Consider the following 115,343-nt stretch of genomic DNA (forward strand, 5'->3'; position numbering starts at 1 on the left):
GGCCCGCCGCGAACTCGGCATCCGCACCACCTTCAACGTGCTCGGCCCGCTCACCAACCCGGCCCGGGTCCGGGCCCAGGCCACCGGCGTCGCCGACGCGCGGATGGCGCCCATCGTCGCCGGGGTCCTCGCCGAACGCGGCTCCTCCGCGCTGGTGTTCCGGGGCGACGACGGCCTCGACGAGCTGACCACCACCGGCGGCAGCCGGGTGTGGTGGGTCCGGGACGGCTCCGTCACCGAGCAGCCCTTCGACCCGCGCGAGGTGGGCATCGAGCTGGTGGACATCTCCGCGCTGGCCGGCGGCGACCCCTCCCACAACGCCGACGTGGCCCGCCGCCTGCTGGCCGGCGAGACCGGCCCGGTGCGCGACGCGGTCCTGCTGAACTCGGCCGCCGCGCTGGTGGCCCTGGAACCGGGCACCGGCAGCCTGGAGAGCCGGATCAGGGAGGGCATGGCGCGGGCCGCCGAGTCCATCGACTCGGGCGCGGCCAGGACCACCCTCGACCACTGGGTCACGGCCACCAACTCCTGACCCGCACGCCGAACGCCCCCGACACCGCCGCACCGCCGCGCGGAGCCGGGGGCGTTCGGCGTGCGCGGGGCACCGGGCCGCACGCGCCCGGGTTGACGTCGTTCACCCTCGGAGCGCCCCGAATCCCGACCGCCCCGAAGGCCCCGCGCGGCCAGGGGACGAGGTCGCGCGGTACGCGCCCCCGACGATCACGACGGCGGGGCCCGCGAGGTGCGCGCGACGGAGGCATGTGCCCGTGACACTGGTCCCTTCGTCGTCGCACGTCCCCCGCGAGGAGAGACCATGACCGGCCCCGTGCCCCCCGCTCGGGAGTTGTTGTCCGCCGAGAGCTTCGGGGCCGTCGTCGCCACGGTCCTCGACGGGGACCCGGCCCTGGGCCGGGAGCGGGCCGAGCGGATGGTGGAGGAGGCGCTGAAGTTCGTGGTCGTGGCCGCCGGCGCCCCCGTGTGCCGGCTCGCGCCCGCGCCCGAGGTCGACCGGGGCTGGCGGGCCCTGGCCGCGCACACCCCCGTCTACACCGCCCTGTGCAGCCTGCTCGGCCGCTACCTGCCGCACCGCCCGCTCGCCGAACCCGCCGTCGACCCCGAGGGGGTGCGGCGGGCCGTGGCGTTGATCACGGTCGCCGGGTACGTGCCCGACCGGGAGTTGTGGGACATCTCGCCGCAGAACCGCCCCTGAACCCCGCCCCGTCCCGCCCCGTCCCGCCCCCCGTCCGAGACGGACGTCCGGATGGCGGACAGGGGGCTTGCGCGCGGGCGATCCTGTGGCAGGATTTCCGGCAGGTCACGAGTGACAGCGTTTTGGCCCCGGCTTGCTGTCCGGCAACCCTCCGTCCGTGGCGGGGTGCCCCGGGTGATGACCAGGCCGCGCGCCACAAGGCGCGGGGCAAGCGCGGACCCCTCGATCACCAGGGGTCCTGGTCACCGAGGAGCGTTTTTTCGTGAGCAAGCGAATGCGATAGGGGCACAGCCCCCACTTCACCCTCGAACCCGGGTCCACCGACGCGCGTCGTACGCGCCCACCCGGCCCACGAGGACGTCACCCCGTGCCCACGCGGCCCGATCCCCCCTCGGATCGCCCTGCCGCCGCGCGCCCGGGTCACCCGAAGCCGTCACGCCTGCCCTCCCGGGAGAGAACGCCATGTCCGCGTACCAGAACACCGCCGCCGCCGCCGTCGCCCCCGCCGCCACCGTCCCCGCCCCGGCCCTCGCCCCCGCCGCCGAGGAGCCCGCCTGTGCCGCGCCGCTCCCCGTCCTCGGCCGCGACGTGACCGTGCCCCTGGTCACCGGCGGCGAGGTGGTCTACGCGGCCCTCGACTACGCGGCCAGCGCCCCCGCCCTCCAGCGGGTCTGGGACGACGTGGCCGCCTACGCCCCCTACTACGGCAGCGTGCACCGGGGCGCCGGCTACCTCTCCCAGCTCTCCACCGACCTCTTCGAGCAGAGCCGCGCCACCGTCGCCGAGTTCCTCGACTGCCGCCCCGCCGACCAGGTCGTCTTCACCCGCTCCACCACCGACTCCCTCAACCTGCTCGCCCGCGCCCTGCCCGCCGACTGCCGCGTGTTCGTCTTCGAGACCGAGCACCACGCCTCGCTGCTGCCGTGGAACGACGAGCACGTCACCTACCTCAGCGCCCCCCGCACCCCCGCCCAGGCCGTCGAGATCCTGGAGCGCGCCCTGTCCGAGCGCGAGCCCTACGGCCCGGCCCTGGTGTGCGTGACCGGCGCCTCCAACGTCACCGGCGAACTGTGGCCGGTGCGCGAACTCGCCGCCGCCGCCCACGCCCACGGCGCCCGCATCGTCCTCGACGCCGCCCAGCTCGCCCCCCACCACCCCGTCTCGGTCCGCGACCTCGACGTGGACTGGGTCGCCTTCTCCGGCCACAAGCTCTACGCCCCCTTCGGCTCCGGCGTCCTCGCCGGCCGCGCCGACTGGCTCGTCGACGCCGAGCCCTACCTCGCCGGCGGCGGCGCCTCCAAGACCGTGGCCCGCCGCGAGGACGGCGGCGTGGACGTGGAATGGCACACCACCGCCGCCCGCCACGAGGCCGGCTCGCCCAACGTGATCGGCGTGTACTCCATCGCCTCCGCCTGCAAGGCCCTCACCGAGGCCGGGTTCGACACCCTCGTGGCCCGCGAGAAGCGGCTCATCGACACCGTCCGCACCGGCCTCGCGGAGGTCCCCGAGGTGCGCGTGCTCTCCCTGTTCGGCGACGACGCCGAGCGGGTCGGCGTCATCTCCTTCGTGGTCGACGGTTGGAACAGCTCCCACTTCGCCGCCGCCCTCTCCGCCGAGTACGGCATCGGCGTCCGCGACGGCCTGTTCTGTGCCCACCCGCTCGTGCGCACCCTGCTCGGCAGCGCCCCGCAGGAGCCCGGCGAGTGCGGCGCCCCCGAAGGCGCCCCGGGCGAGCGGTCCCTGAACGCGATCCGCGTCAGCTTCGGCGCCGGCACCCCCGACGAGCACGTCGAGCGCTTCGTGCGCGCCGTCAAGGAGCTCGTGGCCGACGGCGCCCGTTGGCAGTACCGCACCGTCGAGGGTCGCTGCGTCCCCGCGGTCTGAGCACCCCGCACGGGAGCGGAACGCACGAACGCCGCCGGGCGGGACCGAGGTTCGTCCTCGGTCCCGCCCGGCGGCGCGTGCGCGGCGCGGAGCTCGGCTCAGGCGTCCAGGCCGATGGCGAACGCCGCCTCCAGATCGTGCTGCGAGTAGGTGCGGAACGCGACGTGCGTGTCCGTGGCCTCCACGCCCGGGATCTTGCTGATGCTGCCCGGGATGATGTCGGCGAGGTCGTCGTGGCGGGCGACGCGCACCAGGGCGATCAGGTCGTAGGTGCCCGTCACCGAGTACACCTCGCTGACGCTCTCCAACGCCGCGATCGACTCCGCGATCTCGGGGATCCGGTCCACGCTGGTCTTGATCAGGACGATCGCGGTGATCACGGCTGTTGTTCTCCCTCGACGGCCGGGACTGGCACTGGTCCCGCCACTCTAACGCCACGCCCCCGCCGCACCCACGCCCACGCGAAGCCCAGGGAGAACCCCGCCACGTGCGCCAGGTACGCCACCCCCGGCCCCGCGCCCGCCCGGTGCGCCGCCCACCCCTGGAGCCCGAACCAGCACAGCAGCACCAGCCAGGCCGGGAACCGCAGCGGCAGGAACAGCAGGAACGGCAGCACCGTCGTGATCCGCGCCTTCGGGAACAGGTACAGGAAGGCCCCCAGCACCGCCGAGATCGCCCCCGACGCCCCCACCAGCGTCTGGTCCGAGGACGCGTGCGCCGCCGCGTACACCACCAGCGACAGCGCCCCCGTCAGCACGAAGAACACCAGGAACGCGCACCGGCCCAGCCGCTCCTCCGGCAGCCGGCCGAACACGTGCAGGAACAGGCAGTTCCCCAACAGGTGCAGCCAGCCCCCGTGCACGAACAGGGCCGTGAACGGGGTCAGGGCCGCCCGCGTCGAGCCCGTGAACAGCTCGTCCGGCACCACGCCCCACCGCCGGTAGTAGGCGGTGCCCGCCGCGAACAGGGCGTCGCCCGTCCCGTAGGAGGGGTTCAGACCCGAGGCCGGACCCACCACGAACACCACCGCGCACACCGCGATCAACAGCCGCGTCACCACCGGCCCCCGCAGCAGTTCGACCATGGACCGAGGATGCCGCACGGGGCACGAAACGGACGCCTCGCCCCGCCGCGTCCCGCATTGAGGACCGCGAGCCCACGGGCCCGCCGCAGGCCGTAGGGTGACTGACGGCGCAGGGACCCCACCCCGCGCGTTTTAATTGACACGACGTTGCGATTGACAAGGACGGCCCGATGACGGTTCCCCTGCCGACCGACACCACCCGGTGGCGCTGCACCCTCTGCGGCAACCTCACGCGTTTCGACGTGACCCGCTCGTCGAAGGTCGTGGAATACGTCCACCTGGACCTCGCCGGGGAGCCGAAGGTGGAGGAGCGCGAAGTGGTCAGTGAGACCATCGAGTCGGTCCGCTGCCGCTGGTGCAACGCCGTGGACCAGATCGAACTCGTGGACAGGCCGGGCGCCGACTCCTGAGGGAGCGAGGCGCCGGCACAAGGGAAACGGTAGGGGTGACGGATTGTGGAACCGACGGGCGGTGCCGATCCGGCCGGTGCGGCCGGAGGGAGCGGTGACCCCGGCTCCCCGGCGGACGCCGCGGAGGTCCTCGACCGTCCGCTGCCCGAGGGCGTGCGCCGCCGGGTCGTGGCACTGGTCTCGGACGCCTTCGGCGGCCTGACCCTCGCCGACCTGCCGGCCCCGCTGCGGCAGTACGCCCGCTTCACCCCCACCCGGCGCGTCAAGTTCGCGGGCACCGCGATGGCCGCCGCCGTGGAGTCCGACCCGGTGTTCCGGGGCCGCGTCGCCGAACGGCTCCGCGAGGCGCAGCCCGAACTGTGCGCGGCCCTGGACACCGGCGTGCCCCCGGCCGCCGCCGACCCCCTCGACGTGGCCGCCGCCGTCTACCTGCTGCGCCCCGCCGGCTGGGTCAAGGCCCTCACCGCCGCCGGCGAGGAGGCCCAGCGCGTCGACGCCGAACGGCACGACGAGGAGAGCCGGCGCGAACTGGAGCGGCTGCGCGAGGAACTCGCCCAGGCCCGCGACCAACTCCGCACCGGCGAGGGCACCCTGCGGGCCGAGCTCGACACCGCCCGCAAGGAAGCCGAATCGCTTCAGCGCAAGCTCCGCAGCGCCCTCAACGACGTCAAGCGCGGCGAGGCCGCCCTGCGCAAGCACGGCGCCGAGATCGACGCGGTCCGCGCCGAGGCCGCCGCCCAGGTCGCCGCCGCCGAGAGCGAGACCCGCCGCGTCAAGGCCCGCCTGACCGAGGCCGAGTCCACCGTGGAGGCATCCCGCCGGGCCGTCCGCGAGGGCCGCAGCGTCGAGGACATGCGACTGCGCCTGCTCCTGGACACGGTGCTCGACGCCGCCCAGGGCCTGCGCCGCGAGCTGGCCCTGCCACCGCTGTCCACCCGGCCCGCCGACACCGTCGACGCCGTCGAACCCGGCCGCATGACCCCCAAGGACATCGCCAACCGCGCCCTGTCCGACACCGACCCGGCCCTCCTGGACCAACTCCTCGCCCTGCCGCAGGCCCATCTGGTCGTCGACGGCTACAACGTCACCAAGACCGGCTACCCGACCATGCCGTTGGAGAAGCAGCGGCTGCGGCTCCTGGGCGGGCTGTCCATGCTCGCCGCGCAGACCGGCGCCGAGATGACCTGCGTGTTCGACGGGGCCGAACTCGCCGCCCCCGTGCTGCTCGCCCCGCCGCGCGGGGTGCGGGTGCTCTTCTCCAAGCCCGGGGTCACCGCCGACGAACTGATCCGCCAGCTCGTGCGGGCCGAACCCCCGGGCCGGCCCGTGGTCGTCGCCTCCACCGACCGCGAGGTGGCCGACGGGGTCGCCAAGGCCGGGGCCCGCCCCGTCGCCTCCGCGCTCCTCCTCAAGCGGCTCGCCCGCGTCTCCTGACCGGCCCGACCCCCTCGGCCCGCCCCCTCCGGAGTGACGTTTCACCAGGTGGGGCCGGGCCGGGCCGGCCGACGGGGTCGCACCACCCGCCCCACCGGCCCGTCCCGACCCGCCCGTGTCGCCCGGGCGCGCCGTACACCCCCCATCCGAGGGAATCCCGCGCCGCCGCGCTGACCCGCCCGCCACGCCCATGACCTGCGCCCCCGCCCGCCCGGGGCCCACCGGCGCCCCGAACGGGCCCCGCGCACGTCGTTGGTCGGGCCCGCGGCCCGCCGCTACTGTGTGCCGGCGCGCGACCCGCCCGGTCACGGGCCGTCCACGGGGACGGTCCCGGTCGGCCGTTGCGCGGAAGGGAGCGCGCCCCCCGTGACACAGAACCGTCGGTCCTCCTCGACTCTCGGACTCGGCTTCGACCGGAACTCGAAGGTCACCGTTCTCACCGCCGCGGCGGCCACCGCCGCCGCCGCGATGTCCGCCGCGCCCGCCACGGCCGCCCCCGCCCTGCCCCACGACCCGGCCGACACCGCGAAATCCCGGGTGGACCGGCTGTTCGAGGAGGCCGAGCAGGCCACCGAGGCGTACAACGCGGCCGAGGAACGCACCGACAAGCTCCGCACCGAGGCCCGCCGCGCCCAGGAGGCCGTGGCCAAGGGCCAGGACCGGATCAACACGATGCGCGGCCTGCTCGGCGCGTTCGCCGGCGCCCAGTACCGCTCCGGCGGCATCGACCCCGCGCTCGCCCTGATGCTCTCCGAGCGGCCCGACGAGTTCCTCGACAAGGCCGCCGCCCTCGGCCGGCTCACCGACCGCCAGACCCGGCACCTCGCCGAGCTGCGCGCCCAACAGCGCGACCTCGACCGCGAACGCACCTCGGCCGGCCGCAAGCTCGCCGAACTGGAGAAGATGCGCGGCGAGGTCGCCCGCACCAAGCGCGAGGTCACCGCCAAGCTCGCCGACGCCCGTCGGGTCCTGGAGTCCATGTCCACCGGGGAACGCGCCGACTGGGAACGCGGCTCCCGCTCCGAGGACCGCGACCCGGCCGCGACCGGCGCGGCGGCCGGCCGGGGCGGCCGGGGCGCCGGGGAGGAGGAGGGCGAGGGCGGCGGCGCCGGCGGGTGGCAGGGCTCCGAGGGCCCCGGCGGCAACGTCGCCGCCTCCGGCCGCGCGGCGGCGGCCGTCCGCGCCGCGCAGGCCGCGATCGGCCGCCCCTACGTGTGGGGGGCCACCGGCCCCTCCGGTTTCGACTGCTCGGGCCTGATGGTGTGGTCCTACCGGCAGGCCGGCGTCTCCCTGCCCCGCACCTCCCAGGCCCAGCGGCACGCCGGCCGCCGCGTGTCCCTCTCCGAGGCCCGCCCCGGCGACCTGGTCACCTACCGCTCGGACGCCAGTCACGTCGCCATGTACGTGGGCAACGGCCAGGTCGTCCACGCCCCCTACCCGGGGGCCCGGGTCCGCTACGACCCGGTCGGCATGATGCCGATCTCGGCGGTCACCCGCCCCTGAGCGGGGCGCGCGGGCCGTTCCCGCTCGTCCCCGGCTTAGGGTCGAGGGGTGAGGGCGACGCGGCGGGAGTGGTGTGGGGGTGTGCTGGCCCTGGTGGGGGGCGCGGTCCTGGGTGGGTGTGGGCGCGCGGCGGACGCGGGCGGGGCGCGGGACGCGGCCGTGCGGGCGGCCGTCGCGCGGTGGGCGCGACCGCCGGCGGGGCTGCCGGTGGGGGAGTGGACCTACGCCGTGACCTCCGTGGACGGGGCCGCCGGAACCGCCCGGGCCCGGCTGCGCTGGTCGCTGCGCGGGATCGACGGGACCCCGGTCACGGCGGAGCGGGCGCTGCGGTTCACCGGTACGGCGGGGGCCGGGGTACGGGTGCTGGGGGACGGGCCGGCGCCCGGGGCCCGGGCGCAGCTCTGGGACGCGGGGTCGGCGCGGGCGCTGCCGGCCCGGCACGGGATCGTCCTCGACCTCGGCCGGCCGGCCGGCGAGGCGGAGGCGGTGGCCGCGCTCCTGGACCGGGCCGTGCCCGCAGCCGCGCGCGCCTGGCCGCGCCGGGACGCCGGGTCGGGGCGGGTGGCCGTGTGCCTGCCCGCGACGGGGGCCGCGCTGGCCTCGCTGCTCGGCGGCGCCCCCGGGGCCTACGCGGGCCTGGCCGCCGTCACCGACGGCGCGACCGGGGCCCTCGCCGACCGGGTGCTGATCAACCCCGAGGTGTGGCCGGGGTTGTCGGAGGCGGGCCGGCGGGTGGTCCTGACCCACGAGGTCACGCACGTACTCACCCGCTCGGCGACCACCGGCCGCACCCCGCCGTGGCTGTCCGAGGGCTTCGCCGAATGGGCCGCCCAGCGCGAGGAGCCGGGCCCGCCCGAGCGGGCCGCCCCCGAACTGGCCCGCGCCGTCCGCGCCGGCCGGGTCCCGGACGCGCTGCCGGACCCGGCGGCCTTCGCCTTCGGCGGGGGCGCGGACGACGCCGAGGCCCCGGCCCGTGCCTACGCCGGGGCCTGGCTGGCCTGCCGGCTGCTGGCCCGCCGGTGGGGGGACGCGGCCCTGGTGCGGCTGTACGAGGAGGCGGGCCGCGAGGGCGCGCCGGCCGCGCTGCGCGCCGTGACGGGCCTGACGGAGCGGGAGTTCACCGCCGCGTGGCGGGCGGAGCTGCGCGAGGTGTTCGGCGCGCGCGCCTGAGGGTCCGCGCGGCTCGGTCCCGGTGTCGGCCGGGGCGGTTCCGGTACTGTCGCAGGCGATGTACAAGACGCTGATCGTGACCAATGACTTCCCGCCGCGCCCCGGTGGCATCCAGGCGTTCCTGCACAACATGGCGCTGCGCCTCGACCCCGATCAGGTCGTCGTGTACGCGTCCACGTGGAAGCGGGGGGCCGAGGGGCGTGAGGCGACCGCCGCCTTCGACGCCGAGCAGCCGTTCACCGTGGTCCGGGACCGCACGACCATGCTGCTGCCGACCCCCCGGGTCACCGCGCGCGCCGGCGCCCTGCTGCGCGAGCACGGCTGCCGTTCGGTGTGGTTCGGGGCCGCCGCCCCGCTCGGGCTGATGGGCCCGGCGCTGCGCAAGGCGGGCGCGGAGCGGCTCGTGGCCACCAGCCACGGGCACGAGGCCGGCTGGGCGCAGCTCCCGGCCGCCCGGCAGCTGCTGCGGCGGATCGGCGAGGGCACCGACACCCTGACCTACCTGGGCGAGTACACGCGCTCGCGGATCGCGTCGGCGCTGACCCCCGAGGCCGCCGCCCGCATGACGCAGCTGCCGCCCGGGGTGGACGAGAAGACCTTCCACCCCGACTCGGGCGGTGCCGAGGTCCGGGCCCGGCTCGGGCTCTCGGACCGGCCGGTGGTGGTGTGCGTGTCGCGGCTGGTGCCCCGCAAGGGCCAGGACACGCTGATCGAGGCGATGCCGCGGATCCTGGCCTCGGTGCCGGACGCGGTGCTGCTGGTCGTGGGCGGCGGCCCGTACGAGAAGGACCTGCGGGAGCTGGCCGCGCGCACCGGCGTCGCCGACTCGGTGCGGTTCACCGGCGCGGTGCCGTGGGCGGAGCTGCCCGCGCACTACGGGGCGGGCGACGTGTTCGCCATGCCGTGCCGGACCCGGCGCGGCGGGCTGGACGTGGAGGGCCTGGGCATCGTCTACCTGGAGGCGTCCGCGACCGGGCTGCCGGTGGTGGCGGGCGATTCGGGCGGGGCGCCGGACGCGGTCCTGGACGGCGAGACCGGCTGGGTGGTGCGCGGCGGTTCGCCCGCCGAGGCGGCCGAGCGGATCACGGCCCTGCTGGAGGACCCCGAGTTGCGGGCCCGGATGGGCGCCCGGGGCCGGGAGTGGGTCGAGGAGAAGTGGCGCTGGGACCTGCTCGCGGAGCGGCTGCGCGCCCTGCTGTGAGCGGGCCGGCGGGCCCGTGCGGCCCGCCCGCCGGCGCCGGCGCCGGATGAAGAAGGTCGTGCACGCTTCTGGGCTGTTTCGGGCCCCTTGCCCATCATGCCGCCATGACACCGAAGCTGACACGTCGTCAATTCCTGGGGTCGGCGGCCCTCTCGGCCGCCGCGACCGCCGGGTTCACCCGGATCGGCCTCTCCGCCGCGCACGCCGTCGAACCCGCCCCCGCCCGGTACGCCCCGGCCATCGTGGTCGGCTCCGGCTACGGGGCCGCCGTGACCGCGCTGCGGCTGGGCCAGGCCGGGGTGCGCACGGTGGTCCTGGAGATGGGCCGGCTGTGGGACACCGCCGGCCCCGACGGGAAGGTCTTCCCGGCCACCACCGCCCCCGACCAGCGCTCCATGTGGTTCAAGAGCCGCACCGAGGCCCCGCTGTCGACGTTCCTGTGGCTGGACGTCGTCAACCGCGACATCACCCCCTACCCCGGGGTCCTCGACCGCGTGGACCACGGCGGGATCTCCGTCTACCTCGGGCGCGGGGTGGGCGGCGGCTCCCTCGTCAACGGCGGCATGGCCCCGACCCCGCGCCGCTCCTACTTCGAGGAGGTGCTGCCGGGGGTCGACGCCGACGAGATGTACGGCACCTGGTTCCCCAAGGCCCGCGCCGCCCTCGGCGTCAACGAGATCGACCCGGCCTGGTTCGAGTCCACCGAGTGGTACCGCTTCGCGCGGGTCTCCCGCAAGCACGCCCAGAACACCGGGCTGCGGACCACCTTCGTGCCCAACGTGTACGACTTCGCGTACATGCGGCGCGAGGCGGACGGGCAGGCCGTCAAGTCCGCGCTGGCCGGCGAGGTGATCTACGGCAACAACCACGGCAAGAAGAGCGTGGACAAGACCTACCTCGCGGCGGCCCTGGGCACCGGCAACGTCACCATCGAGACCCTGCAACGGGTGGTCGGCGTCCGCCCCGACCCGGCCGGCGGGTACGTGCTGACCGTGCGGGGCATCGACCTGGCGGGCCGGGTCACGCAGACCCGCGAACTGGGCTGCGCGAGCCTCTTCCTCGGCGCCGGCAGCCTCGGCACCACCGAGATCCTGCTGCGGGCCCGCGAGACCGGCACCCTCCCCGAGCTCAACGACCGGGTGGGGGAGGGCTGGGGGCCCAACGGCAACATCATGACGGCCCGCGCCAACCACGTGTGGGACACCGTCGGCGCCAAACAGTCCACGATGCCCGCGCTCGGCATCGACGACTGGGACAACGCCGCCAACCCCGTGTTCGCCGAGATAGCCCCGCTGCCCATGGGCCTGGAGCACTGGGTGTCCATGTACCTGGCGATCACCAAGAACCCCGAACGCGGCCGGTTCCGCTACGACGCCGCCACCGACTCCGCCCGCCTGGACTGGACCCGGGACCAGAACGCCCCCGCCGTGCGGTCCGCGAAGACCCTCTTCGACCGGATCAACCGCCGCAACGCCACCATCTACCGCTACGACCTGTTCGGGCAGAACCGGACCTTCGCCGACGACTTCACCTACCACCCGCTGGGCGGCTGCGTGCTCGGCCAGGCCACCGACGGATACGGGCGGGTGCACGGGCATCAGGGTCTGTACGTCGTGGACGGCTCGCTGGTGCCCGGCTCCCTCGGCGTGAACCCCTTCGTGACGATCACCGCCCTCGCCGAGCGGAACCTGGACCGGATCATCGCCCAGGACCTCACCGGCCCCCGCTGAGCCTCAGGAGGTGTAGAGCGCCTCGATCTCGTCGGCGAAGTCCTTCGCGACCACGGCCCGCTTCAGCTTCAGGGACGGGGTGATGTGCCCGGACTCCTCGGTGAACTGCGAGCCGAGGATCCGGAACTTGCGCACCGACTCCGCCTTCGAGACGGCCGCGTTGCCGTCGTCCACCGCCTGCTGCACGGCGGCGATCAGCTCCGGGTCCTCGCGCAGCGACGCGGCCGTGGCCCCGGCCGGCTTGCCCCGGTCGGCGGCCCACCGGCCGAGGAACTCCTCGTCCAGGGTGACCAGCGCGGCCACGAACGGCCGCGCGTCGCCGACCACCATGCACTCGGCGACCAGCGCGTGCGCCCGGATCCGGTCCTCGATCACGGCCGGGGCCACGTTCTTGCCGCCCGCCGTGACGATGAGCTCCTTCTTGCGGCCGGTGATGGCCAGGAAACCGTCGGCGTCGAGGGTGCCCACGTCACCGGTGTGGAACCAGCCGTCGGTCATCGCCTCGGCCGTCGCGGCCTCGTTCTTCCAGTACTCCTTGAACACGTGCTCGCCGCGCAGCAGCACCTCGCCGTCCTCGGCGATCCGCACCGAGGAACCGGGCAGCGGCTGACCCACCGTGCCGATCTTGGGCCGGTCCCACGGGTTGAAGGCGGTGGCCGCGCTGGACTCCGTCAGCCCGTAGCCCTCCAGCACCGTGAACCCGATGCCCCGGAAGAAGTGCCCCAGCCGCTCGCCCAGCGGCGCGCCGCCCGAGATCGCGTACTCCCCGCGCCCGCCGAGCACGGCGTGCAGCTTCGAGTACACCAGCTTCGAGAACAGCCGGTGCTTGAGCCGCAGCCCGAAGGAGGGGCCGGCCGGGGTGTCCAGCGCGCGGCTGTAGGCGATGGCCGTCTCGGCCGCCGCGTCGAAGATCCGGCCCTTGCCGTCGGCCTGCGCCTTGGCCCGCGCCGAGTTGTAGACCTTCTCGAAGACCCGCGGCACGCCCAGGATCAGCGTCGGACGGAACGAGGACAGCTCCTCGGTGAGGTTCTTGATGTCCGGCACGCAGCCCAGGCGGATCGGCGCCAGCACCGAGGCCACCTCCACCAGCCGGCCGAAGACGTGCGCGGCCGGCAGGAACAGCAGCACGGAACACTCGCCGGTGCGGAACAGCGGCCCCAGCCGGGCCACCACGTTCCCGCACTCGGCGAAGAAGTTGCGGTGGGTGAGCACACAGCCCTTGGGGCGGCCCGTGGTGCCCGAGGTGTACACGATCGTCGCCGGGTCCTCGGCGCCGGCCAGCGAGGACCGCTCGTCGACCTCCGCGTCCGTCACCTCCGCGCCCAGCTCCCGCAGCGTCGCCGCGCCGCCCGCCTCGATCTCCCACACCTCGCGCAGCTCCGGCAGCGACCCGCGCAGCCCGGCCACGGACTCGGCGTGCCCCGGCCCCTCCACCACGGCCGCGACCGCGCCGGAGTCCTGGAGGATCCAGCGGATCTGTTCGGCGGAGGAGGTCTCGTACACCGGGACGGTGACCCCGCCGGCGGTCCAGATCGCGAAGTCGATCAGCACCCACTCGTAGCGGGTCCGCGAGATCAGCGCGACCCGGTCCCCCGGGCGGACACCGGCCGCGATCAGGCCCTTCGCCGTCGCCCGCACCTCGGCCAGGAACTCCGCGGCGCTCACGTCCTGCCAGGCGGCACCCGCCTTGCGGGCCATGACGGCGACGTCCGGGTGCTCGGCGGCGTTGCGGCGGATCAGATCCGTCAGATTGGCGTCCGACGGAACCTCGTACAGGGCCGGAAGGCTGAACTCGCGCAAGACTGCTGCTCCTCTGGGGCGCCATCGCCACGGTGCGGACCGACCGGACGTTACCCATCGGTAGTGGGTTCCCGGTAGGGGGAACCGGCCAGATGTTCCGTGCGTCACACGGCCGGCACGGGTGCGTTCGACAGTAGTTCACACCCTCTGTGACTCGGAAGTAACCGCAGGTCCGGCGCGGTTCCCGCGCCTCGGACGCGCCCTTCCCGCTTCTTTCGCCCCCGTCTAGGGTCGACGGAGGCGAAACGAGCGGGATCGGGAGGCCAGGGTGCGGGAGGCCAAGGTGACGGACACGGGCGACGGGGCGCGGACCGCAGGGGAACGCGGCGGACCGGCCGGCCGGCGCCGACACCGGGTGCACGTGGTCAGCGACGTCCACGGCAACACCACCGACCTCGCCCGCGCCGGGGACGGCGCCGACGCCCTGGTCTGCCTCGGCGACCTCGTCCTCTTCCTCGACTACGCCGACCACTCCCGCGGCATCTTCCCCGACCTCTTCGGCGAGGCCAACGCCGACCGCATCGTCGAGCTGCGCACCGCCCGCCGCTTCGACGAGGCCCGCGACCTCGGCCGCCGGCTCTGGGCCGGCCTCGACCGCGACCGCCTCATCGACGAGGCCGTCCGCCGCCAGTACGCCGAGACCTTCGCCGCCTTCCCCACCCCCACCTACGCCACCTACGGCAACGTCGACGTGCCCCCCTTGTGGCCCGAGTTCGCCCGCGAGGGCGTCACCGTCCTCGACGGCGGGCGCGCCGAGATCGGCGGCCTCGTCTTCGGCTTCGTCGGCGGCGGCCTGCCCACCCCCATCCGCACCCCCTACGAGGTGAGCGAAGAGGAGTACGCCGCCAAGATCGAGGCCGTCGGCGAGGTCGACGTGCTGTGCACCCACATCCCGCCCGAGGTCCCCGACCTCTGCTACGACACCGTCGCCCGCCGATTCGAACGCGGCAGCGGCGCCCTCCTCGACGCGATCCGCCGCACCCGCCCCCGCTGGTCCCTCTTCGGCCACGTCCACCAGCCCCTCGCCCGCCGGATGCGGATCGGCGCCACCGAATGCGTCAACGTCGGCCACTTCGCCGCCACCGGCCGGCCCTTCGTCCTGGAGTGGTGATCGCGCCGGCCCGCGCCCCCCGGACGGACGGCGCGCACGGGGCGGGCGCGGGCGCGCGGTAGCCTTCACGACGACGGCCGCGAGGCCACGCCCTACCTCGAACACGCCCCCAAGGAGCGACCGCGATGGCGGAACACACCAGCTCTAGCATCACCATCGAGGCCGCCCCCGCCGAGGTGATGGCCGTGATCGCCGACTTCGCCCGCTACCCCGAGTGGACCGGAGAGGTGAAGGAGGCCGAGGTCATCGCCACCGACGCCCGCGGCCGCGCCGAGAAGGTGCGCCTCCTCCTCGACGCCGGCGCCATCCGCGACGACCACACCCTCGACTACACCTGGGTCGGCGAGGACGAGGTCAGCTGGAGCCTGGACAAGTCCCAGATGCTCCGCCAGCTCGACGGCTTCTACCGCCTCGCCCCCCGCGACGGCGGCACCCGCACCGAGGTGACCTACCAGCTCACCGTCGACGTCAAGATCCCCATGCTCGGCATGATCAAGCGGAAGGCCGAGAAGGTCATCATCGACCGCGCCCTGGCCGGCCTGAAGAAGCGGGTCGAATCCCCCCGCTGACCCACCCCCCGGGGCGGCCGGCGGCGCGCGGGGTCACGGCCCGGTCCGCGACCGGGCCCCCGCCGCACCTCCACCGGAAGGCCGCCCCGACCGTGCACATCCTCTTCGTCACCGGCCCCGGCGGCGCCGGCCGCAGCACCGTCGCCGCCGCCACCGCCCGCGCCGCCCACCGGGCCGGCCTGCGCGTCCACCTGCTCGGCGCCGACCCCGGCGACTCCCTCGCGGAGATCATCGGCCCCGACCCCGACGCCTCCTTCGGCCCCGACGTCACCCGCGTCGCCCCCGCCGACGACCTCCGCGAGGAGCTCGCCGCCCTCCAGGACCGCGCCGACGGCCTTTTCGACCTGCTCGGCGCCCGCCCGCTCAGCGCCGACGAGATCACCCCCCTGCCCGGCGCCGCCGACTTCGCGCTGCTGCGCGCCGTCCGTCACGCCGCCGACCGCGCCGACCGCACCGGTCACGAACTCCTCGTCGTCGACGCGCCCCCGCTCGCCGAGACCGTCGACCTCCTCGCCCTGCCCGGCCGGCTGCGCCGCTACCTCGCCCGACTGCTGCCCGCCGAACGCCAGGCCGCCCGCGCCCTGCGCCCCCTGCTCGCGCAGCTCGTCGGCGTGCCCATGCCCACCGAACGGCTCTACGAGCTCGCCGCCCGCTGGGACGAGGAGCTCGCCGCCGTCCACGCCGTGCTCCACGCCCCCGGCACCGCCGTCCGCGTGGTCGCCGACCCCGGCCCCGTCGGCGCCGACGCCCTCCGCCTGGGCACCGCCGCCCTCGCCCTGCACCGCCTGCCCGTCGACGCCCTCGTCCTCAACCGCGCCCTGCCGCCCGCCGCCGCGAGCGCCGAACCCTGGCTCGCCGAACTCGCCGCGCAGCAGGAACGACACGCCCAGGACTGGGCCGGCCCCTGGACCGGCACCCCGCTGCGGACCCTGCCCCACCTCGGCCGCTCCCCGCGCGGCGCCGCCGACCTCGACCGGCTCGCCACCCCCGGCGTGCCCCGCCCCGAACGCCCCGAGTGGACCGTCCTCGACCGGCGCGCGGAGGACGGGGTGCTGGTCTGGGAGATCCCGCTGCCCGGCGCCCGCAAACCCGACGTGGACCTCGTGCGGCGCGGGGACGAGCTGATCCTGGCCGTCGGCCCGCACCGCCGGATCGTGCCCCTGCCGGCCGCCCTGCGCCGCTGCGCCGTCTCCGGCGCCGCCCTGCGCGAGGGCCTGCTGTCCGTCCGCTTCACCCCCGACCCCGGCCAGTGGCCGACCCGGGGCTGACGGCCGGAACCCACCGCCGGACCCGGGCCGCGTTGCGCCGTTCGGGTAAGGTCGAGACACCGCCCGCCGCTGCCGCAGGAGAGTCCGCGATGAGCGAGAACACCGATCGCCCCACCCCCGACGAGGACGCGTGGGCCAAAGCCTGCGCCGAGGACCTGGCCGCCGAACGGGAACGCCGCCGAGCCGACCGCGAGGCCGCCGGGGACCGCGCCCCGGGCAGCGCGGCCGAGGAGTTCGCGAAGCTCTTCGGGGCCGTCGCCGACAAGCTCTCCGGCATCACCGGCCCCGCCGGCCCCCTCTTCGGAACCGCCGCCCAGGGCGCCGTACGCGAGTTCGTCAACCAGGCGAAGTCCGCCGCCAAGCCCGTGGTGGAACGCAATCCCGAGGTCTTCGACCACCTCGCCGCCGCCGGCGCCGAACTCCTCGCCGCCTACCGCTCCGCCGTCGCCGGCCACGAGGCCCGCTGGACCCGGGACGAGGCCCCCGCCGCGCATGAGGAGCCCACCGGTGGGCAGGCGCCCGAACGGCAGCCCCCGGCCCCCGCCGGTGACCCCCGCCCCGAGGACGCGACGGGCGATCGGCCGGATCCCGCCGGCCGAAGGCCCCGAGACCCGGGCCAGGGGTCCTCGGAGCGCATCGACCTCGACTGAGAGGGCCCCGCGCTCGGGTACGGTGGGCCGTGGCGGGGTTCGACCGAAACCGAGGGACACATGGCACTCACCATCGGCGTCGACATCGGCGGCACCAAGATCGCGGCCGGCGTGGTCGACGAAGAGGGCACCATTCTGGAGACGTACAAGGTGCCCACTCCTCCGACCCCCGAAGGGGTCACGGAGGCGATCTGCTCCGCCGTCGCCGAAGTCAGCGGCAACCACCCCGTCGAGGCGGTCGGCATCGGCGCCGCCGGGTACGTGGACGACAAGCGCGCCACCGTGCTGTTCGCCCCGAACATCAACTGGCGCCACGAACCGCTCAAGGACCGCGTCGAACAGCGCGTGGGCCTGCCCGTCGTCGTCGAGAACGACGCGAACTGCGCGGCCTGGGGCGAGTACCGCTTCGGCGCCGGCCAGGGCCACGACGACGTCATCTGCATCACCCTGGGCACCGGCCTGGGCGGCGGCATCATCATCGGCAACAAGCTCCGCCGGGGCCGCTTCGGCGTCGCCGCCGAGTTCGGCCACATCCGGGTCGTCCCCGACGGCCTGCTGTGCGGCTGCGGCAGCCAGGGCTGCTGGGAGCAGTACGCCTCCGGCCGCGCCCTGGTCCGCTACGCCAAGCAGCGCGCCAACGCCACCCCCGAGAACGCCGGGGTGCTCCTCGCGCTCGGCGACGGCACCCCCGAGGGCATCGAGGGCAAGCACATCAGCGAGGCCGCCCGCCAGGGCTGCCCGGTGGCCGTGGACTCCTTCCGCGAACTGGCCCGCTGGGCCGGCGCCGGCCTCGCCGACCTCGCCTCCCTCTTCGACCCCTCCGCGTTCATCGTCGGCGGCGGGGTCTCGGACGAGGGCGAACTCGTCCTCGACCCGATCCGCAAGTCCTTCCGACGCTGGCTGATCGGCGGCCAGTGGCGACCGCACGCCCAGGTCCTCGCCGCCCAACTCGGCGGCAAGGCGGGCCTGGTGGGCGCCGCCGACCTCGCCCGACAGGGCTGAGCCCACAGCACGTCGCACGTTCGCCGTCGCCCGCCGCGTCCCCTCGGGGAGGCGGCGGGCGACGGCGTATCGTGCCGGCATGACACCGAGCCGGGACACGCGGACACAGTCGGGCGGGACGACGGACGGCGGGGGAGCGATGTGGGCGGCGCGCGCCGCCGACCGGCCCGCGCCCGCCGGGAGCACGCGGGACGGCACCCTCGCCGATCTCCCGCCCGGCGGCGCCGAACCCGACGGCTCCACCGTCGTCCGCGTCCTGTCCTGGAACCTGCGCTCGATGCGCGACGACGAGGACGCCCTCGCCCGGGTCATCCGGGCCTGCCGCCCCGACGTGGTCCTCGCCCAGGAGGCCCCCCGCTTCTTCCGCTGGCGCAAGCACGCCGCCCGCCTCGCCGCCAAGGCCGACCTCGTGCACCTCACCGGCGGCGCCACCGCCAACGGCCCGCTCATCCTGTGCGCCCTGCGGGTCACCCCCGAACGCACCGAGGACGTGCTGCTGCCCCACACCCCCGGCCGGCACCGGCGCGGCCTGGCCACCGCCGTCGTCCGGATCGGCGCGGCCCGCCTCGCCCTCACCAGCGCCCACCTCTCGCTGTACGCCGACGAACGCCCCGAGCAGGCCGCCGCCGCGCTCCGGCTGCCCCAGGCCCCGCCCGGCACCCACCGGATCCTCGCCGGCGACGTCAACGAGACCCCCGACGGACCCGTCTTCCGCACCCTGGCCCGCACCCTGCGCGACTGCCGCGCCGTCACCCCCTGGGGCGAGGAGCACACGTTCCCGGCCGCCGCGCCCGTGAAGCGGATCGACGGGATCTTCGCCGACCCGGGGGTCGAGGTGCTCGGCTGCGGGGTCCCGCGCGGCCTGCGCGGGGTCACCGACGCCGACCTGCGGGCCGCCACCGACCACCTGCCGCTGCTGGCGGCCCTCCGCCTGCCCGCCCCCGGACACGACACCGCCCCGACCCCCTGAGGCGGGGGCCGGGGCGGTACGGGGCGGCGGGCTCAGACCACGGCGCCGCGGCCGGGGTCCTCGTCCTCGTCCTCGCCCTGCGCCATGCGCGCCACGAGGGTCGCGAAGCCGCCGAGGAAGCCGCCGACGCCCAGCGTCGTCAGCCACCAGGTCATGTCCCAGCGCAACAGCACCGCGAGCAACAGCAGCACCGGCCCGCCGATCACGGCGAGCCACGCGAACTTCGCCGTGACGTCCGCCTCCGGCAGCGGGGGCGGCTCGGGCGGCACGAAGTGCCCCTCGTCGGGGTCCTCGCGCGGGGTGAAGTCCCGCGGCCCCGGGGCCGGCGCCCCGCCCCCCACACCGGGGGCGAAGATCACCGAACCGCCCAGGGCGGGCATCCCCGTCGAGGTCGGGCCGGCGGACGCGGTCGGGGGCTTCGCGGGCCCGTCCCCGTCACCCTCGCCCTCCCCGTCCACGCCGTCCTCGGAGCGCCGCGGGGCCGGGGCCTCGGGCACCGCCTTCGCGGCCGGCTCGGGCCGCACGTCCTCCTCGGGCAGCATCAGGGTCTCGATCGGCCGGAACGGGCGGGTGCCCGGCGGGTCCGCCGGTTCCTCCCCGTATCCGGCCACGATCGCGGCCCAGGCCGCCTCCTCGTCCAGCGGTGGCACGCCACCCGCCGGTTCCTCCTGCTCAGCCACCGGTCTCCACCCCCTTCACCGCGTCCGCCACCAGACGCTCGACGAACGCGTGGCTGTCCGCGAAGATCCGCTCCGCGTCGTGGTCCAACGTCGCGACGTGGTAGCTCTGTTCCAACAGGGTCTCCGTCACGTCCGAGGACGACACCCGGGCCAGGATCCGGGCGGAGTCCCGCGGCGAGACCACGTGGTCCCGCGGGCTGTGCAACAGCAGCACCGGCTGGGTCACCTGCGGCAGTTCCCCGTCCAGCATCCGCAGGAACCGGCGCAGCGAGTGCGCGGCCCGGGTGGGGACGCGGGTGTAACCGACCTCCGTCGACCCGGGCTTGGCGATGTCGCTCGCGATGCCGGGGGTGGACCGGACCAGGTGCTTGACGACGGGCAGCGCCACCGCCTTCGGGTCGTGGATCCGGTTGACGGGGTTGACCAGCACGATGCCGGTGATCGCCGCGCCGTGCTTGGCGGCCAGCCGCAGGGTCAGCGCCCCGCCCATGGACAGGCCGAAGACGAACACGTGCCGGCAGCGGGCGGAGAGCTCGCGCAGGGCGCGGTCCACCTCCGCGTACCAGTCCTGCCACTCGGTCAGCTGCATGTCCTGCCAACGCGTCCCGTGTCCCGGGAGCAACGGCACGGACACGGTCAACCCCCGCTCGGCCAGATACTCGGCCCAGGGGCGCATCGACTGCGGGGTACCGGTGAAGCCGTGGCAGAGGAGGACGCCGACCTCTCCGCCCTCGTGGCGGAAGGGCTCGGCTCCGGGGAGGACGGGCACCAGGTTCTCCTTGGATCGCGGGAGGGGGGTGGAACCGGCGGGTGCGGGCCGTGCGTGTTCACGTCGACATCGACGACGTGCGGTGACGCCGTGGTGCCGGAGCGTGGCCGCGCGGTGTGGTCTCGCCGTGTGTCTTCACCGTACGCGACCGTCCCGGCACCGACCAGGGTCGTCGGGCGGCTCCGGGCGAGGCCAGGGGTTAAGGTCTGTTCGACGGACACAGGAAGGCTTTCGAGTTGATCTACGGCGCAATGAAGTTCTCCATCGGCGGGTCCCTGAAGCTCGCCTTCAGGCCCTGGGTGGAGGGCCTTGAGAACATCCCCGCCGAGGGACCGGCGATCCTCGCGAGCAACCACCTGTCCTTCTCGGACTCGTTCTTCCTGCCGGCGGTGCTCGACCGGAAGGTGACCTTCATCGCGAAGGCCGAGTACTTCACCACCCCCGGGGTCAAGGGCAAGCTGACGGCGGCCTTCTTCAAGGGTGTCGGACAGCTGCCCGTGGACCGCTCCGGCGCGCGGGGCGCGGGCGAGGCCGCGATCAAGAGCGGCATCGAGGTCATCGAGCGCGGCGAGCTGTTCGGGATCTACCCCGAGGGCACCCGCTCGCCCGACGGCCGGCTCTACCGGGGCAAGCCCGGCGGCCTGGCCCGGGTGGCCCTGGCCACCGGCGCGCCCGTGATCCCCGTGGCGATGATCGACACGGAGAAGATCCAGCCCCCCGGCAAGGTGGTGCCCAAGCTGATGCGCCCGGGCATCCGGATCGGCAAGCCGCTGGACTTCAGCCGCTACCAGGGCATGGACGGGGACCGCTTCATCCTGCGCTCGGTGACCGACGAGGTCATGTACGAGATCATGAAGCTCTCGGGCCAGGAGTACGTGGACATCTACGCGACGGCCGCCAAGCGGCAGATCGCGGACGCGGAGAAGGCGGAGAAGGCGGCCAAGGACGCGGAGAAGGCGGAGGCCGACGCCGCCGCCAAGGCCGCGAAGGCCGCCACGAAGGACGCCAAGGCCGCCGGGTCCGAGTAGGACCTCGCCGCGCGGTGGGGCCGCGCGGTGCACGGGGGGTGGGAGATGACGGGCCTGCGCGAGCGGGAGAGCGGCCGGGTGACCCGGATGTCGGTGGAGCAGCCGCTGTGGCGGGCGCTGACCGGCTACCGGCTGCTGACGATGGTGTACGCGGTGCTGCTGTTCGCCTCCGCCCACCGCGAGTTCCCGCGCCCCCTGGTGGGCGCGGGCTACCTCGCGGTGCTCGCGGTGTGGACGCTGGCCACGCTGCCGAAGGTGTCCGGCGCGAAGGCGTGCACCCGCCGCTTCCTGGCCTGCGACCTGACGGTGGCGCTGACCGGGATCGTGCTGACGGTGGTCGCCGACACCCCGGAGCGGCTGCACGGGGGCGGGCCCACCCTGCCGACGATCTGGACGGCCGGCGCGGTGCTGGCCTTCGCCCTCAAGGGCGGTTGGCGCTGGGCGATGTTCGCGTCGACGCTGGTCGCGCTCGCCAACATCGGCGTGCAGCGCTGGGCGCCGTCGGCGGACACCCTGCACAACGTGCTGCTGGTGTGGGTGGCCTCGATCGCGATCGGCTACGTGGTGCAGGTGGCCCGGGCCAGTGAGGCCACCCTGGCGCGGGCCCTGGAGATCGAGGCGGCGACCCGGGAGCGGGAGCGGCTGGCCCGGGACATCCACGACGGGGTGTTGCAGGTGCTGGCGATGGTGCACCGGCGCGGCGCGGAGGTCGGCGGCGAGGCCGCGGAGCTGGGCCGGCTGGCGGGGGAGCAGGAGGTGGCCCTGCGGACCCTGATCTCCGGCGGCCTCGGCGCCCCCGCCCCGGCCCGTCCCGCGCCCGACGGCGGCGGGCCCGAGCAGGCCCCCGAGCCCGAGCCGGCCTCCGTGGACCTGCGGGGGCTGCTGGCGCCGTTCGCGGGTTCCCGGGTGAACCTGGCCGAGCCGGGCGCGCCCGTGGAACTGGCGACGCCGGTGGCGCGGGAGTTGGCGGCGGCGGTGGGCGCGGCCCTGGACAACGTGCGCCGGCACGCGGGCGCGCAGGCCCGGGCCTGGATCCTGGTGGAGGACTGGGGCGACGAGGTGATCGTGACGGTCCGCGACGACGGGCCGGGCATTCCGGCCGGCAGGTTGGACGAGGCGGCCGGCGAGGGTCGGATGGGCGTGGCCCTGTCGATCCGGGGCCGGCTGCGGGACCTGGGCGGCAGCGCCGAGGTGGTGTCGGTGCCCGGTCAGGGCACCGAGGTGGAGTTGACGGTGCCCAAGGGCGCGCAGGGAAGGGACGGGGCATGACGGACGGGACGACGGGTGACGCGGGGGTCGGCGGCGAGCGGCCGATCCGGGTGATGGTCGTGGACGACCACCCGATGTGGCGGGACGCGGTGGCCCGGGACCTCGCGGCGGCCGGCTGCGAGGTGGTGGCCACGGCCGGGGACGGCCCGCAGGCGGTGCGCCGGGCCCGCGCGACCCGGCCCGAGGTGCTGGTGCTGGACCTGAACCTGCCGGGGCTGCCCGGGGTCGCGGTCTGCAAGCAGCTCGTGGACGGGGAGCCGGGGGCGCCCCGGGTCCTGGTGCTGTCGGCGAGCGGCGAGCACGCGGACGTGCTGGAGGCCGTGAAATCGGGGGCCACGGGCTACCTGCTGAAGTCGGCGGGGGCGCAGGAGCTGATCGACGCGGTGCGCCGCACCGCCGTGGGCGACCCGGTGTTCACCCCGGGCCTGGCCGGGCTGGTGCTGGGGGAGTACCGGCGGCTGGCCACCGAGCCCGTCCCGACCGCCGAGGACGGCCCCGACCGGCCCCGGCTCACGGACCGGGAGACGGAGGTGCTGCGGCTGGTGGCCAAGGGCCTGTCGTACAAGCAGATCGCGGAGCGGCTGGTGATCTCGCACCGCACCGTGCAGAACCACGTCCAGAACACCCTGGGCAAGCTCCAGCTCCACAACCGGGTGGAACTCGTCCGCTACGCCATAGAGCGGGGCCTGGACGACCCGGCCTGAGCGCGCGGGCGGCCGCCCCGGATCGTATGGTGACAAACGGATCGTGGCCGCCCGTACCCGTGAATCTGGAGCGAACGTGGACATCCTGGCATTCGGCGTGACGGCCGACGAGAAGCCCATGCTGGAGCGCGCCTTCGGCGAGGCCCACCAGGTGCGCTGCCTGGAGGTCTTCCTCAGCGAGGACACCGCCCCCATCGCCGCCGGCTACGAGGTCATCTCCTCCAGCGTCAACGCGGACCTCAGCGGCACCGTGCTGCGCCGCCTCGCCGCCGGCGGCACCCGGATGATCGCCCAGCGGTCCACCGGCTTCAACAACATCGACCTGGCCACGGCCCGCGAACTCGGCCTCACCGTCGCCCGCGTCTCCTACTACTCGCCCTACTCGGTGGCCGAATTCGCCTGGACCCTCGCGATGGCCGTCAACCGCCGGATCGTCCGCGCCTCCAACCGCACCCGCGACTTCGACTTCCGCCTCAACGGCCTCATGGGCCGCGACCTGCGCGGGCGCACCGTCGGCGTGCTCGGCACCGGCAAGATCGGCGAGGCATTCACCCGGATCGCCCACGGCTTCGGCATGAACCTCCTCGGCTGGGACGTGGCCCAGAACCCGGCCTGCCTCGAACTCGGCATGAAGTACGTGGACAAGGACGAGCTCTTCGCCTCCGCCGACCTGATCAGCCTGCACGTGCCGCTGCTCGACTCCACCCACCACATCGTGGACGCCGAGGCCCTGCGCCGCATGAAGGACGACGCGATCCTCGTCAACAGCAGCCGCGGCGGCCTCGTGGACACCGCGGCCCTCGTCTCCGAACTGCGCACCGGCCGCTTCACCGGCGTCGGCCTCGACGTGTACGAGGCGGAGGCCGGGCTGTTCTTCCTCGACAAGTCCCTGGAGGCCGTCGAGGACGACACCCTGGCCCGCCTGATCACCTTCCCCAACGTCGTGGTCACCTCACACCAGGCGTACTACACCCACGACGCGGTCGGGCAGATCATCGACACCACCGTCGCGAACGTGGCCGACTACCTCGCCGGCCGCCGCTCCGAGAACACCCTCAGCCCCGCCGCGGACTGACCCCCTTGGCGGCTCCCCTCGCGGCTCCCGTCGTGACCAGGGCCAGCAGCTCCGCCACCAGCTCCGCGCCCCGCAGGGTCAGCACCGACTCCGGATGGAACTGCACCCCCGCGAGGCCGCCGCCGGCCGACCGCAGCGCGTGCACCTCCCCGGTCCGCGCGTCCCGCGCCACCTCCACCCCGCGCGCCGCCAGGCCGGCGGCGGCCGCGTCCTCGCACACGGCCGTGAACGTGTTGTAGAAGCCCACCGTCTCCGCCCGCCCGAACAGGTCCACCGTCACCTGCGCGCCCTGAGCCGGCTCCGCCTTCCGGACCAGCGGCAGCCCGAGGGCCTCCGCGATCAGCTCGTGCCCCAGGCACACCCCCAGCAGCCCGTGCCGGTGCCCCGCCACCAGCTCCCCGGCCAGCTCCCGCAACCGCGCCAGGCGCGGATCCCCGACGGCCGTCGGATCACCCGGACCGGGGCCCAGCACGATCGGCCCCCGGTGCGCCCGGGCCGCCGCCCCCAGCCCCGGGTCGTCGTGCCGCAGGATCCGCACCCCGCTGCCCGCCACCCGCAGCACGTGCGCCAGCATCGCCGTGAACGTGTCCTCCCCGTCCACCAGCAGCACCTCGCCCACCGGCGCCCCGACGGGCTCCCGCAGCCGCAGCCAGAACGGCGCCAGGTCCCGCCGCCGCGCCGCCAGCGCCGCCGCCACCCGCGGGTCCTCGGCCCACCGCGCCCGCGCCCCCGCCGGCGCCGTCCCGCCCGACCCGAGCGCCGCCGGGTGCGCCGGCACGCCCAGCGCGGCCAGCACCCCGGCCGCCTTCGCGTGGGTCTCCGCCACCTCCGAGGCCGGATCCGAATGCCGCACCAGCGTCGCCCCCACCGGCACCCGCAGCGACCCGTCGGCCGCGATGTCCGCCGTCCGGATCAGGATCGGCGAGTCCAGCGTCGCCCGCCCCTCCCCGTCCCGGCCCAGCAGCGCCAGCGCCCCCGCGTAATAACCCCGGCCACCGCTCTCGTACCGGCGGATCACCCGGCACGCGTTCTCCACCGGCGAGCCCGTCACGGTCGCCGCGAACATCGTCTCGCGCAGCACCTCCCGCACGTCCAGGCTGCTGCGCCCCCGCAGCTCGTACTCCGTGTGCGTCACGTGCGCCATCTCCCGCAACCGGGGCCCCACCACCACCCCGCCCAGGTCCCCGACCGCGCACATCATCTTCAGTTCCTCGTCCACCACCATCGACAGCTCGTCGATCTCCTTGCGGTCGCCGAGGAACGCGAGCAGGGACTCCGCGTCCGGGCCCGAGGCCGGGTGCCGCAGGGTGCCGCTGATCGGGTTCATCACCACCGTCCCGCCCGAGGCCCGCACGTGCACCTCCGGCCCCGCCCCCACCAGCGTCCGCTCCCCGGTGTGCACCACGAAGGTCCAGTACGCCCCCCGCTCCCCGCGCAGCAGCCGACCGAACAGGGCGAGCGCGTCCGAGCGGTCGAAGCCCTCGATCCGCCCCTCGTAGGTCCGGCGGATCACGAAGTTGGCGCCCTCGCCGCGCCCGATCTCGTCCGCGATCACCCGGGCGACGGTGTCGGCGTACGCGGCGTCCGAGACGTCGAAACCACCGCCGGTGACCTCCGGCCGGTGCGCGGGCAGGGCGGCGAGCACCTCGTCGAGCGGCAGCGCGTGCGCCTCCTCGGCCACCAGCACCGACAGCGGGGTGCCGTCGTCGGTGACCTCGAAACCGCGCTCGCGGATCTGCCGGAAGGGCACGAGGGCCAGCGAGCCGAGCGGCCCGATCGGCAGCTCGGCCAGCCGCTCGACCTCGCGCACCGGACCGGTCAGCACCTCCACCACCTCCCCGGCCCCCGGCAGTCCGGGGGTGCGGCGGCGCAGCAGCGCGAACGGCGGGTGGTCGGGCCGGGCCAGCGCCGCGAGCAGCTCGGCGACGGACGTGGCGGCGGACGTGGCGGTGGGTGCGGGCGTGGGTTCGGACATCGGGGGTCCCCTCGTGGAGTGGTTCGGAGGGCGGCCCGGCTCCGGTGGACCCGGAGAAACACGAAAGGCCGCCCTGGGGCGGCCTTCGCGCGTCGTACTCGTCAGTGGGTACGCGTCGGGGGTGGGCCGCCGGGAGCGGGCCACCACCAGGAAAGGTCGGCGTACGCGTACATGCCGAGGACCCTAACGCACCCGGCGACCGGCGCGCGCCGTTTCCCGCCCGGCGATTTTCGAGAGTCGCGTCTCACCTGTCGGGCGCGTGGCCGGACCACTCGGCGGACGCCGTAATGTGTACGAGGTGACCGTGAAAGCAGAAACCCACGCCCTCGCCGACAAGGCGACCTGGCGAGACCTTCCCGCGGCGCAGCAGCCTTCGTACCCCGATGTCGAGGCCCTGCGCGCAGTCGTCGCGGACCTCGAATCGTATCCTCCGCTCGTGTTCGCGGGTGAGTGCGACCAGCTGCGCGCCCGTCTGGGAGCCGTCGCCAAGGGCGAGGCGTTCCTGCTTCAGGGCGGCGACTGCGCCGAGGCGTTCGACGCCGTGTCCGCCGACCACATCCGCGCCAAGCTGAAGACGCTGCTCCAGATGAGCGCCGTCCTGACCTACGCGGCCTCCGTGCCCGTGGTCAAGGTCGGGCGCATCGCGGGCCAGTACTCCAAGCCGCGTTCCAAGGACACCGAGACCCGCGACGGCGTCACCCTGCCGACCTACCGCGGCGACTCCGTCAACGGCTTCGCCTTCACCGAGGAAGCCCGGATCCCGGACCCCGAGCGGCTGAAGCGGATGTACCACGCCTCCGCCTCGACCCTGAACCTGGTGCGCGCCTTCACCACCGGCGGTTACGCCGACCTGCGCCAGGTGCACGCCTGGAACCAGGACTTCGTGAAGTCCTCGCCCTCCGGCCAGCGCTACGAGCAGCTCGCCCGCGAGATCGACAACGCGCTGAACTTCATGAAGGCGTGCGGCACCGACCCGGCCGAGTTCAAGGCCGTGGAGTTCTACGCCTCGCACGAGGCGTTGCTGCTGGACTACGAGTCGGCGCTGACCCGCGTGGACTCCCGCACCGGCAAGCTCTACGACACCTCGGGCCACATGGTCTGGATCGGCGAGCGCACCCGCCAGCTCGACCACGCGCACATCGAGTTCTGCTCGAAGATCTCGAACCCGATCGGCATCAAGCTCGGCCCCACCACCTCCGTGGACGAGGCCCTGACCTACGTCGACCGCCTCGACCCCGAGCGCGAGCCCGGCCGCCTGACCTTCGTGGTCCGCATGGGCGCCGACAAGGTCCGCGACAAGCTCCCCGAGCTGGTCGAGAAGGTCACCGCCTCCGGCGCGGTCGTGGCCTGGGTCACCGACCCGATGCACGGCAACACCTTCGAGGCGGCCTCGGGCCACAAGACCCGCCGCTTCGACGACGTGCTCGACGAGGTGAAGGGCTTCTTCGAGGTCCACAAGGCGCTCGGCACCCACCCGGGCGGCATCCACGTGGAGCTCACCGGCGACGACGTCACCGAGTGCGTGGGCGGCGGCGACGAGATCTTCGTCGACGACCTGCACCAGCGCTACGAGACCGCCTGCGACCCGCGGCTCAACCGCAGCCAGTCGCTGGACCTCGCGTTCCTCGTCGCCGAGATGTACCGCGACCAGTAAGAGCCGGCGAGAGACACCGGCACGACGCGATCAGTTCGGTCGTTCCCACGACGATGGGGCGCGGATCCCTGTGATCCGCGCCCCATCGGCGCATCCCCGCTTTTAGGCAACCCTAAGTTTGGGTACGGTTAGGTAAGCCTCACCGAATAGGGGATCCGCGTGTACGTCTGCTCTTGCTTCGGGGTCACCGACCAGCAGGTCAAGGACCACGCGTCGAACGGCGCCTGCACCCCGCGCCAGATCGCCTCGGCCACCAAGGCCGGGACCGACTGCGGGTCCTGCGTGCGCGCCATCCAGGGGATACTCGGGCGCGGCGCGTGCCCCCGGCGGAGCCTGATGGACAAGGGCCGCTCGGCCGCCGCCGCCCTGGCCCCCGAGGCGGAACTGCCCGGACCGGGCGAGCCGACCCCCGCGCCCGCGATCCCCGCGTCCCCCGCGATCGTGCCCGTGGTCCCGCCGGCCGTCGCCCCGGCCGTCCCGCTGATCCCCGCCGCCTGAGCGCCCCGGGGGGCCCGCGTCAGCTGGGCTGTTCGATGAGCTGCGCGATGTAGAGGGGCTCGCCGAGGGACTCGATCAGTTCGAGCTGGGTGTCGAGGTAGTCGATGTGGTGCTCCTCGTCCTCCAGGATGTCCTCGAAGAGCCGCGCCGAGGTGATGTCGCCCTTGCCGCGCATGACCTCGATGCCGCGCTTGAGGCGGTCGATGGCCTCGACCTCCACCTGACGGTCGGCCTGGAACATCTCGGTGACGGTCTGGCCCACGCGGACGTGGAAGAGCCGCTGGTAGTTCGGCAGCCCGTCGAGCATGAGGATCCGCTCGGTGAGCTTGTCCGCGTGCTTCATCTCGTCGATGGACTCCTCGCGGGTGTACTTCGCGAGCTTGGTCCAGCCCTTGTTGTCCTGGATGCGGTAGTGCAGCCAGTACTGGTTGATCGCGGTCAGCTCACCGGTGAGCTGTTCGTTCAGGAATTCCAGGACCTCGGGGTCGCCCTGCATGGCAGAGGCTCCTTCCGCGTGCATGTGTTCCGGCAGGTGCCGCGCATCCTTCCACCGCCGCCGGGGGTCGTCCAGTAAGTGCGTCCTTAGTGCGAGATGGCATGGAATGCCCGTTCGGACGCGGACTGGTCATGACCACCCCACCGGGTCTGTCACCATGGAGACATGGGTCAGCCGGAAAGCCGGGTCACGCCGGACGCAGAGCAGCCGGCGCTTTCGGCGCTACCCCCGGGGCAGCGGCTCCAGCGCGGCTGGCCGGTCACCCATTACGGGCCCGTTCCCAAATTTCGTCCCGAACGCTGGGAGTTCCGCGTCTTCGGGGCCACCGCCGACGGCGAGAAGCACTGCTGGAACCACGAGGAGTTCTCGGCGCTGCCCTTCACCTCGGTCGTCGCCGACCTCCACTGCGTCACCAAGTTCAGCATGCTCGGCGCCGAGTGGGGCGGGGTCTCGGCCGCCGAGATCCTGCGCCTGGCCCCGCCGTCCCCGCAGGTCACGCACGTGATGGTGTGGGCCGAGTACGGGTTCAGCTCGAACATGCGGCTGTCCGACTTCGCCTCCGAGCGGACCGTCTTCGCCACCCACCAGGGCGGCGCCCTGCTGACCGCCGAGCACGGCTTCCCGCTCCGCCTGGTCGTGCCGCACCTCTACGCGTGGAAGGGCCCCAAGTGGGTCCGGGGCGTGGAGTACATGACGGCCGACCGGCGCGGGTTCTGGGAGGAGCGCGGGTACCACAACATCGGCGACCCGTGGCGCGAACAGCGCTATTCGTACCAGGAGGAGCCCGGGGACGGGCCCGAGTTCTGAGGGTGTGCGCACGGCGCCGGCGGAGGGTTCCGCCGGCGCCGTCCGCGTGTTCGGGGCGCGCGTGTCGCACCGCCCGCCGGCCGCCCGCTCAGTGGGCGTGCCCGCCGTGGTGGGCGTGCACCACCGCGTGCCCCTTGCCCCGGCCGATCAGCCACCGGTTGACGGGGGTGGTGAGCACGAAGGCGGCGGCCAGGGCGATGACCAGCACCACCCAGAACAGGCCGTCCGACAGGTGCGCGTCCATCGCGCCCGGCCACAGGGCGATCACCCCGTTGTCCACGAGCTCCATCACCGCGATCGAGACGGTGTCGGCGGCCAGCGCCACCCGGATCGCCGCGCCGAGCCCGAGGCCCGAGCGCAGCACCCCGCGCAGGGTCAGGGCGTAGCCGAAGACGAAGGCCAGGGCGATGGCCAGGACCATCGTGGCGGCGTTGCCCCAGCCCAGGGCGGTGCCGAGGATCATGCCGAGCACCTCGCCGATGGCGCAGCCGGTGAGGCAGTGCAGGGTGGCCTTCGCGGCCATGGCCCAGGAGACGGGCGCGCGGCCGGGCCGGTGGTGCGCGTGCTCGTGCTGTGCGTGCTCGTGGTGCTCGTGCGTGCTGTGCTCGTGCGTGCTGTGTTCGTGGTTCACGGCAGCCCCCGGATGTGACGGTGCGACGGTTCGACGCACACGTGAACCGTATACCCCCCGGGGGTATTCCCTCAATGAGTTCCGCGGAGCTCCTTCAGCAGCGCGATGTCCCCCGCGTGCCCCTCCTTGCCGCCCGGCGTCTCGATGATCAGCGGCACCCCGGCCGTCTCCGGGTGCCCGCACAGCTCCGCGAAGGCGTCCGCCCCGATGTGCCCCCGCCCGATGTTCGCGTGCCGGTCCCGGCGCGCGCCGACCTCCGCCTGCGAGTCGTTCGCGTGGATCAGCCCCAGCCGGCCCGGCCCGACGGTGTCCACCAGCTCGTCCAGGGTCCGCTTCACCTCGCCCGGTTCGGCCAGGTCGTGCCCGGCGGCGAACACGTGACAGGTGTCGAGGCAGACCCCGAGCCGCTCGTGCCGGTCCAGGGCGTCGAAGTACGGGCCGAACTCCTCCATCCGCCCGCACAGCGAGGAGCCCTGCCCGGCCGTGGACTCCAGCAGCAGCCGAGGGTCCTCGGGGTGGGTCAGCTCGTCCAGCAGCGGCAGCAGGTGTTCGCGCAGCTGTCGGTACGCCTCCGCGCGCGGCCGGCCCCCGGTGGCCGAGCCGGTGTGCACGACCACGCCGAGCGCCCCGATCTCCCGGCCTCGGCGCAGGCTGTGCCGCAGCGACTCCACCGAGCGCTCCACCGTGGCCGGGGTGTGCGAACCGAAGTTGATCAGGTAGGGGGCGTGCACGTAGGCCGGGATCCCGGCCGCCGCGCACTGCTCGCGGAACGCCTCGTCCTGGGCGGGCCGGCCCACCGGCGTGGCCCAGCCGCGCGGGTTGGCCACGAACACCTGCACCGCCTCGGCGGCCAGCTCACGGGCGTAGGAGAGGCCGACGGACGCCAGTCCGCCGGCGACGGGCACGTGCCCGCCGACCGGATTGCGCAGCACGTGCTTCCTCGTTCGTTCGCGGATCACCGAAAAGCGGTGATCACAGGGTCTTGGTGCGGATGACGACCTGCGAGCCCTGGGGGGCGCTCTGGCCGGCCACCGGGTTCTGGGCGTCGACGGTGTCGGAGAAGGACAGCAGCGGCCGGTCCACCTTCACGGTGAACCCGGCGGCCTCCAGGACCTTGCGGGCGTCGTCCACCTTCTGCCCGGTCACGCTCGGCACCGGCACCTGCTTGGGGCCCTTGGAGACCGTCAGCGTCACCGTGTCCCCGGCCGCGGCCTGGGCGTCGGCCGCCGGGTCCTGCACGGCGACGGCGCCGGCGGGCTGCGCGGACTCGACCTGCTCGGGCGCCACCGTCACCTTCAGCCCCAGGGCCTCCAGGGCCGCCTTCGCCTGGTCAGGCTGCTGCCCGACCACGTTCGGCACCGGCACCGGTTTGCCCTTGCTCAGCACGAGCGCCACCGCCGAGTCCGGGGCCTTCATGGCCCCGCCGCGCGGATCGCTGGAGACCACCGAGCCCTTCGGCAACTCCTCCGAGAAGGCGTCCGAGACCACCCCGGCGGCCAGTCCGGCCTTCTTCAGGGCGGCCTTGGCCTGGTCCAGGGTCATGCCCTTGAGGTCGGGCACGGCCACCGTCTCGGGACCCCGCGAGATCACCAGGGTGATCGAGCCGTTGCCCCGGATCCGGGCGCCGCCGGCCGGGTCGGTCTCCATCACGGTGCCGCGCGGGAAGCTGTCGCTGTACTTCCGGTCGATCCGGTTCACGCCGAGACCGGACGCGTCCAGGGCCTTGCCGGCCTCGGCCTCCGTCTTGTTCAGCAGGTGCGGGACCCGGGTGAACTGGCCCGAGGAGATGTACCAGACCCCGGCGCCGCCGCCGACGATCAGCACCAGCGCCACGATCACCGCCCACACCCCGCGCGAGGGCCCGCGCCCGCGCGGCCGGGCCGGCGGTCGGGCGTGGTCGGCGCCGTAGGACTCCACGGGCAGCGAGCTCAGCCGCGAGGTGTGCTCGCGGCCGTGCCCGGGGCCCTCGGCCGGGATCCGGGGCAGCACCCCGGTCCGGGCCTCCGCGTCGCCGCCGGGACCGACGCCGACGGGGCCGGCGGCGATGGGGCGCGGGATGACGCCCGTGCGGTCCTCGGACCCGGCGTGGGACTCGGCGCGGGCCGCCGGCGGGTCCGCGTCCAGCTCCTGCTCCGAGAGTCGCGAGCGGGCCTCGATCGAGCGGCCCAGCAGCCCGGCCGCGTCGGCCGGGCGCCCGCGCGGGTCCCGGGCGGTGGCCAGGGAGACCAGGGTGTCCAGGGCCGGCGCGAGGCCCGGGACCAGGGTGGAGGGGGCGGGCACGTCCTCGTGCAGGTGCCGGTAGAGGATCTGGGCCGGGTTGCCGCCGGAGTGCGGTTTGCCGCCCGTGAGCATCTCGAAGAGCACCACGCCGCACGCGTACACGTCGGCGCGGGCGTCGACCGTGCCGTGCTCGATCTGCTCGGGGGCCAGGTAGGAGACCGTGCCCAGCACCGAACCGGTGGTGTTGGTGTTCGCGTCCACGCTGCGGACCAGACCGAAATCGGCCACCTTGACCCGGCCGTCGTCGCCGATCAGCACGTTCTCGGGCTTCATGTCCCGGTGCACGAACCCGGCCCGGTGGGCCGCGCCGAGGGCGGCCAGCACCGGTTCCAGGATGTCCAGGGCGGCCCGGGGGCGCAGCGCGCCGCGTTCGCGCAGCACGTCGCGCAGGGTGCAGCCGGAGACGTACTCCATCGCCAGGTACACGAAGGGCCCGTCGGCGCCCTGGTCGAACACGGCCACCACGTTGGGGTGCGCGAGCCGGGCCACCGACTTGGCCTCCCGGATGAACCGGTCGACGAACCCGGCGTCGGCCGCGAGCTGCGGGTGCATCACCTTCAGGGCGAGCACGCGGTCGAGGCGCAGGTCCACGGCGCGGTAGACCGTGGCCATGCCGCCCGCCGCGATCCGGGCGTCGACGCGGTACCGGCCGTCGATCACGCGCCCGACGAGAGGGTCTTCAAGGGTCTGGTCCACGCGGAGAGTCTACGAGGACCGCCCCCGACCCCGGCCGGCACCGGCCGGGCTTGCAGCCGGGCTGTGACGAGGCCGACCCCCGATCGCGACCGGCGGCCGGCCCCCTCGGGGCGCGCGACGCGGGCCGATCAGAACGCGGGCAGCTCCGGGTCGTGGTCGCGGTCCCGCTCCGGGTCGAGGGCGGCCCGGCCCTCGACGGGGGAGGAGGCCAGGGCGAACCGGCGGGTCGGGATCCGGCCGGCGCGGTGGGCCAGCCGGCCCGCCTTCACGGCGTGCCGCATCGCCTCCGCCATCGTCACCGGCTCCTGGGCCCGGGTCACCGCCGAGGCCAGCATCACCGCCGCGCAGCCCAGCTCCATCGCCTGGGACACGTCCGAGGCGGTGCCGGCGCCCGCGTCGAGGATCACCGGGACCCCGGCCCGCTCCACGATCAACTCGAAGTTGTGCGGATTGCGGATGCCCAGGCCGGAGCCGATGGGGGAGCCCAGCGGCATGATCGCCGCGCAGCCCACGTCCTCCAGCTTGCGGGCCAGCACCGGGTCGTCGTTGGTGTACGGCAGCACCGTGAACCCGTCGTCCACCAGGGTCTCGGCCGCCGCCAGCAGCTCCTCCCCGTCGGGCAGCAGGGTCCGCTCGTCGGCCATCACCTCCAGCTTGACCCAGTCCGTGCCCAGCGCCTCGCGGGCCAGCCGCGCGGTCAGCACGGCCTCGCCGGCGGTGTAGCAGCCCGCCGTGTTCGGCAACACCTGAACGCCCAGCTCGGACAGCACGCCGAGCACCGAGCCGGCCACGTTCGGGTTCAGCCGGCGCATCGCGACGGTGGTCAGCTCGGTGCCGGAGGCCACCAGGGCGCGCCGGAGCACGTCCAGGCTCGGCGCCCCGCCGGTGCCCATGATCAGTCGGGAGGAGAAGGTGCGCCCGCCCAGTTCGAGGAGGTCGTCGGCCACGGCTCAGCCCCCCTGCACGGCGGTCAGCACCTCGACCCGGTCCCCGCTCGCGAGCGGGGTGTGCGGCCAGCGGCCGCGCGGGACGACGGTCTCGTTGAGGGCCGCGGCCACCCCGGAGGGGGCGGTGGTCAGCGCGGCGACCACGGTGGCCAGGTCGGTGCCGGGGGCCACGGTGCGCGGCTCCCCGTTCACCGTGATCGAGTGCTCGGCGTCGCTCATGCGGTCAACTCCTGACGTGCGGGCGCGGGGAAGCGAAGGGGCGAGAAGGGGCGGGCGTGCTCGGGCAGCGCCCCGGTGAGGAGGGTCTCGGCCATGACCTCCCCGGTGATCGGGGTGAGCAGCACCCCGTTGCGGTAGTGGCCGGTGGCCAGCAGCAGGTCCGGCAGGGCGCTCGGGCCGAGCAGCGGCGCGTTGTCGGGGGAGGCGGGGCGCAGGCCGGCGCGGGTCTCCACGAGCGGCAGCTCGGTGATCCCGGGCACCAGCTCGTGGGCGTCGCGCAGCAGCTCGTAGACCCCGCCGGCGGTGACGGTGGTGTCCCAGCCCTGCTCCTCGCTGGTCGCGCCGAGCACGAGCTCCCCGTCCTCGCGCGGCACCAGGTAGACCTGCCCGCCGCGCACCACGGCGCGCACGGTACGAGAGAGGAACGGGCGGTAGGCGGTGGGCACCCTCAGGCGCAGCACCTGCCCCTTGACCGGGCGGATCGGCACGGCCACCTCCTCGGGCAGCCCGGGCAGGTGCCCGCTCTCGCTGCCGGCGGCCAGCACGACCCGGTCGGCGCGCGGCGCGGTGCCGTCGGACAGCAGGGCGCCGCTCGCCCGGTCGCCCTCGGTCAGCAGCCGCTCAGCGGAGACCCGGGCGAACCGGACCCCGGCCCGGTGGCAGGCCACCAGGAGGGCGTCGGCGAGCCGGCGCGGGTCCACCTGGTGGTCGCCGTCCACGCGCAGCCCGCCGCGCACCCCGGGGGCGAGCATCGGCTCCAGCCGGCGGCACTCGCGGCCGGTGAGCCACTCGGAGTCCAGGCCGCAGCGGCGCTGGAGGGCGTGCAGCTCGCGCAGGTGCAGCCGGTCGTCGGAGTCGAGGGCCACGGCCAGGGTGCCGCAGGCCCGGTAGCCGACGTCCATGCCGCCGGTGGCCTCGGCCAGTTCGGCGACGAAGGCCGGATAGCGCTCGGCGGAGGCCAGGTTGAGGGCGAGCAGGGTCTCCTCGCCGTGGTGCAGTTCGGTGACGGCGGCCAGCATCCCGGCCGCGACCCGGGCCGCGCCCCCGGCCGGGTCCGGATCGACCACGGTCACGGACAGGCCCTCGCGGGCCGCCCGCCAGGCCGTGACCAGACCGATGACGCCGCCCCCGATGACGAGGACGTCGGCGCCCGCGGGGGTGCGGGCGTGCGTGGTGGATGGCATGGGCGTCCAGCCCCTCCCTTCGCCGGCATGACCCGGATCAGGTTCGTACGGTCGGAGGCCGGCCAGCCTCCCTCTCAGTCCGGTGCGCCCGGACTCCCGCGATGGGTAACGACCGCCAGCGTAACCCCCGCCCGGAACGGCCGGTAAGGCACCCGCCCCCGGGCCCCGCCCGCGCGCCGCGCACCCCCGGGATTCCTGATGGTTCGTCAGATGGCTAGGCTGGGCCCGTGAGCGACGCAACCACGCAGACCCAGGACCAGGCCCGGCCGAGCGGCACCGCCCCGGACCCGGCCGCCCCCGTCATCGTCGTCGGCGCCGGCATGGCCGGGGTGCAGACCGCCGTGGCCCTGCGCGAGGTCGGGCACACCGGCCCCGTCCTCCTCCTCGGCGCCGAACCCCACCAGCCCTACGACCGGCCCCCGCTCTCCAAGGCCGTCCTCCTCGGCAAGGCCGAATCCGCCGCCTTCGAGATCGACTTCGCCGCCCTCGACATCGACCTCCGCCTCGGCGTCGAGGTCACCGCCGTGCGCGCCGCCGACCACGCCGTCGACACCACCGCCGGCCCGCTGCCCTACCGCGCCCTCGTCCTCGCCACCGGCGCCACCCCCCTCACCCTCCCCGGCACCGAGGGCCGCCCCGGCGTGCACCTCCTGCGGACCCTCGACGACGCCCGCCGGCTGCGCCCGATCCTCGCCGCCGGCGCCCGCCTCGTCGTGGTCGGCGCCGGCTGGATCGGCGCCGAGTTCGCCACCGCCGCCCGCGCCGCCGGCTGCTCCGTCACCGTCGTCGAGGCCGCCGACCGCGTCCTGGCCGGCGCCCTGCCCGCCGAGGCCGCGGACGCCATGGCCCGCTGGTACGCCGAGGCCGGCGCCGAACTCCTCACCGGCGTCCGCGTCGAGTCCGTCACCGACGGAGCCGTCCGCCTCGCCGACGGCCGCGAACTCCCCGCCGACGCCGTCGTCGTCGGCATCGGCGCCCGCCCCGCCACCGACTGGCTCGCCGCCACCGGCGTCACCCGCGACCCCGACGGCGCGATCACCGCCGACGCCCACCTGCGCACCGACCTGCCCGACGTGTACGCCGTCGGCGACTGCGCCTCCTTCCCCTCCGCCCGCTACGGCACCCGCCTCCTGGTCCACCACTGGGACAACGCCCTCCAGGGCCCCCGCACCGTCGCCCGGCACCTCACCGCCCGCCTCGCCGGCACGGACACCGCCGAGCTGCCCGCCCACGACCCCGTGCCCTACTTCTGGTCCGAGCAGTTCGGCCGCTTCGTCCAGTACGCCGGACACCACACCCCCGCCGACACCCTCGTCCGCCGCGGCGACCCCGCCGACCCCGAGGCGGCCGGCTGGACCCTGTGCTGGCTGCGCCCCGACGGCACCCTCGGCGCCCTCCTCAGCGTCGGCCGCCCCCGCGACCTCGCCCAGGGCCGCAAGCTCATCGAGTCCGGCGCCCGCCCCGACCCGGCCGTCCTCGCCGATCCGAGCGTCGCCCTCAAGGCCGTCCCCACCCTCTGAGCACCCCCGCCGGAAGGCCCCCGTCCGCCCGGCCGGGGGCCCTCGGCTACCGGCACCCCGCGAGAGCCGGCAGGCTTGGCACCGTGACCGAGATTGACACCAAGATCGACGAGCTCGTCCCCGCGTGGCTCTACCTCCCCGACATCGCCGAAATGCTGGACGTGCAGGTGACCAAGGTCCGCCAGCTCGTCAAGGAGGGCCAGCTCATCGCCGTCCGACGCGGCGAGAACCGCTCCCTGCAGGTCCCCGCGGCCTTCATCGACGGCGACAAGCTGACCAAGGGCCTCACCGGACTGCTCACCCTGCTCCGCGACGACGGCTTCTCCGAGGACGAGATCCTCGAATGGCTGTTCACGCCGGACCCGACCCTGCCCGGCACCCCCGCCCAGGCCCTGAGTGAGAATCGCGGCACGGAGGTGAAGCGCCGCGCCCAGGCGCTCGCCCTGTAACCGGACCACACCACGCCGTCGCCGCGCGCGCCCACCCGGGCCCGCGCGGCGCCGCGCGCCAGCCCAGGGGGTACCCGCCAGATGACCACGCCCGCCCGCGCCGCACTGACCGACGCCCGGCTCTACCTGTGCACGGACGCCCGCACCCGGCAGGGGGACCTCCCCGAGTTCCTCGACGCCGTCCTCGCCGCCGGCGTGGACATCGTCCAGCTCCGCGACAAGAACCTCGAAGCCGGCGAGGAACTCGAACTCCTGCCGCTCTTCGCCGAGGCCGCCGCCCGACACGGCCGGCTCTTCGCCGTCAACGACCGCGCCGACGTGGCCCACGCCGCCGGCAGCCCCGTCCTCCACCTCGGACAGCGGGACCTCCCCGTCCCCGCCGCCCGCGCGATCCTCGGCCCCGACGTGCTCATCGGCCGCTCCTGCCACGCCCCCGCCGAAGTGGACGCCGCCGCCGCGCAGCCCGGCGTGGACTACTACTGCACCGGCCCCTGCTGGCCCACCCCCACCAAGCCCGGCCGCCACGCCCCCGGCCTCGACCTCGTCCGGCACGCCGCGAAGACCGCCGGCGACCGCCCCTGGTTCGCCATCGGCGGCATCGACGCCGGCAACCTCGACGAGGTCCTCGAAGCGGGCGCCCGCCGCGTCGTCGTCGTCCGCGCCATCACCGAGGCCGAGGACCCCGCCGCCGCCACCGCCGACCTGGCCCGCCGGATCCGCGCCCACGCCCTCTGACCGGCCCGACGCGTGTTCGGGCGACGTGTGTCCAAAAACCTGTCCATCAAATGGACACCGCTTCGGACCCCGCCGCGACCCGTCTAACCTGCACTCATGGCCCATGGAACCGCTTCGACCCGTACCGACCGCGCCCGCACGGTCCGCGACATGCTGTCCTCGGGCCGGCCCTCGTGCTCCTTCGAGTTCTGGGCGCCCAAGACGGAGAAGGGCGAACGCAACCTCTGGAACGCGCTCCGCCGCGTCGAGGCCGTCGCCCCCTCCTTCGTCTCGGTCACCTACGGCGCGGGCGGTTCCACCCGGGGCGGCACCGTCAAGGCCACCCAGGAGATCGCGGCCGACACCACCCTGACCCCGGTCGCCCACCTCACCGCCGTCGGGCACTCCATCGCCGAGCTGCGCCACGTCATCGGCCAGTTCGCCGACGCCGGCATCCGCAACATGCTCGCCGTGCGCGGGGACCCGCCGGGCGACCCCATGGGCGAGTGGGTCGAGCACCCCGAGGGCGTGCGCTACGCCGCCGACCTCGTCCGGCTGCTCAAGGAGTCCGGGGACTTCTGCGTCGGCGTGGCCGCGTTCCCCGAGATGCACCCCCGCTCCGCCGACTGGGATTCGGACATCCGGCACTTCGTGGACAAGTGCCGGGCCGGCGCCGACTACGCGATCACCCAGATGTTCTTCGATCCGGAGAACTACCTCCGGCTCCGCGACCGGGTCGTCGCGGCGGGCTGCGAAACCCCGATCATCCCCGAACTCATGCCCGTTGTGAGCGCGCGACAGCTCGAACGCCTGCCCTCCCTCAGCAACGCGGTCTTCCCCGAGACCGTCAAAGAACGCATGCTCGCGGTCAAGGACGACCCGGCGGCTGTACGCTCCATTGGCATCGAGTTCGCCACGGAGTTCGGCGCGCGACTGCTGTCCGAGGGTGTCCCGGGACTGCACTTCATCACGCTGAACAACTCCACGGCGACCTTGGAGATCTACGAGAACCTGGGTCTGCACACGCGGGCCTGATCCGGCCGTACCCGTGGACGGCCGTACCGAGAGGGGCCAGGCATGGGGATGACGGTCCTCTACTGCGCGTTCGTCGCCGTGGCGCTGTGGCTGTTGGCCGAGGTGCTGCTCCAGTACAAGGCGCGCCTGCGGTGGCGCCTCCTCGCCTTCGCGGGCTTCCTCGCCGTCGTCGCCGGCGTGCTGCTGTCCTCGCTGGTCGTCATCGGCGCGGGCACGGCCGCCTTCGCCGTCGGCCAGGCCGTGGTGACGCTCTCCTTCCGCAAGGGCTTCGAGGCGGGCTGGGCCCTGCGCCGGGACCGCAAGGGCCGGCTGAAGAAGGACGCGACGGGGGAGCGACACGCCTCGGGAGGCCGGCGCCGCGGCGGCGCCCCCGCCCCGGCCGGCCCGGCGGCCCCGCCCGTCCCGCCCGCCCCCGAGACCGCCGAGATGCCCGCCTGGGACGCCGACGCGGACGCCTTCGCGCCCTACGCCGCCGACCGCACCCGCACCGACCTCGGCGCGCCCTACGCGGAGCACGAGGACCGCGGCGTGTGGTCCCCGGCCGCCGGCGACCCCTCGGTCACCGCGCCCTTCGCCTCCCCTTTCACCACCGCCGAGCAGGACGCCCACCAGTACGCCCCCGGCGTCGCCCCGGCCGCCCACCCCGGCGGCTGGGAGGATGACCGGCAGTACGCCTCCCAGGGCGGCTACCCCTACGCCGTGGACCCCTACGCCCCGCAGTACGGCATGGACACCCCGCCCGGCGGCATCTGGGTGCCCCAACAGCGCGGCACCGAGGGCGAGGGCGACCCGTACGGACAACAGGCCGCCGCCCAGCAGCAGCAGTTGGAACAGCAACAGCAGCAGTGGGCGCGGCAGGCCCGGGGCGAGGACCCCTACGGACAGGGCTACCCGCAGCAGGACACCGGCGAGTACGGCCAGTACCGCCCCTGACCCCGCCGCGCGGAGGGCTCACGGCTCAGCGCGAGCCTCGGAACTCCGCGCCCTCCACGATCAGCCCCGCCACCAACGCGCCCGTCATCCCCGCGTGCGGCAGCCCGCCGCCCGGGTGCGCCCAGCCGCCCGCCAGCCACAGGCCGGGCAGCGGCCCGGTGTTGGACGGGTACAGCCACGCGCCGGAGCCGCCGGCGAGCACGGGCGGCGGCACGGCCCCGCCCCGGGCCCCGGTCTCGGCGGCCACGTCGGTCGGGGTGTGCGGGTGGGCCCACAGCAGGCGCGCGTCGAGGTCGGGCACCGCCCGGCGGGCCGCCGCGAGCAGCTCCTCCGTGCGGTCCCCCGGCTCGCCCGCCGGGCAGCTCGTGCGCACCGTGACCGCCTCGTGCCCGGGGTCGGGCACGCACGCCGGGTCCTCGGGCCGCAGCACGGTGACCGCGGAGTCCGGGCCGTGCACCAGGGTGCGGTGGACGGTGTCGGCGGGCCGGGGCCCGCGCAGGGCCAGGAAGAGGCTCTGCCGGCTCGTGGCGGGCTCGCGCGGGGGCACGGCGTCGGGGGAGGGCAGGCCCGGCGGGGGCTCGGGCAGGGACAGCGGGTCCACGGCGCACACCACGTGGTCGGCGGGGACCTCGGAGCCGTCGGCGAGCCGCAGCCCGGCCGCCCGGCCGTCGGCCACGAGCACCCCGCGCACGGGGGAGTCGAAGACGAACGCGACCCGCCGCTCCAGGCACCGCTCGTACAGGGCCTCGGCCAGGGCCCGCATCCCGCCCCGCACGTACCAACTGCCGAAGGTCTGCTCCATGTAGGGCAGGATCGCGGCCGAGGCGGGCACCCGGGCCGGGTCCAGGCCGTGGGCGCGGGCCTCGCCGGTGAGCAGGGCGGCGAGCGGGCGGCCCAGTTCGCGGTCGGCGACCTCGGCGAGGGTGGGCGGGCGGCGGCGCAGCAGCCCGCTGCCGCGCAGCGCCGGGTAGGGGTCGCGGTCGGCCAGATCCCGCCAATTGGGCCACAGGGGCTCCTCCAGCAGGGGCCGGCGGCTGCGGTCCCAGGCGGTGCGGGCGCGCACCATGAACTCGCTCCAGCGGGCGCCGGCGCCCGCGCCGAGGGCGGTGTCGAGGACGGCGGCGACCCCGCCGCGCGAGGCGTTGGGGAGGGTGACGGCGGTGCGCCCGTCGGCCAGGAGGTGGCGGACGGCCGGGTCCACCTGCACCAGCTCGACGCGGTCCTCCAGGGGCCGCTTGCCGGTCTTGACGAACAGGTCGCGCTGGACGGCGGGCAGGGTCAGCAGGCCGGGTCCGGTGTCGAAGGAGAACCCGTCGCGGGAGTACCGGCCCAGGGCGCCGCCGGGGCCGGGGCCGCGCTCGTGGACCGTCACCGTGTGCCCGGCCACCGCCAGTCGCGCCGCCGTCGCCATCGCGCCCGTGCCGGCGCCGATCACCGCAATTCGTGCCATGCCAGGAGCCTAACGGGGTGCCCGGCGGGCCCCGGAACCGCAGGTCACTCCCGGGGCGGGGGGACCGGTCCGGAGCGGAGGGCGGCGGCGCGCCGTTCCTCGCGGCGCTGCGCGCGGCGGCGCAGGAAGCGGCGGATCCGGCGCCAGAGCCAGATCACCAGCAGCACCCCGGCGAGCAGCAGCACCCCGGCGATGATCGCGGCGGGCAGCGGGTGGAAGATCGCGAAGCTGACCAGGCCGGCGACGCCGAGGTCCTCGGCGATGGAGATCGCGATGTTGCTGAAGGGTTCGGGGGAGGTGTTGACGGCCATCCGGGTGCCGGCCTTGACCAGGTGGCTGGCCAGGGCGGTGGAACCGCCGACGGCGCCGGCCGCGACCTCGGGCAGGGAGCCGTTCTGGCCCGCGAGGAGGGCGGCGATCACCGCGCCGGACAGCGGGCGGATCACGGTGTGCACCGAGTCCCACATCGAGTCCACGTAGGGGATCTTGTCGGCGACGACCTCGCAGAGGAACAGCACGCCGGCCACGATGAGCACGTCGGGGCGCTGGAGGGCGGCGGGGACCTCGTCGGTCACGCCGCTCGCGCCGAACAGGCCGAGCAGGAGGACCACCGCGTAGGCGTTGATCCCGCTGGCCCAGCCACTGGTGAAGACCAGGGGGAGCACACTCATCCGGTCATCATGCCGCAGCGCGCGGGCCCCGCCCAAGGGCGGTCCGGTGCGCCGGAAGAGTGGTGTGCGATCCGACGCCCGAGGGGGTGACCGAACGGGTGTCGGTCACCCCCTCGGGGGAGTCGGCGGGGCGATGAGCGGACTCACTGCCCCTGTTGTTCGTCGCGGCGGCGCTGCCACCGCTGCTCGATCCGGCCCATCATGTTCCGGCGCTGCCGCCCACTGGGGGCGGCCCGGCCGGTGGGGTCCGTCGCGGGTTGCGCTCCGTTCTTGGGGGCCTTGCGCCACCCGGTGACGGCGAGCACCGCACACCCCAGCATGACGAGGAAGCCCAGCACACTGACGCTGATCCACAGGGGGTCGGTCGCACCGACCACCATTCCGGTCATGAGGAGCGCGATACCCACCAGAAAGCCGGCGACCGCCTGATACACCCGTCGTCGGGTGTACGTACGCAGCCCGCTTCCCTCAAGCGCTGTCGCGAACTTGGGATCTTCGGCGTACAGCGCTCGCTCCATTTGCTCGAGCATTCGCTGCTCGTGCTCCGAGAGCGGCACGGGAGTCCTCCTCATCCGTCGGTCGCGGGGCCGGCGACCGGGGGTCCCCTTCAGGATAGGCAGGGAAACGCCCCCGTGAAACCCGCCCCTCAACGCCACATCGCCCAAACCGTACCGTCGGGTGGCGGGTCGTTGGGGGCTTATTCCCCATCGTCCCGGCCGTCATGCCGGCCGGTTCCCTCGATCATACGGGCCCGGCACCCGGAACGGATGGTCTGGTCAGGCGTTCTTGTCCGCGAGTACGTGCAGCCGGCCGGCGATCGCGTGGAAGGCCGGGAGCTCGGCGGCGGCCTCCTCCAGACGCAGCAGGGCCTCCGCCGCGCCGGGCTCGGTGTCCACCAGCACGCCGGGGACGAGGTCGGCGAAGACGCGCACCCCGTGGACGGCCGCCACGCTCAGGCCGGCCTCGGTCACCAGGGCCGACAGGCTCTCGGCGGTGAAGCGGCGCGGGACCGGGTCGCCCGAGCCCCAACGGCCCGAGGGGTCGGTCAGCGCGGTGCGGGCCTCGGTGAAGTGGCCGGCCAGCGCGCGGGCCAGCACGGCCCCGCCGACGCCGGCGCCGAGCAGGCTCAGCACCCCGCCGGGCCGCAGGGCGGCGGCCACGTTCGCGATGCCTTCGGCGGGCTCGTCCACGTACTCCAGCACGCCGTGGCAGACCACCGCGTCGTACGCCTCGCGCTCCACCACGTCCAGCAGGCCCTGCGCGTCGCCCTGCACCCCGCGCACCAGGTCGGCCACGCCGGCCTCGGCGCTGCGGCGCTCCAGCCCGAAGAGGGCGTTGGGGCTCGGGTCCACGACCGTGACCCGGTGGCCCAGGCGGGCGATCGGCACGGCGAAGCGGCCGGTGCCGCCGCCGGTGTCGAGCACGTCGAGGGACTCGCGGCCGGTCGCCTTCACCCGACGGTCGAGGGCCTCCTTGAGCACCTCCCACACCACTGCGGTGCGGAGGGCGGCACGGGGGCGGGAAGTGTCCGACACGACTGATGGCTCCTCGGCGCGGTAAGGCTGGACGATCGCCTCCACCCTATTGCCTGCGGCGAGCGGCCCGGTCATGCGCCGCCCGGGCGATCCGGGCGCGGCACGAACGTGCCCGCCGGGCGCGCGGGCGCGGCGAGGAGCCGTTCGGCCAGGCGCAGGAACAGCTCCACGTCGCGCAGCAGGTCGTCCGCGTCCCGTTCCGTGGCCGCCCCGGCCAGGCCGGCCTCGGCGCGGGCCCGGCGGGCGGCCCCGGAGGCGAACAGCGCGCTCCACTCGGTCAGCTCGGGCGCGACCTGCGGCAGCAGCTCCCAGGCGCTGCGGATCACCGGTCGGCGGCGCGGGCGGGCCGGCTCGGGGCGGGCGCGGGCCGCGAGCACGGCGGCGGCCACCCGCAGGGCGGCCAGGTGGGCGGTCGCGTAGCGCTCGTTCGGCCGCTCCAGTCGCCCGGCCTCGGCCAGGCCGCGCCGGGCCGCTTCGAGCAGGTCGAGGGCGGCGGGCGGCACGGGGGCACGGCGGGGGGCGGGGACGGGTGACGGGGTGGCCATGACGAACCTCCTGTCGTCGCGCGGCGATGCCGACCGGGCGGCGCGGGACCCGGGTCGGGGCAACTGGCCCCATGGTCCGCCCCACCACTGACAATCGGCCGTCCCGCGGGGGCGGGGTGGGGGCGGGACGCGGGAGGTGTTAGTTTTTGCCTGCCAGTTTTTAGACTGACCGGTCAGTTCAAAAAGCACGCAAAGACTGGCCTTGAAACCGACACTTCGCAGAAGACCAAGAGAGGGGGGCTCGTGGACACCCCGCACGGTGCGGCCGTCAAGGCCGAGAACCTCGGGCTCAAGGGGCCTCGCGGTTGGGCGTTCCGAGGGGTGGACCTCGACGCCCCCGCCGGATCGCTGATCGCCGTCGAAGGACCCTCCGGCTCCGGCCGGACCTGCCTGCTGCTGGCCCTCACCGGCCGCATGAAGACCACCGAGGGCCACGCCGAGATCGGCCGGCACCGGCTGCCGGGCAAGGCCGCCGCCGTCCGCCGGATCGCCGGCCTCGGGCCCGTCCCCGGAGTCACCGACCTGGACCAGGCCCTCACCGTCACCGAACAGCTCCGCGAGGGCGCCCTGCTCCAGCGCCGCTACGACGGCCCGCTGCGCGCCCTGCTCCGCCGCCGCGACCGCCGTGACCCGATCCCGGCGACGCTGGAGCTCGTCGGCCTCGACCTCGACGCCCTGCCCAAGGGCCGGCGCACCTCCGTCCGCGACCTCGAACGCCCCGAGTACCTGAGGCTCTCGCTGGCCGTCGCCCTGCTCGGCACCCCGCGCCTGATCGCCCTGGACGACGCCGACACCAAGCTCTCCGACGCCGAGCGCGCCGACCTGTGGGCCCTGCTGCGGCGCATCGCCGACCGGGGCACCACCGTGCTCGCCGTGTGCAGCGAGGCACCCGCCGGGGCCCTCGTCGTGCGCACCGACACCGGCGCCGACCTCATCGCGCCGGTGGTCAAGCCGAAGAAGACCCCCAAGGCGCCCAAGACCCCCAAGGCGCCCAAGACCCCCAAGGCGCCCAAGGCCGCGAAGACCGCGAAGCCGACCGAGGCGACCGAGGTGCCCAAGGCTCCCGCGCCCGTCGCGAAGGCGCCCCTGCCCGCGCGGCCGGCCGGCGCCGGCGCCGAGATCACCTGGGGCCGGTCGAAGGACGGGGGCGCGCCCGCGCCCGCGCCCGACCGCGCGCACCCCACCGACACCGACACCACCCAGCTCCGGAAGGGGGCCGAGGATGCGATCGCCGAGACTGGCCGCCCTTGAGCTGAAGAGGTTCGGCCGGGGCAAGCTGCCCCGCGCCGCGCTCGTCGCCCTGCTGCTGCTCCCGCTGCTCTACGGAGCCCTCTACCTGTGGTCCTTCTGGGACCCCTACAGCCGCCTCGACAAGGTGCCCGTGGCCCTGGTCAACGAGGACAAGGGCGCCACCGTCGACGGCAAGCGGATCGCCGCCGGCGACGAGATCGCCGACAAGCTCCACGACAGCCGCACCTTCGACTGGCACGAGGTGAGCGCCAAGGAGGCCGCCGAGGGCCTGGAGAAGGGCACCTACTACCTCTCCCTGACCATGCCCGCCGACTTCAGCGGCAAGATCGCCTCCAGCTCCGGGGAGGACCCCACCACCAGCGCCCTCCAGGTGCGCACCAACGACGCCAACAACTACATCGTCGGCTCCATCTCCCGCACCGTGTTCTCCGAGGTCCGCTCCGCCGCCTCCACCAACGCCTCCCGCGGCTTCCTCGACAAGATCTTCGTCAACTTCTCCGACCTGCACGACAAGACCGCGCAGGCCGCCGACGGCGCCGACAAGCTCAAGGACGGCGCCGACAAGGCCAAGAAGGGCGCCAAGGACCTCGCCGACGGCCTCGGCACGGCCAAGGAGAAGACCGGCGAACTCGCCGAGGGCATCGGCAAGCTCGGCACCGCCGCCGGACAACTGCGCACCGGCAGCCGACAGGTCGCCGACGGCACCCAGCAGCTCGCCACGAAGGTGCACGGCGCCGCCGACAAGGCCCGCCCCTTCGTCAAGGACCCCGGACAGCTCGCCAACAGCGCCAAACTCGTCGCGGACACCGCGCAGACGGTCCGGGGCCACCTCGACAAGATCGCCGAGAAGGCCCCGGCCGCCGCCCGGATCACCAAGACCGTCTCCACGGCCGCCGCCGACGAGTACGCGGCCGCCTGCACCGGAGCCAAGCCCCCCGCCCCCGCCGGCGGCACGGGCCCGGCGGCCGGCACGGGCACCGGCGCCGCGCCCGGCGCCGGCCACGACCCCTGCCCCGGCCTGAAGAAGATCCGCGACGGGGCCGCCGAGGCCGCCACCCTCACCGGAGACCTGAACAACGTGATCGCCGGCACCAAGGGCGACCTCACCACCCTGCGCACCGACCTCGGGACCCTGGAGCGCGAGGCCCGCGACCTCGCCGCCAAGGCCCCCGCCCTCGCCGGCGACCTCCAGGCCGCCGTCACCAAGGTCGACACCCTCAACGACGGCGCCCACAAGGTCGCCGACGGCATGAAGCAGCTCGCCAACGGCCTCGGCGTGGCCGGCGACGGCGCCGACGGCCTCGGCGAGGGCCTGGGCAAGCTCGGCGACGGCGCCCGCACCCTCGACAGCGGCATGTACAAGCTCGTCGACGGCAGCGGCGAACTCGCCGGCGGCCTCCACGACGGCGCCGCCAAGATCCCCGACTACGACAACGCCCAGCGCGACGCCCGTACCGAGGTCATGGCCGACCCGATCAAGCTGGCCAACCAGTCCCTGCACAAGGCGCCCAACTACGGCACCGGCTTCGCCCCGTACTTCATCCCGCTGTCCCTCTGGGTCGGCGCGATGGTCGCCTACATGCTGATCGCCCCCCTCAACAAGCGGGCCCTGGCCGCCGGCGCCAACCCGTGGCGGATCGCCGCCGCCGGCTGGCTGCCCGTGGCCGGACTCGGCGTGCTCCAGGTCGCCGCCCTGATGTCCGTGCTCCACTTCGGACTCGGCCTCGACCTCGCCCACCCGGCCCTCGCCCTCGGCTTCCTCGCCCTGGTCACCGGCTGTTTCGCGGCGATCGTCCAATGGCTCAACGCCAAGTTCGGGGCCGCCGGCCGGATCCTCGTGCTGGCCGTCCTGATGCTCCAGCTCACCTCGGCCGGCGGCACCTACCCCGTCCAGACCAGCCCCGGCTTCTTCAACGCCATCCACCCCTACCTGCCCATGTCCTACGTGGTCGAGAGCCTGCGCCGGCTGATCACCGGCGGCGACCTCGCGCCCGTCTGGCAGGGCGGCCTGGTCCTGCTCGCCTTCACCGCCGGGGCCCTGACCCTGACCGCGCTCGCCGCCCGCGGCAAGCAGACCTGGACCATGGACCGGCTCCACCCCGAACTGAGCCTGTGACCCACCGCCGTCCGCCCGTCACCCGACGGGCGGACGGCCCGACCGCCCGGGCCCTCGGACCCGGGGCCCCCGCGGAGGATCAGCGGTGACAATCAGCGCCATGGACAGCAGCAGCACCACCACCCCACCGGAACCGACCGGCCCACGCCGCGTCCCCCGTCGGGAACTCACCCGCCAGAAGCTCTACGAGGCGGCCGTCACCCTCATCGCGGAACAGGGCTTCTCCGCCACCACCGTCGAGGAGATCGCCGACCGCGCCGGCGTGGCCAAGGGCACCGTCTACTACAACTTCGCCAGCAAGACGGAACTCTTCGAGGAACTGTTGCGGCACGGCGTCGGCCTGCTCACCTCCTCCCTCCGCGAAGCCGAACGCGGCACCGAGGAACGCGGCGGCAGCCGCGTCGAGGCCCTCGACGCGATGATCCGCGCCGGCCTCGTCTTCATCGACCGCTACCCCGCCTTCACCCAGCTGTACGTGGCCGAACTCTGGCGCACCAACCGGGCCTGGCAGTCCACCCTCATGGTGGTGCGCGGGGAGGCCGTCGCCGTCGTGGAGACCGTGCTGCGCGAGGGCGTCGAACGCGGCGAACTCAGCGCCGAGATCGACGTGCCCCTCACCGCCGCCGCCCTCGTCGGCATGGTCCTCGTGGCCGCCCTGGACTGGCAGTCCTTCCAGTCCGAACGCTCCCTGGACGACGTCCACTCCGCCCTCTCCCTGCTCCTGCGCGGCCGGGTCAGCGGCAACCGCTGACCCCCCCCCGCACGCCGAAGGCGCCGACCCCCACGACGGGGGGCCGGCGCCTTCGGCGTTCCCGGGGCCTACGCGCCGCCGCCGAGGCGGTTCGGGAGGCGGGAACGGAGGGTCGCCAGGCGGGCCGACCAGGCGGCACGGGCCCGCGCCGCCCGGTCGGCGGCGGCGCGCAGGGGGCGGGCCGCCGAACGGGGCAGCACCGCCGCCCGACGGCGAGACCACCACGAGGCGTCCGCCCGCAGCCCGGCCAGCACCACCCGCACGTCCCGCGCCCCGGCCCCGCTCCCGGCCCCACTACTCCCGGCCGCCCCCGGCGGCGCGTACAGAGTGCGTTCGACCGCGGTCGCCAGGCGGTGCGCGGCCTCCGTCGTCGGGGTGTCCAGGGAGCCGAAGGCCACCACGCGGCGGGCCGCCGCGCGCGGGGACAGCGAGCCGTCCGGCGGCGCCCCCAGGTCCCACACCGTGTCCTCCACCTCGCGCCACAGCGCGAGCGGATCACCCGAGTCCAGCCGACCCCGCCGCACCCGCGCCCGCCACAGGCCCGGCACCGCGAGCAGGCCCGCGACCAGCAGCCCGGCCGCCGTCCACCCGAGCACCGGCCAGGGCACCGCCCCGCCCGCCGCGCCCGAGGCACCGGCCGCCGCCGCCGGCACCCCGCACTCGCCCAGTCGCCGCAGCTCCGGCGGGCAGTCCGTCGACCGCGACGGGGCCGGCGCGGCCGCCGAGGCCGAGGCCGACGGGACGGCCGCCGAAGCCGAGGGACGCGCGTCCGGCGCGTCCGGCACGGTGTACGCGGGCAGGCTGATGCCGGCCCGCGGGGTCGGCTCGAACCGGGTCCAGCCCACCCCCTCGAAGTACAGCTCCGGCCACGCGTGCGCGTCCCGCATCGTCACCGACATCGAACCGTCCGACTGCGGACTGCCCGGGGTGAAACCGACCGCGACCCGCGCCGGGATCCCCAGCGAGCGGGCCATCGTCGCCATCGAGAACGAGAAGTGCACGCAGAATCCGCGCTTCTCCGCCAGGAACCGGGCGACGGCGTCCGCGCCCGTGCCCGAACCCGTGGTCGTGTCGTAGACGAACCCGCCCTCGCGCGCGAACCAGTCCTGGAGCCGCACCGCCTTCGTGTACCCGTCGGAGGCCCCGGCGGTCACCTGCCGGGCCGTGCGGGCCACCACGGCCGGCACGTTGTCCGGCAGCTTCGTGTACTCCCCGAGCAGCGCCGCCGGCGGCTCCGGCGCGTTCGCCAACAGCCGCGCCGTGGGCTTCAGCCGCAGGCTCTCCACCGAGTACCGCACCCCGCGCACGGTCTGCACCGCGTCCCCGTCGAGCCGGTCCCCGACCAGGGTCCGGCCCACCGGCTCGAATCGCCACCGGCCCGGCACGTCCACCCGGGTCGCCGGGTACGGCATCGGCAGGTACCGCTGCCCGTAGTCCAACGAGGCCGAGAACGAGCTGCGCACGGTGTCCGCGCCCCGCAGCAGCTCCCCGGAGGGTCCCGGCGGCGCGGGCAGCTCCGTCGGCACCTCCGTCAGCGACCGCGCCGAGGACTCCCAGGTCACCCCGTCGAACGCGTCCAGGGACACGATCCGCAGGTACTGCTCGGCGACCTGCGGATCGTCCGTCCGGTACCGCAGCACCTCCCGGTTGTCCCGCGCGTTCAGGTTCGACTGGAGCGCCACCAGCGGGTTCACCGCCGAGATCGTTCCCCCGCCGCCCGCCGCGGCCTCCCGGTCCGAGGGCGACAACAGCCCCGGCCCGAGCGCCGGCAACAGCGCGGGCAGCAGCACCGCCGAGGCCAGCGCCACCGCCCCCACCACCCGGCCGGTCCGCACCGGCGCCGGGGTCCGGCCCGGGGCCATGCCGCCCCCGCCGGCCGCGTTCGGCGCCCCGCCGAAGACCCGGCCCCACCCGGCCAGCCGGTCCCGGCCCTCCGCCGACAACAACAGCAGGAAGCCCAGGCCCGAGGTCAGGAACCACAACCAGCCGTGCCCCAGGCTCCCCGCCAGCCCACCGGCCACCGAGTACAGGGCCAGCAGCGGCAGCCCGGCGGCGGCCGCCGCCCGCAGCGTCACCGCCAACAGGTCCACCAACAGGCCGACCAGCAGCACGCCCACCAACAGCAGCAGCCGGATCCCGTCCGTCACCGGAGCCGGTATCGCGAACTCCGCCACGTCCTGCGTGCCCCGCAACACCAACGGCACCGGATCCAGCAGGAACCAGCCCCCGCCGCCCGCGTTCGGCACCGGCCCCAGCCCCGCGAACAGCAGGCCCAGCGCCAGCCACGACACCAACACCTGCGCCCCGACCACCAGCGCCCTGGGCACCGGGGCCCGGCGCACCGCCGCGCCCACCGCGCCCTGCAACGCCAGCAACACCGTCGCCTGCGCCAACCAGCCGCCCGAGGAGTCCACCAGCGAGGTCAGCGACAACGCCGTCAGCAGCGTGGCCAGGGCCGCGCCGACCGTCAACCGCACCTGCCCGCTCACACCGCACCCCCCGTGCCCCGCGCCCCGGCCGTGACCCCCGCGCCCTCGCCGGCGGCGCGCCAGGCGTCGCCGAACACGGTGCCCCGGACCACCGGGACCACCGTCCACCCGGCCTCGCGCAGCCGCCGCGCCCGTTCCTCGGGGGTGAGGAACCCGAGCTCGGTCGGGTCCACCTCCCCGCCCCAGTCGGCGGGGTCCAGCACGAAGGCCAGGGCGGCCCCGCCGCGCCGGCGCATCCGGGCCACCTGTTCGGCCTGGCCCGCGTCGAGGTCGCCGAGGAACGCGATCAGCACCCCCGGGTCCGCGCCGCGCAACGCCTCCAGCGCCGGCGCCAGGTCCTCGCCCTCCGAGTGGTCGACCACGGCGAGGGCCTCCAGCAGCAGCCCGGCCGTCTCCGCGCTCTCGGAACCCCCGCCGAGGGCGCCGCTCGCGCCCTCCTCGGGGATCCGCAGCCCGGTGTCGGTCAGCAGGCGCACGGTGAACCCGCGCTCCAGCAGGTGCAGCAGGGTGGAGGCCGCCGCCGAGACCACCCATTCGAAGGCCGAGTCGGGGCCGGCGCCGTCGTAGCCGCCGCCCCGGGTGTCGAGGAGCACCGTGGCCCGGTTGCGGCGCGGGGCCTCCTCGCGGCGCACCATCAGCTCCCCGTACTTGGCGGTGGACCGCCAGTGCACGCGGCGCAGGTCGTCGCCGCGCCGGTAGCCGCGCGGGATCATGTCGTCCTCGCCCGCCAGGGCCAGGGTCCGCGCGCCGCCCTCGCCCTGCCCGCCGGACTCGCCGGTCAGCCTGGTCGGGGCCAGCGGCTCGGTGCGGGGCACCACGGTCAGCACGTCGTGCGCCCGGAACGAGCGGGTCAGCTCGACCAGCCCGAAGGGATCGGCCAGCCGCAATTGCAGCGGGCCCAGCGGATAGCGGCCCCGCAGGTCCGAGCGGACCCGGTAGGACACCTCGCGGCGCCCCCCGCCCTCCACCCGGTCCAGCACGAACCGCGGCCGGGGACCCAGCACGTAGGGGACCCGGTCCTGGAGCATCAGCATCCCCGTGGGCAGCCGGGTCGGGTTCTGCAACCGCAGCCGGACCCGCGACTCCGTGCCCGCCGGCACCCGGTCGGGCCCCAGCGAACGGGCCGCGTCCACCCGGTGCCGGGTGCGGTACAGGGCCAGGACGCAGATCAGCGGCAGCACCAGCAGCAGGATCCCCACCCGCAGCAGCTCCGCCTGGCCCAGCACGTACGCGCAGCCGACGGCGGCGACCCCGGCGGCCAGGAAGGACCGGCCGCGCGTGGTCAGGCCCGACAGGCCCGCGCGCGCCCCGCCCCGGTCGGCGTCCCCCTCGCGGCGGGCGCCGGCCATCACAGGGCCCGGGAGTCGGGACCGGGCACCCGGGGGGAGCCGGCGGCGGGGGCCGAGCGGGGCTGGGCCACCGGGACGGGGGTGCGCTGGAGGATGTCGGCGACGACCTCGGCGGGGGTGCGGTGCGCGAGCTGGGCCTGCGCGGTGGGCAGCAGCCGGTGCGCGAGCACCGCCGCCGCCAGCTCCTGCACGTCGTCGGGGAGCACGTAGTCGCGGCCCGAGAGGGCCGCGTGGGCCTTCACGGCGCGCAGCAGGTGCAGGGTGGCGCGGGGCGAGGCGCCCAGGCGCAGGTCGGGGTGGACGCGGGTGGCGGCCACCAGGTCCACGACGTAGGCGCGCACCGGCTCGGCCACGTACACCTCCCGGACCGCGTCGATCAGCTTGACCACGTCGGCGGCGGCGGCCACCGGGGCCAGCTCGTCGAGGGGGGAGCGGGAGCCGTGGGTGTCGAGCATCCGCAGCTCGGCGTCGTGCGCGGGGTAGCCGACCGAGACGCGGGCCATGAACCGGTCGCGCTGGGCCTCGGGCAGCGGGTAGGTGCCCTCCATCTCCACCGGGTTCTGGGTGGCCACCACCATGAAGGGCCCGGGCAGCGGATAGGTGTGCCCGTCGATGGTGACCTGCCGTTCCTCCATGGACTCCAGCAGCGCCGACTGGGTCTTGGGGGAGGCGCGGTTGATCTCGTCGCCGATGACGATCTGGGCGAAGATCGCGCCGGGCTTGAACTCGAACTCGCGGCGCTGCTGGTCCCAGATGCTGACGCCCGTGATGTCCGAGGGCAGCAGGTCGGGGGTGAACTGGATGCGCTGCACCGAACAGTCCACCGACTTGGCGAGGGCCTTGGCCAGCATGGTCTTGCCGACCCCGGGCACGTCCTCGATGAGGAGGTGGCCCTCGGCGAGGAGCACGGTCAGGGCCAAGCGGACGACGTGCGGCTTGCCCTCGATCACGCTCTCCACCGAGCGGCGGACCCGGTCCGCCGTCCCGGTGAGTTCGGCCAGGCTCGGTCGGTCGTCGAAGGTCGTCACTGTTCTCCTCGGCCCTGTTCCCGGGCCGTCGCCTTGCGCACGTCCGGCCCAACCCCATCCACGCGGTCACCGGGCCCGACGCCGTGCGCCGGGGGGTGACACCCCCGCATTCTCGGCGTGCGCGGGGCCCGGTGTCACTCAGGAGGTCGCGTCGATCTCCCGCAGCAGGCCGGTGTGCACGTCGAACACGAAGCCTCGCACATCGTCGCGGTGCGGCAGGAAGGGGTTGGTGCGCACGCGCTGCATGGACTGGCGGACGTCCTGGTCCACATCGCGGAACGCCTCCACCGCCCACGCCGGGCGCTGGCCGACCTCGTCCTCCAGTTCGTGCCGGAAGTCCTCGGTCAGACTCTCCAGACCGCAGTTCGTGTGGTGGATGAGTATCACCGTGCGGGTGCCCAGGGCGCGCTGGCTGATGGTGAGGGAGCGGATGGTGTCGTCGGTGACCACGCCGCCCGCGTTGCGGATGGTGTGGCAGTCGCCGAGTTCGAGGCCGAGCGCGGCGTGCAGGTCGAGCCGGGCGTCCATGCAGGCCACGACGGCCACCCCGAGCACCGGGCGGGCGTCCATGCCCGGGTCGGCGAAGGCCGAGGCGTAGGCGCGGTTGGCGGAGACCAGGCGGTCGGTGACGCACGCGTCCCCGACGGTCGCGGTGGTCGCTTCGGACGGCAGGTGTGCGGAAGTCGTCATGACCACGACGGTAGACGCCGGAGCCGGGCCCGGCAGAGCGGGAACAGGGACAAAGAAGGGCGCCAAAGCTTGGCACGGGACTCCCCGCGAAACGGGTGCAACCGTGTGAAAAGGCGTGAACGCCGCATTCGGCCGCGGGTTCGAGGGTCCCCGACGGGCCCCGCCCGCGGCCCCCGGGGACACGGCCCGGTTCGTTGACCGCGCCCGCCGGTCGACTAAAGTGGCGCGAACCGGCCCGCCACGGGCCCCCGGGCCGGCCGCCGCGAGAGCGGGGCCCGAACGAGAGACCCGCGTGCGCGGCCCGGCCGCACGACCCGGCCCCCTCCCGACCACCGGCCGGTCGACGTCCCCGCGGGGACGCCCCCACCACCGGTGTCGCGGGCGCGGACCCGACCGTGCGGCGGGGCACGCGCGCCGCCACCTGAGAGGGCGCCTTGACCAGCGAATCCCGACACGTCCCGGTGATGCTCCAGCGATGCCTGGACATGCTGGCACCCGCCCTGACCGAACCCGGCGCCGTCGTCGTCGACTGCACCCTCGGCCTCGGCGGCCACAGCGAGGCCCTGCTCACCCGCTTCCCCGAGTGCCGCCTGATCGCCCTCGACCGCGACAAGGAGGCCCTGCGCCTCTCCGGCGAACGCCTCGCCCCCTTCGGCGACCGCGCCGACCTCGTGCACGCCGTCTACGACGAACTCCCCGAGGTCCTCGACCGGCTCGGCGTCCCCGCCGTCCAGGGCGTCCTGTTCGACCTCGGCGTCTCCTCCATGCAGCTCGACGAGGCCGACCGCGGCTTCGCCTACGCCCAGGACGCCCCCCTGGACATGCGCATGGACCAGACCGTCGGCACCAGCGCCGCCGAGGTCCTCAACACCTACCCGCCGGGCGAACTCGTGCGCATCCTGCGCGCCTACGGCGAGGAGAAGCAGGCCAAGCGGATCGTCTCCGCGATCGTCCGCGAACGCGACAAGGAACCCTTCGACCGCAGCGCCCGCCTCGTCGAGCTCATCCGCGACGCCCTCCCGCAGGCCGCCAAGCGCACCGGCGGCAACCCCGCCAAACGCACCTTCCAGGCCCTGCGCATCGAGGTCAACGGCGAACTGTCCGTCCTGGAACGCGCGATCCCCGCCGCCGTGGACCGGATCGCCGTCGGCGGCCGGATCGCCGTGCTGTCCTACCACTCGCTGGAGGACCGCCTCGTCAAGCAGGTCTTCGCCGCCGGCGCCACCTCCACCGCCCCGCCCGGGCTGCCCGTGGTCCCCGAGAAGTACCAACCCCGACTCAAGCTCCTGACCCGCGGCGCCGAACTCCCCACCGAGGAGGAGATCGCCGAGAACCGCCGCGCCGCCCCCGCCCGCCTGCGCGGCGTCGAACGGGTCCGCCCGGCCCTCTAGCCGACCCGCCGCACACACCGCACCCGACGCACAGGGAAGTGGGAGACGACGTGAGCAAGGCCAGCACCACCCGGATCGGCCGGCTCCTCGGCGCCGCCGGTCCGGCCCCCGGGCCGCGCGGCGCCAAGGCGACCGGCAACCCCGCCCGGATGCCGTTCGTGCTCCTCGTCGTCGCCCTCCTCGGCGGCGGCCTGATCGGCCTGCTCCTGCTCAACTCCGCCCTCAACCAGGGCTCCTTCGAGGTCAGCCGGCTCAAGAAGGAGGCCGGCGCCCTCCAGGACGAGACCCAGGAACTGCAACGGGACGTCGACGCGCACGCCGCCCCCGACGCCCTCGCCCGACGCGCCCGCGAACTCGGCCTCGTACCCGGCGGCAGCCCCGTCTTCCTCGCCGCCGACGGCAAGGTCCTCGGCACCCCCACCCCGGCCGCCGCCCCACCGCCCCCGCCCACCCCCACCCCCGCGGCCCCCACCGGCGCCGCCCCCGCCCCCACCGGCTCCGAACCCCCCGCGACGGCCGCCCCGAGCCCCCTCGCGAGCCCCGCCGGCGAACCCGAACAGAGCGCCCCGCCCGGCGCCGGCCCCTCGGGCGAGCCGGCCGGCCCGCCCGCCGCCTCCCCGAGCACCGGCAGGTGACCATGCCCACCCCACCGCGCTCCGCCGACGAACCCCCGCGCCGCCGCCCCGCCGGCCCGCCCCGCCCCCGGCCCGCCGAACGCCCCCGCCCCGCGGCCCGCGCCGGCGCCCGCGCCCCCGGCCCCCGCCGGCCCGCCCCGGCCCGCGCCCCGCGCACCCTGCGGCTCGGCGACCCCAAACCCCGGCTGCGGCTCGTCGGCATCGGACTGACCCTGGTCATGGCCGCGTTCACCGTCCGCCTGCTCCAAGTCCAGGCCGTCGACGCCGCCGGCTTCGTCGACGCCGCCTCCAAGAACCGCTACGCCAACTACACCGTGGCCGCCGAACGCGGCGACATCACCGACCGCTCCGGGGTCGCCCTCGCCACCAGCGTCGACGCCTACGACATCACCGCCGACCCCAAGATGTTCACCCCCGGCGAGGCCAAGGTCACCGACGCCCCCGAACAGGCCGCCGCCCTCCTCGCCCCCATCCTCGGCAAGACCCCCGCCGAACTCACCGCCCGGCTGCGCACCGAGAAGACCCGCTACGTGGTCCTCGCCCGCCGCCAGACCCCCCAGGTCTGGAACCAGATCAAGGACCTCAAACGGGTCTTCGCCGACACCGCCGCCGCGGCCGAGAAGAAGCGCAAGGACTCCGGGTCCAACGTCCTCGCCGGGGTCTTCAGCGAGACCAGCAGCAAACGCGTGTACCCCGGCGGGAACCTGGCCGCCGGGATACTGGGATGGGTCAACGCCGAGGGCGCCGGCGCCGGCGGCCTCGAATCCTCCCTCGACAAGAAACTCGCCGGCAAGGACGGGCAGGTCAGCTACGCCCAGTCCGGCGGCCGCCGGGTCCCCACCGCCGGCTCCAGCGAGACCCCCGCCGTCCCCGGCGAGGACATCGAGCTCACCATCGACCGCGACATCCAGTGGGCCGCCCAGAACGCCATCACCGACCAGGTCGAGAAGTCCAAGGCCGACCGCGGCTACGTCGTCGTCCAGGACACCCGCACCGGCGAGATCCTCGCCATGGCCAACGCCCCCGGCTTCGACCCCAACGACCTCACCAAGGCCCGCTCCACCGCCATGGGCAACGCCGCCCTCCAGGACGTGTACGAACCCGGCTCCACCGCCAAGGTCGTCTCCATGGCCGCCGTCCTCGAAGAACGCAAGGCCACCCCCCTCACCCACGTCACCGTCCCCAACCGCCTGCACCGCGGCGACCGCCTCTTCAAGGACGACGTGGACCACCCCACCTGGTACCTCACCCTCAACGGGGTCCTCGCCAAGTCCTCCAACATCGGCACCATCCTCGCCACCGGCCAACTCGGCCCCACCCAGCCCGAGGCCAACGAGGTGCTCCACTCCTACCTCGACAAATTCGGCATCGGCCGCCCCACCGGCCTGAACTACCCCGGCGAGTCCCGCGGCATCCTCGCCCCCGCCAAGAAGTGGTCCACCTCCCAGCAGTACACGATCCCCTTCGGCCAGGGCCTCTCCGTCAACGCCGTCCAGGCCGCCTCCGTGTACTCCACCATCGCCAACGGCGGAGTCCGCGTCGAACCCACCCTCGTGCGCGGCACCAAGGGACCCGACGGCCGCTTCACCCCCGCGCCCGCCCCCGAGAAGTCCCGCGTCGTCAGCGAGGAGACCGCGACCACCCTCTCCCGGATGCTCGAATCCGTCGTCGACGACCAGGACGGCACCGGCACCAAGGCCCGCATCCCCGGCTACCGGGTCGGCGGCAAGACCGGCACCTCCAACCGGGTGGATCCCGCCACCGGCCGCTACAAGGGCTACACCGCCTCCTTCGCCGGCTTCGCCCCCGCCGACGCCCCCCGCGTCACCGTCTACTGCGCCATCCAGAACCCCACCAAGGGCTCCTACTTCGGCGGCCAGATCTGCGGCCCCGTCTTCAAGCAGGTCATGGAGTTCGCGCTGAAGACCCTCAAGGCACCCCCCACCGGAACCGCGCCCGCCGGACTCCCCGTCACCTTCGAGGAGGGGCGATGACCGGGACCACCGTCCCCGGCCCGCAGAACCACAGGACCCGACCGCCCACCACCGAGGACCCGTCACGCGTTCCGCGTCGACGCCCGACCACAAGGCCCCAGCCGTGACAACGATCACTCCCGCACCCGGGAACCGAAACCCGGGCACCCCGCCCGCGGACGCTCCGATTCCCGGCGCGCCGCCCGCGCCCGGTACGCTCACCGCCGTGCCCCACGCTGATCAGCCCAGAACCGCCCAGAAGGACGCCCCGGCAGCGCCGCCGGGAGCACCCCGCCCCCAGCGGCCGCACCGGACCCCGGTAGCCGCCCTGGCCGGGCTGCTCGACGTCCCCGCCCCCGAGGGCGCCGAGACCGTCGAGGTCACCGGCATCACCCACGACTCCCGGGCGGTCCGCCCCGGTGACGTGTACGCCGCGCTCCCCGGCGCCCGCGCGCACGGCGCCGCGTTCGCCGCGCAGGCCGCCGCCCTCGGCGCCGCCGCGATCCTGACCGACCCGGTCGGAGCCGAACGCGCCGCCGAGACCGGCCTCCCGCTGCTCGTCGTCCCCGACCCACGCGGCCGGATGGGCGAACTCGCCGCCGAGATCCACGGCCGACCGGGCGACGCCCTGCTCCAGATCGGCATCACCGGCACCTCCGGCAAGACCACCACCGCCTACCTCGTCGAAGGCGGACTGCGCGGCGCCGGCAAGCACACCGGCCTCGTCGGCACCGTCGAGATGCGCATCGGCGACGAACGCGTCAAGTCCGAACGCACCACCCCCGAGGCCACCGACCTCCAGGCCCTGTTCGCCGTCATGCGCGAACGCGAGGTCGAGGCCGTCGCCATGGAGGTCTCCAGCCACGCCCTCGTGCTCGGCCGGGTCGACGGCTGCGTCTTCGACGTCGCCGTCTTCAACAACCTCAGCCCGGAGCACATGGAGTTCCACTCCGACATGGAGGACTACTTCCGCGCCAAGGCGAGCCTGTTCACCCCCGCCCGCGCCCGCCTCGGCGTGGTCAACCTCGACGACGAGTACGGCCGCCGCCTCGCCAAGGAGGCCGACATCCCCGTCGTCACCTTCTCCGCGACCGGCGACCCCGCCGCCGACTGGCGCGCCGAGGACGTGGTCAGCGGCCACATGGACTCCACCCTCGTCGTCGTCGGCCCCGAAGGACAGCGGATCACCGCCAAGGCCCCGCTGCCCGGCCCCTTCAACGTGGCCAACACCGTCGCCGCCGTCGTCACCCTCGCCGCCGCCGGCGTCGACCCCCAGACCGCCGCCGACGGCGTCGCCGCCGTCCCCGGCGTCCCCGGCCGGCTCGAACGAGTCGACGCCGGACAGCCCTGGCTCGCCGTCGTCGACTACGCGCACAAGACCGACGCCGTCGAATCCGTGCTCCGCGCCCTGCGCGAGGTCACCACCGGCAAGCTGCACATCGTGCTCGGCTGCGGCGGCGACCGCGACACCACCAAGCGCGCCCCGATGGGAGCCGCCGCCGCCCGCGGCGCCGACCTCGCCGTGCTCACCTCCGACAACCCGCGCTCCGAGGACCCCCTGCGGATCCTCGCCGCGATGTTCGAGGGCGCCGCCGGCGTCCCCGCCGCCGAACGCGGCACCGTCCTCGTCGACGCCGACCGCGCGAGCGCCATCGCCACCGCCGTGGCCCGCGCCGAGGCCGGCGACACCGTGCTCGTGGCCGGCAAGGGCCACGAACAGGGCCAGGACACCGCCGGCGTCGTCCGCCCCTTCGACGACCGCGACGTCCTGCGCGCCGCCATCGAGCGCCGCCAGGCAGACCACGCCCCCCAGGCCGAGGTGCACCCGTGATCGCCCTGACCCTCGCCGAGATCGCCGACATCACCGGCGGGCTCGCCCACGACATACCGGATCCGGCCCTCACCGTCACCGGACCCGTCGTCATCGACTCCCGCCTCGTCGAACCCGGCAGCCTGTTCGCCGCGTTCGCCGGTGAGAACGTCGACGGCCACGACTACGCCGAGCGCGCGCACGCCGCCGGCGCCGCCGCCGTGCTCGCCGCGCGACCCGTCGGCGTGCCCGCGATCGTCGTCGACGACGTGGAGAGGGCCCTGGGCCTCCTCGCCCGCGCCGTCGTCTCCCGCCTCGGCACCGACGTGGTGGCCCTGACCGGCTCCGCCGGCAAGACCTCCACCAAGGACCTGATCGCGCAGGTGCTCAGCGCCCACGCGCCCACCGTCTACACGCCCGGCTCCCTCAACAACGAGATCGGCCTCCCGCTGACCGCCCTGCGGGCCGGCGCCGAGACCCGACACCTCGTGCTGGAGATGGGCGCCCGCGGCATCGGCCACATCGCCTACCTCACCGGCCTCACCCCGCCCCGCATCGGCCTCGTCCTCAACGTGGGCACCGCCCACATCGGCGAGTTCGGCGGCCGGGAACAGATCGCCATCGCCAAGGGCGAACTCGTCGAGTCCCTCCCCACCGAGGCCGAGGGCGGCGTCGCCGTCCTCAACGCCGACGACCTCCTCGTGCGCGCCATGGCGAGCCGCACGAAGGCCGCCGTCGTCCTCTTCGGCGAGGCCGAGGACGCCGACGTGCGCGCCACCGGCGTCCGCCTCACCGAGGACGGCCGCCCCGCCTTCACCCTTCACACACCCACCGGGTGCGGGGACGTGACCTTGCGCCTGTACGGTGAGCACCACGTGTCGAACGCGCTCGCCGCTGCCGCCGTCGCCCACGTCCTGGGCATGTCCGCCGAGAAGATCGCCACCGCGCTCTCCGAAGCGGGCACGCTGTCCCGTTGGCGCATGGAGGTCACCGAACGAGCCGACGGCGTGACGATCGTCAACGACGCCTACAACGCCAACCCCGAATCCATGCGGGCCGCACTGCGCGCCCTCGCCGCCATGGGCGGTGCCGCCAAGGACCGGGGGGGACGCACCTGGGCGGTGCTCGGCAAGATGGCCGAGCTCGGGGACGAGGCGCTCGTCGAACACGACGCGATCGGACGGCTCGCCGTCCGGCTCAACGTGAGCAAACTGGTCGCGGTCGGGGGCAGGGAAGCGTCCTGGCTGCAACTGGGCGCATACAACGAGGGTTCGTGGGGTGAGGAGTCGGTGCTCGTGTCCGACACGCAGGCGGCGATCGACCTGTTGCGCAGTGAGCTGCGTCCAGGGGACGTCGTGCTGGTGAAGGCTTCCAGGTCGATCGGGCTGGAGCGGGTCGCGCTGGCGTTGCTGGAGCGCGAGGGCGAGGTCGCCGGGCGATGAAGCAGATCCTGTTCTCGGGGGCCATCGGTCTGTTCCTGACGCTCATCGGCACCCCGCTGCTGATCAAGCTGCTCGCCCGCAAGGGCTACGGCCAGTTCATCCGCGACGACGGCCCGCGCGGCCACGCCGGGAAGAAGGGCACGCCCACCATGGGCGGCATCTCCTTCATCCTGGCCACGCTGATCGCGTACGCGGCGACCAAGGTCATCACCTCCAGCCAGCCGACCATCTCCGGTCTGCTCGTCCTCTTCCTGATGGCGGGCATGGGCGTGGTCGGCTACCTGGACGACTACATCAAGATCGTCAAGCGACGCTCGCTCGGCCTGCGCGCCAAGGCCAAGATGGCCGGCCAGCTCATCGTCGGCATCGCCTTCGCCGTGCTCGCCCTCCAGTTCGCCGACGGCCGCGGCAACTCCCCGGCCTCGACCCGGCTGTCGTTCGTCTCGGACTTCGGCTGGTCCATCGGGCCCGTGCTGTTCGTGGTCTGGGCGCTGTTCATGATCCTGGCCATGTCCAACGGCGTGAACCTCACCGACGGCCTCGACGGCCTGGCCACCGGCGCCTCCGTCATGGTCTTCGGCGCCTACACCTTCATCGGCGTCTGGCAGTACCAGGAGTCCTGCGCCAACGCGGCGAACCTGATGCACCCCTCGGCGTGCTTCGAGGTCCGCGACCCGCTCGACCTCGCCGTCGTCGCCTCCGCCCTCATGGGAGCCTGCTTCGGCTTCCTGTGGTGGAACACCTCGCCCGCGAAGATCTTCATGGGCGACACCGGCTCCCTCGCCCTCGGCGGCGCGCTCGCCGGCCTCGCCATCTGCTCCCGCACCGAGTTCCTCATGGCGCTGCTCGGCGGTCTGTTCGTCCTCATCACCATGTCCGTGGTGATCCAGGTCGGCTCCTTCCGCCTGACCGGCAAGCGGGTGTTCCGGATGGCACCGCTCCAGCACCACTTCGAACTCAAGGGGTGGTCCGAGGTCCTTGTCGTGGTCCGCTTCTGGATCATCCAGGGCATGTGCGTGATCGTCGGACTCGGCCTCTTCTACGCAGGATGGGCAGCCGCCAAGTGACACCCAGCTCCACCGACCGGCCCTGGAAGGGCCGGAACATCACCGTCGCCGGTCTCGGCGTGAGCGGCCTCTCGGCCGCCCGCGCCCTGGCCGGCCTCGGCGCGTCCGTCACCGTCGTGGACGGCGGCGACGGCGAGGCCCAACGGGCCCGCGCCGCCGAACTCGCCGACCTCGGCATCGCGGTCCGCCTCGGTGACTCCGCGACCCTGCCCGAGGGCACCGACCTCGTGGTCACCTCCCCGGGCTGGCCGCCCACCGCCCCCCTCTTCGCCGCCGCCGAGGCGGCCGGGGTCGACGTGGTCGGCGACGTGGAGATCGCCTGGCGCCTGCGCGACCTGGACGGGCGCGTCCCCGCCCCCTGGCTCGCGGTCACCGGTACCAACGGCAAGACCACCACCGTGCAGATGCTCGCCTCGATCCTGCGCGCGGCCGGTCTGCGCACGACGACCGTCGGCAACATCGGCACCCCGATCATCGACGTGGTCACCGGCGAGCGCGAGTACGACGTGCTCGCCGTGGAGCTCTCCAGCTACCAGCTGCACTGGGCCCCCTCGGTCCGCGCCCACTCCGGCGCCGTCCTCAACCTGGCCCCGGACCACCTCGACTGGCACGGCTCCATGGACGCCTACGCCGCCGACAAGGGCCGGATCTACGAGGGCAACACGGTCGCCTGCGTGTACAACGTGGCCGACCCGGCCACCGAGCGCCTGGTGATGGACGCGGACGTGGAGGAGGGCTGCCGGGCGATCGGCTTCACCCTCGGCGTCCCCGGCCCCTCCATGCTCGGCGTGGTCGACGACGTGCTGGTGGACCGGGCCTTCGTGGAGAACCGGCAGAAGAACGCCCAGGAGCTGGCGCAGGTCTCCGACGTGAACCCGCCGGCCCCGCACAACATCGCCAACGCGCTGGCCGCCGCCGGCCTGGCGCGGGCCTTCGGGGTCACCCCGGCCGCCGTCCGCGAGGGGCTGCGCGACTTCACCCCCGACGCGCACCGGATCGCGCACGTGGCCGACGTGGCCGGGGTCTCCTACGTGGACGACTCCAAGGCCACCAACACCCACGCCACCGAGGCATCCCTCGCCGCCTACGACCCGATCGTGTGGATCGCGGGCGGCCTGGCCAAGGGGGCCACCTTCGACGAGCTCGTGCGGCGCTCGGCGAAGCGGCTGCGCGGGGTGGTGCTGATGGGCGCCGACCGGGCCCTCATCCGGGAGGCGCTGACGCGACACGCCCCCGAGGTCCCGGTGGTCGACCTCGACCGGACCGACACTGGGGCGATGCTCGCGGCGGTCCGACACGCGGCGGAGCTGGCGGAGCCCGGGGACACCGTGCTGCTGGCCCCGGCCTGTGCGTCGATGGACATGTTCGCGAACTACAACGAGCGCGGAGACGCGTTCGCCGACGCCGTGCGCGAACTGGCCGGGGAGCCCGGAACCCGGGACTGACCGGAGGGCGCGGGTCGGGGGCGCGGGCGTCCGGACGCTCCGCGTCCCCGACCCGCGCTCCCGCTCGCGCGCCGGTTCGAGTGGAGGGGATGACCACAGATGCCGGCTGGACGACTGCTGCCGGGACGCCGCCCGTCGGGCGGCTCCGGGGCGAAGGGCGGCGCCGCGAAACCCCCGGGACCGGCTCGCGCGCCGCGACCCGCCGTCCGCGGGCGGCTCCGGCCGCCGGGCGGCCGCGGCCCGATCGCGAGCGCGCGCCGACTGCGCGAGCGCGGGCGCAGGGCCTGGGACCGGCCGCTGACGGCCTACTACCTGATCTTCGGCAGCGCCTCGCTGATCATCGTGCTCGGGCTGGTGATGGTCTACTCGGCCTCCATGATCCGCGCCCTGGGGCTGGGCCTGCCCGCCTCCTGGTTCTTCCGCAAGCAGTTCCTGGCGGCCGTGATCGGCGGGGTGCTGCTGCTCGTGGCCTCCCGGATGCCGGTGAAACTGCACCGGGCCCTGTCGTACCCGGTGCTGGCCGGCACGGTCTTCCTGATGGCCCTCGTGGCGGTCCCGGGGATCGGCGAGGAGGTCAACGGCAACCGGAACTGGCTGCGGCTGGGCGCCTTCCAGCTCCAGCCCAGCGAATTCGGCAAGCTCGCCCTGATCCTGTGGGGCGCGGACCTGCTCGCCCGCAAGGGGGACCGCGGGCTGCTGACCCAGTGGAAGCACCTTCTGGTGCCCTTGGTCCCGGTCGCGTTCCTGCTGCTGGGACTGATCATGCTCGGCGGGGACATGGGCACCGCGATGGTGCTGACCGCCCTGCTCTTCGGCCTGCTGTGGACGGCCGGCGCCCCCACCCGGCTGTTCGTCGGAGTGCTCACCGGCGCGGGCCTGATCGCCACCGCGCTGATCTGGGGCAGCCCCAACCGGATGGCCCGCCTGGCCTGCCTGGGTGCCACCGAGGTGCGGGTCTCCGCCCCGGGACAACCCGACTGCTTCCAGGCCGTGCACGGGATCTACGCCCTGGCCTCCGGCGGCTGGTTCGGTTCCGGACTCGGGGCGAGTGTGGAAAAATGGGGGCAATTGCCCGAGGCGCACACCGATTTCATCTTCGCCGTGACCGGGGAGGAACTGGGTCTGGCGGGGACGCTGTCGGTGTTGGCCCTGTTCGCGGCCCTAGGCTATGCGGGTATCCGCGTGGCCGGACGCACGGAGGACCCCTTCGTACGCTATGCCGCGGGAGGCGTGACCACCTGGATCCTGGTCCAGGCCGTGATCAACATCGGGGCCGTGCTCGGCCTGCTGCCGATCGCCGGGGTCCCGCTCCCGCTGTTCTCGTACGGCGGGTCGGCCCTGCTGCCGACCATGTTCGCCGTCGGACTGCTCATCGCCTTCGCGCGTGAGGAGCCCGCGGCACGAGCGGCGCTCGCCATGCGGGCGCCGAGGTCCGGGCGGCAGCGCGCCGGGCTGGGATGGAAGTCGATGAGACGGCGCGTGAAGAAGCGTCCGTCCGGAGAGCGGTGAATTTCGGTGCATGTCGTACTCGCCGGTGGGGGGACCGCCGGCCACATCGAGCCGGCGCTCGCCCTCGCGGACGCCCTGCGCAGGCAGGACCCGACCGTGGGCATCACCGCCCTCGGCACGGAACGCGGTCTTGAGACCCGCCTGGTGCCCGAGCGCGGCTACGAGCTGGGACTGATCCCGGCCGTGCCGCTGCCGCGCAAGCCCACCCCCGAGCTGATCACCGTCCCCGGACGGCTGCGCGGCACGATCAAGGCGGCGGAGCAGATCCTGGAGCGCACGAAGGCGGACTGCGTGGTCGGCTTCGGCGGCTACGTGGCCCTGCCGGGCTACCTGGCCGCCAAGCGGCTCGGCGTGCCGATCATCGTGCACGAGGCCAACGCCCGCCCGGGCCTGGCCAACAAGATCGGCTCCCGCTACGCGCACGCCGTCGCGGTCTCCACCCCCGACAGCAAGCTGCGCGGCGCCCGCTACGTGGGCATCCCGCTGCGGCGCACGATCGCGACCCTGGACCGGGCCGCCGTCCGCCCCGAGGCGCGGGCCGCGTTCGGCCTGGACCAGAACCTGCCGACCCTGCTGGTGTCGGGCGGTTCCCAGGGCGCGCGCAAGCTCAACGAGGTGGTGCAGGCGGTCGCCCCGACCCTCCAGCGCGCCGGGATCCAGATCCTGCACGCGGTCGGCCCGAAGAACGAACTGCCGCGTGTCGACAACATGCCGGGGATGCCCCCCTATGTGCCGGTACCGTACGTGGACCGGATGGACCTCGCGTACGCCGCCGCCGACATGATGCTGTGCCGCGCGGGCGCGATGACCGTCGCCGAGCTCTCCGCCGTCGGCCTGCCCGCCGCCTACGTCCCGCTGCCCATCGGCAACGGCGAACAGCGGCTCAACGCGCAGCCGCTGGTGAAGGCGGGCGGCGGTCTGATCGTGGACGACGCGGAACTGAGCCCGGAGTGGATGCACCAGAACATCCTCCCCGTGCTCGCCGATCCGCACCGGCTCTACGAGATGTCCCGCGCCGCCGCCGAGTTCGGCCGCCGGGACGCGGACGACCTGCTCGTCCGCATGGTGTACGAGGCCGTCTCGGCACGTCGGAACCGCTGACGCAGGAGGACCGCAGGTGGCCGGACCAGGCAGGACCCCCCAGGGAGCACCGAGATCCGGCACGTCCGGGAAGCCCGGTCCGGCCGCCGGGGCGCGCGGGACCAAAGCCGCGCGCGGGGGAGCGGGCGCACCCGCGTCCGCCCGCGCGCGCGGCGCCGAACGCCCCGAATCGGCGCGGGCCTCCGAGGCGCGTGCCGCCCGCACGCCCCCGGGGACCGACCGGGACCCGGCCGAGCGCCGGGGGCGCCTCTCGCGCCCCCGCTCCGGCGCCGGCTCCGCGTCCGGCTCCGGCCGGCCGCCCCGCGCCCCCCGTCCGCCCCGCGAACGCCGGCCCTCGCGACGGCTGCGGATCCTGCTCGGACTCGCCGCCGTCACGGCCCTCGCGGGCGGCGGACTGTGGGCCGTGTACGGCTCCACCTGGTTGCGAGTGGAACGGGTCACGGCCGGCGGCACCGAGGTCCTCACCCCCGAGGCGGTGACCCGCGCCGCCGGGGTCCCCCTCGGCGTCCCGCTCGCCTCCGTGGACACCGACGCGGTCGCCGCCCGCGTCCGCGACCGGCTGCCCCGGGTCGACAGCGTCGAGGTGACCCGTTCCTGGCCGCACGGCATCGGCGTCGAAGTCGTCGAACGCAAGCCCGTGTTGCTGGTCGCGGAGAAGGCCGGCTGGGTCGAGATCGATCACTCCGGTGTGCGATTCGACACGGTGAAGACCCCGCCCAAGGGCATCCCCAGACTCGACCTCGCGGCCGGTTCCTCGCCCAGCCTGCGCCGTTTCGACGACGACCGTCTGGTGGAGGCCGCGGTGCGCGTCGCCGTCGACCTGCCGGGCCCCGTCGCCGCCCGGACCGGGAAGGTGACGGTGCGTTCCTACGACTCCATCACGCTGGCCCTGACCGGGGGACGGACGGTGCTTTGGGGCAGTTCCGACCAGGGTGAGGCGAAAGGCCGAGCGTTGACGGCCGTCCTCAAGGCGGCACCGAAGGCACGGCACTTCGACGTGAGCGCTCCCAGCGCCCCTGCGGTGTCCGGGAGTTGACGGCGGGTCGACGGCCGACACACCCTGGTTGGCCGGCGATATGGGTGATCACATAGGGTGAAAAGAAAAACGGGAGGTTCGGCGTGTTCGTTGAACCCGCGCCGCCCGTCGACTTAGTGTCCTGTTCGGAAGAGTCCGAGTAACAGCACACTCCTCACCCTAAACTTAAGGTTCAGGGTTCGGGTCGGCGAGGTCGGACCGTCCCGGAAATCGGCATCAGTCGCCGCACCGCAGGCCCGCGGGACGGCGACACGTAATCGAGGCGAGAGGCCTTCGACGTGGCAGCACCGCAGAACTACCTCGCAGTCATCAAGGTCATCGGTGTCGGCGGCGGTGGTGTCAATGCCATCAACCGAATGATCGAGGTCGGTCTCAAGGGCGTCGAGTTCATCGCCATCAACACGGACGCTCAGGCCCTGTTGATGAGCGACGCCGACGTCAAGCTCGACGTCGGTCGTGAACTGACGCGCGGCCTGGGCGCCGGCGCCAACCCGGCCGTCGGCCGGAAGGCGGCGGAGGACCACCGCGAGGAGATCGAGGAGGTCCTCAAGGGGGCCGACATGGTCTTCGTGACCGCCGGCGAGGGCGGCGGCACCGGCACCGGCGGCGCCCCCGTCGTAGCCAACATCGCCCGCTCCTTGGGCGCCCTGACGATCGGTGTGGTGACCCGCCCGTTCACCTTCGAGGGTCGCCGTCGCGCGAACCAGGCGGAGGACGGCATCGCGGAGCTCCGCGAAGAGGTCGACACCCTGATCGTCATCCCCAACGACCGCCTGCTGTCCATCTCGGACCGTCAGGTCAGCGTCCTGGACGCCTTCAAGTCGGCGGACCAGGTCCTGCTCTCCGGCGTGCAGGGCATCACCGACCTCATCACCACCCCCGGTCTGATCAACCTCGACTTCGCCGACGTCAAGTCCGTGATGTCCGAGGCCGGCTCCGCCCTGATGGGCATCGGCTCGGCGCGCGGCGACGACCGCGCGGTGGCCGCGGCCGAGATGGCGATCTCCTCGCCCCTGCTGGAGGCGTCCATCGACGGCGCCCGGGGCGTGCTGCTCTCCATCTCCGGCGGCTCCGACCTCGGCCTGTTCGAGATCAACGAGGCGGCCCAGCTCGTCAGCGAGGCCGCCCACCCCGAGGCGAACATCATCTTCGGCGCCGTCATCGACGACGCCCTCGGCGACGAGGTCCGGGTCACGGTCATCGCGGCCGGGTTCGACGGCGGGCAGCCGCCGGCGCGCCGGGACAACGTGATCGGCGCGGCCTCGACCAAGCGCGAGGAGCCGGCCGCTCCGAACCGGCAGGCCGAGCCGGCCCGTCCGGCCTTCGGCGGCCTCGGCGCGGTCCCGCCGCGCGAGGAGCCGGCGCCCGCGCCGGCCCCCGCCCCGATCGCCGAGGCCCCGGCCCCGGCACCGCTCTCCCCGCAGGTCCCGACCGCGCGTCCCTACCAGGACAGCCCGGCCGAAGAGCTGGACGTACCGGACTTCCTGAAGTGACCATCGGGCAACGGCACCACGCGAACGGCGCCCACTTCGCCTTCACCGACCGGTGGGGCGGAGTGAGCGCCGTTCCGTACGAAGGGCTCAACCTCGGCGGCGCGGTCGGAGACGACCCCGCCGCCGTCCTCGCGAACCGGGGTCTGGCCGCCGCCGAGCTGGGGTTGGACCCGGCCCGCGTGGTGTGGATGAACCAGGTGCACGGCCGGGACGTGGCCGTGGTCGAGGGTCCGTGGGGCGAGGGCGCCGAGATCCCGTGCGTGGACGCGGTGGTGACCGCGCGTCGGGGCCTGGCCCTGGCCGTGCTCACCGCCGACTGCACCCCCGTGCTGCTGGCCGACCCGGTCGCCGGGGTGGCCGCCGCGGCGCACGCCGGCCGGCCCGGCCTGGTCGCCGGGGTGGTGCCGGCCGCGGTCGCGGCCATGGTCGAGCTCGGCGCCGACCCTGCCCGGATCACCGCCCACACCGGTCCGGCCGTGTGCGGGCGCTGCTACGAGGTGCCGGCCGAGATGCGCGAGGAGGTCGCGGCCGTCGTCCCGGCGGCCCGGGCCGAGACGAGCTGGGGCACCCCGGCCGTGGACGTGGTCGCCGGCGTGCACGAGCAGCTCGCGAAGGCGGGGGTGACGCGCCGGCGGGTTTCCGAGGTCTGCACACTGGAGTCACGGGATCACTTCTCGTACCGCCGGGACCGTCGGACCGGGCGGCTCGCCGGATACGTGTGGTTGGACTGATGGTGATGGACCGTAGGGCGGAACTCGCGGCGAACCTGGAGCGGGTCGAGGAGCGGATCGCGGGCGCGTGCGCCCGCGCCGGTCGGAAGCGCGAGGAGGTGACCCTGATCGTGGTCACCAAGACCCACCCCGCCTCGGACGTGCGGCTCCTCGCGGAGCTCGGGGTGCGCCACGTGGCGGAGAACAAGGACCAGGACGCCGGCCCCAAGGCGGCCGAATGCGCGGACCTGGGCCTGAGCTGGCACTTCGTCGGCCAGCTCCAGACGAACAAGGCCCGCTCGGTGGTCCGCTACGCCGATGTGGTGCAGTCGGTGGACCGGGCGCGGTTGGTGGACTCGCTGGCGGCGGCGGCCGTGAAGGAGGGGCGCGAGATCGGGGCGCTCGTCCAGATCGCCCTCGACGCGGAGGCCGGGGCCGAGCGCGGGGCCCGGGGCGGACTGGCCCCGGACCGGCTGCCCGAGCTCGCGGCGGCGATCGAGGCGGCCGAGGGCCTGCGGCTCGACGGGCTGATGACGGTGGCCCCGTTGGCCGGTCCGTACGCCGGCCGCGAACAGGCGGCCTTCGAGAGGTTGATGGAATTGTCATCTTCCCTCCGTGCCGCGCATCCGGCTGCCACCATGGTCTCGGCCGGGATGAGCGCCGATCTGGAACACGCCGTGGCCGCCGGGGCGACACACGTGCGCGTCGGCACTGCGGTACTCGGCGCGCGCCCCCGCCTCGGGTAACGTCGCGGAGAAAGTCGCACCACAGCAGAAAATATGGTCATCCCCGCCGCACGGCGGGTAGACCACGTGGATCGCGGGCAGTTGATGACCTCGACAGTCGCGACGGCACTCCCGCGAGGGGCGATCCACCACAGAGCGGAGGACTCAGAGCATGGCCGGCGCGATGCGCAAGATGGCGGTCTACCTCGGCCTCGTGGAGGACGACCGGTACGACAATCCCGGGTACGACCCTGACGACGAGTTCGAGCCGGAGCCGGAGCCGGATCGGGAACGACACCGGCAGCAGCCGGTCCGTCAAACTCCCGTATCGGACGAACCGGTACGAGTCGCCCAGCCGCCGGCGCCTCGTGAACCGATCCCCCTGCCGGTCGAAAACGGACGACCCGCCCGAATCGCCCCCGTGGCATCCATCACACCCGAACGCCCGAACCTGGAGAAGAACGCACCCGTGATCATGCCCAAGGTCGTCTCCGAGCGGGAGCCGTACCGCATCACCACGCTGCACCCCCGGACCTACAACGAGGCCCGTACCATCGGGGAACACTTCCGCGAGGGCACTCCGGTGATCATGAATCTGACCGAGATGGACGACACCGACGCCAAGCGTCTGGTGGACTTCGCGGCCGGTCTGGTCTTCGGTCTGCACGGCAGCATCGAACGCGTGACACAGAAGGTGTTCCTGCTGTCGCCTGCTAACGTCGATGTCACGGCGGAGGACAAGGCCCGCATCGCGGAGGGCGGGTTCTTCAACCAGAGCTAGACCGGACAGGCGAGAACACGGGGAGAGGGAAGCACGAAGATGGGTGTCGCACTACAGGTCGTCTACATCGCTCTGATGTGCTTCCTCATCGTGCTGATCTTCCGACTGGTCATGGACTATGTCTTCCAGTTCGCACGTTCATGGGAACCCGGCAAGGCGATGGTGGTGGTCCTGGAGGCCACTTACACTGTCACCGATCCACCGCTGAAGCTTCTGCGGCGGATGATTCCGCCGTTGCGTCTCGGGGGCGTGGCGCTCGACCTGTCCTTCTTCGTACTGATGATCATCGTTTACATCCTTATCAGCGTCGTGAGCAAATTCGCGAGCGGCGTGTGAACGATGAACTCAACGGATCCGCGGGGATGGCCCGGGTCTTGCCGACAGCCGACGACTACGTAGAGGTGAAGAAGACATGCCGTTGACCCCCGAGGACGTGCGGAACAAGCAGTTCACGACCGTCCGTCTCCGAGAAGGCTACGACGAGGACGAGGTCGATGCCTTTCTCGACGAGGTCGAGGGTGAGTTGACCCGACTGCTCCGCGAGAACGAGGACCTGCGCGCCAAGCTGGCGGCGGCCACCCGTGCCGCGGCGCAGAACCAGCAGCAGCAGAACATGCGCAAGCCCGAGCCGCAGGACCAGCGAGGCCCCGGCGCCCCGGTCCCGGCCGCCATATCCGGCCCGCCGATGCAGCAGCAGCCCCCGCAGATGGGCCCGCCGCAGCTTCCGAGCGGCGCCCCCCAGCTTCCGCCGGGTCCCGGCGGGCACGGTCCCCAGGGTCCGCAGGGCGGCCCCCAGGGCCCCGGCACCATGGGCGGCCAGCAGCAGATGCCGCAGCAGCAGCACCCCATGCACCAGCAGTCCATGGGCGGGCAGAACCAGCTCGGCCAGCAGATGCCGCCGCAGGGGATGCCCCCGCAGCAGATGCAGCAGCAGGGCATGCCCCCGCAGATGCAGCAGCAGATGCAGCAACAGCAGCAGATGCAGCAGCAGATGGGCCAGCAGCAGCAGATGCAGCAGATGGGCCAGCAGATGCCGCCCCAGATGCAGCAGCAGATGCCCCCGCAGATGCAGCAGCAGATGCCGCCGCAGCTCCCGCAGCCCGGTCAGGGCCCCGGCGGCGACAGCGCCGCGCGCGTCCTGTCGCTGGCCCAGCAGACCGCCGACCAGGCGATCGCCGAGGCCCGTTCCGAGGCCAACAAGATCGTCGGCGAGGCCCGCAGCCGCGCCGAGGGCCTGGAGCGCGACGCCCGCGCCAAGGCCGACGCGCTGGAGCGGGACGCGCAGGAGAAGCACCGCGTCGCGATGGGCTCCCTGGAGTCCGCCCGCGCCACGCTGGAGCGCAAGGTCGAGGACCTGCGCGGCTTCGAGCGCGAGTACCGCACGCGTCTGAAGTCCTACCTGGAGTCCCAGCTGCGCCAGTTGGAGACCCAGGCCGACGACTCCCTCGCCCCGCCGCGCACCCCGGCCACCGCCTCGCTGCCGCCGTCGCCGGCGCCGTCGATGGCCCCGGCCGGCGCGATGGGCATGGGCTCGTCCTCCCCGATGGGCGGCGCCCCCTCCTACGGCGGTCAGCAGCAGATGACCCCCGCGATGAGCCAGCCGATGTCCCCGGTCCGACCGGCCCCGCCGCAGCCGATGCAGCAGGCGCCGTCCCCGATGCGCGGCTTCCTCATCGACGAGGACGACAACTAGTCCTCCCCCTCGCACCGCGAGACCTTCCGGGCCGGGCCCGGGTTCCCCACGGAACCCGGGCCCGGCCCGTTCTCGTGTGCCCGACCGTGCCGGGACGCGGTGCGCGGCGGGGACCACCGGCCCCGATCGGGTCGCCGTCCGACCTCGTTTCGGCGGTGGGCCGGCGGGGGATCAGGGGTGGTGCGGAGGTGCGAAGTGAGCCGGTATCAGCCGTTGTGGGCGTTCTGTGCTGCCTGTGCTGCCTGTGCCGTCTGCGCGGGTGTGCGGTGAGTGATCCGGTTCGGGGTCTCTGGCGGGCCCCCGGGAACGGCGACGGCCCGGTCGCCCCGCCGGAGCGGGACGGCCGGGCCGTCGGGTGGTGCCGGGGGATCAGACCTTGCGCAGGCGGAAGGTCAGGCCCAGGGCCTCGTCGGTGAAGGGCTCGCCGAAGGACGCGTCCGCCTCGCCGGCCGCCCAGTCGGTGGCCAGCACCTCGTCCGCGATCAGCGTCGCGTGGTCGGTCAGCGCGGTGGTGACCTCCTCGCCCGCCGCGCTCCAGCGCAGCGCGATCCGGTCGGCCACGTCCAGGCCCGAGTTCTTGCGGGCCTCCTGGATCAGGCGGATCGCGTCACGGGCCAGACCCGCCAGCCGCAGCTCCGGGGTGATCTCCAGGTCCAGGGCCACCGTGGCGCCCTGCTCCGAGGCCACCGACCAGCCCTCGCGCGGGGTCTCGGTGACGATGACCTCCTCCGGGGAGAGCGCGATGACCTCGCCGTTCACCTCCAGCTCGGCCGTGCCCGCCTTCAGCGCCGCCGACAGGGCCGCCGCGTCCGCCGCCGCCACCGCCTTCGCCACGTCCTGCACGCCCTTGCCGAACCGCTTGCCCAGCGCCCGGAAGTTGGCCTTCGCGGTGGTGTCCACCAGCGAGCCGCCCACCTCCGACAGCGAGGCCAGCGAGGTCACGTTCAGCTCCTCGGTGATCTGCGCCCGCAGGTCCTCCGAGAGCTCCGCGAAACCGGTGGCCGCGACCAGCGCGCGCGACAGCGGCTGACGGGTTTTCACGCCGGACTCGGCGCGGGTCGCGCGGCCCAGCTCCACCAGTCGGCGGACCAGCAGCATCCGCTCGGCCAGCACCGGGTCGATCGCGTCCGCGTCCACCGTCGGCCAGCTCGCCAGGTGTACCGACTCCGGGGCCTCCGGGGTGACCGGGGCGACCATGTCCTGCCACACCCGCTCGGTGATGAACGGGGTGAGCGGGGCCAGCAGCCGGGTGACGGTCTCCACGACCTCGTGCAGGGTCCGCAGCGCCGCCGCGTCCCCCTGCCAGAACCGGCGCCGCGAACGCCGCACGTACCAGTTCGACAGGTCGTCGACGAAGGCCGACATGAGCTTGCCGGCGCGCTGGGTGTCGTACGCCTCCATCGCGTCCGTCACCCCCGCCACCAGGGTGTTCAGCTCCGACAGCAGCCAGCGGTCCAGCACCGTGCGGTCGGCCGGCGCCGGGTCCGAGGCGCTCGGCGCCCAACCGGCGGTGCGGGCGTACAGGGCCTGGAAGGCGACCGTGTTCCAGTAGGTCAGCAGCGTCTTGCGGACCACCTCCTGGATCGTGCCGTGCCCGACCCGGCGGGCCGCCCACGGGGAACCGCCGGCCGCCATGAACCAGCGCACCGCGTCCGCGCCGTGCTGGTCCATCAGCGGGATGGGCTGGAGGATGTTGCCCAGGTGCTTGGACATCTTGCGGCCGTCCTCGGCCAGGATGTGCCCCAGGCAGACCACGTTCTCGTAGCTGGACTTGTCGAACACCAGGGTGCCGACCGCCATCAGCGTGTAGAACCAGCCGCGGGTCTGGTCGATGGCCTCGGAGATGAACTGCGCCGGGTACCGGCTCTCGAACAGCTCCTTGTTCTTGTACGGGTAGCCGTACTGCGCGAACGGCATCGAGCCCGAGTCGTACCAGGCGTCGATGACCTCGGGCACGCGGGTCGCCGTCAGCGAGCAGCCCTCGGCGGTGCAGCCGAAGGTCACGTCGTCGATGTACGGGCGGTGCGGGTCCAGCCCCGACAGGTCCGTGCCGGTCAGCTCGGAGAGCTCGGCCCGCGAGCCCACGCAGGTGAGGTGGTTCTCCTCGCAGCGCCAGATCGGCAGCGGGGTGCCCCAGTAGCGGTTGCGGGAGAGGGCCCAGTCGATGTTGTTGTTGAGCCAGTCGCCGAAGCGGCCCTGCTTCACCGAGTCCGGGAACCAGTTGGTGCGCTCGTTCTCGCGCAGCATCGCGTCCTTGACGGCGGTGGTGCGGATGTACCACGAGGGCTGCGCGTAGTAGAGCAGCGCGGTGTGGCAGCGCCAGCAGTGCGGGTAGCTGTGCTCGTACGCGATGTGCCGGAACAGCAGGCCGCGCGCGTCGAGGTCGGCGGTCAGGGTCTCGTCGGCCTTCTTGAAGAAGACCCCGCCCACGAGCGGGACCCCCTCCTCGAAGGTGCCGTCGGGCCGGATCGGGTTGACCACGGGCAGGCCGTACGCGCGGCAGACCGCGAGGTCGTCGGCGCCGAACGCGGGGGACTGGTGCACCAGACCGGTGCCGTCCTCGGTGGTCACGTACTCCGCGTTCACCACGTAGTGCGCGGCCTCGGGGAACTCGATCAGCTCGAAGGGGCGCCGGTAGGTCCAGCGCTCCATCTCCTTGCCGGTGAACGAGACCCCGGTGGCCTCCCAGCCCTCGCCGAGGGCCTTGGCCAGCAGAGGCTCGGCCACCACCAGCTTCTCGTCGCCGTCGGTGGCCACCACGTAGGTGACGTCCGGGTGCGCGGCCACGGCCGTGTTCGAGACCAGGGTCCACGGGGTGGTCGTCCACACCAGCAGCGCCGCCTCGCCCGCGAGCGGGCCCGAGGTCAGCGGGAAGCGCACGTACACCGAGGGATCCACGACCGTCTCGTAGCCCTGCGCCAGCTCGTGGTCGGACAGGCCGGTGCCGCAGCGCGGGCACCAGGGGGCGACCCGGTGGTCCTGGGTCAGCAGGCCCTTGTCGAAGATCGTCTTCAGCGACCACCAGACGGACTCCACGTACTCGGGGTCCATCGTGCGGTACGCGTCGTCCAGGTCCACCCAGTAGCCCATGCGGGTGGTCAGCTCGGCGAAGGCGTCGGTGTGGCGGGTCACGGACTCGCGGCACTTGGCGTTGAACTCGGCGATGCCGTACGCCTCGATGTCCTGCTTGCCGTTGAAGCCCAGCTCCTTCTCCACCGCCAGCTCCACCGGCAGGCCGTGACAGTCCCAGCCGGCCTTGCGGGCCACGTGGTAGCCGCGCATGGTGCGGAAGCGGGGGAAGACGTCCTTGAAGACGCGGGCCTCGATGTGGTGCGCCCCCGGCATGCCGTTCGCGGTGGGCGGGCCCTCGTAGAAGACCCACTCGGGGCGGCCCTCGGACTGCTCCAGGGTCTTGGCGAAGGTCTTGTGCTCCTGCCAGAACTCCAGCACCGCGTGTTCCAGGGCGGGCAGGTCGACCTGGGCGGGGACCGGGCGGTACTGCGACTGCGGCTCGTTCGGCTGCGTGCTCATCGGGGGCGTCTTCCTCCGGCGGGTGCGATCTCTCCGTCCGGAGGGACGAGAGCGCCCGACGTGCGCGGCTCCCGCGGTACCACCCTCCTTGGCCGACGGCGCGTGCCGACGACCCCCTCATTGGGGTGCGAGCCGGTTCTACTGGCCCGACACGGGGGTCGGGGGTTCTTCCGGCGGCTCCGGGGTGATGCTTCACGTCGCGCTCGCCCCCGGGCTCACACCGCCCCCGGGTCGCTCCTGACTGCGTCCGACGCTACTCGGCCCCATCGATGCCTTTCGCCGCTGTCAGTGTAAGGGCCCCCGCCCCGCGCGGCCGACCGGGTTTTCGCCCGGCGGGTCGGGGCGCGCGCGGCACCCCGTTCGGCCCCGCCCCGGGCCCCGGCCGCGCCTCGGGCCCTGAGCTGGGCACACGGGTACCGGGTGACGGGGCGCGCGGCGCGTCTCGGGCGCGCCCCGTTGCCGAGGGCGATGAGTCGATTTATCGTCCCACCACGATCAGCGTGCGAGATCACGCTCGGCGAAAGGCCGCGGCCATGGTGGCGAAGAGGACCGAGAAGGCACCGCCCGGGACGCCGGACGGCGGGCCCGCGCAGGCGCCCGCCGCGCCGCGCGCGACCCCGGCGAAGAAGACCGTCGCGAAGAAGGCCGCCGCGAAGAAGGCGCCCGCCGCCGAGCCCGCCGCGAAGAAGAGCGCGGCCAAGAAAACCGTGGCCGAGAAGACCACCGCCAAGAAAACCGTGGCCGAGAAGACCACCGCCAAGAAGACCGCCGTGAAGAAGAGCGCCGCGCACGCGGACGGCGCCGGCAACACCCCCGGGGCGGACCGGACCGCCCCGGGGCGGGACACGGCGGACACCGGGTCCGCCGGGACGGGAGTCGGGACTGTGGGTGCCGAGAAGAGCGTGGTCGCCACCGAGGGCGTCGGAGTGCCGGGAGCCCGACCGGGACCGGACGGGGCCCTGGCCGTCCGCCCCGGCGAGGACCCGTGGACCCCGGAGGAGACCTCCGAGGCCCGCGCCGAGCTCCAGAGCGAGGTGCTGCGGCTGGGCGCGGAGATCGCCCACGCCGAGGAGTCCATCACCGGCCTGATGCGCGACGGCGCGGGCGCCGGCGACGACGAGGCCGACACCGGCAACAAGAACATCACCCGCGAGCACGAGCTGGCCCTGGCCGCCAACGCCCGCGAGATGCTGGAGCAGACCGAACGCGCCCTGGAACGCCTGGACGCGGGCACCTACGGGCTGTGCGAGAGCTGCGGCAAGCCCATCGGCAAGGCCAGGATGCAGGCATTCTCCCGGGCCACCCTGTGCGTGGAGTGCAAACAGCGCGAGGAACGCCGCCACTGATCGACCGCGCCGCGACCGCCGGCCGCGCCGCCCCGTCCGGGCTCCCCTGTCGTACCCTTCGGGGAAGGTCAGGGGAGCCTGGCGAGACAACCCGATCAGGCCGGTTCGAAGGACTCACGTGACAGACGCGGAGCGCATCATCGACGGGACGCAGCCCGAGCAGCCCGAGGAGGCGCCGACCGCGGCCCCCCAGGACAAGGGGCGGCGCCGGATCACGGCCCTGCTGGTGGTCGCCGTGATCGCCTACCTGCTCGACCTCGGCAGCAAGATGCTGGTGGTGGCGAAGCTGGAGCACCAGCCGCCCATCGAGATCATCGGCGACCTGCTCAAGTTCGACGCGATCCGCAACCCGGGGGCCGCGTTCGGCTTCGGCGAGGCGTTCACGATCATCTTCACGGTGATCGCGGCCGGCGTGATCGTGGCCATCGTGCGCCTGGCCCGCAAGCTCTACAGCCTGCCCTGGGCCATCGCGCTGGGCCTGCTGCTCGGCGGCGCGCTGGGCAACCTCACCGACCGGATCTTCCGTTCCCCGGGCGTGTTCCAGGGCGCCGTGGTCGACTTCATCGCCCCCGCGCACTTCGCCGTCTTCAACCTCGCGGACTCCGCGATCGTGTGCGGCGGCATCCTGATCGTGCTGCTGTCGTTCCGGGGTCTGGACCCCGACGGCACCGTCCACAAGGACTGACAAGGCATACTCGACGGGTGAGCACCATTCCCGAGATCCGCACCCTGCCCGTTCCCGACGGCCTCGAAGGCGAGCGCGTCGACGCCGCCATTTCCCGAATGTTCGGGTTCTCCCGCACCAAGGCCGCCGAGCTGGCCGCCGGTGGGAAGGTCTCGGTCGACGGCAGCGTCGTCGGGAAGTCCGACCGCGTCCACGGCGGAGCCTGGATGGAGGTCGAGATGCCGGCGCCCCCGCGCCCCGTCGAGATCGTCGCCGAGCCCGTCGAGGGCATGGAGATCGTCCACGACGACGACGACATCGTCGTGATCATGAAGCCGGTGGGGGTCGCGGCCCACCCCAGCCCCGGCTGGACCGGCACCACCGTGATCGGCGGCCTCGCCGCGGCCGGCTACCGGATCTCCACCTCCGGCGCGGCCGAGCGCCAGGGCATCGTGCACCGCCTGGACGTGGGCACCTCCGGCCTGATGGTCGTGGCCAAGTCCGAGCGCGCCTACACCCACCTCAAGCAGCAGTTCCGCGAGCGGATCGTGGACAAGCGCTACCACACCCTCGTGCAGGGCCACCCGGACCCGATGAGCGGCACCATCGACGCGCCCATCGGCCGGCACCCCAGCGCCGACTACAAGTGGGCCGTGGTGCAGGACGGCAAGGACTCCGTCACCCACTACGACCTGATCGAGGCGTTCCGCGCGGCCTCCCTGCTCGACGTGAAGCTGGAGACCGGCCGCACGCACCAGATCCGCGTGCACATGTCGGCCCACCGGCACCCGTGCGTCGGCGACCTCACCTACGGGGCCGACCCGACCCTCGCCAAGCGCCTGAAGCTGACCCGCCAGTGGCTGCACGCCGTCCGGCTGGGCTTCGAGCACCCGGCCGACGGGGAGTGGGTGGAGTTCTCCAGCGAGTACCCCGAGGACCTGCGGCGCGCCCTGGACGTGATCCGCTCCGAGAGCGAATGACCGGCGCGGCGGGCCCCGGGGTCGGGGTCGTGCGGGACGCGGCCGACCTCGCGGCCTGCATGGAGGTCCGCGAGGCGGTGTTCGTGATCGAGCAGGGCGTCCCGGCGGAGCTGGAGTACGACGAGCTGGACGCCGTGGCCACCCACTTCCTGGCCCGCGCCGCCGACGGCAGCCCGCTGGGCACCGCCCGGCTGCTGCACGGCCGGGCCGCCGAGCCCCGTACGGGCGCCGGTCCGACGGTGGGTTCGCTGGGCCGGCTGGCCGTGACCGGCGCGGCCCGCGGCACCGGGGTCGGGGCCCATCTGGTGCGGGCGGTGGAGGCCGAGGCGGCCCGGATCGGGCTGGAGGCCGTGGACCTGCACGCGCAGACCCACGCGCTGGGCTTCTACGAGCGGCTCGGCTACCGGGCGCACGGCCCCGAGTTCCCGGACGCGGGGATCCCGCACCGGGCGATGCGCCGCGCCCTGGTGTAAGAACCCCCACACCGACGCACCCCGCCTCAAAAGGGGCACGGGGGTGCACAGGTGGCAAGGTAGGGCGAGTGGATCAGCTCGCACTCCTCTTCCTGTTGTTGCTCGGCGCCGTCGTGACGGTCCCCCTGGGGGACCGGCTCGGGCTGCCGGCCCCCGTGCTGATGACCCTGGCCGGGGTGGTGCTGGCGCTGGTGCCGGCGGTCCCCAACGTGGACATCCCGCCGGAGTTCATCCTGCCGCTGGTGCTGCCGCCACTGCTGTACGCCTCCGTGCAACGCACCTCCTGGCGACAGTTCGCCGCGAACATCCGGCCCATCCTGCTGCTGGCCGTGGCCCTGGTGCTGATCACGACGGCGGCGGTGGGCGCGGTCGCGCACGCCGTGGTGCCCGGGCTGCCGCTGGCCGCCGCGATCGCGCTGGGCGCCCTGGTGGCCCCGCCGGACCCGGTGGCGGCGACGGCGGTGGCCGGTTCGCTGGGGCTGCCGCGCCGGCTGGTGTCGATCCTGGAGGGCGAGGGGCTCTTCAACGACGTGACCGCGATCGTGGTCTACCACGTGGCGGTGGCGGCGGCCATCGGCGGCAGCTTCACGTGGACGGGCGCGCTGGGCGAGTTCGCGCTCTCCGCCGTGGTGGCCCTGGCCGTGGGCCTGGCGCTGGGCTGGGCCACGCACAAGCTGATGGGGCTGGTGCAGGAGGCCACGCTGCGGATCGGCCTGACCCTGCTGGTGCCCTTCGTGAGCTACGTGCTGGCCGAGGAGTTCTCCGGCTCCGGGGTGTTGGCGGTGCTGGTGACGGCCCTGTTCCTGGCGGAGCACGCGGGGGACGCGGACGACGTGCTGGGGCGGTTGGCCGGGCACACCTTCTGGGAGGTCGTGGACACCCTGGTCACGGGCGTGGCCTTCGGCCTGATCGGCCTGGAGCTGCACCACGTGTTCGGCACCGCGCGGGACCGGGTGGGCGAGATGGTGGGCTGGGCGGCGATCGTGGTGGGCGTCGTGGTCGGGGTGCGGTTGCTGTGGCTGCTGCCGGCGGCGTGGTTGGCGAAGAAGCTGCACCGGCGGCGCGACCACGAGGAGGAGATCCCGATGAGCTGGCGGGAGTCGGTGGTCATGTGGTGGTCGGGGATGCGCGGGGTGGCCTCGGTGGCCCTGGCCCTGGCCCTGCCGCTGACCACGGACGACGGCTCGGCGTTCCCCGCGCGGGACGAGATCGTGTTCATCGCCTTCGCCGTGATCATGACCACGCTGGTGGTGCAGGGCCTGAGCCTGCCGTGGCTGGTGCGCCGGCTGGGGGTGCGGGCGGACGCGGACGAGGAGCGGCGGCTGGAGCGGGAGCTGGCGATGCGGGCGGCGAAGGCGGCCAAGCGGCGGCTCAAGGAGATCGAGGAGGTCGAGGAGCTGCCGGAGGAGCTGCTGGAGATGTTGCAGCGGCGGGCCTGGGACGTGGGTGCGCGGGTCAGTCCGGAGCTGGTCGACGAGGAGCGGCGCGAGGCGTACGCGCGGCGGGTGGAGCGGATCCGCTCGGTGCAGCGGATCCAGAAGGAGATGATGTCGGCGGCCCGGCACGAGGTGCTGTCGGCGCGCAGCGAACCGGGCGCGGACCCGGAGATCGTGGACCGGGTGCTGCGCCGGCTGGACGTGCGCAGCCTGCCGTGACCGGCGGCCGGGGCAGGGGCCGGCAAGATGTTCTGATGAACATCGTGCTCTTCCACTCCACCTACGGGCTGCGGCCCGCCGTGCACACCGCCGCCGACCGGCTGCGGGCCGCCGGGCACACCGTGCACGTGCCGGACCTGTTCGAGGGCCGGGTCTTCACGGACCTTCAGGAGGGCATGGCCCACCGGGACGAGATCGGGCGGGACGAGCTGCTGCGGCGGGCGATCACGGCCGCGGCCCGGTGGTCGGACGAGGGCCTGGTCTACGCCGGGCTGTCCTTCGGCGGTTCCGTCGCCCAGCACCTGGCCCTGGCCGACGCGAAGGCGCGCGGGCTGCTGCTGTTGCACGGCACGGCGGACATCGCCGAGGACGCGGTGGTGGACGAGCTGCCGGTGCAGCTGCACATCGCCGACCCGGACCCGTTCGAGAACCACGACTGGCTGAACACCTGGTACCTGGGGATGCGCAAGGCGGGGGCGGACGTGGAGGTCCACCGGTACGCGGGCGCGGGCCACCTGTACACGGACGCGGACCTGCCGGACTTCGACGCGGAGGCCGCGGAGGCCACGTGGCGGATCGCCTTGGACTTTCTCGCCGACATCGCCTGAGGCCGGGCGGGCCGGGCGGGCCGGGCGGGGCTCAGCGGCGGCAGCGGCCCGAGGGGTTCGCGGCGGGCGGGGCGCACTGGTAGCCGTAGTCGGCGCGGGAGTCCGAGAGCCAGCGGCCGAGGCAGGAGTTCGCGTCGGTCCGGCCGCGTTCGGCGCAGAACCGCAGGGCGGCCCGGCCGTCGGCGAAGGGGCCGGGGGCGTACAGCACCCAGTAGCCGGGGTTGAGGGAGGCGTGCGCGGAGCTGTCGAGGACCTGGGCCTCGGGGACGCTCGCGCGGATCCGGGCGAGGGCGGCGTCGCGGTTGGCGGCGCCGGCCGATTTGGGTTCGGAGGCGAGTTGGGCCATCCAGAAGCCCCCGCCGGGGGCCGGGTCGCCCACCGAGTCCCCGCCGGAGTCCGCGCCCGAGTCCTCGTCGAGGGGGCCGCTCGGGGTGGGGGTGGGCCTCGGGGTGCTCGCGGCGGGCTCGGGGGCCGGCGTCCCCGGGGCGGGGGTGGTGGGCGGGGTCGTGGCGGGGGCGCCGCCGCCGACCGGGGCCGGGCTGGTGACCGTGCCGGTGCCGGGGCCCTTAGCGCCCGGGTCACCGTCCCCGCCCTCGCGCAGGATCGTGTACGTGGCGAGGGCCGCGAGGCACAGGGCGAGGACCACGGTGACGGCCGCGAGCGGGCTCACGCGCGGGCGCGTTCGGCTTTCGGCGCGGTCGCTGGCGGTGTCGGCGCCCGGGTTCGCGACGGGCGGGCCGTAGGGGCTGATGGTGGCCAGGCCCTCGACCCCATGAGAGATCGGGGCCGCCGGGGTCGGGGTGCGCGGGGTCGTGGGGGTCGGCGCGGGCGGCGGGGGAGTGGGCGGCCCGGGGACGGGGTTCGGGGTGCGCGGCGCGGGTTCGGCCGGCAGTCGGGGCGCGGGCCCGAGCCGGCCGGCGGCGCCCGCGCCCGCGTCGAGAGCGGTGGGCGGCGGTGGGGTGGGGCTCGGGGTGTCGCCCTCGCTCAGGTGCGGGGCGAGGGGGGCCAGCAGCGCGTCGAGGGCGGCGGCGTCCGGCCGGGCGTCGGGGTCGCGGACCAGCAGGGCGTCCAGGACGGGGGCCAGGGCGCCGGCGCGGGTCGCGGGCGGCAGGGGTTCGTCGAGGACGGCGGCCAGGGTGGCCAGGGTCGTGGCCCGGCGCAGCGGGCTGGTGCCCTCGACGCACACGTACAGCAGGATCCCCAGGGACCACAGGTCGGAGGCCGGCAGGTCGGCGCCGCGGATGCGTTCGGGGGCGAGGTACTCGGGGGTGCCGATCAGCTCGCCGGTGGCCGTCAGGGAGGTCGCGTCGCGCAGGGCCGCGATCCCGAAGTCGGTGAGGACGGCGGTGCCGTCGGCGCGGAAGAGCACGTTGGCGGGTTTCACGTCGCGGTGCCGGATGCCGACGGCGTGGGCGGCGCTCAGGCCGGCGAGGACCTGACGGCCGATCCGGGCGGCCTCGGCGGGCCGCACGGGCCCTTGGTCGAGGCGTTGGTGCAGGGAGCCGCCGGGCAGCAGCTCCATCACGAGCCAGGGGTGCGGGCCGGTGTCCACGATGTGGTGGATCGTCACGACGTTCGGGTGGTTGACCCGGGCCTGCGCGCGGGCCTCGCGCAGCACGCGCGGGCGGAGCCGTTCGAGGGCGGCCCCGGCGTCGGCGGCGTGGCCGGGGGGACGGACCTCCTTGAGGGCCACGTCCCGGTGCAGGGCACGGTCCAGCGCCCGCCAGACCGTGCCCATGCCCCCGCTGCCGAGCCGCTCCAGCAGCTCGAACCGTCCGTCGATCACGTCCCCCGGCGCGCCCATGGGCCCAGGGTAGGGCTCGGGCGGTCGCCGGGGGAGCGGTTCGGCGCGGATGCCCCGGGAGCGGGGCGGGCGGGGATCAGGCGCGGTAGGCGGTCCACATGCTCTTCATGCGGCTGACCTGGCCGGCGGTGAACTGGTACATGCAGGAGTCGTAGGTGTAGTCCATGAAGTTGTGCACGGGGTCGACGCCGGCGGCGGTGCAGGTGTCACGGCCGGTGGGGCACTCGTAGGCGGCGCTGGCCTCGGCCGGGGTGTCGGCCACGGAGTCGCCGCTGCCCGAGCAGCCGCCCTGGAAGGTGTGGTAGAGCCCGAGCCAGTGGCCGACCTCGTGGGTGCCGGTGTCGCCCTGGTTGTAGTTGGTGGCCGAGCCGCCCGGCAGCGAGGTGTTGAGGACGACGACGCCGTCCATCTTGGGCTGGGAGGCGTAGGAGCTGGGGAAGGTGGCCCAGCCGAGGAGGCCGCCGGAGAGGTTGGCGGTGTAGAGGTTCAGCGCGTTCTTGCCGCCCTTGCGCAGGGTGTTCTTCATGTTCTTCTCGGCGGCGCTGCCGTCCTTGAGGTTGTACCAGGTCGCGTTGTCGGTGTAGTCGGTGCCGGCGAGGCTGAACTGGAAGCCGGAGTTGACGTTGCCGGTGCCCTGGCCCGCGTACGCGGCGTTGAGGACGGAGATCTGCTTGCTGATGTCGGTCGCCGTCAGCTTGCCGGTGGTCCCGGAGTGGATGACGTGGACGTAGACGGGGATGGTCACGACGGCCTCGGCCGCGCGCAGGCTGCGGGCCTGGCCCTGGGCGGCCTTCTGCTTGGCCTTCAGATCGGCGTCCATGGCCTTGACCTGGGCCTCGGTCAGCTCGTTCGGGTCCGAGGCGTGCTGCTCGGTGCCCCGGGCGACGCGGGCGTTTGCCGCGCCGGAGGCGGGGGCAGTCTCGGCACATCGCTCGGCCGGGGTGCTCGGCGACGCCGCGAGCGTGGTGGGGGCGCTCATCGGGGCCAGCACGAGGGCGCCGGCGAGGGCGGCGGACCCCATGAGGGAACGGCGGAGGCGGGGGGATATGCGGGCGGAAGCGCGCACGGTGACTCCTCGGACAGCGTGGTGGGGGCGGAGGGTGATTCCTCACGCTGGCCGGAAGCTTACGTGTGCATGACATCGTGGGGTCAAGGCGTACAAGTAAAAGATTTGTTGCCTCTACGCGCGCAGGGGCGCTCGAAACGCGCTCGAACGCCCCCGGGTGCAGCAGATTTGACTGTGGATCAGCATGACCGGAACTCACTCACCCATATGGAGGAGCGAACTCCGGCCCGCCGACCCCCGAGCCGGTCAGCGCACCGGCGCCCAGACCCGCTCCACCTTCCGCGAACCGTCCGTCGTCCGGTACGAGCGCTCCCACGTCGACCCGCTGTCCGCCTTCCGCTTGTCCGCGACCACGTGGTAGTCCATCTGCGCCCGCTCGGCCGTCACGTCCAGCACCCCGTACCCGTGCGCGTCCATGTCCAGCCACTTCACGTGCCGGTTGGCCGCCTTGATCGCGGTCTCGGCGGCCAGGGAGACCGTGTCCGCCGGCACGTGCAGGATGTCGTCGATGTTGTCGGAGGTCACCGAGGTCACCACGAACTCCACGCCGGCCGAACGCGACAGCGGGTACGTCGCCGCCGTCACCGGCACCTCCGTCGCCCAGGCCATGTGGATGTCGCCGGTCAGGAACACCGGGTTGCGGATCCCGCCGTCGACCAGGTGCGCCAGCAGTTCGCGCCGGTCGTCGGTGTAGCCGTCCCACTGGTCGGTGCCGATCGTGATCCCGCCCGCCGGCAGCCCCAACAGCTTCGTGAGCGGCGCCAACAGGTGCGCGGGCAGGGCCCCGAAGGCCACCGGCGAGATCATCACCGAGGTCCCCACCAACTGCCAGCGCGCCCCCGAGGCCGACAACCCCGCCTTCAACCAGTCCAACTGGGCCCGACCCGTGATGGTCCGCTCCGGGTCGTCCACCGCGCCCGAGCCCGTCGTGACCTGCTGGGAACGGAAGGAGCGCAGGTCCAGCAGGTGCAGGTCGGCCAGGTCGCCGAAGCGCAGCCGGCGGTGCACCGTGCCCTCGGTCGCGGGCCGCACCGGCATCCACTCGAAGTAGGCGCGCTTGGCCGCCGCCGCCCGCTCCGCCCAGTCCCCCTCGACCCCCGGGGTGTGGTTCTCGGCCCCGCCCGACCAGGCGTCGTTCGCGAACTCGTGGTCGTCCCAGATCGCTATCACCGGGTGCGCCGCGTGCAGCGCCGCCAGGTCGGGGTCCGTCTTGTACGTGCCGTGCCGCAGCCGGTAGTCGGCCAGGGTGGTGATCTCGTGCGCGGGCAGGTGGGCGCGCACCCCGTACTTCTTCTCCGGGTACACCCCGGCCGCGTACTCGTAGATGTAGTCGCCCAGGTGCAGCACCGCGTCCAGGTCGGGGCGGGCCGCCAGGTGCCGGTAGGCGGAGAACCAGCCCGCCTCCCAGTTCGCGCAGCTCACCACCCCGAACCGCAGGTTGTCGGGGGAGGTTCCGGCGGCCGGCGCGGTCAGGGTCCGCCCGGTCGCGGAGAACACCGGCTCGGCGCCCTCGCCCGCCGACGCGCTGAAGCGGTACCAGTACGGGGTGCGCGGCCGCAGCCCCCGCACGTCCGCCTTCACCGTGTGGTCGGAGCCGGCGCCCGCCGTCACCGACCCCCGGCCCACCACCCGCGTGAACCCCTTGTCCTCCGCGATCTCCCAGCCCACCACGACCTCCGCGCCCCGGCCCGAACCGGGGGTCGCGTCGGGGGAGGGGGTCACGCGGGTCCACAGCAGGACCCCGTCCGGCAGCGGATCGCCGGAGGCGACCCCGTGGAGGAAGGCGGGGCGGGAGGGCGCGTCGGCGCGGGCGACGGCCGGGGCGGCGAGGGGCAGGAGGGCGGCGCCTGTGGCGGCGGCCAACATGACGGAACGGCGGCGCGGGGCGGCGGCGTTCGCGGGGATTCGACTGGTCACGGACCCCGATATTACCGACGGGTACGGTGACGGGAACACCCCCGGAACGGCGAAGGGCGGACGAACTCCCGGAGTCCGTCCGCCCTCTGTGCCACCGTCAGCGCCCGCGCGGACGCGGCCCGGTCAACCCTTCAGCGCCGTGTCCAGCGCCTTGTTGAACTCGTCCAGCGACTGCGGGGTCTCGATCTTCTTGCCGTCCATCTTCAACGTCGGCGTGCCCTCGATGCCCGCCTTGTCGAAGGACTTCGACATCTCCAGCGCCCACCGGTCGAAGGTGCCCTTCTTCACGGCGTCCGCGAACTTCGCGTTCCCCTTCAGCGCCGGCACCTGATCGGCGATCTTCAACAGCGCGTCGTCCTTCGCGAAGGTGTCCGTGCGCTCGTCGGGGTGGTTGTCCTTGCTGTACAGGGCCTCCTTGTACGCGATGAAGGCATCCGGGCTCACGTTCAGCGCCGCGCCCAGCGCGCTCAGCGCGTTCTTGGAGCCCTCGCCGCCGAGCGCCTTGTCCAGGAACGTCGCGCCCACGTACCGGATCTTGTACCGGCCGTCGGCCACGTCCTTCTCGACCTGCTTGCCCACCGCCTGCTCGAACTGCGCGCACGCCGGGCAACGCGAGTCCTCGTACAGCTCCAGGGTCTTCTTCGCCTCGGCCTTGCCGATCACGACCGTGGTGCCGTTCTCGCCCGAGGAGTTCGCCGGCTTCACCAGCTCGGCGCTCTCCGCCGCCTCCCAGGCCGAGGGCTTCGTGGCCTGCACGACGGCGTAGCCCACGCCGCCCGCCAGGACCAGCGCGCCCAGGACGATGCCGCCCACGACGAGCTGCCGGCGGACCTTCGCCTTCTTCGCCTGCGCCTCGCGCTCGATCCGCAGCCGCTCGCGGGCGGCGGCCTTGTTCGACTGGCTGTTGCGGGAACTCATGATGATTCTTCTCCGTGGGGTGATGACGAGGAGTGGACCCGTCCCGCGGCACGGCCCCCGGCGAGCGGAGGGCTCAGCCGAGGCCGACGACGGTGACGGGGCGGAACGCGGAAGCGGCCCCCCGGGGCGGCCCGCGCCGCCCCACGCAGTGCGCGATCAACCGGGTCCGTCCCGCGCGCACCCCGACCGTCGGACGCGGCCCGCGCCCGACCGATCCGACCGGCACCCGGGCCCCCGCCGCCACGACCAGCGCCAGCGGCCGGAACGCGAACGCGGACACCGCGCCCGCCAGCCGCCCCAGCGCCCGCTCCCCGTGCCGCAGCCACCACGCGGCCAGCAGCCCCACCGAGACGTGCGCGCCGAGCAGCAGCCACGGCACCAGCGGATCCGGGGCCCAGAACGCGACCCCCGACCGGCCGCCGACCTCCGCCAGCGGCCCGCCCAGCGGCGCGCCCCCGCACAGCTCCTCCAGCCCCAGCGCCCGCAGCGGCCCGGAGACCGGACCGCCGGCGGGGCCGTAACAGAAGTGCCGACCGGCGGTGAACACGGTGTCCAGGGCCAGCTCCAGCGGCACCAGCGTGCCCGCGATCCCGGCGAAGGACCGCTCGCGCGCCCCGGCCAGCACGTACGCGAGCGCGAACACGGCGAGGAAGGCCCCGCCCACCGCGAGCGGCGGCAGCGGGGTCCGGGACATCAGGACATGGGAACCGGCCGAGAGCAGCACGACGACGGCGCTGAACAGCGCGGCCCGCGGCCCTCGGAGTCCTATCGAAGTGTCCATCGCCGCGAGTGTGCCATGCGTACCTGTGCACGGGGGTCGGAGGGTCCGGATTCCCGGGCCCTCCGACCCGTCACGGCATGAGGCGGTCGTTGCGGAACAGGTCCACGAACAGCAGGTGGTCGGCGCGGGCCCGCGCCCCGTACGCGTGCGCGAACTCCACCAGCAGCTCCGCGAAGCCCTCCTCGTCGGCCGCGATGGCCGCGTCGATGGCCCGGTCGGTGGAGAAGGGGACCAGGGTGTGCCCGCTCTCGTCGGCGTCGGCCGCCGCGTGCATGGTGGCCGTGGCCCGCCCGAGGTCGGCGACGACGGCCGCGATGGCCGCCGGCTCGTCCAGGTCCGACCAGTCCAGGTCCACCGCGTACGGGGAGACCTCCGCGACCAGCTGCCCGGCCCCGTCCAGCTCGGTCCAGCCCAGCCACGGGTCGGCGTGCGCCTGAAGGGCCCGCTGCGAGATCACCGTGCGGTGCCCCTCGTGCCGGAAGTACCCGCGCACCGAGGGGTCCGTCACGTGCCGGGACACGGCCGGGGTCTGCCCCTGCTTGAGGTAGATCACCACGTCGTTCTCCAGGGCGTCGCTGTGCCCCTCCAGCAGGATGTTGTACGAGGGCAGCCCCGCCGAGCCGATCCCGACCCCGCGCCGGCCCACCACGTCCTTGACCCGGTAGGAGTCCGGGCGCAGCAGGGAGGAGTCGGGCAGGGTCTCCAGGTAGCCGTCGAAGGCGTCGAGGACCTTGTAGCGGGTGGCGGCGTCCAGCTCGATCGTGCCCGCGTCGGCGGTGAAGCGGCGCTCGTGGTCGCGGATCTCCGTCATCGAGTCCAGCAGCCCGAAGCGGGTGCGGGCGCGGGCGGCGCGGAGCGCGCCCAGCAGCGGGCCCTCGGCGGTGTCCAGGGTGTAGGAGGGCACCTCGTCGTTGCGGGCGCCGGCGGCCAGCAGGTGGATCCGCTCGCGGTAGGCGGCGGCGTAGCCGCGCACGAGGTCGCCGATCATCTCGTCGGAGAGGGCCTTGGCGTGCCCGAGGAGGGCGACGGAGGCCGCGAACCGCTTGAGGTCCCAGGTGAAGGGGCCGACGTACGCCTCGTCGAAGTCGTTCACGTTGAAGATCAACCGGCCGTTGCCGGCCATGTACGTGCCGAAGTTCTCCGCGTGCAGGTCGCCGTGGATCCAGACCCGGCTGGTGCGCTCGTCGAGGTACGGGCCGCCCCGGGCCTCCTCGGGCCGGTCGGCGAGGTCGGCGTAGTACAGGCAGGCGGTGCCCCGGTAGAAGGCGAACGCGGACGCGGCCATCTTGCGGAACTTGACCTGGAAGGCCGCCGGGTCCGCGGCGTGGAGGGAGCCGAAGGCGGTGTGGAAGACCTCGCGTATCCGCTCGGCGCGCGCTGCGTTGCCGGTCTGCGGGACGGCCATCGGGATGCCTCCTGGGGTGCGACGGGTGGTGCCGTGGTGGTGCGGGACGGTGCGGGCCCGGCCTGTGCGCGGAGCGTGCCGGGCCGGTCGCGCGCCGGGGTCGGCGGCGCGCGGAACGGGGAGCGAATTCGGTCACGCCCGCCGTCCGATCCGAACCGTACGCCCGCTCCTCGCGCGCGCCCCGGCCGGGTCGGTCGACCCCTGTCCCGCCTGGGCGGTGGAGGCCGTTCCGCTGGGGAGGACGTGATCGGGAGGCCGCCGGTTTCGTTCCGGGGGGACGGGATCGAGCCGGCCGCGGGCTCCTCGTACGGGCCCGGCGAGGGGGTCCGGCGACGTAGACTTCGAGGCTGCCCCCTCCGCCCGCCGTGCCGTATCCCCGGGAGTCCAGCGCCGTGTCGAAGACGCCGTTCACGCACCTGCACGTCCACACCCAGTACTCGCTGCTGGACGGTGCCGCCCGGCTGAAGGACATGTTCGCGGCCTGCGGTGAGATGGGCATGACGCACATCGCGATGTCCGACCACGGCAACCTGCACGGGGCCTACGACTTCTTCCACACCGCGAAGAAGGCCGGGATCACGCCGATCATCGGCATCGAGGCGTACGTGGCGCCCGAGTCCCGCCGCAACAAGCGCCGCGTGACCTGGGGCCAGCCGCACCAGAAGCGCGACGACGTGTCCGGTTCCGGCGGTTACACCCACAAGACGATCTGGGCCTCCAACGACACCGGCCTGCACAACCTCTTCCGGCTGTCCTCCGACGCCTACGCCGAGGGCTGGCTCACGAAGTGGCCCCGGATGGACAAGGAGACCATCGCCCAGTGGTCCGAGGGCCTGATCGCGTCCACCGGCTGCCCCTCGGGCGAGGTGCAGACCCGACTGCGGCTCGGCCAGTTCGACGAGGCCCTGAAGGCCGCGTCCGACTACAAGGACATCTTCGGCGAGGGCCGGTACTTCCTGGAGCTGATGGACCACGGCATCGAGATCGAGCGCCGGGTCCGCGACGGGCTGCTGGAGATCGGCAAGAAGCTCGACATCCCGCCGCTGGTCACCAACGACTCCCACTACACGTACGCGCACGAGGCCGGCGCGCACGACGCCCTGCTGTGCATCCAGACCGGCAAGAACCTCTCCGACCCGGACCGCTTCCGCTTCGACGGCACCGGCTACTACCTGAAGTCCACGGAGGAGATGTACGCCATCGACTCCTCGGACGCCTGGCAGCAGGGCTGCGCCAACACGCGACTGGTCGCCGAGCAGGTCGACACCGAGGGCATGTTCCAGTTCCGGAACCTGATGCCGAAGTTCGACATCCCGGACGGCTACACCGAGGTCACCTGGTTCCGCGAGGAGACCATGCGCGGCATGCACCGCCGCTACCCCGGGGGCATCCCCGAGGACCGCATGAAGCAGGCCGAGTACGAGATGGACACGATCATCTCGATGGGCTTCCCCGGCTACTTCCTCGTCGTCGCCGACTTCATCATGTGGGCGAAGAACCAGGGCATCGCGGTGGGTCCCGGCCGCGGCTCGGCGGCCGGCTCGATCGTCGCCTACGCCATGGGCATCACCGACCTCGACCCCCTCACCCACGGCCTGATCTTCGAGCGCTTCCTCAACCCCGAGCGCGTCTCCATGCCCGACGTCGACATCGACTTCGACGAACGTCGGCGCGTGGAGGTGATCCGGTACGTCACCGAGAAGTACGGCGCCGACAAGGTCGCCATGATCGGCACCTACGGCACCATCAAGGCCAAGAACGCGATCAAGGACTCGGCCCGCGTGCTGGGCTACCCGTACGCGATGGGCGACCGCCTCACCAAGGCCATGCCCGCCGACGTCCTCGGCAAGGGCATCCCGCTCTCCGGCATCCTCGACCCGCAGCACCCGCGCTACGGCGAGGCCGGCGAGATCCGCGGCATGTACGAGAACGAACCGGACGTGAAGAAGGTCATCGACACCGCGCGCGGCGTCGAGGGCCTGGTCCGCCAGATGGGCGTGCACGCCGCCGGCGTCATCATGTCCAGCGAGGCCATCACCGACCACGTGCCGGTCTGGGTGCGCCACACCGACCAGGTCACCATCACCCAGTGGGACTACCCGAGCTGCGAATCGCTCGGCCTGCTGAAGATGGACTTCCTCGGCCTGCGCAACCTCACGATCATGGACGACGCCGTCAAGATGGTGAAGGCCAACAAGGGGATCGACATCGACCTCCTGGGCCTCCCGCTCGACGACCCCAAGACCTTCGAACTCCTCGGCCGCGGCGACACCCTCGGCGTGTTCCAGTTCGACGGCGGGCCCATGCGCTCCCTGCTGCGCCTGATGAAGCCCGACAACTTCGAGGACATCTCCGCCGTCTCGGCCCTGTACCGGCCGGGCCCGATGGGCATGAACTCGCACACGAACTACGCCCTGCGCAAGAACAAGCAGCAGGAGATCACCCCGATCCACCCGGACCTGGAGAAGCCCCTCGAAGAGGTGCTCGCGGTCACCTACGGCCTGATCGTGTACCAGGAGCAGGTGCAGAAGGCCGCGCAGATCATCGCCGGCTACTCGCTCGGCGAGGCCGACATCCTGCGCCGCGTGATGGGCAAGAAGAAGCCCGAGGAACTCGCGAAGAACTTCACGATCTTCCAGGAGGGCGCCCGCAAGAACGGGTACACCGACCAGGCCATCCAGGCCCTGTGGGACGTGCTGGTCCCCTTCGCCGGCTACGCGTTCAACAAGGCGCACTCCGCCGCGTACGGCCTGGTCTCCTACTGGACCGCCTACCTCAAGGCGAACCATCCCGCCGAGTACATGGCGGGCCTGCTCACCTCGGTCAAGGACGACAAGGACAAGTCCGCGATCTACCTCAACGAGTGCCGGCGCATGGGCATCAAGGTGCTCCCGCCGAACGTGAACGAGTCCGAGTCGAACTTCGCCGCGCAGGGCGACGACGTGATCCTCTTCGGCCTCACCGCCGTCCGCAACGTCGGCCAGAACGTCGTGGACTCGATCATCAAGAGCCGAAAGGCGAAGGGGAAGTACAGCTCCTTCCCCGACTTCCTCGACAAGGTCGAGGCCGTGGTCTGCAACAAGCGCACGGTGGAGTCCCTGATCAAGGCCGGCGCGTTCGACGAGATGGGCCACACCCGCAAGGGCCTGGTCGCCCACCACGAGCCGATGATCGACAACGTGGTCGCGGTCAAGCGCAAGGAGGCCGAGGGCCAGTTCGACCTGTTCGGCGGGATGGGCGAGGAGGGCGGCTCGGACGAGCCCGGCTTCGGCCTCGACGTGGAGTTCTCCGACGTGGAGTGGGAGAAGTCCTACCTGCTCGCGCAGGAGCGCGAGATGCTCGGCCTGTACGTCTCCGACCACCCGCTGTTCGGCCTGGAGCACGTGCTGTCCGACAAGAGCGACGCGGGCATCGCCCAGCTCACCGGCGGCGAGCACGGCGACGGCGCGGTCGTCACCATCGGCGGCATCATCTCCGGCCTCCAGCGCAAGATGACCAAGCAGGGCAACGCCTGGGCCATCGCCACCGTCGAGGACCTCGCCGGCTCCATCGAGTGCATGTTCTTCCCCGCCACCTATCAGCTGGTCTCCACCCAGCTCGTCGAGGACACCGTGGTCTTCGTCAAGGGCCGGCTCGACAAGCGCGAGGACGTGCCCCGGCTGGTCGCGATGGAGCTCATGGTCCCCGACCTGTCCTCCGCCGGCACCAACGCGCCGGTGGTCCTCACCATCCCCACCGTGAAGGTCACCCCGCCGATGGTCACCCGCCTCGGCGAGATCCTCACCCACCACCGGGGCAACACCGAGGTCCGGATCAAGCTCCAGGGCCCGCGCACCACCACCGTGCTCCGCCTGGACCGGCACCGGGTGCAACCCGACCCGGCCCTCTTCGGCGACCTGAAGGTCCTCCTCGGCCCCTCCTGCCTGGCCGGCTGACCGACTGCCACCACGCCCACCTCGCGTTGGCGGTGTTCGGCGGCCACAACCGGGCCAAGCGGACAGGGCCCCCGACGACCGTGTGTCGTCGGGGGCCCTGTCGCGTACTCGGCGTTCGGGGTACGGGAACGGGGCCGGTCAGGGGAGGGGCGGCCCCGGTCGCGCGCGGCCCGTCAGTTGTGGCCGAACCTCACCTGCTTGCTCTTGCGGGCCATGGTCGCCGGACTCGGGGCCGTCGACTCGCCCGACTGCTCGGCGGAACCCTTCGACGTCTCGGAACCCGCCGTCTTCGCCTTCGCGGGCTGCTGCCGGTTCTTGTTCTTGGCCATGCGTAGCCTCCGTCTGGGGTGGGGGAGCCGAATCCCCGGCGAACCCGCGGACACACCTCGCCCGCGGCTCCGAGGGCCCGGCTCGGGGCCGCCTTCACCCTCACACACCCCCGCGAAACCCGCATTCCGGGACGAAACGCCCAGCGCGTGCGGGCCGGTCGGGCACCCGACGTCCACCCCGCGGATCCGCCACGCCGATGATCGAGTTCCGGCCGTCAACACCGGCGTGTTCGGGCAGACTCGGGGGCGACCCGAAACGCTGATCCGACTGCGCGCCGAAAGAAGGTGGAACGCGTGGACCGCTGCGTCGTCCTGGTGGACGCCGGCTATCTGCTGGGTGCCGCCGCCAGCCTTCTCGCCGGCGAGCCCTCCCGCTCCCGCATCACCGTCGACCACACCGCCCTCATCCGCCAACTGCGCGAACGGGCCGAGGCCGACACCGAACAACCCCTGCTGCGGATCTACTGGTTCGACGGCGCCCCCGACCGGGTCCCCCAACCCGAACACCGCAGGCTCCGCGTCATGCCCCGCGTCACCGTCCGCCTCGGCGCCCTGACCCGCAGCGACGGCCGCTGGGCCCAAAAGGGCGTCGACGCCGCCATGCACGCCGAGCTCACCGAACTCGCCCGCAACCGCGCCTGCTCCGACATCGTCCTCGTCACCGGAGACGGCGACCTGCTGCCCGGCCTGATGTCCGCCAAGGAACACGGCGTCGCCGTCCACCTCTGGGCCGTGCAGGCCGCCGACGGCGACTACAACCAGTCCGAGGACCTCGTCGCCGAGGCCGACGAACGCCGAGTCCTGGACCGCGCCTGGATCACCCGCGCCATCCGCCCCCGCGAACTCACCGGCATCTGCGCCCCCACCCCCGCCACCCGCCCCGAGATCACCGCGATCCTCTCCGCCCCGCTGCCCGAGGCCGCCCTCGCCGAGGCCCGCAGCCAGGCCGCCGCCGCCGAACGCGAGGGCGCGACCGGCACCGCCGAGGGCGCCGAACCGGCCGTCCCGCAGCCCGCCGGCCCCGGCAAGCCCACCGTCCCCACCCCCAAGGACCTCGCCGCCCTGCGCGGCCCCGGCCACCCCCCGCACCCCGCCGGCCCGCCCGCGCCCGCCGGCAGCGCCCTGCGCTGGTCCTCCGACAAGGGCTGGGTCGACCGCCCCGGCGGCAGCGGCCTGGGCGAGCCCCCCGAGACCGCCTCCCTGCCCACCCTCGCCCAGCTCACCAGCGCCGAACAGCGCTGGGCCGACCGCGAGGAGGACATCACCACCGTCGGCGGCGACCCCTTCGAGGTCGGCCAGGTCTTCGCCCGCCGCTGGATGGAACGCCTCCCCGAGAACGTCCACCTGCAACGCCTCTCCACCCTCTACCCCCGCATCCCGCACCGCATCGACGGCGAGCTGCTGCGCTACGCCGCCCGCTTCGGCCTGCTCGCCCACAAGGACGACCAGATCGACGAACACGACCGGTACGCCATCCGGGCCGGGTTCTGGCGCGAGATCGACGTGCGCGCCGCCGCCGGCCGCTCCGCCGAACCCCACCCCTCCGCCGCCCCCACCGGCCCCCTCGGCCCCGGCGCGGGCGTCGGCGCCGGACCCGAGCACCCGACCGGGCCCGCCGACCCCGGGGCGACCCCGGTCGCGTAGGCTGCCTCCTCGTGAACAGCAGGGGCAGAGCGCACGACACGGGGAACGCGACGGGCACGGGCACCACCGCGACGCCCGACCCGGACGCCGCCGAGCCCACCCCGGGCGCCCCCGTGATCTGGTCCGTCCGCGAGCTCGTCAAGACCTACCCGGCCGTCCGCGCCCGGCGCGGCGCCCCCGCCCTGCCCGAGACCCGCGCCACCGACCGGGTCGACCTCGACGTGCGACGCGGCGAGATCTTCGGCCTGCTCGGCCCCAACGGCGCCGGCAAGTCCACCCTCGTGCGCCAGCTCACCGGCCTCATGCGGCCCGACGCCGGCACCGTCACCCTCCTCGGCCACGACCTGGTCCGCCACCCCGAGCGCGCCGCCCGCCTGCTGGCCTACCTCGGCCAGGAGTCCACCGCCCTCGACGAACTCAGCGTGGCCCTGGCCGCCGAGACCACCGCCCTGCTGCGCGGCCTCGACCGGCCCGCCGCCCGCGCCGCCCGCGACGCCGTCCTCGACGAACTCGACCTCGGCCCGATCGCCGACCGGCCCCTGAAGAAGCTCTCCGGCGGCCAGCGCCGACTGGCCTGCTTCGCCGCCGCCCTCGTCGGCGACCGACCCGTCCTCGTGCTCGACGAGCCCACCACCGGCATGGACCCGGTGGCCCGGCGCGCCGTCTGGAGCGCCGTGGACCGCCGCCGCGCCGAACACGGGGTCACCGTCGTCCTCGTCACCCACAACGTCATCGAGGCCGAGACCGTCCTGGACCGGGTCGCCGTCGTCGACCACGGCCGGATCATCGCCTGCGACACCCCCGCCGGCCTCAAGGCCCGCGTCTCCGACGAGGTCCGCCTCGAACTCGTCTGGCGCTCCGACGCCCCCCTCCACCTCCCCGAGGTGGCCCGGCTGCGCGAACACGCCGTCGAATCCGGCCGCCGCTGGGTGCTCCGCCTCGCCCCCGACGAGGCCCGCACCGCCGTGGCCGGGGTCACCGGAGGGCCGGCCTTCGCCGCCCTCGACGATTTCACACTGGCCACCCCCAGCCTGGAGGACGTCTACCTCGCCCTGGGCGGCCGAACGAAGGGCCTGGTGAAGAGTTGACCCTCGCCGACACCTCGCGGCGCGCGACGCCCGACGGCGACCACGCGCGGACCCCCGCCCCCACCCCCGCCGACCCGGAGTCGGCGGCCGGGGCACGGGACACCGCCGACACCGCCGACGCCCGCGTCACCCTCCCGGCCCCCGACCCCGCGGACCCGGCCCCCCTCGCCCCCCGCGCCCGACTCCTGCCGGCCCTCGGCGCCGTCTACCGCGCCCAGCTCTCCCGGGCCCGCGTGGCCCGGATCCCGCTGCTGTTCGTGGCCACCTTCCAGAGCGTCGGCATCATGATCCTGATGCGCGGGGTCGTGGACGGCGGCGGCTCCTCCGAGGCCCGCGCCGTCGTCGCCGGCTCCGCCGTCCTCGTCGTCGCCTTCGTGGCCCTCAACCTGCTCGCCCAGTACTTCGGGCAGCTCCGCGCGAGCGGCGGCCTCGACCACTACGCGACCCTGCCCGTCCCGCCGGCCGCCGTGGTCCTCGGTGCCGCCGCCGCGTACGCCTCCTTCACCTTCCCCGGCACCCTGGTCACGGCCGTGTTCGGCTGCGTGCTCTTCGGGCTGCCCATGGGCGGCCTGTGGATCCTGCTCGCCGTGGTCCCGCTCGCCGGCGCGGCCCTCGCCGGACTCGGCGCGGCCCTCGGCCTGCTCGCCCCCCGCCAGGAACTCGCCACCCTCGCCGGCCAGCTCGGCATGTCCGCCGCCCTCCTCCTGGGCGTGCTGCCCCCCGAACGGATGCCCACCCTCATCGGCTGGGCCCGCGACCTGCTGCCCTCCACCTACGGCGTCGAGGCATTCGCCCACACCTTCGCCGCCGACCCCGACTGGGGCGCCGTCCTCCTCGACCTCGGGATCTGCGCCGGCGTGGCCGTGCTCTCCCTGACCCTCGCCACGCACGCGTACCGCCGGGCGGCGGTCCGCTGACGCCGGTCGGCCGGTCACCTGGCACGATGTGGGGGTGAACGACGCCGTGACCCCACCCCCCTCGCCGCAGTCCCCCGGGCACCAGCCGGAGGCGCGCTCCCCGTTCGCCGCGCCCGACCCGTGGGACGGCGCGGGCCCCACCGCCAAGACCCCCCGCCGGGGCCTGCCCGTCACGGCCGGCGAGGTCCGCGACGCCGCCGCCGTCACCCTGATCGTCGGCGTGTGCGGGCTGCTGCTGGGCCTGCTGTGGGCCTGGCTCGCACCGCGCGTGCAGTACGTCTCGAACGGCGAGGCCGTGTTCCTCGCCGAGACCGAGGGCGAGGCCCGGATCGGCGCCGACGGCACCTTCCTGCTGCTGTCGATCGGCTTCGGCGTGCTCAGCGGCGCGGCCGTGTGGCTGTGGCGCCGGGCGAGCGGCCCGGCCCTGGTCGTGGGCCTCGCGCTGGGCTCCGGCTTCGCCGCGCTGGCCGGCTGGCGCCTGGGCCTGTGGCTCGGCCCGGGCCGGGACCTCGCGGCGGAGGCGATCAAGGCCGGCAAGGGCGTCCCCTTCGACGCCCCGCTCCAGCTCCTCGCGCACGCCGTGCTGCTCGGCTGGCCGATGGCCGCGCTCGTCACCCACCTGCTGCTGACCGCCGTGCTGACCCCCCGCGAACCGGCCCCCGAGCCCTACTGGCCGGGCAGCAGCCTGGTCGCGGACGCGGAGGCCCCCCAGGACGCCGCGCCCCCGGCCGACCACACCCCGGCGTACGGCTCCGGCCCCTACCCGGCCCCGGCGCCCGCGCCGAACCCGTACGGGACGCCGCCGCCCCCCGAGGACGGCCGCCCCCGCCCCTGACGGACCGCCCGGGGCCCACCGGCACGCCCCGCAGGCCGCGATCGCGTTCAACACCGCCCCGGGGGACAGCGTGGAGTCGGTCCTGCGCCGGTTGCGGGCCTGACCTCCCCGCCCCGTTCCCGCCCGCTCCCCCCTCTCCTCCTCGTCCTCCCGCTCGCTCGCGAAAACCGTTTTCCCGGACCCGGACGGCCCGTTAGGCTGTCCGGGTCCGTCGTATTTCCGTCCCGGCCCGTGGCCCGGACGGCCGTGTGTGTTCCCCCAGAGGTGATGACGTATAACCCGGACCCGGTAGCCGCTCTTCCAGGGCTCTGCCCGCGGACCCCTCTCCTCGCCCGTCGTCGACGGCCCGGGGTGCTGTGACGCGTCCGCAGTGAAGACGGTGTTCCCGACGGTCCGGGCCCCCCGACCTCGTGTCGCACGTCGTGCGCCGAGGTGCGTGCGGGCCCCGCCGGTCCGCCTTCCCACCTCGCACGAACGGGCTCTCTTCCGTGTCCCACGACACCAGTCGCTCATCCACCTCGTCCACCTCGGCCGCCTCACCCACCTCGGCCACCTCGGCCGCCCCGTCCGATCCCGCGACCGGCCGCCCGGGCCGCCGGCTGCTCCTCGCCGTCGTCCTCACCGGCGAACTGATGGCCGTCCTCGACGCCTCCGTCGTCGACACCGCCCTCCCCGCCATCCAGGCCGACACCGGCGCCTCCGCCGCCGGCCTGCAATGGGTGCACGCCGCGTACGGGTTGACGTTCGCCCTCGGTCTGATCGCCGGCGGCCGGCTCGGCGACCTCCACGGCCGCCGCCGCGTGTTCCTCCTGGGCACGGCCCTGTTCACCCTCACCTCCGTGCTGTGCGGCCTCGCCCCCGACCCCGGCACGCTCATCGCCGCCCGGGCCGCGCAGGGCGCGGCGGCGGCGCTGATGATCCCGCAGGTCCTCGCCACCCTGCACGTCTCCTTCGACGGCGCCGCCCGGGCCCGGGCCTTCGCCCTCTACGGGACGGTCCTCTCGGTCGGCAGCGTCGCCGGCCCCGCCCTGGGCGGGGTCCTCACCCAGGTGGACCTGTGGGGGCTCGGCTGGCGGCCGATCTTCCTGATCAACCTGCCGATCGGCGCCGCCGCCCTGCTGCTGGGCCGCCGGTACCTGACCGAGTCCCGCGAGCGCACCCCCGCGCGGGTCGACGTGCGGGGCCTGGCCCTCGCCATGGTGGGCCTGCTGCTGATCGCGTGGCCGCTCAGCGCGGGCGGCGGACACGGGTGGGCCTGGTGGGCGTACGCCTCGATGGCGACGGGCGCCGTCGTCCTCGCCGGCCTGGCCCGCCGGGAACGGGCGGCGGTCCGCGCGGGCGGCCCGACGCTGGTGACCTGGTCCCTGTTCGCCGGGCGCGCGTTCGCGGGCGGCCTGGGCGCGCAACTCGTGCTGGGCCTGCTGTCCGGACTGCTGATCATGGCCTGGACCTTCTTCATGCAGAAGGGCCTGGGCATGAGCCCGTCGCGGGCCGCGCTCGGGTTCGTGTTCCTGTCCCTGGCCGAGGTCTGCGGGGCCTGGCTCGCGATGCCCCGCGTGGCCCGGCACGGCCGCCGGATCCCGCAGGCGGGCGCGCTGTGCGCGGCGGCCGGCGTGGCCTCGTTCGGGTGGCTCGTCGAGGCGCAGGGCACGGGCGTGACGATGACGGCGATGGCCCTGCCGGTGGGCCTGCTGGGCCTGGGCCTCGGCCTGATCGGGGCGCCGCTCACCGACCTCACCCTGAGCGGCACGGACGAGGAGCACGCCGGCTCGGCCGCCGGACTCTTCAACACCGCCATCCACCTGGGGATCACCCTGGGCATCGTGCTCACCGGCGTGGTCTTCTTCGCCGAGGACCACGAGGCGACGGCCCGGGGCGCCGAGGTGGCCGAGGCGTTCGCCGGCACCCTCCCGTACGTGGTCGGCGGCCTGCTCCTCATGTGGGCCCTGATGCTGGCCCTGCCCCGCCCGCCCGGCGCGCGCCGGAACCGAGGCGGGGGAGCGGGCGGGGCGGAGCGGGCGTCGTGACCCGGACGTCGTGACGCGGGCGGCGTGACCCGGGCGTCGTGACGCGGGCCGGGCGGCTCAGCCGGTCGGCGCGTGCGGGACGAGGCTCGCGCCGCCCACGCCCGTGAGGGTGACCAGCCGTCGGGCCGCCGTGTCCAGGTCCGGGGCGTAGGGCAGGAGGGCGAGGCGGAAGGGGCCCACGTGGGGTCCGTCGAGGAACCCGAGCGCGAGGGCCTCGGCGGACACCCACCGGATCCGCAGCAGGTACTCGGTCGGGTCCTCCTCGGAGCGGGCCAGCTCCCAGTCCACGCACTCCGGCGACTCCGCCAGGTGCCGGCCGGCCGCCCGACAGGCCGCCGCGAACGCCGCCTCGGCCCCCGGCACCACCAGACAGCGAATGTGTTCGACGATCGTCCCCATGATCCGGATCTCTCCCCCGCGGCTCGGAGCGCGCCGTGGCTCGGCGCCACCCGGGACGGGACTTTCCCGTCCCGACCCGACCGCAAGCATCCGGCCGGCCGAAAGACGGCGGGCGCGTGTTCGCCGCGGGCGAAGCCGGGGGGAGGGGTGGCTCAGCGGGCGATCGGGGCCAGGGTGGCGCCGGTGAGGGTCACGAGGTCGGCGGCGGCCAGCTCGATCTCCAGCCCGCGCCGCCCCGCCGAGACACAGATCGTGGGGTGGTCGGCGGCCGTCGCGTCCACGACCGTGCGCAGCCGCTTGCGCTGCCCCAACGGGGAGATCCCGCCCAGCACGTAGCCGGTGGCCCGCTCGGCGGCGGCCGGGTCGGCCATCGCGCCCCGCTTCCCGCCCACGGCCGAGGCGAGACCCTTCAGGTCGAGGGACCCGGACACCGGCACGACGGCCACGGTCAGTTCGCCGTCCACGTCGGCCACGAGCGTCTTGAACACCCGCTCGGGCAACACCCCCAGCGCCTCGGCGGCCTCGGTGCCGTAGGAGGGGTGGGCGGGGTCGTGGACGTATGAGTGCAAGGTGTGCGCGACCCCGGCGGCCGATGCCACCTTCACCGCCGGCGTCCCACCCGCCGCCGGCCCGCCCTTGCTCTTCTTCGCCATCCCCACGTCCCACCTCTCGCTCGTGTCCTGTGCCAGGTGAGGAGCCTACGCCGGGGCCGGGAACGGAGCGTACGCGCCGGCCGGAAGCCCCCTGTCTCGGGTGAGCGGCCCCCGATAGCATCGTGATCACCCCCCACAAGATCCTTTCTCGATCACGGGAGCACCATGTCCGACGACGACTTCTTCCTCGAACTCGACCTGCTGTACGGCCTGGACACGGACGAGGAGAAGCCCGCGGGCACCGGGGCCACCGCCGAGCCGATCCGCCTCGCCCCGCAGAAGCCGGGCGACAAGCCCGCCCTCACCTTCGACCCGGAGGAGGGCGTCCTGCGCTCCGCCGAGGACCGCGAGCGGATCGTCCGTCTGCTCCCCGAGATCGCGGCCTGGATGGCCGAGATCGCCAAGAAGACGGCGGCCGAGGCCAAGGCGAAGGCAGAGGCGGAGGCGGAGGCGGCGGCCAAGGCGGCGGCCGAGGCGTCCGCGGCCCCGAAGCCGTACAACTACAAGTACGACGTGACCGACGCGGAGACCCAGCTCCACCACGGCAAGGAGGAGACGGGCAACGAGGCGGGCCGGGTCGAGGGCTCGTACTACGTGCTGCTCCCCGACAACCGGCTGATGACCGTCTCGTATTACGTGGACGGCGAGTCCGGCTTCGTCCCGCAGATCTCCTTCCAGGAGAACGCCAACCCCTTCTAGGGGCGCCCCTTCCGGAGGTGCCGTCGTGGCCCGCTCCGCCAAGAGGCCCCGGGCGGGCCCGGCGGCCGGAACGCCCCCGTCCCCGCCCCGGGGCCGAGGCGGGGACGGGGGCCGGGGACCGTCGGCGTGCGGGCGACGGGCGGGTCCGGCCGGGCCCGGTCGGGGTCAGGCGTTCTCCTTCAGCTGGTGCCGGTACCAGGTGTTGAACTCCTTCTGCGTGCAGCTCACCCGATGGGTGGGCAGCAGGAGGCTGAGCCCGCGCGGGTCGTCGCGGTAGGACTCCAACCAGCCGCGCGTGACGGCCTCGCGCAGGCGCTTGCGGGTGAGGTGGGTGAGGTGGGCCATGACGGCGACCGCCTTTCGTGGGGCGGGCGCGACCCGCGCCGGCCCGCCCCGCAGGGGTTCGGCGTCACACGCGCAGCCCGCTCGGAACGCCGGAGGACGCCGAGAGGGCATGGGGGCACGAGAGCACGAGATCCCGGGACGCGCCGACGGAGCCGCACCCGGGATCGAGGAATGACGAGATGACACGGGTGACGTACTCCGAGGACGACGACGCCCGCCCCGTCGCGAAGGCGCGCCCGAGGGCGCGGGGACGCACGGGCACGCGAAGGGAACGCGGCCGCGCGCGAGGACGCGAGACGGCAAGGCGGGCTGTCACCGGGCCTGGGAGATAATCTCACCGCAATCGTCAGGAATGGTCGGAGACGCCGACAAACGCGGCGCGATCCCACCGTATCCGGACCACGGCAACCACCGCCAAGGCTTTTCCCCCGGCCCCGCCCCCAAACCCGCCCCCGCCCCCAAACCCGCCCGCGCCCGCGCCCCCGGGCCCGCCCGCGCCCGCGTCCGCGTCGCCGCCCTGCGCCCGTGTCCGCGCCCCGCGCCCGTGTCCGCGCCCGCGTCGCCGCCCTGCCGCGTCCGCGTCCGCGTCCGCACCCGCGTCCGCGTCCACGCCTGTGCCCGTGTCCGCGCCTGCGCGCGCGTCCCCGCCCCCCGCCCGTGTCCGCGTCCCCGCGCCCGTGTCCGCGTCCTCGCCCCGCGCCCGTGTCCGCGCCTGCGCCCGCGTCCCCGCCCCCGCCCGCGTCCCCGCGCCCGCTCCCGCGTCCCCCGCCCGCGTCCCCGGCCCGCCCCGTGACGTGGCCCCTTCGCCTCCGATCACCGGCCGTGGGATTCCGTTTCCCGGACGCTTCTCGCGCGCTCTCGACGAGGAGGGGCACCCGTGCCGCCGGATCCGTGATCATGCCCGTGCGCAACGCGGAGGCGACCCTCGGCGCCTCGATCCGGTCGGTGCTCGCGCAGACCCACGAGGACGTGGAACCGCTGATCACCGACGACGGGCCAGCGGACCGTTCGACCGACATGCTGCGGGAGTTCGCCCGCGCCGACGACCGGGTCCCGCCGAAGGCCGCACCTGGCCGGGGCGGCGCGGCCCGGGCGCGGAACCTGGCCATGGAGCGGGCGGCGGGGTACGTGGCCTTCCTCGACAGCGACGACCTGTGGCTCCCGGGGAAGCCGGAACGACAGCTCGCCTTCGCCGCGACGGCCGGCACGCCCCTCACGGTCACCTCCTCCTACAAGGTCGCCGCGGACTTCGTGCCCACGGACCGGATCGTGTGGGCCCCCGAACACGTCGACTACCGGGCGATGCCGGTGCAGGACCACATCGGGGCCCTGACCGCCATGTACGACCGGCGGTCCTCGGCACGCGACTGATGCCGGACACGGCCAAGCGACAGGACTGCGCGCTGTGGCTGTCGATCATGCGCGACGGCACCCCGGCCCGTGCCCTGCGGGAACCGTTGGCGCTGTACCGGGCCCAGCGGGCGGGCTCGCTGTCCTCGAACAAGCTGTCGCCGATCCCCTACAACCGGAACCTCTACCGCCGGCACGAACACCTCTCGGCCCTCCGCTCGACCCGCGCCCTGGCCGGGGCCGCCTGGCACTCGCCGCGCAAGTCGCGGATCCAGCGTCCCCCCGGGCGGGCGCCGTGCCGGCGAGAGCCGGGCGCCCGTGCCCGGGGCGTGCCGTGGCCCCGCACGGCGCCGTCTCAGGCCCGCTCGGCCGCCGGCGCCGGCGCCGGATCGGGCACGGCGACGCGGAGGGCGGCGGTCAGGGCGCGGACGGTCGGCAGCGGCAGGGCGGTCACGCGCAGGGCGTCCGCCCGCAGCGGCCGACAGTGCCCGCAGGCCGCCAGGTTGACCACGTGCGGCCCAGCCGGGACGCGGCCGCCCGCCGCCGGCGCGGGGAGGGTGGCCGTGACCGGTACGGGGTCGAGGTCGGGCACCGGCGGCAGCACGCCCAGCACGAGCGCGACGTGCGCCGCGAGCCGCTGCACGACCGGCCACCCGTGCGGCACGGCGTCCGCGCCCGGGCCACCGTTCGCGTCCAGGCCCGCGCCCGCGCCCGGGCTCACCGGCACGCCCGCGAAGCCGCCGGTGTCCGGCCGCGTGGCCAAGGCCGGGTTCAGGGCCCGGGGTGGCTCCGACTCCTCGCCGGTCCGGCGGGTCGGCGAGGGCTCGGGCCCGACCCCGTACCCCAACACCCGGCACAGCGCCCGCGCCTCGTCCAGGGTGAACGCGTCCAAGTCCACGGTGTCCGAGACGGTGGCCCGGGCCGAGTGGGGGAGTGAGTGGCGGGCCAGGGAGTGGGACAGGGACAGGGCGAGCCGCCGGGCGGGCGCCACGTCGAGCACGAGCGCCGCGAACCGGGCCGCGTCGTGCGGACGGTCGAACGTGACGATCGCGTGCGCGCTCGGCTCGTGGTACTCGGAGGTCCCGACCCGCGCCCGCACCGCCCGCCGGTCCAGGAGGGCGACGAGGGAATCGGGGGAACGGGTCAGCTCGGGGTGCCACAGCGGCCCGTCACCGTGCTCGATCAGCACCTCCACCCGGTGCCGCGCCCCGCGCCGCACCCCGACGAAGCTCCGCATCCCGGCCGCCGTCAGGGCCCGTCCCAGGTCCCGGCCGGCCTCCCGGACCTCGGCCTCGGTGGGGTCGGACGGCTCTTCGCGTTCACGGTGTTCGGTCATCGGCTCGGTTCCGGGGTCGGGAGGGCGGACAGGGCGGGGGCGGACAGGCGCAGGACGAGGGAGCGGGCGGCGGTCAGGCGGAGGGTGGCGGGGTCGGTGAACGGGACGAAGGCGAGGCCGTCGGCGTCGCCGTCGTCGCCGGGCTCGGGCCGCCCGGTCACGGGGTCGTGCCGCACCCCGAGCACCCCCACCGGCTCCACGTGCCGGGCACGGAGCGGGAAGTGAGCGGCGCCGAGGGAGGGGCAGGCGGTCACGGCGGCGTGGGCGTGCGCGGCGCACAGGGGCGGGTGGGTGGTGTCGACCCACCCGGGCCACGCGGCCCGCGAGGGCGGCGAGCCGGGCAGCAGCCACAACACCCCGGCGTCGGACCGGTCCGGGGGCCCGCCGCAGGAGGAGCAGAGGCGCCGGTCGGCGCGGTCCCAGAGGAGGGCGGGGTCGGGACGGTGGTGGTCGTGGACGGTGGCGGGGTCGGGTCGTTCGCGCAACACCGGGTACCAGCGGTCGAGTTGGGCCGTGCGCGGAGTCCCGTCCGCGTACCGGATCCCGTCCGCCCCGAGGACGAGCGGGCTGGGTGAGGTCATGGTTGCTCCATGTGGGTGAAGCTGAGGTAAAGGGTGAGAGCTGCCGACGACCGTGGCCTCAGCGCCCGACGGGATCCACGCACGGGCACCTGCACTTCGGCCATCACGCAGGGCGATGCGTGATCAAGAAATGACGACTAGTCAGTGTCTTGCTGCACTCATGTTGCTCGCTTTGGCGGTGCGCGCGCAATCTGTTCCGCCAAGTTTGGCGGTACGAACTTCTGCTTGATTGCACATCAGTTCGGTGATGCGTAGCGTCGAGAACGTGTCACACTGCGGCCATGACGCAGACGGAAGCGCTCCCGCCGCAGAGAGGCGCGAAGCAGGCGCAGAAGCGTGCGACGCCTACCATCAAACGGCGCCGCGTCGGTGCCCAATTGCGCCACTACCGGGACCTCGCAGGGCTTTCCTCGGTCGCGGCCGCACGCAAGGTCGGTATGGACAACACGCGCTTGGCGCGCGTTGAACGCGGGACGTATCGAATCAGCGCGGCAGAGGTTCGCGATCTGGCGACTGCGTACGGGGTCAGTGATGATGTGGCGATCTCGGGGATAGCCGAGGCGGCGGAAGAGCCGGCGAGTGTGGGCTGGTGGCACCCCTACAAGGATGTTGCCGGGCAAGCCCTGCTCGACTACATCGCCCTGGAGTCGGAGGCCATGCGGGTTCAGATCTGGGCGCCGAGCATGGTGCTGGGCCTGCTGCAGACTCCCGCATATGCGCGCGAGGTGATCCATACCTCGGTGACGCCGACGATTCAGGATCGGCTGGAGCGGCTGGTGGCTCTACGGATTGCGCGACAGCAGGTCCTGACGCGCCCTGGAGCCCCTCTGGAGTGCGAGTTCCTTGTGCCGGAGTCCGCGTTCCACACCAGGTTTCGTGGCGGCCCGTCTGTCATTAAGGACCAGCTGCGGAGGTTGCTTGATGTATCCGAGGCAGAACACGTGACGCTTCGGGTGGTCGAACTGGCCGCGCCACCCCATTCCGGACACGTGACGTTCACCAACCTCTTCTTCAGGCATCCGTGGCGTCCCTTGGTCAGCTTTGACAACCAAAGTGGCGGGAACCTGGCTGAGGATGACCGCACTGTCACCAACTCGGTTGCCACATTTGAGCAGATCGCCTCGCTCGCGCTTTCCGTGGATGATTCACGGAAGTTGATCACCCGATACCTGGAAGGGACGCAGAAATGACCGCAGGTCGCAGCGAACTCCGTTGGCGGAAGTCGTCGTACAGCACGGAGAACTCTGACAACTGTGTGGAGACGGCCTCGTTGGGGTGCGCCGGTGTTGCAGTACGGGACTCGAAGTGTGTCGGTGCAGCCGGGTATGACGTGGTGACTGTCTCCGCAGCCTCTTGGGAAGCCTTCGCGCGGTACATCGCGCTGTAGAGGAGGCCAGGTGGCAGTCCAACAAGCGACCTGTAGCGGGCAGTGGTTCAAGTCGTCGTACAGCGGGGAGCGCGGCGGCGACTGCGTGGAGGCGTGTTTCCACCTCAACCGGATTTCCGTGCGGGACTCCAAGCGTGTCGGTGAGGCCGGAGACGGCATGGTGGCTGTCTCGGCGGCCTCTTGGGAAGCCTTCGCGCGGTACATCGCGCTGCAGAGGAGGCCAGGTGGCAGTTCAGCGAACAATCGGCAGCGGGCCGTGGCTCAAGTCGTCCTACAGCGGGGAACACGGCAGTGATTGCCTGGAAGTGTGCCGGCGGCCCGGGGTAGTGGGTGTGCGGGATTCGAAGTGCGTCGAGGAGGCCCGGTACGCCGTGGTGACTGTCTCGGGGGCTTCCTGGGAAGCCTTTGCACGGTACATCGCGCCGTAGAGGAGGTCAGGTGGCAGTCCAACGAGCGACCTGTAGCGGGCAGTGGTTCAAGTCGTTCTACAGCGGTGAGGGCGGCAGCGACTGTGTGGAGACGCGGATGGGGACCGACTCGGTCGCCGTGCGGGACTCGAAGTGCCTGGGGGCATCCGCGTACGACGTGGTCACCGTCTCCGCCGCGTCCTGGGAGGTGTTCGCGCGGTACGTCGTGCTGTAGGGGCGGGCGGTGCTCCGGGGCGGGGTGGGGCCTCGGGGCTGCCGGCGGCATGGGCTCCAGGTGGTCGGATCGCTCCGGGCTCGGTGGGTCGGGGCGCGGGGCGGTTCGGTCGGAGTTCTGGCAGGGGCCGGCGAGGTGCGGGCGGGGCGCACGGCGTCGCGGGGAGCAAATGGGTCGACAGTGGGCCTCGGCGACCGGCACAGTGGTCGGCCGTGACGAGCAGTGAGCTGTGGACCCGTGCGACCGCCGACCGTTACGACGCCGAGGAGACCGTGATGTCCTCCGCGGCCGTCCTCGAACCGACCCTCGACTTCCTCGCCGAGCTCGCCGGGGACGGCCGTGCCCTGGAGTTCGCCATCGGCACCGGACGGGTGGGGGTACCGCTCCGGGCACGTGGCGTGCCGGTGGTGGGTATCGAACTGTCCGAGCACATGGCGGCGGTGCTGCGGCGCAAGGTCGACGAGGACACCCTGCCGGTGGTCATCGGGGACATGGCCCGCACCGTCGTGCCCGGCGCGTTCACCCTGGTCTACCTCGTCTACAACACCATCACGAACCTCCTGACGCAGGACGAGCAGGTCGCGTGCTTCCGCAATGCCGCCCGGCATCTGGAGCCCGGTGGCCGGTTCGTCGTCGAGTTGGGCGTGCCGCCGTTGCGGTTTCTGCCGCCCGGGCAGGTCGCGGTGCCGTTCGACGTCTCCGAGCGGCATCTCGGCTTCGACACCTTCGACCTGGTCGCGCAGGTGCTCGTCTCGCACCACCTCACCCGCGACGGCGACGACGGCCGCTACCGCCGCGAAAGCTCCCGGCACCGGTACGCCTGGCCGGCGGAACTCGACCTGATGGCGCGGATCGCCGGCCTCGAACCGGAACGTCGGGTCGCGGACTGGGACGGGTCGCCGTTCACCCAGGACTCCGCGAAGCACGTCTCCGTGTGGCGCAAGCCGGCCGCCTGAGACCGGCCGACGGGGCCGTCGGCGTCGACCGTGCCCGCCCTGAACTCCCCTCGTGAGTCCGGGTGCTGCCGCCTCGATGCCGAGGGGAGTCGGGCCCGGGACGGGCAGCGTCTCGATTACGGTCGGCCGCCTCCGGGGCGGAAACCCGAGCAACGAGGACATGGTGCGCGAGGGTGTGACGGAGGCCGCGACGTATCGGGCGGCCGGGATCGTGGGAACGTGAAGCGGTCCGGTCCGGGGTTTCGGCCGGGGGGTTCTCCGTGCTGCGGAATTCCGGGGGGGTGGGGGGTGAGAGCGGTGGGTGGTGAGGGATACGGGTGCAGGGCGTCCGATTCCGGGTCACGCCGTACGGGGCCCGGACGAGGGGCGTGCTGACTCCGCTGTGGGAGCGGTGGGGGTTGGGCTTTGGGCTTTGGGTGTTGGGTTCGGCGTCGGTGGGGTCGGGACGCGATGCTCCGGCGGTCGGCCGAACGGCGTGCCCCCCGTGTAGGCCCGGCGGTGTGGTCGGCAGGGCGGGGTGGGCGGAGTACCCCCGTGATGTCGGCTCGGGGCGGATGGGGCCGGTGGTGGAGGTGCGGGTGGTCACGCCCGGGTGGGGGCGTGGCGGCGGTGTCACGAGCTGCGGGTGCCGGCCCGCCCCCCACGCTGCCGGAGCGGCGGGGGAGCGGGTGGCGTGAGGGGCACGGTGGGCGGGCGCGGCCCGGGGCCGGGCGGTACGTGAACCCGCCGTGCCACGGGGGACTACGAACTGGGGGAGCAGACGGTGTACACCCGGAACCTCGAAGTGCTTGCCGCGCCGTTGGGGGTGACCGCGATCTTGAATGCCTTCGCGGTGCTGTCCGGGTAGGCGTCCTGGACGATCGCATCCCCGGAACCGACACCCGAGCGGTAGTACCCGCCGCCGCTCACCGTGGTGCCGTCCGGGCACACGGGGCCGGTGATGGTCGTGTTGCCCGTGGAGTTGAGAGGGGTGTCAGGACCGGTCAGGATCTGCGGGGCCCTGGTGGGCCCGGCCGGGCCGGTGGCGCCCGTCGCTCCGGTGGCGCCCGTGGCTCCCGTGGGTCCGGCGTTGCCGGTGGCGCCGGTCGCGCCGGCCGTTCCCGTGGCGCCCGTGGGCCCGGTCGGGCCCATGGCCCCGGTCGCCCCGGTCGCCCCGGTCGCCCCGGTCGCCCCTGTGGCTCCGGCCGCACCCGCCGCGCCGGTGGCACCCGCGGGGCCGGTGGCTCCGGTCGCTCCGGTCGGGCCTGCGGCGCCGGTGGCACCGGCAGCGCCGGGAGTGCCCGCTGCGCCGGTGGCGCCGGTGGGCCCGGTCGCTCCCGTGGCTCCGGTTTGGCCGGTGGCCCCGGTGGGACCTGCGGAACCGGTGGCGCCCATGGGGCCGGTGGGACCGGTGGCTCCCGTGGCTCCCGTGGCCCCGGTGGGACCTGCGGAACCGGTGGCGCCCGTGGGGCCGGTCGCTCCGGCGGGACCTGCGGCGCCCGTGGCGCCCGTCGCGCCGGCCGTTCCCGTGGCACCAGTGGCACCGGTCGTGCCGGTCGTGCCGGTCGCCCCAGCGGCGCCCGCGGGACCGGTGGCCCCTGTGGCACCCGTCGCCCCTGCGGGGCCGGTGGCGCCCGTCGCGCCTGTGGCTCCGTTCGCACCGGTGGCTCCGGCGGTCCCCGTGGCTCCGGCGGGACCTGTGGCTCCGGTGGGGCCCGCCGCTCCGGTGGCGCCCGTGGCGCCGCTCGCTCCCGTGGCCCCGGTCGGGCCGGTGTCGCCCTTGGGGCCGCGCAGGGCGTCGCGTTCCTCGGGGGTGGCGGTGGTCGGATTCCACGTGGCACCGGTGGGCCCGGTCGGGCCCGTGGCGCCCGCGCCTCCCGTCGCGCCCGTCGCGCCCGTCGCGCCGGTGGCGCCCGTCGCGCCGGGAGTGCCCGCTGCGCCCGTGGCCCCGGTGGGGCCGGTGTCGCCCTTCGGGCCGCGCAGGGCGTCGCGTTCCTCCGGGGTGGCGGTGGTCGGGTTCCACGCCGGGCCGGTGTCGCCCGTGGCACCCGTGGCACCGTTCGCGCCGGTGGCACCCGCCGTGCCCGCGGCGCCCGTCGGCCCGGCCGCGCCGGTGGCGCCCGAGGCTCCGGCGGGGCCGGTCGGGCCGGTGGCTCCCGTGGCGCCCGCCGGGCCGGTGTCGCCCTTCGCTCCCGTGGCACCCGCCGCCCCGGTGGCGCCCGCCGGACCGGTCGGGCCTGCCGGGCCCGTGTCGCCGCGGAGTTGGTCGCGTTCCTCCTGGCTCGCGTCCGAGGGCTTCCAGGCGGGGCCGGTCGCGCCCGTGGCACCTGCGGGACCCGTGGGACCGGCCGGGCCCCGGTCACCCTTCGGGCCGGGTGTGCCCGGCGCCCCGGCCGGGCCCCGGTCGCCCTTCTCCCCCTTCTCGCCCCGGTCTCCCTTGTCCCCCTTGTCGCCCTTCGGGCCCTTCTTGCCGCCGCCGTCGGCGTCACACCACGGCACGTGCCCCTTGGCGTGCACGTAGCGGGCGCTCATGAACCCGTCGCGGCCCTCCAACCGGTACCAGATGTTGTTGCCGTCGACGTCCTGACCGGTCTTCTTGCAGGCCAGGGGCACGTGCTCCCCGGGCTCGTACGAGCCGAGCCTCGCCGACTTCGTCGTCGGGGCGCTGCGCACGTACTGGCCGATGCGTGAAGTGACCTTTCCTCCCGTCGCCGCCGCCGCGGGGCCCGCGACGGGCAGCAGACAGGCCAGGGCGGCGCCCATGGAGAGGGCGCCCAACACGAGGGGTCTGACGGTGGAGGGGGTGGTGCGGTTCGGCGTGGTGAACACGAGGTTCATCTCCCGGGGAGCGGTGGGAAAGGGGGAGGCGGGACGGTCGGCACCCTAGGCCGGGGGTTCGTCGCGCGACCCGTGAGCGTCAACGTGTCAGCACCCTCCGCGCCCTAACGGCGTCCTCGGTTCCATCGGGCGTCCCATTCGTGGGATGAACGCCGTGTGCCTGCCGTGGGGCGGACGTGTCTCGGCGGTCACGGAGCCGGCGGGGTCGGGTACACGCAGAACGGTCGTTCCGGGCCGCAGGACGGGCCCCCGCCCGCCGGCTGCCGGCCCCCTGGCCCCGGCCCCCGGCCCCCCCCGATCGGGGGTTGCGGGATGTGGACGGGTGGGGCTGACGGCGTTCCACACCGTCCAAGCGCGTCGCGGCCGTGCGATCCGGGCGACGGCCGAGCGGCGGTCGGCGGATCGGGGCCGGGGCCTCGCCGGGGGCCGTGTACCGGTGTGTCAGGGCAGGGTGGCTCGGCGGCGCCGCGCCCGGGCTGCGCCCTTGGCCGCCGTACCGGCACCCGCCCCCACGTCCGGCGGCCGGAGCGGACCGTGTCGGCTCGCCGGGTATCGGCGCTGCCCACGGCCCCTCCGCGGCCTGCGGGTACGGGGTGGCCCCGGTCGCCGTCGCCCCGTCCCGCACCCGCACCCGCGCCCGGGTTCCGGGCCGCCGATGACGTTCGTCGGTCGGGCCCGTCGGCGGACGGGAGGGGGTTGTCGCCGGACGCCGACGCTGCCAAGGGCCCCGTCCTGACCGCTGGGTGGGAGGTCGCCCCGGTCGCCGTCGCCCTGCCCCGCACCGGCCGCCCGGTCCTCGGATCCCGGGTCGTCCGTGACGGTCGGGTCGTCCGTGACGGTCGGGTCGCCCGTGACGGGCGGGCCAGTCGGGGCGGTTGTGACGGTCGCCGGTCGGGGCGGGCGGCGGAGGGGGAGGGGGCTCGTGGTCCTGCCCCGGCGCCCGCCCGTTCCCCCTCGTCCCTCGCCCCTCGTCCCCGGCGCGCCGGCGCGGGTCGGGGTGTTGGCGGGGGCGTTGTTCGGTGTGGGTCCGTTCAGCGTGGGGCCGGCCGGGATCGCTCCCCGGGGCGGGGCGGGGGCGGGCCCCACACCGACCTCGCCCTCAGTTCGGCTGGTGCCAGAGGGGGAAGTACGCGCCCTCCACGCCCGAGCCGCCCGTGTACGTGTCGCGGCCCGCCCACCGGAAGCGGTAGCGGTTCAGCTCCCGCGTGGGCACCCGCGCCGTGAGGGTGTCCGCGTCGACCCCGCCCGCGAGGAGGCTCTTCGGCTTGACCGTGGACTTGGAGGCCACCGACCGCCAGGCGTCCGCGGCCTCGTCGTACCGTTCCAGCGTGCTCGTCACGTTCACCGCGAACGTCGCCAGGCCGCTCAGCCCCGAGGCCCCGATGTGCACGTCGGCGGTGACCCTCGTCATGCCCTCGCCGTCCGCCGCCGTCGTCACCGTCGCGTGGCCGGTGAGGTAGTGGTTGAGCGGGGTGTCGCGGCCCGGGTAGCTGCCCTTGCGTTCGCCCGTGGCGGGGTCGCGGACCGTGCCGGGGCGATAGTCGTCCATCGGGGGCGGCACCACCAGCACCCGGCGCCCCCCGACCGAGGCCCGCAGCACGTGCACGGTGCCGTCCGGGCTCTGCACCGTGTACCGCCAGTCCAGCGCGTGGTCGATCAGGGCCGCCCGGGGCAGCGTGTACGTCAGCGACACCGGTTCGGCCGGATCGCTCCCCTTCACGTCGATCTCGGCCCGGGCCTCCTTGCGCACGACGACGGTGAACGCGCCGTTGACGTCCCGCGCCTGCACCTTGATCTCGCCGTCCGCCCGGTGCGCCTGCGCCCGTCGCCACACGCCGTCCGTGTCCCGGGCCACCGCCACGCCCCGGACCCGGGCGGTGAGCTCCACCCGTGACGGGTCGCCGGCCACCGGGGCGAGGTCGACGACGAGTTGCGCGTCCGTCCGCCACCCGTCCAACCTGTCGGAGCCGCCGAGCAGGTGCCAGACCACCTTCACCCGGTCCCCGGCCGGATCCGCGAGGCGCAGGGCCCCGTAGGTGACGGTGGCCGGCTCGATCTGCGCGGTCCGGGCCTTGCCCTCCGGCCCCGTCGCGTACTGGGGCTCGCGGACCCACGTCGTGTGGGCGTCGGCGTACGCGGTCCGGACGGCCCGCTGCACGTCCGCCTCGCGGTACCCGGCCTCGCCCGTGAACTCGACGCCGGCCTCCCGCACCTGCCGCGCGGAGAAGAGCGGTCCGGTGACGATCGTCGCCGCCGCGTAGGCGTCCACCTCGCCCGGGAGCCGCTTGGTCTCGGCGCTGTTGAGGTCCTTCAGCCCGGCGACCAGCGCGTCCCCGGCCTGGCGCAGTTCGGCGTACAGCTCCGGGGTGAGGGAGGCGACCTGCACGGAACGGTGCCTTATCGCCGCCGACTTGAGGTAGGTGTCCAGGTCCGGGTGGGCGGCCACGCCCTTCAGGGCCTCGACCAGCCATCCGTGCAGGGCCGCGCCCAGCGAGTTCCAGGTGTAGGCGCCGGCCTTGTGCGACCACCACGGCACCAGGGCCACGATGGCCCGCACGGCCGGGGCGGTCTCGGGGGAGGCGTGGGGCAGGGCGCTGCGCGTGAGGTCGAAGCGCTCGTAGGGCGTGCCGGTGCCCGCCGGCTCCTCGGGGGCGGGGAGGACGGGCTCGGTGGTCGTGTCCAGCGTCAAGACGGAACTCCTGTGCGTCACGGGGGATGCGCGAACGGTGATGATCGTCTTCAGTAGGCCGGCCTTCGTCCCGCCCCGGAACGCGGTTTTCGGTCTCGTCGGCATTCCGTGCCGCGCGAGGGGGCCCGGGTCGCGGGGCCCCGGCGGATGCGGCCTTGGTCCCCGGTTCCGGGCATTCCCGGAACCCGCTTGTCGCCTCGTCCCCGGCGAACCGATGATCGGTGCACGACGTGAACAGTGGGGAGGACGCGCGTGCGCGACGGATCCGGGCGTCCTTCGGCGGGGGACGGCGCACGTCGCGCCCCGGGGCCGCCCGGTTGC

101 protein-coding genes, 2 pseudogenes and 2 riboswitches (1 of these 105 cut by a window edge) are annotated in these 115,343 nt (G+C 74.2%); of the genes and pseudogenes, 66 read left to right on the forward strand and 37 right to left on the reverse strand.

The genetic code is table 11. The features are described from left to right. From trpD to ACN20G_RS19840, 3 genes are all read left to right on the forward strand, one after another. Positions 1-532: the 3' portion of an anthranilate phosphoribosyltransferase gene (gene trpD, locus ACN20G_RS19830; RefSeq protein ID WP_424214137.1), read on the forward strand. It extends 533 nt beyond the left edge of the window; the window shows 532 of its 1,065 coding nt (coding positions 534-1,065); the start codon falls outside the window, past its left edge; its stop codon occupies positions 530-532. 282 nt (positions 533-814) lie between these two features. Next, positions 815-1,210, forward strand: coding sequence for a hypothetical protein (locus ACN20G_RS19835; RefSeq protein ID WP_424214138.1), 396 nt, complete (start codon positions 815-817; stop codon positions 1,208-1,210). A 103-nt stretch (positions 1,211-1,313) separates the two neighbouring features. Then, positions 1,314-1,430: riboswitch (SAM riboswitch) on the forward strand. Between the two features lie 242 nt (positions 1,431-1,672). Further along, positions 1,673-3,094: an aminotransferase class V-fold PLP-dependent enzyme gene (locus ACN20G_RS19840; protein WP_424214139.1), complete on the forward strand. Its 1,422-nt coding sequence runs from the start codon at positions 1,673-1,675 to the stop codon at positions 3,092-3,094. 98 nt (positions 3,095-3,192) lie between these two features. Here the strand turns inward: ACN20G_RS19840 and ACN20G_RS19845 are convergent, their stop codons facing one another. Together ACN20G_RS19845 and ACN20G_RS19850 are read right to left on the reverse strand one after the other, a co-directional pair. Beyond that, positions 3,193-3,474, reverse strand: coding sequence for an Lrp/AsnC family transcriptional regulator (locus ACN20G_RS19845; RefSeq protein WP_424214140.1), 282 nt, complete (start codon positions 3,472-3,474; stop codon positions 3,193-3,195). Next, positions 3,471-4,178 carry a rhomboid family intramembrane serine protease gene (locus ACN20G_RS19850; protein ID WP_424214141.1) on the reverse strand — a complete coding sequence of 236 codons (708 nt, stop codon included), beginning with the start codon at positions 4,176-4,178 and terminating at the stop codon, positions 3,471-3,473. The genes ACN20G_RS19845 and ACN20G_RS19850 overlap by 4 nt, the downstream gene beginning before the upstream one ends. Positions 4,179-4,348: 170 nt before the next feature. Between ACN20G_RS19850 and ACN20G_RS19855 the strand changes: the two genes are divergently transcribed. The 6 genes from ACN20G_RS19855 to ACN20G_RS19880 all read left to right on the forward strand — a co-directional run bounded on the left by ACN20G_RS19855 (position 4,349) and on the right by ACN20G_RS19880 (position 11,626). After that, positions 4,349-4,588, forward strand: coding sequence for a hypothetical protein (locus ACN20G_RS19855; RefSeq protein WP_249771655.1), 240 nt, complete (start codon positions 4,349-4,351; stop codon positions 4,586-4,588). Between the two features lie 42 nt (positions 4,589-4,630). Beyond that, the gene (locus ACN20G_RS19860; RefSeq protein WP_424215595.1) at positions 4,631-6,022 is read left to right on the forward strand and encodes an NYN domain-containing protein; all 1,392 of its coding nucleotides are present in this window, start codon (positions 4,631-4,633) and stop codon (positions 6,020-6,022) included. 366 nt (positions 6,023-6,388) lie between these two features. After that, positions 6,389-7,525: an NlpC/P60 family protein gene (locus ACN20G_RS19865; protein WP_424214142.1), complete on the forward strand. Its 1,137-nt coding sequence runs from the start codon at positions 6,389-6,391 to the stop codon at positions 7,523-7,525. Between the two features lie 48 nt (positions 7,526-7,573). Continuing rightward, the gene (locus ACN20G_RS19870; RefSeq protein WP_424214143.1) at positions 7,574-8,695 is read left to right on the forward strand and encodes a hypothetical protein; all 1,122 of its coding nucleotides are present in this window, start codon (positions 7,574-7,576) and stop codon (positions 8,693-8,695) included. Between the two features lie 58 nt (positions 8,696-8,753). Continuing rightward, positions 8,754-9,896: a glycosyltransferase family 4 protein gene (locus ACN20G_RS19875; RefSeq protein WP_424214144.1), complete on the forward strand. Its 1,143-nt coding sequence runs from the start codon at positions 8,754-8,756 to the stop codon at positions 9,894-9,896. A gap of 104 nt (positions 9,897-10,000) precedes the next feature. Next, positions 10,001-11,626 carry a GMC oxidoreductase gene (locus tag ACN20G_RS19880; protein WP_424214145.1) on the forward strand — a complete coding sequence of 542 codons (1,626 nt, stop codon included), beginning with the start codon at positions 10,001-10,003 and terminating at the stop codon, positions 11,624-11,626. 3 nt (positions 11,627-11,629) lie between these two features. Here ACN20G_RS19880 and ACN20G_RS19885 read toward each other — a convergent pair whose 3' ends face one another. Beyond that, positions 11,630-13,426, reverse strand: coding sequence for an AMP-dependent synthetase/ligase (locus tag ACN20G_RS19885; RefSeq protein ID WP_424214146.1), 1,797 nt, complete (start codon positions 13,424-13,426; stop codon positions 11,630-11,632). A gap of 355 nt (positions 13,427-13,781) precedes the next feature. On the opposite strand from ACN20G_RS19885, the gene ACN20G_RS19890 reads away from it, so the two are divergent. From ACN20G_RS19890 to ACN20G_RS19915, 6 genes are all read left to right on the forward strand, one after another. Further along, a complete protein-coding gene (locus ACN20G_RS19890; RefSeq protein WP_424215596.1) occupies positions 13,782-14,537 on the forward strand; it encodes a metallophosphoesterase family protein in 756 nt (251 codons plus the stop codon). Between the two features lie 125 nt (positions 14,538-14,662). Beyond that, on the forward strand, positions 14,663-15,106 hold the full coding sequence (locus tag ACN20G_RS19895) for an SRPBCC family protein (protein ID WP_424214147.1): 444 nt from the start codon (positions 14,663-14,665) through the stop codon (positions 15,104-15,106). Positions 15,107-15,198: 92 nt separating this feature from the next. Beyond that, positions 15,199-16,374: an ArsA family ATPase gene (locus ACN20G_RS19900; protein ID WP_424214148.1), complete on the forward strand. Its 1,176-nt coding sequence runs from the start codon at positions 15,199-15,201 to the stop codon at positions 16,372-16,374. Between the two features lie 89 nt (positions 16,375-16,463). Beyond that, positions 16,464-17,024, forward strand: a complete 561-nt coding sequence (locus tag ACN20G_RS19905; protein ID WP_424214149.1) for a DUF5304 family protein — start codon at positions 16,464-16,466, stop codon at positions 17,022-17,024. Positions 17,025-17,084: 60 nt separating this feature from the next. Further along, a complete protein-coding gene (locus tag ACN20G_RS19910) occupies positions 17,085-18,026 on the forward strand; it encodes an ROK family glucokinase (protein WP_424214150.1) in 942 nt (313 codons plus the stop codon). Between the two features lie 139 nt (positions 18,027-18,165). Then, a complete protein-coding gene (locus tag ACN20G_RS19915) occupies positions 18,166-18,996 on the forward strand; it encodes an endonuclease/exonuclease/phosphatase family protein (RefSeq protein ID WP_424215597.1) in 831 nt (276 codons plus the stop codon). A 32-nt stretch (positions 18,997-19,028) separates the two neighbouring features. On the opposite strand, the gene ACN20G_RS19920 is transcribed toward ACN20G_RS19915, so the two are convergent. Together ACN20G_RS19920 and ACN20G_RS19925 are read right to left on the reverse strand one after the other, a co-directional pair. Further along, a complete protein-coding gene (locus ACN20G_RS19920; protein ID WP_424214151.1) occupies positions 19,029-19,676 on the reverse strand; it encodes a hypothetical protein in 648 nt (215 codons plus the stop codon). Further along, positions 19,669-20,445: an alpha/beta hydrolase gene (locus ACN20G_RS19925; protein WP_424214152.1), complete on the reverse strand. Its 777-nt coding sequence runs from the start codon at positions 20,443-20,445 to the stop codon at positions 19,669-19,671. The genes ACN20G_RS19920 and ACN20G_RS19925 overlap by 8 nt, the downstream gene beginning before the upstream one ends. Before the next feature lie 236 nt (positions 20,446-20,681). On the opposite strand from ACN20G_RS19925, the gene ACN20G_RS19930 reads away from it, so the two are divergent. From ACN20G_RS19930 to ACN20G_RS19945, 4 genes are all read left to right on the forward strand, one after another. Next, positions 20,682-21,473 carry a lysophospholipid acyltransferase family protein gene (locus ACN20G_RS19930; protein ID WP_424214153.1) on the forward strand — a complete coding sequence of 264 codons (792 nt, stop codon included), beginning with the start codon at positions 20,682-20,684 and terminating at the stop codon, positions 21,471-21,473. 45 nt (positions 21,474-21,518) lie between these two features. Next, positions 21,519-22,742 (forward strand): MacS family sensor histidine kinase, encoded by a 1,224-nt coding sequence (macS, locus tag ACN20G_RS19935; RefSeq protein WP_424214154.1) that lies wholly within the window; start codon positions 21,519-21,521, stop codon positions 22,740-22,742. After that, positions 22,739-23,446 (forward strand): response regulator, encoded by a 708-nt coding sequence (locus tag ACN20G_RS19940; protein ID WP_424214155.1) that lies wholly within the window; start codon positions 22,739-22,741, stop codon positions 23,444-23,446. Before macS ends, ACN20G_RS19940 begins: the two co-directional genes overlap by 4 nt. A gap of 76 nt (positions 23,447-23,522) precedes the next feature. Continuing rightward, positions 23,523-24,521, forward strand: a complete 999-nt coding sequence (locus ACN20G_RS19945) for a 2-hydroxyacid dehydrogenase (RefSeq protein ID WP_424214156.1) — start codon at positions 23,523-23,525, stop codon at positions 24,519-24,521. Here the strand turns inward: ACN20G_RS19945 and ACN20G_RS19950 are convergent. Then, a complete protein-coding gene (locus ACN20G_RS19950; RefSeq protein ID WP_424214157.1) occupies positions 24,502-26,496 on the reverse strand; it encodes an anthranilate synthase family protein in 1,995 nt (664 codons plus the stop codon). The genes ACN20G_RS19945 and ACN20G_RS19950 overlap by 20 nt on opposite strands. Positions 26,497-26,800: 304 nt before the next feature. Here ACN20G_RS19950 and ACN20G_RS19955 point away from each other — a divergent pair, with 304 nt between their 5' ends. After that, entirely contained in the window at positions 26,801-28,150 is a 1,350-nt protein-coding gene (locus ACN20G_RS19955) for a class II 3-deoxy-7-phosphoheptulonate synthase (protein WP_424214158.1), read from the forward strand. A 159-nt stretch (positions 28,151-28,309) separates the two neighbouring features. After that, the gene (locus ACN20G_RS19960) at positions 28,310-28,648 is read left to right on the forward strand and encodes a (2Fe-2S)-binding protein (RefSeq protein WP_424214159.1); all 339 of its coding nucleotides are present in this window, start codon (positions 28,310-28,312) and stop codon (positions 28,646-28,648) included. Between the two features lie 19 nt (positions 28,649-28,667). Here ACN20G_RS19960 and bfr read toward each other — a convergent pair whose 3' ends face one another. Then, positions 28,668-29,144, reverse strand: coding sequence for a bacterioferritin (gene bfr / locus ACN20G_RS19965; protein ID WP_424214160.1), 477 nt, complete (start codon positions 29,142-29,144; stop codon positions 28,668-28,670). A gap of 165 nt (positions 29,145-29,309) precedes the next feature. On the opposite strand from bfr, the gene ACN20G_RS19970 reads away from it, so the two are divergent. Continuing rightward, positions 29,310-29,951, forward strand: a complete 642-nt coding sequence (locus tag ACN20G_RS19970; protein WP_424214161.1) for a sulfite oxidase-like oxidoreductase — start codon at positions 29,310-29,312, stop codon at positions 29,949-29,951. A gap of 88 nt (positions 29,952-30,039) precedes the next feature. Here the strand turns inward: ACN20G_RS19970 and ACN20G_RS19975 are convergent, their stop codons facing one another. From ACN20G_RS19975 to thiO, 6 genes are all read right to left on the reverse strand, one after another. Further along, positions 30,040-30,582, reverse strand: a complete 543-nt coding sequence (locus ACN20G_RS19975; RefSeq protein WP_424214162.1) for a DUF4396 domain-containing protein — start codon at positions 30,580-30,582, stop codon at positions 30,040-30,042. Between the two features lie 71 nt (positions 30,583-30,653). Then, positions 30,654-31,514 (reverse strand): deoxyribonuclease IV, encoded by an 861-nt coding sequence (locus ACN20G_RS19980; RefSeq protein WP_424214163.1) that lies wholly within the window; start codon positions 31,512-31,514, stop codon positions 30,654-30,656. Positions 31,515-31,554: 40 nt separating this feature from the next. Continuing rightward, positions 31,555-33,558: a Stk1 family PASTA domain-containing Ser/Thr kinase gene (pknB, locus tag ACN20G_RS19985; protein WP_424214164.1), complete on the reverse strand. Its 2,004-nt coding sequence runs from the start codon at positions 33,556-33,558 to the stop codon at positions 31,555-31,557. A 128-nt stretch (positions 33,559-33,686) separates the two neighbouring features. Next, the gene (locus tag ACN20G_RS19990) at positions 33,687-34,505 is read right to left on the reverse strand and encodes a thiazole synthase (RefSeq protein ID WP_424214165.1); all 819 of its coding nucleotides are present in this window, start codon (positions 34,503-34,505) and stop codon (positions 33,687-33,689) included. A gap of 3 nt (positions 34,506-34,508) precedes the next feature. Then, a complete protein-coding gene (thiS, locus tag ACN20G_RS19995) occupies positions 34,509-34,724 on the reverse strand; it encodes a sulfur carrier protein ThiS (RefSeq protein WP_424214166.1) in 216 nt (71 codons plus the stop codon). Then, the gene (gene thiO / locus ACN20G_RS20000) at positions 34,721-35,908 is read right to left on the reverse strand and encodes a glycine oxidase ThiO (protein ID WP_424214167.1); all 1,188 of its coding nucleotides are present in this window, start codon (positions 35,906-35,908) and stop codon (positions 34,721-34,723) included. The genes thiS and thiO overlap by 4 nt, the downstream gene beginning before the upstream one ends. Then, positions 35,906-36,018: riboswitch (TPP riboswitch) on the reverse strand. It overlaps the preceding gene by 3 nt. A gap of 210 nt (positions 36,019-36,228) precedes the next feature. Between thiO and ACN20G_RS20005 the strand changes: the two genes are divergently transcribed. From ACN20G_RS20005 to ACN20G_RS20025, 5 genes are all read left to right on the forward strand, one after another. Continuing rightward, entirely contained in the window at positions 36,229-37,428 is a 1,200-nt protein-coding gene (locus ACN20G_RS20005) for an NAD(P)/FAD-dependent oxidoreductase (RefSeq protein ID WP_424215598.1), read from the forward strand. Positions 37,429-37,511: 83 nt separating this feature from the next. Next, a complete protein-coding gene (locus tag ACN20G_RS20010; RefSeq protein WP_424214168.1) occupies positions 37,512-37,877 on the forward strand; it encodes an Rv2175c family DNA-binding protein in 366 nt (121 codons plus the stop codon). Positions 37,878-37,958: 81 nt separating this feature from the next. Further along, entirely contained in the window at positions 37,959-38,612 is a 654-nt protein-coding gene (gene thiE / locus ACN20G_RS20015; RefSeq protein ID WP_424214169.1) for a thiamine phosphate synthase, read from the forward strand. Between the two features lie 96 nt (positions 38,613-38,708). Then, positions 38,709-39,626: a methylenetetrahydrofolate reductase [NAD(P)H] gene (metF, locus tag ACN20G_RS20020; protein ID WP_424214170.1), complete on the forward strand. Its 918-nt coding sequence runs from the start codon at positions 38,709-38,711 to the stop codon at positions 39,624-39,626. A gap of 42 nt (positions 39,627-39,668) precedes the next feature. Further along, positions 39,669-40,559: a hypothetical protein gene (locus tag ACN20G_RS20025; protein ID WP_424214171.1), complete on the forward strand. Its 891-nt coding sequence runs from the start codon at positions 39,669-39,671 to the stop codon at positions 40,557-40,559. 25 nt (positions 40,560-40,584) lie between these two features. Here the strand turns inward: ACN20G_RS20025 and ACN20G_RS20030 are convergent, their stop codons facing one another. The 5 genes from ACN20G_RS20030 to ACN20G_RS20050 form a co-directional block, all read right to left on the reverse strand. Further along, entirely contained in the window at positions 40,585-42,009 is a 1,425-nt protein-coding gene (locus ACN20G_RS20030) for a phytoene desaturase family protein (RefSeq protein WP_424214172.1), read from the reverse strand. A gap of 44 nt (positions 42,010-42,053) precedes the next feature. Next, positions 42,054-42,680 carry a DUF4126 domain-containing protein gene (locus tag ACN20G_RS20035; protein WP_424214173.1) on the reverse strand — a complete coding sequence of 209 codons (627 nt, stop codon included), beginning with the start codon at positions 42,678-42,680 and terminating at the stop codon, positions 42,054-42,056. 143 nt (positions 42,681-42,823) lie between these two features. Further along, positions 42,824-43,237: a DUF3040 domain-containing protein gene (locus ACN20G_RS20040; protein WP_424214174.1), complete on the reverse strand. Its 414-nt coding sequence runs from the start codon at positions 43,235-43,237 to the stop codon at positions 42,824-42,826. A gap of 219 nt (positions 43,238-43,456) precedes the next feature. Further along, complete coding sequence (locus ACN20G_RS20045; RefSeq protein ID WP_424214175.1) at positions 43,457-44,215, reverse strand: methyltransferase; 759 nt, start codon at positions 44,213-44,215, stop codon at positions 43,457-43,459. Positions 44,216-44,286: 71 nt separating this feature from the next. Then, positions 44,287-44,760, reverse strand: coding sequence for an SAV_6107 family HEPN domain-containing protein (locus tag ACN20G_RS20050; RefSeq protein ID WP_424214176.1), 474 nt, complete (start codon positions 44,758-44,760; stop codon positions 44,287-44,289). A 243-nt stretch (positions 44,761-45,003) separates the two neighbouring features. Between ACN20G_RS20050 and ACN20G_RS20055 the strand changes: the two genes are divergently transcribed. The 3 genes from ACN20G_RS20055 to ACN20G_RS20065 all read left to right on the forward strand — a co-directional run bounded on the left by ACN20G_RS20055 (position 45,004) and on the right by ACN20G_RS20065 (position 48,878). Then, positions 45,004-46,011: an ATP-binding cassette domain-containing protein gene (locus tag ACN20G_RS20055; RefSeq protein ID WP_424214177.1), complete on the forward strand. Its 1,008-nt coding sequence runs from the start codon at positions 45,004-45,006 to the stop codon at positions 46,009-46,011. Further along, positions 45,983-48,127 (forward strand): YhgE/Pip family protein, encoded by a 2,145-nt coding sequence (locus ACN20G_RS20060; protein ID WP_424214178.1) that lies wholly within the window; start codon positions 45,983-45,985, stop codon positions 48,125-48,127. Before ACN20G_RS20055 ends, ACN20G_RS20060 begins: the two co-directional genes overlap by 29 nt. Positions 48,128-48,227: 100 nt before the next feature. Continuing rightward, positions 48,228-48,878: a TetR/AcrR family transcriptional regulator gene (locus tag ACN20G_RS20065; protein WP_424214179.1), complete on the forward strand. Its 651-nt coding sequence runs from the start codon at positions 48,228-48,230 to the stop codon at positions 48,876-48,878. A 68-nt stretch (positions 48,879-48,946) separates the two neighbouring features. Here the strand turns inward: ACN20G_RS20065 and ACN20G_RS20070 are convergent, their stop codons facing one another. The 4 genes from ACN20G_RS20070 to ACN20G_RS20085 form a co-directional block, all read right to left on the reverse strand. Then, the gene (locus ACN20G_RS20070; RefSeq protein ID WP_424214180.1) at positions 48,947-51,367 is read right to left on the reverse strand and encodes a transglutaminaseTgpA domain-containing protein; all 2,421 of its coding nucleotides are present in this window, start codon (positions 51,365-51,367) and stop codon (positions 48,947-48,949) included. Beyond that, positions 51,364-52,716: a DUF58 domain-containing protein gene (locus tag ACN20G_RS20075; protein WP_424214181.1), complete on the reverse strand. Its 1,353-nt coding sequence runs from the start codon at positions 52,714-52,716 to the stop codon at positions 51,364-51,366. The genes ACN20G_RS20070 and ACN20G_RS20075 overlap by 4 nt, the downstream gene beginning before the upstream one ends. Further along, positions 52,716-53,744, reverse strand: coding sequence for an AAA family ATPase (locus ACN20G_RS20080; RefSeq protein WP_424214182.1), 1,029 nt, complete (start codon positions 53,742-53,744; stop codon positions 52,716-52,718). The genes ACN20G_RS20075 and ACN20G_RS20080 overlap by 1 nt, the downstream gene beginning before the upstream one ends. A 138-nt stretch (positions 53,745-53,882) precedes the next feature. Beyond that, a complete protein-coding gene (locus ACN20G_RS20085) occupies positions 53,883-54,434 on the reverse strand; it encodes a beta-class carbonic anhydrase (protein ID WP_424214183.1) in 552 nt (183 codons plus the stop codon). A 464-nt stretch (positions 54,435-54,898) separates the two neighbouring features. Between ACN20G_RS20085 and rsmH the strand changes: the two genes are divergently transcribed. The 16 genes from rsmH (at position 54,899) to ACN20G_RS20165 (ending at position 73,245) form a co-directional block, all read left to right on the forward strand. Then, a complete protein-coding gene (rsmH, locus tag ACN20G_RS20090) occupies positions 54,899-55,825 on the forward strand; it encodes a 16S rRNA (cytosine(1402)-N(4))-methyltransferase RsmH (protein ID WP_424215599.1) in 927 nt (308 codons plus the stop codon). A gap of 50 nt (positions 55,826-55,875) precedes the next feature. Next, the gene (locus ACN20G_RS20095) at positions 55,876-56,460 is read left to right on the forward strand and encodes a hypothetical protein (RefSeq protein WP_424214184.1); all 585 of its coding nucleotides are present in this window, start codon (positions 55,876-55,878) and stop codon (positions 56,458-56,460) included. Between the two features lie 2 nt (positions 56,461-56,462). After that, complete coding sequence (locus tag ACN20G_RS20100) at positions 56,463-58,454, forward strand: peptidoglycan D,D-transpeptidase FtsI family protein (protein ID WP_424214185.1); 1,992 nt, start codon at positions 56,463-56,465, stop codon at positions 58,452-58,454. A gap of 103 nt (positions 58,455-58,557) precedes the next feature. Continuing rightward, a complete protein-coding gene (locus ACN20G_RS20105) occupies positions 58,558-60,264 on the forward strand; it encodes a UDP-N-acetylmuramoyl-L-alanyl-D-glutamate--2,6-diaminopimelate ligase (protein ID WP_424214186.1) in 1,707 nt (568 codons plus the stop codon). Beyond that, positions 60,261-61,685, forward strand: a complete 1,425-nt coding sequence (locus ACN20G_RS20110; protein WP_424214187.1) for a UDP-N-acetylmuramoyl-tripeptide--D-alanyl-D-alanine ligase — start codon at positions 60,261-60,263, stop codon at positions 61,683-61,685. The genes ACN20G_RS20105 and ACN20G_RS20110 overlap by 4 nt, the downstream gene beginning before the upstream one ends. Further along, complete coding sequence (gene mraY / locus ACN20G_RS20115; protein ID WP_424214188.1) at positions 61,682-62,752, forward strand: phospho-N-acetylmuramoyl-pentapeptide-transferase; 1,071 nt, start codon at positions 61,682-61,684, stop codon at positions 62,750-62,752. Before ACN20G_RS20110 ends, mraY begins: the two co-directional genes overlap by 4 nt. After that, a complete protein-coding gene (gene murD, locus ACN20G_RS20120; protein ID WP_424214189.1) occupies positions 62,734-64,197 on the forward strand; it encodes a UDP-N-acetylmuramoyl-L-alanine--D-glutamate ligase in 1,464 nt (487 codons plus the stop codon). Before mraY ends, murD begins: the two co-directional genes overlap by 19 nt. A gap of 99 nt (positions 64,198-64,296) precedes the next feature. Beyond that, a complete protein-coding gene (gene ftsW / locus ACN20G_RS20125; RefSeq protein ID WP_424214190.1) occupies positions 64,297-65,706 on the forward strand; it encodes a putative lipid II flippase FtsW in 1,410 nt (469 codons plus the stop codon). A 6-nt stretch (positions 65,707-65,712) separates the two neighbouring features. Continuing rightward, positions 65,713-66,807 (forward strand): undecaprenyldiphospho-muramoylpentapeptide beta-N-acetylglucosaminyltransferase, encoded by a 1,095-nt coding sequence (gene murG, locus ACN20G_RS20130; RefSeq protein ID WP_424214191.1) that lies wholly within the window; start codon positions 65,713-65,715, stop codon positions 66,805-66,807. 343 nt (positions 66,808-67,150) lie between these two features. Next, complete coding sequence (locus ACN20G_RS20135) at positions 67,151-67,843, forward strand: cell division protein FtsQ/DivIB (RefSeq protein WP_424215600.1); 693 nt, start codon at positions 67,151-67,153, stop codon at positions 67,841-67,843. 278 nt (positions 67,844-68,121) lie between these two features. Beyond that, positions 68,122-69,336 carry a cell division protein FtsZ gene (ftsZ, locus tag ACN20G_RS20140; RefSeq protein WP_424214192.1) on the forward strand — a complete coding sequence of 405 codons (1,215 nt, stop codon included), beginning with the start codon at positions 68,122-68,124 and terminating at the stop codon, positions 69,334-69,336. Then, complete coding sequence (pgeF, locus tag ACN20G_RS20145; RefSeq protein WP_424214193.1) at positions 69,333-70,067, forward strand: peptidoglycan editing factor PgeF; 735 nt, start codon at positions 69,333-69,335, stop codon at positions 70,065-70,067. Before ftsZ ends, pgeF begins: the two co-directional genes overlap by 4 nt. A gap of 2 nt (positions 70,068-70,069) precedes the next feature. Further along, positions 70,070-70,792: a YggS family pyridoxal phosphate-dependent enzyme gene (locus tag ACN20G_RS20150; RefSeq protein WP_424215601.1), complete on the forward strand. Its 723-nt coding sequence runs from the start codon at positions 70,070-70,072 to the stop codon at positions 70,790-70,792. Positions 70,793-70,943: 151 nt separating this feature from the next. Continuing rightward, complete coding sequence (locus ACN20G_RS20155) at positions 70,944-71,552, forward strand: cell division protein SepF (RefSeq protein WP_424214194.1); 609 nt, start codon at positions 70,944-70,946, stop codon at positions 71,550-71,552. 39 nt (positions 71,553-71,591) lie between these two features. Beyond that, positions 71,592-71,888, forward strand: a complete 297-nt coding sequence (locus ACN20G_RS20160; protein WP_424214195.1) for a YggT family protein — start codon at positions 71,592-71,594, stop codon at positions 71,886-71,888. 76 nt (positions 71,889-71,964) lie between these two features. Next, positions 71,965-73,245, forward strand: a complete 1,281-nt coding sequence (locus ACN20G_RS20165; RefSeq protein ID WP_424214196.1) for a DivIVA domain-containing protein — start codon at positions 71,965-71,967, stop codon at positions 73,243-73,245. A gap of 369 nt (positions 73,246-73,614) precedes the next feature. On the opposite strand, the gene ileS is transcribed toward ACN20G_RS20165, so the two are convergent. Continuing rightward, positions 73,615-76,776, reverse strand: coding sequence for an isoleucine--tRNA ligase (gene ileS, locus ACN20G_RS20170; RefSeq protein ID WP_424214197.1), 3,162 nt, complete (start codon positions 76,774-76,776; stop codon positions 73,615-73,617). Positions 76,777-77,309: 533 nt separating this feature from the next. On the opposite strand from ileS, the gene ACN20G_RS20175 reads away from it, so the two are divergent. From ACN20G_RS20175 to ACN20G_RS20200, 6 genes are all read left to right on the forward strand, one after another. Next, on the forward strand, positions 77,310-78,122 hold the full coding sequence (locus tag ACN20G_RS20175) for a TraR/DksA C4-type zinc finger protein (protein WP_424214198.1): 813 nt from the start codon (positions 77,310-77,312) through the stop codon (positions 78,120-78,122). A gap of 139 nt (positions 78,123-78,261) precedes the next feature. Further along, the gene (gene lspA, locus ACN20G_RS20180; protein ID WP_424215602.1) at positions 78,262-78,807 is read left to right on the forward strand and encodes a signal peptidase II; all 546 of its coding nucleotides are present in this window, start codon (positions 78,262-78,264) and stop codon (positions 78,805-78,807) included. Between the two features lie 17 nt (positions 78,808-78,824). Next, on the forward strand, positions 78,825-79,766 hold the full coding sequence (locus ACN20G_RS20185) for an RluA family pseudouridine synthase (RefSeq protein WP_424214199.1): 942 nt from the start codon (positions 78,825-78,827) through the stop codon (positions 79,764-79,766). Continuing rightward, positions 79,763-80,239 carry a GNAT family N-acetyltransferase gene (locus tag ACN20G_RS20190; protein ID WP_424214200.1) on the forward strand — a complete coding sequence of 159 codons (477 nt, stop codon included), beginning with the start codon at positions 79,763-79,765 and terminating at the stop codon, positions 80,237-80,239. The genes ACN20G_RS20185 and ACN20G_RS20190 overlap by 4 nt, the downstream gene beginning before the upstream one ends. Positions 80,240-80,307: 68 nt before the next feature. Continuing rightward, positions 80,308-81,894 (forward strand): Na+/H+ antiporter, encoded by a 1,587-nt coding sequence (locus ACN20G_RS20195; RefSeq protein ID WP_424214201.1) that lies wholly within the window; start codon positions 80,308-80,310, stop codon positions 81,892-81,894. A gap of 35 nt (positions 81,895-81,929) precedes the next feature. Next, positions 81,930-82,502 carry a dienelactone hydrolase family protein gene (locus tag ACN20G_RS20200; protein ID WP_424214202.1) on the forward strand — a complete coding sequence of 191 codons (573 nt, stop codon included), beginning with the start codon at positions 81,930-81,932 and terminating at the stop codon, positions 82,500-82,502. Between the two features lie 31 nt (positions 82,503-82,533). Here ACN20G_RS20200 and ACN20G_RS20205 read toward each other — a convergent pair whose 3' ends face one another. The 6 genes and pseudogenes from ACN20G_RS20205 to ACN20G_RS20230 form a co-directional block, all read right to left on the reverse strand. After that, on the reverse strand, positions 82,534-84,306 hold the full coding sequence (locus ACN20G_RS20205) for a serine/threonine-protein kinase (RefSeq protein WP_424214203.1): 1,773 nt from the start codon (positions 84,304-84,306) through the stop codon (positions 82,534-82,536). 76 nt (positions 84,307-84,382) lie between these two features. Further along, positions 84,383-85,372, reverse strand: a complete 990-nt coding sequence (locus ACN20G_RS20210; protein WP_424214204.1) for a zinc metalloprotease — start codon at positions 85,370-85,372, stop codon at positions 84,383-84,385. A gap of 246 nt (positions 85,373-85,618) precedes the next feature. After that, on the reverse strand, positions 85,619-87,289 hold the full coding sequence (locus ACN20G_RS20215; RefSeq protein WP_424214205.1) for an alkaline phosphatase D family protein: 1,671 nt from the start codon (positions 87,287-87,289) through the stop codon (positions 85,619-85,621). A 123-nt stretch (positions 87,290-87,412) separates the two neighbouring features. Next, positions 87,413-88,207 (reverse strand): DsbA family protein, encoded by a 795-nt coding sequence (locus ACN20G_RS20220; protein ID WP_424214206.1) that lies wholly within the window; start codon positions 88,205-88,207, stop codon positions 87,413-87,415. A gap of 73 nt (positions 88,208-88,280) precedes the next feature. Further along, positions 88,281-88,988 (reverse strand): hypothetical protein, encoded by a 708-nt coding sequence (locus ACN20G_RS20225; RefSeq protein WP_424214207.1) that lies wholly within the window; start codon positions 88,986-88,988, stop codon positions 88,281-88,283. Between the two features lie 70 nt (positions 88,989-89,058). Continuing rightward, positions 89,059-90,507: pseudogene (locus ACN20G_RS20230) on the reverse strand (DUF2252 domain-containing protein); the annotation flags it as partial. 278 nt (positions 90,508-90,785) lie between these two features. Here ACN20G_RS20230 and dnaE point away from each other — a divergent pair. Next, positions 90,786-94,328: a DNA polymerase III subunit alpha gene (gene dnaE / locus ACN20G_RS20235; RefSeq protein ID WP_424214208.1), complete on the forward strand. Its 3,543-nt coding sequence runs from the start codon at positions 90,786-90,788 to the stop codon at positions 94,326-94,328. Between the two features lie 173 nt (positions 94,329-94,501). On the opposite strand, the gene ACN20G_RS20240 is transcribed toward dnaE, so the two are convergent. After that, a complete protein-coding gene (locus ACN20G_RS20240; protein WP_424214209.1) occupies positions 94,502-94,657 on the reverse strand; it encodes a hypothetical protein in 156 nt (51 codons plus the stop codon). A 285-nt stretch (positions 94,658-94,942) separates the two neighbouring features. Here ACN20G_RS20240 and ACN20G_RS20245 point away from each other — a divergent pair, with 285 nt between their 5' ends. The 5 genes from ACN20G_RS20245 (at position 94,943) to ACN20G_RS20265 (ending at position 101,168) form a co-directional block, all read left to right on the forward strand. Further along, a complete protein-coding gene (locus ACN20G_RS20245) occupies positions 94,943-96,301 on the forward strand; it encodes an NYN domain-containing protein (protein ID WP_424214210.1) in 1,359 nt (452 codons plus the stop codon). 113 nt (positions 96,302-96,414) lie between these two features. Continuing rightward, a complete protein-coding gene (locus tag ACN20G_RS20250) occupies positions 96,415-97,389 on the forward strand; it encodes an ABC transporter ATP-binding protein (RefSeq protein WP_424215603.1) in 975 nt (324 codons plus the stop codon). After that, positions 97,386-98,306: an ABC transporter permease gene (locus tag ACN20G_RS20255; RefSeq protein WP_424214211.1), complete on the forward strand. Its 921-nt coding sequence runs from the start codon at positions 97,386-97,388 to the stop codon at positions 98,304-98,306. Before ACN20G_RS20250 ends, ACN20G_RS20255 begins: the two co-directional genes overlap by 4 nt. A gap of 34 nt (positions 98,307-98,340) precedes the next feature. Beyond that, complete coding sequence (locus tag ACN20G_RS20260) at positions 98,341-99,141, forward strand: hypothetical protein (RefSeq protein ID WP_424214212.1); 801 nt, start codon at positions 98,341-98,343, stop codon at positions 99,139-99,141. Positions 99,142-99,629: 488 nt separating this feature from the next. Next, the gene (locus ACN20G_RS20265; RefSeq protein WP_424214213.1) at positions 99,630-101,168 is read left to right on the forward strand and encodes an MFS transporter; all 1,539 of its coding nucleotides are present in this window, start codon (positions 99,630-99,632) and stop codon (positions 101,166-101,168) included. Positions 101,169-101,225: 57 nt separating this feature from the next. Here the strand turns inward: ACN20G_RS20265 and ACN20G_RS20270 are convergent, their stop codons facing one another. Together ACN20G_RS20270 and ybaK are read right to left on the reverse strand one after the other, a co-directional pair. Then, on the reverse strand, positions 101,226-101,567 hold the full coding sequence (locus ACN20G_RS20270) for a putative quinol monooxygenase (RefSeq protein WP_424214214.1): 342 nt from the start codon (positions 101,565-101,567) through the stop codon (positions 101,226-101,228). Positions 101,568-101,719: 152 nt separating this feature from the next. Then, positions 101,720-102,220, reverse strand: a complete 501-nt coding sequence (ybaK, locus tag ACN20G_RS20275) for a Cys-tRNA(Pro) deacylase (RefSeq protein ID WP_424214215.1) — start codon at positions 102,218-102,220, stop codon at positions 101,720-101,722. Between the two features lie 165 nt (positions 102,221-102,385). On the opposite strand from ybaK, the gene ACN20G_RS20280 reads away from it, so the two are divergent. After that, complete coding sequence (locus ACN20G_RS20280) at positions 102,386-102,919, forward strand: chitin-binding domain-containing protein (RefSeq protein WP_424214216.1); 534 nt, start codon at positions 102,386-102,388, stop codon at positions 102,917-102,919. Between the two features lie 165 nt (positions 102,920-103,084). Here ACN20G_RS20280 and ACN20G_RS20285 read toward each other — a convergent pair whose 3' ends face one another. Beyond that, on the reverse strand, positions 103,085-103,264 hold the full coding sequence (locus ACN20G_RS20285) for a hypothetical protein (RefSeq protein ID WP_424214217.1): 180 nt from the start codon (positions 103,262-103,264) through the stop codon (positions 103,085-103,087). 897 nt (positions 103,265-104,161) lie between these two features. Between ACN20G_RS20285 and ACN20G_RS20290 the strand changes: the two are divergent. Further along, positions 104,162-104,886 (forward strand): annotated as a pseudogene (locus ACN20G_RS20290) (glycosyltransferase family 2 protein); the annotation flags it as partial. Positions 104,887-104,969: 83 nt separating this feature from the next. On the opposite strand, the gene ACN20G_RS20295 reads toward ACN20G_RS20290, so the two are convergent. Further along, on the reverse strand, positions 104,970-105,950 hold the full coding sequence (locus tag ACN20G_RS20295) for a hypothetical protein (RefSeq protein ID WP_424215697.1): 981 nt from the start codon (positions 105,948-105,950) through the stop codon (positions 104,970-104,972). Further along, entirely contained in the window at positions 105,947-106,531 is a 585-nt protein-coding gene (locus ACN20G_RS20300; protein ID WP_424214218.1) for a hypothetical protein, read from the reverse strand. Before ACN20G_RS20300 ends, ACN20G_RS20295 begins: the two co-directional genes overlap by 4 nt. A 281-nt stretch (positions 106,532-106,812) precedes the next feature. On the opposite strand from ACN20G_RS20300, the gene ACN20G_RS20305 reads away from it, so the two are divergent. The 6 genes from ACN20G_RS20305 to ACN20G_RS20330 all read left to right on the forward strand — a co-directional run bounded on the left by ACN20G_RS20305 (position 106,813) and on the right by ACN20G_RS20330 (position 109,516). Continuing rightward, positions 106,813-107,721, forward strand: a complete 909-nt coding sequence (locus ACN20G_RS20305; RefSeq protein ID WP_424214219.1) for a helix-turn-helix domain-containing protein — start codon at positions 106,813-106,815, stop codon at positions 107,719-107,721. Continuing rightward, positions 107,718-107,918, forward strand: a complete 201-nt coding sequence (locus ACN20G_RS20310) for a DUF397 domain-containing protein (RefSeq protein WP_424214220.1) — start codon at positions 107,718-107,720, stop codon at positions 107,916-107,918. The genes ACN20G_RS20305 and ACN20G_RS20310 overlap by 4 nt, the downstream gene beginning before the upstream one ends. A gap of 10 nt (positions 107,919-107,928) precedes the next feature. Then, entirely contained in the window at positions 107,929-108,213 is a 285-nt protein-coding gene (locus ACN20G_RS20315) for a DUF397 domain-containing protein (protein WP_424214221.1), read from the forward strand. Next, on the forward strand, positions 108,143-108,346 hold the full coding sequence (locus ACN20G_RS20320) for a DUF397 domain-containing protein (protein WP_424214222.1): 204 nt from the start codon (positions 108,143-108,145) through the stop codon (positions 108,344-108,346). Before ACN20G_RS20315 ends, ACN20G_RS20320 begins: the two co-directional genes overlap by 71 nt. 10 nt (positions 108,347-108,356) lie before the next feature. Beyond that, positions 108,357-108,560, forward strand: coding sequence for a DUF397 domain-containing protein (locus ACN20G_RS20325; protein WP_424214223.1), 204 nt, complete (start codon positions 108,357-108,359; stop codon positions 108,558-108,560). A gap of 212 nt (positions 108,561-108,772) precedes the next feature. Further along, positions 108,773-109,516, forward strand: a complete 744-nt coding sequence (locus ACN20G_RS20330) for a class I SAM-dependent DNA methyltransferase (RefSeq protein WP_424214224.1) — start codon at positions 108,773-108,775, stop codon at positions 109,514-109,516. A 741-nt stretch (positions 109,517-110,257) separates the two neighbouring features. On the opposite strand, the gene ACN20G_RS20335 is transcribed toward ACN20G_RS20330, so the two are convergent. Together ACN20G_RS20335 and ACN20G_RS20340 are read right to left on the reverse strand one after the other, a co-directional pair. After that, the gene (locus ACN20G_RS20335; RefSeq protein ID WP_424214225.1) at positions 110,258-112,324 is read right to left on the reverse strand and encodes a spore surface glycoprotein BclB; all 2,067 of its coding nucleotides are present in this window, start codon (positions 112,322-112,324) and stop codon (positions 110,258-110,260) included. Between the two features lie 1,108 nt (positions 112,325-113,432). Continuing rightward, the gene (locus ACN20G_RS20340; protein ID WP_424214226.1) at positions 113,433-115,022 is read right to left on the reverse strand and encodes a hypothetical protein; all 1,590 of its coding nucleotides are present in this window, start codon (positions 115,020-115,022) and stop codon (positions 113,433-113,435) included. Between the last annotated feature and the right edge of the window lie 321 nt (positions 115,023-115,343).

Source organism: Streptomyces dryopteridis, assembly GCF_049606955.1.
Classification (GTDB): Bacteria; Actinomycetota; Actinomycetes; order Streptomycetales; family Streptomycetaceae; genus Streptomyces.

Bases quoted from the DNA above. Each gene is read 5' to 3' on its own strand.
- ACN20G_RS19835 (WP_424214138.1), top strand. From the start codon at position 815: ATGACCGGCCCCGTGCCCCCCGCTCGGGAGTTGTTGTCCGCCGAGAGC.
- ACN20G_RS19840 (WP_424214139.1), top strand. From the start codon at position 1,673: ATGTCCGCGTACCAGAACACCGCCGCCGCCGCCGTCGCCCCCGCCGCC.
- ACN20G_RS19850 (WP_424214141.1), bottom strand. From the start codon at position 4,178: ATGGTCGAACTGCTGCGGGGGCCGGTGGTGACGCGGCTGTTGATCGCG.
- ACN20G_RS19855 (WP_249771655.1), top strand. From the start codon at position 4,349: ATGACGGTTCCCCTGCCGACCGACACCACCCGGTGGCGCTGCACCCTC.
- ACN20G_RS19875 (WP_424214144.1), top strand. From the start codon at position 8,754: ATGTACAAGACGCTGATCGTGACCAATGACTTCCCGCCGCGCCCCGGT.
- ACN20G_RS19880 (WP_424214145.1), top strand. From the start codon at position 10,001: ATGACACCGAAGCTGACACGTCGTCAATTCCTGGGGTCGGCGGCCCTC.
- ACN20G_RS19895 (WP_424214147.1), top strand. From the start codon at position 14,663: ATGGCGGAACACACCAGCTCTAGCATCACCATCGAGGCCGCCCCCGCC.
- ACN20G_RS19905 (WP_424214149.1), top strand. From the start codon at position 16,464: ATGAGCGAGAACACCGATCGCCCCACCCCCGACGAGGACGCGTGGGCC.
- ACN20G_RS19910 (WP_424214150.1), top strand. From the start codon at position 17,085: ATGGCACTCACCATCGGCGTCGACATCGGCGGCACCAAGATCGCGGCC.
- ACN20G_RS19915 (WP_424215597.1), top strand. From the start codon at position 18,166: ATGTGGGCGGCGCGCGCCGCCGACCGGCCCGCGCCCGCCGGGAGCACG.
- macS (WP_424214154.1), top strand. From the start codon at position 21,519: ATGACGGGCCTGCGCGAGCGGGAGAGCGGCCGGGTGACCCGGATGTCG.
- ACN20G_RS19940 (WP_424214155.1), top strand. From the start codon at position 22,739: ATGACGGACGGGACGACGGGTGACGCGGGGGTCGGCGGCGAGCGGCCG.
- ACN20G_RS19950 (WP_424214157.1), bottom strand. From the start codon at position 26,496: ATGTCCGAACCCACGCCCGCACCCACCGCCACGTCCGCCGCCACGTCC.
- bfr (WP_424214160.1), bottom strand. From the start codon at position 29,144: ATGCAGGGCGACCCCGAGGTCCTGGAATTCCTGAACGAACAGCTCACC.
- ACN20G_RS19970 (WP_424214161.1), top strand. From the start codon at position 29,310: ATGGGTCAGCCGGAAAGCCGGGTCACGCCGGACGCAGAGCAGCCGGCG.
- thiS (WP_424214166.1), bottom strand. From the start codon at position 34,724: ATGAGCGACGCCGAGCACTCGATCACGGTGAACGGGGAGCCGCGCACC.
- thiO (WP_424214167.1), bottom strand. From the start codon at position 35,908: ATGCCATCCACCACGCACGCCCGCACCCCCGCGGGCGCCGACGTCCTC.
- ACN20G_RS20005 (WP_424215598.1), top strand. From the start codon at position 36,229: ATGGCCGGGGTGCAGACCGCCGTGGCCCTGCGCGAGGTCGGGCACACC.
- thiE (WP_424214169.1), top strand. From the start codon at position 37,959: ATGACCACGCCCGCCCGCGCCGCACTGACCGACGCCCGGCTCTACCTG.
- metF (WP_424214170.1), top strand. From the start codon at position 38,709: ATGGCCCATGGAACCGCTTCGACCCGTACCGACCGCGCCCGCACGGTC.
- ACN20G_RS20025 (WP_424214171.1), top strand. From the start codon at position 39,669: ATGGGGATGACGGTCCTCTACTGCGCGTTCGTCGCCGTGGCGCTGTGG.
- ACN20G_RS20030 (WP_424214172.1), bottom strand. From the start codon at position 42,009: ATGGCACGAATTGCGGTGATCGGCGCCGGCACGGGCGCGATGGCGACG.
- ACN20G_RS20035 (WP_424214173.1), bottom strand. From the start codon at position 42,680: ATGAGTGTGCTCCCCCTGGTCTTCACCAGTGGCTGGGCCAGCGGGATC.
- ACN20G_RS20050 (WP_424214176.1), bottom strand. From the start codon at position 44,760: ATGGCCACCCCGTCACCCGTCCCCGCCCCCCGCCGTGCCCCCGTGCCG.
- ACN20G_RS20060 (WP_424214178.1), top strand. From the start codon at position 45,983: ATGCGATCGCCGAGACTGGCCGCCCTTGAGCTGAAGAGGTTCGGCCGG.
- ACN20G_RS20065 (WP_424214179.1), top strand. From the start codon at position 48,228: ATGGACAGCAGCAGCACCACCACCCCACCGGAACCGACCGGCCCACGC.
- ACN20G_RS20075 (WP_424214181.1), bottom strand. From the start codon at position 52,716: ATGGCCGGCGCCCGCCGCGAGGGGGACGCCGACCGGGGCGGGGCGCGC.
- ACN20G_RS20085 (WP_424214183.1), bottom strand. From the start codon at position 54,434: ATGACGACTTCCGCACACCTGCCGTCCGAAGCGACCACCGCGACCGTC.
- rsmH (WP_424215599.1), top strand. From the start codon at position 54,899: ATGCTCCAGCGATGCCTGGACATGCTGGCACCCGCCCTGACCGAACCC.
- ACN20G_RS20100 (WP_424214185.1), top strand. From the start codon at position 56,463: ATGCCCACCCCACCGCGCTCCGCCGACGAACCCCCGCGCCGCCGCCCC.
- mraY (WP_424214188.1), top strand. From the start codon at position 61,682: ATGAAGCAGATCCTGTTCTCGGGGGCCATCGGTCTGTTCCTGACGCTC.
- murD (WP_424214189.1), top strand. From the start codon at position 62,734: ATGGGCAGCCGCCAAGTGACACCCAGCTCCACCGACCGGCCCTGGAAG.
- ftsW (WP_424214190.1), top strand. From the start codon at position 64,297: ATGCCGGCTGGACGACTGCTGCCGGGACGCCGCCCGTCGGGCGGCTCC.
- ACN20G_RS20155 (WP_424214194.1), top strand. From the start codon at position 70,944: ATGGCCGGCGCGATGCGCAAGATGGCGGTCTACCTCGGCCTCGTGGAG.
- ACN20G_RS20160 (WP_424214195.1), top strand. From the start codon at position 71,592: ATGGGTGTCGCACTACAGGTCGTCTACATCGCTCTGATGTGCTTCCTC.
- ACN20G_RS20165 (WP_424214196.1), top strand. From the start codon at position 71,965: ATGCCGTTGACCCCCGAGGACGTGCGGAACAAGCAGTTCACGACCGTC.
- ileS (WP_424214197.1), bottom strand. From the start codon at position 76,776: ATGAGCACGCAGCCGAACGAGCCGCAGTCGCAGTACCGCCCGGTCCCC.
- ACN20G_RS20175 (WP_424214198.1), top strand. From the start codon at position 77,310: ATGGTGGCGAAGAGGACCGAGAAGGCACCGCCCGGGACGCCGGACGGC.
- ACN20G_RS20190 (WP_424214200.1), top strand. From the start codon at position 79,763: ATGACCGGCGCGGCGGGCCCCGGGGTCGGGGTCGTGCGGGACGCGGCC.
- ACN20G_RS20200 (WP_424214202.1), top strand. From the start codon at position 81,930: ATGAACATCGTGCTCTTCCACTCCACCTACGGGCTGCGGCCCGCCGTG.
- ACN20G_RS20205 (WP_424214203.1), bottom strand. From the start codon at position 84,306: ATGGGCGCGCCGGGGGACGTGATCGACGGACGGTTCGAGCTGCTGGAG.
- ACN20G_RS20220 (WP_424214206.1), bottom strand. From the start codon at position 88,207: ATGAGTTCCCGCAACAGCCAGTCGAACAAGGCCGCCGCCCGCGAGCGG.
- ACN20G_RS20225 (WP_424214207.1), bottom strand. From the start codon at position 88,988: ATGGACACTTCGATAGGACTCCGAGGGCCGCGGGCCGCGCTGTTCAGC.
- ACN20G_RS20240 (WP_424214209.1), bottom strand. From the start codon at position 94,657: ATGGCCAAGAACAAGAACCGGCAGCAGCCCGCGAAGGCGAAGACGGCG.
- ACN20G_RS20270 (WP_424214214.1), bottom strand. From the start codon at position 101,567: ATGGGGACGATCGTCGAACACATTCGCTGTCTGGTGGTGCCGGGGGCC.
- ybaK (WP_424214215.1), bottom strand. From the start codon at position 102,220: ATGGCGAAGAAGAGCAAGGGCGGGCCGGCGGCGGGTGGGACGCCGGCG.
- ACN20G_RS20280 (WP_424214216.1), top strand. From the start codon at position 102,386: ATGTCCGACGACGACTTCTTCCTCGAACTCGACCTGCTGTACGGCCTG.
- ACN20G_RS20285 (WP_424214217.1), bottom strand. From the start codon at position 103,264: ATGGCCCACCTCACCCACCTCACCCGCAAGCGCCTGCGCGAGGCCGTC.
- ACN20G_RS20295 (WP_424215697.1), bottom strand. From the start codon at position 105,950: ATGACCGAACACCGTGAACGCGAAGAGCCGTCCGACCCCACCGAGGCC.
- ACN20G_RS20300 (WP_424214218.1), bottom strand. From the start codon at position 106,531: ATGACCTCACCCAGCCCGCTCGTCCTCGGGGCGGACGGGATCCGGTAC.
- ACN20G_RS20305 (WP_424214219.1), top strand. From the start codon at position 106,813: ATGACGCAGACGGAAGCGCTCCCGCCGCAGAGAGGCGCGAAGCAGGCG.
- ACN20G_RS20310 (WP_424214220.1), top strand. From the start codon at position 107,718: ATGACCGCAGGTCGCAGCGAACTCCGTTGGCGGAAGTCGTCGTACAGC.